The 115343-nt window shown below is 42.5% G+C and carries 121 protein-coding genes and 2 tRNA genes (1 of these 123 running past the window's edge); 30 read left to right on the plus strand and 93 right to left on the minus strand.

Going from position 1 to position 115343, the window contains the following annotated elements:
* Window positions 1-427 precede the first annotated feature (427 nt).
* On the minus strand, window positions 428-1342 hold the full coding sequence (pssA, locus tag ACQKC9_RS11735) for a CDP-diacylglycerol--serine O-phosphatidyltransferase (protein ID WP_427621948.1): 915 nt from the start codon (window positions 1340-1342) through the stop codon (window positions 428-430).
* Window positions 1343-1368: 26 nt separating this feature from the next.
* A complete protein-coding gene (locus tag ACQKC9_RS11740) occupies window positions 1369-2256 on the minus strand; it encodes a 23S rRNA (adenine(2030)-N(6))-methyltransferase RlmJ (protein ID WP_057758888.1) in 888 nt (295 codons plus the stop codon).
* A gap of 141 nt (window positions 2257-2397) precedes the next feature.
* Here ACQKC9_RS11740 and ACQKC9_RS11745 point away from each other — a divergent pair, with 141 nt between their 5' ends.
* The 3 genes from ACQKC9_RS11745 to dapE all read left to right on the plus strand — a co-directional run bounded on the left by ACQKC9_RS11745 (window position 2398) and on the right by dapE (window position 5006).
* Entirely contained in the window at window positions 2398-3150 is a 753-nt protein-coding gene (locus ACQKC9_RS11745; protein WP_427621950.1) for a 2OG-Fe(II) oxygenase, read from the plus strand.
* 57 nt (window positions 3151-3207) lie between these two features.
* Window positions 3208-3672: a hypothetical protein gene (locus ACQKC9_RS11750; protein ID WP_427621951.1), complete on the plus strand. Its 465-nt coding sequence runs from the start codon at window positions 3208-3210 to the stop codon at window positions 3670-3672.
* Between the two features lie 134 nt (window positions 3673-3806).
* Entirely contained in the window at window positions 3807-5006 is a 1200-nt protein-coding gene (dapE, locus tag ACQKC9_RS11755; protein WP_427621952.1) for a succinyl-diaminopimelate desuccinylase, read from the plus strand.
* 143 nt (window positions 5007-5149) lie between these two features.
* Here the strand turns inward: dapE and ACQKC9_RS11760 are convergent, their stop codons facing one another.
* From ACQKC9_RS11760 to ACQKC9_RS11785, 6 genes are all read right to left on the minus strand, one after another.
* Complete coding sequence (locus ACQKC9_RS11760; RefSeq protein WP_427621954.1) at window positions 5150-5653, minus strand: GyrI-like domain-containing protein; 504 nt, start codon at window positions 5651-5653, stop codon at window positions 5150-5152.
* A 65-nt stretch (window positions 5654-5718) separates the two neighbouring features.
* Window positions 5719-5928, minus strand: a complete 210-nt coding sequence (iscX, locus tag ACQKC9_RS11765) for a Fe-S cluster assembly protein IscX (protein ID WP_021812734.1) — start codon at window positions 5926-5928, stop codon at window positions 5719-5721.
* A gap of 162 nt (window positions 5929-6090) precedes the next feature.
* The gene (locus tag ACQKC9_RS11770) at window positions 6091-6627 is read right to left on the minus strand and encodes an acyl-CoA thioesterase (RefSeq protein ID WP_427621955.1); all 537 of its coding nucleotides are present in this window, start codon (window positions 6625-6627) and stop codon (window positions 6091-6093) included.
* A 280-nt stretch (window positions 6628-6907) separates the two neighbouring features.
* Window positions 6908-8308 carry an NAD(P)(+) transhydrogenase (Re/Si-specific) subunit beta gene (locus ACQKC9_RS11775; RefSeq protein WP_102092432.1) on the minus strand — a complete coding sequence of 467 codons (1401 nt, stop codon included), beginning with the start codon at window positions 8306-8308 and terminating at the stop codon, window positions 6908-6910.
* Window positions 8305-8640 carry a proton-translocating transhydrogenase family protein gene (locus ACQKC9_RS11780; RefSeq protein ID WP_219621845.1) on the minus strand — a complete coding sequence of 112 codons (336 nt, stop codon included), beginning with the start codon at window positions 8638-8640 and terminating at the stop codon, window positions 8305-8307. Before ACQKC9_RS11780 ends, ACQKC9_RS11775 begins: the two co-directional genes overlap by 4 nt.
* Before the next feature lie 115 nt (window positions 8641-8755).
* On the minus strand, window positions 8756-9907 hold the full coding sequence (locus ACQKC9_RS11785) for a Re/Si-specific NAD(P)(+) transhydrogenase subunit alpha (RefSeq protein WP_427621956.1): 1152 nt from the start codon (window positions 9905-9907) through the stop codon (window positions 8756-8758).
* Between the two features lie 497 nt (window positions 9908-10404).
* Here ACQKC9_RS11785 and yaaA point away from each other — a divergent pair, with 497 nt between their 5' ends.
* A complete protein-coding gene (gene yaaA, locus ACQKC9_RS11790) occupies window positions 10405-11217 on the plus strand; it encodes a peroxide stress protein YaaA (RefSeq protein WP_427621958.1) in 813 nt (270 codons plus the stop codon).
* 94 nt (window positions 11218-11311) lie between these two features.
* On the opposite strand, the gene ACQKC9_RS11795 is transcribed toward yaaA, so the two are convergent.
* The 4 genes from ACQKC9_RS11795 to ACQKC9_RS11810 form a co-directional block, all read right to left on the minus strand.
* Window positions 11312-12925, minus strand: a complete 1614-nt coding sequence (locus ACQKC9_RS11795) for a glucosamine inositolphosphorylceramide transferase family protein (RefSeq protein ID WP_427621959.1) — start codon at window positions 12923-12925, stop codon at window positions 11312-11314.
* Between the two features lie 494 nt (window positions 12926-13419).
* Window positions 13420-14046, minus strand: a complete 627-nt coding sequence (locus ACQKC9_RS11800) for a glutathione S-transferase family protein (RefSeq protein ID WP_427622046.1) — start codon at window positions 14044-14046, stop codon at window positions 13420-13422.
* A 66-nt stretch (window positions 14047-14112) separates the two neighbouring features.
* A complete protein-coding gene (locus ACQKC9_RS11805) occupies window positions 14113-15291 on the minus strand; it encodes an aromatic amino acid transaminase (protein WP_427621960.1) in 1179 nt (392 codons plus the stop codon).
* Between the two features lie 18 nt (window positions 15292-15309).
* On the minus strand, window positions 15310-16227 hold the full coding sequence (locus ACQKC9_RS11810) for a DMT family transporter (protein WP_427621961.1): 918 nt from the start codon (window positions 16225-16227) through the stop codon (window positions 15310-15312).
* 147 nt (window positions 16228-16374) lie between these two features.
* On the opposite strand from ACQKC9_RS11810, the gene ACQKC9_RS11815 reads away from it, so the two are divergent.
* Window positions 16375-16830: an Lrp/AsnC family transcriptional regulator gene (locus tag ACQKC9_RS11815; protein WP_057758867.1), complete on the plus strand. Its 456-nt coding sequence runs from the start codon at window positions 16375-16377 to the stop codon at window positions 16828-16830.
* A gap of 283 nt (window positions 16831-17113) precedes the next feature.
* On the opposite strand, the gene ACQKC9_RS11820 is transcribed toward ACQKC9_RS11815, so the two are convergent.
* The 3 genes from ACQKC9_RS11820 to groES all read right to left on the minus strand — a co-directional run bounded on the left by ACQKC9_RS11820 (window position 17114) and on the right by groES (window position 19953).
* On the minus strand, window positions 17114-17485 hold the full coding sequence (locus ACQKC9_RS11820; protein ID WP_427621963.1) for a hypothetical protein: 372 nt from the start codon (window positions 17483-17485) through the stop codon (window positions 17114-17116).
* Window positions 17486-17889: 404 nt separating this feature from the next.
* Window positions 17890-19539, minus strand: coding sequence for a chaperonin GroEL (gene groL, locus ACQKC9_RS11825; RefSeq protein WP_427621964.1), 1650 nt, complete (start codon window positions 19537-19539; stop codon window positions 17890-17892).
* Window positions 19540-19662: 123 nt separating this feature from the next.
* Window positions 19663-19953: a co-chaperone GroES gene (gene groES / locus ACQKC9_RS11830; RefSeq protein ID WP_057758860.1), complete on the minus strand. Its 291-nt coding sequence runs from the start codon at window positions 19951-19953 to the stop codon at window positions 19663-19665.
* 477 nt (window positions 19954-20430) lie between these two features.
* Here groES and ACQKC9_RS11835 point away from each other — a divergent pair, with 477 nt between their 5' ends.
* Window positions 20431-21210 (plus strand): DUF3108 domain-containing protein, encoded by a 780-nt coding sequence (locus ACQKC9_RS11835; RefSeq protein ID WP_296207610.1) that lies wholly within the window; start codon window positions 20431-20433, stop codon window positions 21208-21210.
* Between the two features lie 110 nt (window positions 21211-21320).
* On the opposite strand, the gene ACQKC9_RS11840 is transcribed toward ACQKC9_RS11835, so the two are convergent.
* Window positions 21321-21770 carry a hypothetical protein gene (locus tag ACQKC9_RS11840; protein WP_102093271.1) on the minus strand — a complete coding sequence of 150 codons (450 nt, stop codon included), beginning with the start codon at window positions 21768-21770 and terminating at the stop codon, window positions 21321-21323.
* Between the two features lie 140 nt (window positions 21771-21910).
* The gene (gene wrbA, locus ACQKC9_RS11845; RefSeq protein ID WP_427621965.1) at window positions 21911-22528 is read right to left on the minus strand and encodes an NAD(P)H:quinone oxidoreductase; all 618 of its coding nucleotides are present in this window, start codon (window positions 22526-22528) and stop codon (window positions 21911-21913) included.
* Between the two features lie 256 nt (window positions 22529-22784).
* Between wrbA and ACQKC9_RS11850 the strand changes: the two genes are divergently transcribed.
* The 3 genes from ACQKC9_RS11850 to ACQKC9_RS11860 all read left to right on the plus strand — a co-directional run bounded on the left by ACQKC9_RS11850 (window position 22785) and on the right by ACQKC9_RS11860 (window position 27421).
* Window positions 22785-24368 carry a YihY/virulence factor BrkB family protein gene (locus ACQKC9_RS11850; protein WP_427621966.1) on the plus strand — a complete coding sequence of 528 codons (1584 nt, stop codon included), beginning with the start codon at window positions 22785-22787 and terminating at the stop codon, window positions 24366-24368.
* Window positions 24361-25977: a DUF2254 domain-containing protein gene (locus ACQKC9_RS11855; RefSeq protein ID WP_427621967.1), complete on the plus strand. Its 1617-nt coding sequence runs from the start codon at window positions 24361-24363 to the stop codon at window positions 25975-25977. Before ACQKC9_RS11850 ends, ACQKC9_RS11855 begins: the two co-directional genes overlap by 8 nt.
* Window positions 25978-26146: 169 nt before the next feature.
* Entirely contained in the window at window positions 26147-27421 is a 1275-nt protein-coding gene (locus ACQKC9_RS11860) for a cation:proton antiporter (protein WP_427621968.1), read from the plus strand.
* A gap of 78 nt (window positions 27422-27499) precedes the next feature.
* Here the strand turns inward: ACQKC9_RS11860 and ACQKC9_RS11865 are convergent, their stop codons facing one another.
* The 3 genes from ACQKC9_RS11865 to ACQKC9_RS11875 are packed head-to-tail and all read right to left on the minus strand — an operon-like array spanning window position 27500 to window position 30384.
* The gene (locus ACQKC9_RS11865) at window positions 27500-27985 is read right to left on the minus strand and encodes a DUF2127 domain-containing protein (RefSeq protein WP_427622048.1); all 486 of its coding nucleotides are present in this window, start codon (window positions 27983-27985) and stop codon (window positions 27500-27502) included.
* A gap of 55 nt (window positions 27986-28040) precedes the next feature.
* Window positions 28041-29252, minus strand: coding sequence for a dihydroorotase (locus ACQKC9_RS11870; RefSeq protein WP_427621969.1), 1212 nt, complete (start codon window positions 29250-29252; stop codon window positions 28041-28043).
* A 58-nt stretch (window positions 29253-29310) separates the two neighbouring features.
* The gene (locus ACQKC9_RS11875) at window positions 29311-30384 is read right to left on the minus strand and encodes an aspartate carbamoyltransferase catalytic subunit (protein WP_427621971.1); all 1074 of its coding nucleotides are present in this window, start codon (window positions 30382-30384) and stop codon (window positions 29311-29313) included.
* Between the two features lie 389 nt (window positions 30385-30773).
* Here ACQKC9_RS11875 and ACQKC9_RS11880 point away from each other — a divergent pair, with 389 nt between their 5' ends.
* Both ACQKC9_RS11880 and ACQKC9_RS11885 read left to right on the plus strand, forming a co-directional pair.
* Window positions 30774-31757, plus strand: a complete 984-nt coding sequence (locus ACQKC9_RS11880; RefSeq protein ID WP_427621972.1) for a class 1 fructose-bisphosphatase — start codon at window positions 30774-30776, stop codon at window positions 31755-31757.
* 102 nt (window positions 31758-31859) lie between these two features.
* Entirely contained in the window at window positions 31860-32654 is a 795-nt protein-coding gene (locus ACQKC9_RS11885) for a TrmH family RNA methyltransferase (RefSeq protein WP_427621974.1), read from the plus strand.
* Window positions 32655-32860: 206 nt separating this feature from the next.
* On the opposite strand, the gene ACQKC9_RS11890 is transcribed toward ACQKC9_RS11885, so the two are convergent.
* The 8 genes from ACQKC9_RS11890 to ACQKC9_RS11925 all read right to left on the minus strand — a co-directional run bounded on the left by ACQKC9_RS11890 (window position 32861) and on the right by ACQKC9_RS11925 (window position 40769).
* The gene (locus ACQKC9_RS11890) at window positions 32861-33793 is read right to left on the minus strand and encodes an electron transfer flavoprotein subunit alpha/FixB family protein (protein ID WP_057758839.1); all 933 of its coding nucleotides are present in this window, start codon (window positions 33791-33793) and stop codon (window positions 32861-32863) included.
* A 153-nt stretch (window positions 33794-33946) separates the two neighbouring features.
* Window positions 33947-34696, minus strand: coding sequence for an electron transfer flavoprotein subunit beta/FixA family protein (locus tag ACQKC9_RS11895; protein WP_057758837.1), 750 nt, complete (start codon window positions 34694-34696; stop codon window positions 33947-33949).
* 450 nt (window positions 34697-35146) lie between these two features.
* Window positions 35147-35716: a DUF421 domain-containing protein gene (locus ACQKC9_RS11900; protein ID WP_427621975.1), complete on the minus strand. Its 570-nt coding sequence runs from the start codon at window positions 35714-35716 to the stop codon at window positions 35147-35149.
* A 267-nt stretch (window positions 35717-35983) separates the two neighbouring features.
* Window positions 35984-36196 (minus strand): cold-shock protein, encoded by a 213-nt coding sequence (locus ACQKC9_RS11905; RefSeq protein ID WP_057758834.1) that lies wholly within the window; start codon window positions 36194-36196, stop codon window positions 35984-35986.
* 363 nt (window positions 36197-36559) lie between these two features.
* On the minus strand, window positions 36560-36991 hold the full coding sequence (locus ACQKC9_RS11910; RefSeq protein WP_191114798.1) for a hypothetical protein: 432 nt from the start codon (window positions 36989-36991) through the stop codon (window positions 36560-36562).
* 297 nt (window positions 36992-37288) lie between these two features.
* Window positions 37289-38305 (minus strand): ketol-acid reductoisomerase, encoded by a 1017-nt coding sequence (ilvC, locus tag ACQKC9_RS11915; RefSeq protein ID WP_101204856.1) that lies wholly within the window; start codon window positions 38303-38305, stop codon window positions 37289-37291.
* Window positions 38306-38439: 134 nt separating this feature from the next.
* Complete coding sequence (gene ilvN, locus ACQKC9_RS11920) at window positions 38440-38937, minus strand: acetolactate synthase small subunit (protein WP_057758828.1); 498 nt, start codon at window positions 38935-38937, stop codon at window positions 38440-38442.
* The gene (locus ACQKC9_RS11925; RefSeq protein ID WP_427621976.1) at window positions 38937-40769 is read right to left on the minus strand and encodes an acetolactate synthase 3 large subunit; all 1833 of its coding nucleotides are present in this window, start codon (window positions 40767-40769) and stop codon (window positions 38937-38939) included. The genes ilvN and ACQKC9_RS11925 overlap by 1 nt, the downstream gene beginning before the upstream one ends.
* Before the next feature lie 856 nt (window positions 40770-41625).
* Here ACQKC9_RS11925 and ACQKC9_RS11930 point away from each other — a divergent pair.
* The gene (locus ACQKC9_RS11930) at window positions 41626-42123 is read left to right on the plus strand and encodes a DUF4124 domain-containing protein (RefSeq protein ID WP_427621977.1); all 498 of its coding nucleotides are present in this window, start codon (window positions 41626-41628) and stop codon (window positions 42121-42123) included.
* A gap of 22 nt (window positions 42124-42145) precedes the next feature.
* Here ACQKC9_RS11930 and ACQKC9_RS11935 read toward each other — a convergent pair whose 3' ends face one another.
* A complete protein-coding gene (locus ACQKC9_RS11935) occupies window positions 42146-43969 on the minus strand; it encodes an NAD(P)H-hydrate dehydratase (RefSeq protein ID WP_427621978.1) in 1824 nt (607 codons plus the stop codon).
* A gap of 244 nt (window positions 43970-44213) precedes the next feature.
* On the opposite strand from ACQKC9_RS11935, the gene queG reads away from it, so the two are divergent.
* Entirely contained in the window at window positions 44214-45371 is a 1158-nt protein-coding gene (queG, locus tag ACQKC9_RS11940; RefSeq protein ID WP_427621979.1) for a tRNA epoxyqueuosine(34) reductase QueG, read from the plus strand.
* Between the two features lie 185 nt (window positions 45372-45556).
* On the opposite strand, the gene lysM is transcribed toward queG, so the two are convergent.
* The 6 genes from lysM to ACQKC9_RS11970 form a co-directional block, all read right to left on the minus strand.
* Window positions 45557-46066 (minus strand): peptidoglycan-binding protein LysM, encoded by a 510-nt coding sequence (lysM, locus tag ACQKC9_RS11945; RefSeq protein ID WP_057758817.1) that lies wholly within the window; start codon window positions 46064-46066, stop codon window positions 45557-45559.
* A 282-nt stretch (window positions 46067-46348) separates the two neighbouring features.
* Window positions 46349-46585: an acyl carrier protein gene (acpP, locus tag ACQKC9_RS11950; RefSeq protein ID WP_057758815.1), complete on the minus strand. Its 237-nt coding sequence runs from the start codon at window positions 46583-46585 to the stop codon at window positions 46349-46351.
* 270 nt (window positions 46586-46855) lie between these two features.
* Complete coding sequence (fabG, locus tag ACQKC9_RS11955; RefSeq protein ID WP_057758813.1) at window positions 46856-47584, minus strand: 3-oxoacyl-ACP reductase FabG; 729 nt, start codon at window positions 47582-47584, stop codon at window positions 46856-46858.
* Window positions 47581-48549, minus strand: coding sequence for an ACP S-malonyltransferase (fabD, locus tag ACQKC9_RS11960; protein ID WP_394125157.1), 969 nt, complete (start codon window positions 48547-48549; stop codon window positions 47581-47583). Before fabD ends, fabG begins: the two co-directional genes overlap by 4 nt.
* Before the next feature lie 425 nt (window positions 48550-48974).
* Window positions 48975-49157: a 50S ribosomal protein L32 gene (gene rpmF, locus ACQKC9_RS11965; protein WP_057758809.1), complete on the minus strand. Its 183-nt coding sequence runs from the start codon at window positions 49155-49157 to the stop codon at window positions 48975-48977.
* 318 nt (window positions 49158-49475) lie between these two features.
* Window positions 49476-50069, minus strand: a complete 594-nt coding sequence (locus tag ACQKC9_RS11970) for a YceD family protein (protein WP_427621980.1) — start codon at window positions 50067-50069, stop codon at window positions 49476-49478.
* Window positions 50070-50250: 181 nt separating this feature from the next.
* On the opposite strand from ACQKC9_RS11970, the gene ACQKC9_RS11975 reads away from it, so the two are divergent.
* Complete coding sequence (locus ACQKC9_RS11975) at window positions 50251-50994, plus strand: elongation factor P hydroxylase (RefSeq protein WP_427621981.1); 744 nt, start codon at window positions 50251-50253, stop codon at window positions 50992-50994.
* Window positions 50995-51226: 232 nt separating this feature from the next.
* The gene (locus ACQKC9_RS11980; RefSeq protein WP_160023599.1) at window positions 51227-51847 is read left to right on the plus strand and encodes an L-threonylcarbamoyladenylate synthase; all 621 of its coding nucleotides are present in this window, start codon (window positions 51227-51229) and stop codon (window positions 51845-51847) included.
* Between the two features lie 110 nt (window positions 51848-51957).
* On the opposite strand, the gene rplQ is transcribed toward ACQKC9_RS11980, so the two are convergent.
* The 33 genes from rplQ to ACQKC9_RS12145 form a co-directional block, all read right to left on the minus strand.
* Window positions 51958-52317: a 50S ribosomal protein L17 gene (gene rplQ / locus ACQKC9_RS11985; protein WP_021813387.1), complete on the minus strand. Its 360-nt coding sequence runs from the start codon at window positions 52315-52317 to the stop codon at window positions 51958-51960.
* Between the two features lie 19 nt (window positions 52318-52336).
* Window positions 52337-53344, minus strand: coding sequence for a DNA-directed RNA polymerase subunit alpha (locus ACQKC9_RS11990; RefSeq protein WP_021813386.1), 1008 nt, complete (start codon window positions 53342-53344; stop codon window positions 52337-52339).
* Between the two features lie 80 nt (window positions 53345-53424).
* Window positions 53425-54066, minus strand: a complete 642-nt coding sequence (gene rpsD, locus ACQKC9_RS11995) for a 30S ribosomal protein S4 (protein ID WP_057758723.1) — start codon at window positions 54064-54066, stop codon at window positions 53425-53427.
* Between the two features lie 48 nt (window positions 54067-54114).
* Window positions 54115-54504 (minus strand): 30S ribosomal protein S11, encoded by a 390-nt coding sequence (gene rpsK, locus ACQKC9_RS12000; protein WP_010196728.1) that lies wholly within the window; start codon window positions 54502-54504, stop codon window positions 54115-54117.
* A gap of 20 nt (window positions 54505-54524) precedes the next feature.
* The gene (rpsM, locus tag ACQKC9_RS12005) at window positions 54525-54881 is read right to left on the minus strand and encodes a 30S ribosomal protein S13 (RefSeq protein ID WP_021813384.1); all 357 of its coding nucleotides are present in this window, start codon (window positions 54879-54881) and stop codon (window positions 54525-54527) included.
* 247 nt (window positions 54882-55128) lie between these two features.
* Window positions 55129-55245 carry a 50S ribosomal protein L36 gene (gene rpmJ, locus ACQKC9_RS12010; RefSeq protein WP_010196721.1) on the minus strand — a complete coding sequence of 39 codons (117 nt, stop codon included), beginning with the start codon at window positions 55243-55245 and terminating at the stop codon, window positions 55129-55131.
* A gap of 31 nt (window positions 55246-55276) precedes the next feature.
* Entirely contained in the window at window positions 55277-56608 is a 1332-nt protein-coding gene (secY, locus tag ACQKC9_RS12015) for a preprotein translocase subunit SecY (RefSeq protein ID WP_166739245.1), read from the minus strand.
* 19 nt (window positions 56609-56627) lie between these two features.
* Entirely contained in the window at window positions 56628-57068 is a 441-nt protein-coding gene (gene rplO, locus ACQKC9_RS12020) for a 50S ribosomal protein L15 (protein WP_057758719.1), read from the minus strand.
* Window positions 57068-57247: a 50S ribosomal protein L30 gene (gene rpmD, locus ACQKC9_RS12025; protein WP_057758718.1), complete on the minus strand. Its 180-nt coding sequence runs from the start codon at window positions 57245-57247 to the stop codon at window positions 57068-57070. Before rpmD ends, rplO begins: the two co-directional genes overlap by 1 nt.
* Before the next feature lie 20 nt (window positions 57248-57267).
* The gene (gene rpsE, locus ACQKC9_RS12030) at window positions 57268-57783 is read right to left on the minus strand and encodes a 30S ribosomal protein S5 (protein ID WP_057758716.1); all 516 of its coding nucleotides are present in this window, start codon (window positions 57781-57783) and stop codon (window positions 57268-57270) included.
* A gap of 2 nt (window positions 57784-57785) precedes the next feature.
* Window positions 57786-58136, minus strand: a complete 351-nt coding sequence (rplR, locus tag ACQKC9_RS12035) for a 50S ribosomal protein L18 (protein WP_057758713.1) — start codon at window positions 58134-58136, stop codon at window positions 57786-57788.
* 11 nt (window positions 58137-58147) lie between these two features.
* Complete coding sequence (rplF, locus tag ACQKC9_RS12040) at window positions 58148-58681, minus strand: 50S ribosomal protein L6 (RefSeq protein ID WP_057758710.1); 534 nt, start codon at window positions 58679-58681, stop codon at window positions 58148-58150.
* Window positions 58682-58857: 176 nt separating this feature from the next.
* On the minus strand, window positions 58858-59256 hold the full coding sequence (gene rpsH, locus ACQKC9_RS12045) for a 30S ribosomal protein S8 (RefSeq protein WP_057758708.1): 399 nt from the start codon (window positions 59254-59256) through the stop codon (window positions 58858-58860).
* An 11-nt stretch (window positions 59257-59267) separates the two neighbouring features.
* Window positions 59268-59573: a 30S ribosomal protein S14 gene (gene rpsN, locus ACQKC9_RS12050; RefSeq protein ID WP_010196705.1), complete on the minus strand. Its 306-nt coding sequence runs from the start codon at window positions 59571-59573 to the stop codon at window positions 59268-59270.
* A gap of 12 nt (window positions 59574-59585) precedes the next feature.
* Complete coding sequence (gene rplE, locus ACQKC9_RS12055) at window positions 59586-60122, minus strand: 50S ribosomal protein L5 (protein WP_101204865.1); 537 nt, start codon at window positions 60120-60122, stop codon at window positions 59586-59588.
* A gap of 21 nt (window positions 60123-60143) precedes the next feature.
* Window positions 60144-60461 (minus strand): 50S ribosomal protein L24, encoded by a 318-nt coding sequence (gene rplX / locus ACQKC9_RS12060; protein ID WP_101204866.1) that lies wholly within the window; start codon window positions 60459-60461, stop codon window positions 60144-60146.
* An 8-nt stretch (window positions 60462-60469) separates the two neighbouring features.
* On the minus strand, window positions 60470-60838 hold the full coding sequence (gene rplN, locus ACQKC9_RS12065) for a 50S ribosomal protein L14 (RefSeq protein ID WP_010196702.1): 369 nt from the start codon (window positions 60836-60838) through the stop codon (window positions 60470-60472).
* 183 nt (window positions 60839-61021) lie between these two features.
* Window positions 61022-61297, minus strand: coding sequence for a 30S ribosomal protein S17 (gene rpsQ, locus ACQKC9_RS12070; protein ID WP_021813375.1), 276 nt, complete (start codon window positions 61295-61297; stop codon window positions 61022-61024).
* Window positions 61294-61491: a 50S ribosomal protein L29 gene (gene rpmC, locus ACQKC9_RS12075; RefSeq protein ID WP_025644397.1), complete on the minus strand. Its 198-nt coding sequence runs from the start codon at window positions 61489-61491 to the stop codon at window positions 61294-61296. Before rpmC ends, rpsQ begins: the two co-directional genes overlap by 4 nt.
* Complete coding sequence (gene rplP, locus ACQKC9_RS12080; RefSeq protein ID WP_025644399.1) at window positions 61491-61904, minus strand: 50S ribosomal protein L16; 414 nt, start codon at window positions 61902-61904, stop codon at window positions 61491-61493. The genes rpmC and rplP overlap by 1 nt, the downstream gene beginning before the upstream one ends.
* A gap of 3 nt (window positions 61905-61907) precedes the next feature.
* The gene (rpsC, locus tag ACQKC9_RS12085; protein ID WP_057758704.1) at window positions 61908-62630 is read right to left on the minus strand and encodes a 30S ribosomal protein S3; all 723 of its coding nucleotides are present in this window, start codon (window positions 62628-62630) and stop codon (window positions 61908-61910) included.
* 3 nt (window positions 62631-62633) lie between these two features.
* Complete coding sequence (rplV, locus tag ACQKC9_RS12090; protein ID WP_021813373.1) at window positions 62634-62963, minus strand: 50S ribosomal protein L22; 330 nt, start codon at window positions 62961-62963, stop codon at window positions 62634-62636.
* 10 nt (window positions 62964-62973) lie between these two features.
* Entirely contained in the window at window positions 62974-63249 is a 276-nt protein-coding gene (rpsS, locus tag ACQKC9_RS12095) for a 30S ribosomal protein S19 (RefSeq protein ID WP_010196682.1), read from the minus strand.
* A 12-nt stretch (window positions 63250-63261) separates the two neighbouring features.
* The gene (gene rplB, locus ACQKC9_RS12100) at window positions 63262-64089 is read right to left on the minus strand and encodes a 50S ribosomal protein L2 (RefSeq protein WP_057758702.1); all 828 of its coding nucleotides are present in this window, start codon (window positions 64087-64089) and stop codon (window positions 63262-63264) included.
* Window positions 64090-64100: 11 nt separating this feature from the next.
* The gene (gene rplW / locus ACQKC9_RS12105; RefSeq protein ID WP_057758700.1) at window positions 64101-64451 is read right to left on the minus strand and encodes a 50S ribosomal protein L23; all 351 of its coding nucleotides are present in this window, start codon (window positions 64449-64451) and stop codon (window positions 64101-64103) included.
* On the minus strand, window positions 64448-65050 hold the full coding sequence (rplD, locus tag ACQKC9_RS12110) for a 50S ribosomal protein L4 (protein ID WP_057758698.1): 603 nt from the start codon (window positions 65048-65050) through the stop codon (window positions 64448-64450). The genes rplW and rplD overlap by 4 nt, the downstream gene beginning before the upstream one ends.
* Before the next feature lie 14 nt (window positions 65051-65064).
* Window positions 65065-65703, minus strand: coding sequence for a 50S ribosomal protein L3 (rplC, locus tag ACQKC9_RS12115; protein ID WP_057758696.1), 639 nt, complete (start codon window positions 65701-65703; stop codon window positions 65065-65067).
* A 49-nt stretch (window positions 65704-65752) separates the two neighbouring features.
* Window positions 65753-66064, minus strand: coding sequence for a 30S ribosomal protein S10 (rpsJ, locus tag ACQKC9_RS12120; RefSeq protein WP_010196670.1), 312 nt, complete (start codon window positions 66062-66064; stop codon window positions 65753-65755).
* 410 nt (window positions 66065-66474) lie between these two features.
* Window positions 66475-68076: an Rne/Rng family ribonuclease gene (locus tag ACQKC9_RS12125; protein WP_102094166.1), complete on the minus strand. Its 1602-nt coding sequence runs from the start codon at window positions 68074-68076 to the stop codon at window positions 66475-66477.
* A gap of 120 nt (window positions 68077-68196) precedes the next feature.
* Entirely contained in the window at window positions 68197-68880 is a 684-nt protein-coding gene (locus ACQKC9_RS12130; protein ID WP_427621983.1) for a Maf family protein, read from the minus strand.
* Between the two features lie 105 nt (window positions 68881-68985).
* Window positions 68986-69471, minus strand: coding sequence for a rod shape-determining protein MreD (gene mreD, locus ACQKC9_RS12135; protein WP_057758689.1), 486 nt, complete (start codon window positions 69469-69471; stop codon window positions 68986-68988).
* Window positions 69472-69612: 141 nt separating this feature from the next.
* Window positions 69613-70473 carry a rod shape-determining protein MreC gene (gene mreC / locus ACQKC9_RS12140; RefSeq protein WP_427621984.1) on the minus strand — a complete coding sequence of 287 codons (861 nt, stop codon included), beginning with the start codon at window positions 70471-70473 and terminating at the stop codon, window positions 69613-69615.
* A 313-nt stretch (window positions 70474-70786) separates the two neighbouring features.
* The gene (locus ACQKC9_RS12145; protein WP_057758685.1) at window positions 70787-71824 is read right to left on the minus strand and encodes a rod shape-determining protein; all 1038 of its coding nucleotides are present in this window, start codon (window positions 71822-71824) and stop codon (window positions 70787-70789) included.
* Between the two features lie 25 nt (window positions 71825-71849).
* Here ACQKC9_RS12145 and ACQKC9_RS12150 point away from each other — a divergent pair, with 25 nt between their 5' ends.
* The 8 genes from ACQKC9_RS12150 (at window position 71850) to ACQKC9_RS12185 (ending at window position 78687) form a co-directional block, all read left to right on the plus strand.
* The gene (locus ACQKC9_RS12150; RefSeq protein WP_259358613.1) at window positions 71850-71978 is read left to right on the plus strand and encodes a hypothetical protein; all 129 of its coding nucleotides are present in this window, start codon (window positions 71850-71852) and stop codon (window positions 71976-71978) included.
* 528 nt (window positions 71979-72506) lie between these two features.
* Window positions 72507-72821, plus strand: coding sequence for an Asp-tRNA(Asn)/Glu-tRNA(Gln) amidotransferase subunit GatC (gene gatC / locus ACQKC9_RS12155; protein WP_057758683.1), 315 nt, complete (start codon window positions 72507-72509; stop codon window positions 72819-72821).
* 81 nt (window positions 72822-72902) lie between these two features.
* Window positions 72903-74399 carry an Asp-tRNA(Asn)/Glu-tRNA(Gln) amidotransferase subunit GatA gene (gene gatA, locus ACQKC9_RS12160; protein ID WP_427621985.1) on the plus strand — a complete coding sequence of 499 codons (1497 nt, stop codon included), beginning with the start codon at window positions 72903-72905 and terminating at the stop codon, window positions 74397-74399.
* On the plus strand, window positions 74399-75925 hold the full coding sequence (gene gatB / locus ACQKC9_RS12165; protein WP_102092404.1) for an Asp-tRNA(Asn)/Glu-tRNA(Gln) amidotransferase subunit GatB: 1527 nt from the start codon (window positions 74399-74401) through the stop codon (window positions 75923-75925). The genes gatA and gatB overlap by 1 nt, the downstream gene beginning before the upstream one ends.
* Before the next feature lie 114 nt (window positions 75926-76039).
* Window positions 76040-76116 (plus strand) — tRNA-Pro (locus tag ACQKC9_RS12170).
* Window positions 76117-76330: 214 nt separating this feature from the next.
* Window positions 76331-77326 (plus strand): hypothetical protein, encoded by a 996-nt coding sequence (locus ACQKC9_RS12175; protein WP_427621987.1) that lies wholly within the window; start codon window positions 76331-76333, stop codon window positions 77324-77326.
* A 101-nt stretch (window positions 77327-77427) separates the two neighbouring features.
* Window positions 77428-77607, plus strand: coding sequence for a hypothetical protein (locus ACQKC9_RS12180; RefSeq protein WP_427621989.1), 180 nt, complete (start codon window positions 77428-77430; stop codon window positions 77605-77607).
* 102 nt (window positions 77608-77709) lie between these two features.
* A complete protein-coding gene (locus tag ACQKC9_RS12185) occupies window positions 77710-78687 on the plus strand; it encodes a DUF1853 family protein (protein WP_427621990.1) in 978 nt (325 codons plus the stop codon).
* Window positions 78688-78768: 81 nt separating this feature from the next.
* Here the strand turns inward: ACQKC9_RS12185 and ACQKC9_RS12190 are convergent, their stop codons facing one another.
* The 8 genes from ACQKC9_RS12190 to ACQKC9_RS12225 all read right to left on the minus strand — a co-directional run bounded on the left by ACQKC9_RS12190 (window position 78769) and on the right by ACQKC9_RS12225 (window position 87560).
* On the minus strand, window positions 78769-79299 hold the full coding sequence (locus ACQKC9_RS12190) for a DUF2726 domain-containing protein (protein ID WP_101204933.1): 531 nt from the start codon (window positions 79297-79299) through the stop codon (window positions 78769-78771).
* Between the two features lie 249 nt (window positions 79300-79548).
* Window positions 79549-80754: an SPOR and LysM peptidoglycan-binding domain-containing protein gene (locus ACQKC9_RS12195; RefSeq protein ID WP_427621992.1), complete on the minus strand. Its 1206-nt coding sequence runs from the start codon at window positions 80752-80754 to the stop codon at window positions 79549-79551.
* A gap of 258 nt (window positions 80755-81012) precedes the next feature.
* Window positions 81013-82386, minus strand: coding sequence for a bifunctional tetrahydrofolate synthase/dihydrofolate synthase (folC, locus tag ACQKC9_RS12200; protein ID WP_427621994.1), 1374 nt, complete (start codon window positions 82384-82386; stop codon window positions 81013-81015).
* A gap of 199 nt (window positions 82387-82585) precedes the next feature.
* Entirely contained in the window at window positions 82586-83533 is a 948-nt protein-coding gene (accD, locus tag ACQKC9_RS12205) for an acetyl-CoA carboxylase, carboxyltransferase subunit beta (RefSeq protein WP_180952657.1), read from the minus strand.
* Window positions 83534-83930: 397 nt separating this feature from the next.
* A complete protein-coding gene (trpA, locus tag ACQKC9_RS12210; protein WP_102091139.1) occupies window positions 83931-84755 on the minus strand; it encodes a tryptophan synthase subunit alpha in 825 nt (274 codons plus the stop codon).
* A gap of 24 nt (window positions 84756-84779) precedes the next feature.
* Window positions 84780-85268, minus strand: a complete 489-nt coding sequence (locus ACQKC9_RS12215) for an HNH endonuclease (protein WP_427621996.1) — start codon at window positions 85266-85268, stop codon at window positions 84780-84782.
* A gap of 155 nt (window positions 85269-85423) precedes the next feature.
* Complete coding sequence (trpB, locus tag ACQKC9_RS12220; protein WP_057758619.1) at window positions 85424-86698, minus strand: tryptophan synthase subunit beta; 1275 nt, start codon at window positions 86696-86698, stop codon at window positions 85424-85426.
* A 160-nt stretch (window positions 86699-86858) separates the two neighbouring features.
* Window positions 86859-87560: a phosphoribosylanthranilate isomerase gene (locus ACQKC9_RS12225; RefSeq protein WP_427622049.1), complete on the minus strand. Its 702-nt coding sequence runs from the start codon at window positions 87558-87560 to the stop codon at window positions 86859-86861.
* Between the two features lie 171 nt (window positions 87561-87731).
* On the opposite strand from ACQKC9_RS12225, the gene ACQKC9_RS12230 reads away from it, so the two are divergent.
* Window positions 87732-89348 carry a cryptochrome/photolyase family protein gene (locus tag ACQKC9_RS12230; protein ID WP_427621997.1) on the plus strand — a complete coding sequence of 539 codons (1617 nt, stop codon included), beginning with the start codon at window positions 87732-87734 and terminating at the stop codon, window positions 89346-89348.
* A gap of 22 nt (window positions 89349-89370) precedes the next feature.
* Here ACQKC9_RS12230 and ACQKC9_RS12235 read toward each other — a convergent pair whose 3' ends face one another.
* Window positions 89371-90111 carry a DUF4230 domain-containing protein gene (locus tag ACQKC9_RS12235; protein ID WP_427621998.1) on the minus strand — a complete coding sequence of 247 codons (741 nt, stop codon included), beginning with the start codon at window positions 90109-90111 and terminating at the stop codon, window positions 89371-89373.
* Between the two features lie 593 nt (window positions 90112-90704).
* Here ACQKC9_RS12235 and ACQKC9_RS12240 point away from each other — a divergent pair.
* The gene (locus ACQKC9_RS12240) at window positions 90705-92423 is read left to right on the plus strand and encodes a proline--tRNA ligase (protein ID WP_427621999.1); all 1719 of its coding nucleotides are present in this window, start codon (window positions 90705-90707) and stop codon (window positions 92421-92423) included.
* Window positions 92424-92546: 123 nt separating this feature from the next.
* On the opposite strand, the gene queF is transcribed toward ACQKC9_RS12240, so the two are convergent.
* The 4 genes from queF to ACQKC9_RS12260 all read right to left on the minus strand — a co-directional run bounded on the left by queF (window position 92547) and on the right by ACQKC9_RS12260 (window position 96242).
* Entirely contained in the window at window positions 92547-93434 is an 888-nt protein-coding gene (gene queF / locus ACQKC9_RS12245; protein ID WP_427622001.1) for an NADPH-dependent 7-cyano-7-deazaguanine reductase QueF, read from the minus strand.
* A 68-nt stretch (window positions 93435-93502) separates the two neighbouring features.
* Complete coding sequence (locus tag ACQKC9_RS12250; protein WP_057762348.1) at window positions 93503-94276, minus strand: ABC transporter permease; 774 nt, start codon at window positions 94274-94276, stop codon at window positions 93503-93505.
* Between the two features lie 29 nt (window positions 94277-94305).
* Entirely contained in the window at window positions 94306-95268 is a 963-nt protein-coding gene (locus ACQKC9_RS12255) for an ABC transporter ATP-binding protein (RefSeq protein WP_101204942.1), read from the minus strand.
* Window positions 95269-95585: 317 nt separating this feature from the next.
* Window positions 95586-96242, minus strand: a complete 657-nt coding sequence (locus ACQKC9_RS12260; protein WP_057758606.1) for a c-type cytochrome — start codon at window positions 96240-96242, stop codon at window positions 95586-95588.
* Between the two features lie 352 nt (window positions 96243-96594).
* On the opposite strand from ACQKC9_RS12260, the gene ACQKC9_RS12265 reads away from it, so the two are divergent.
* A tRNA-Arg gene (locus ACQKC9_RS12265) sits at window positions 96595-96671 on the plus strand.
* A 133-nt stretch (window positions 96672-96804) separates the two neighbouring features.
* Here ACQKC9_RS12265 and ACQKC9_RS12270 read toward each other — a convergent pair.
* From ACQKC9_RS12270 to ACQKC9_RS12290, 5 genes are all read right to left on the minus strand, one after another.
* A complete protein-coding gene (locus ACQKC9_RS12270; protein ID WP_427622002.1) occupies window positions 96805-97323 on the minus strand; it encodes an endonuclease V in 519 nt (172 codons plus the stop codon).
* Window positions 97320-98282 (minus strand): hypothetical protein, encoded by a 963-nt coding sequence (locus tag ACQKC9_RS12275; RefSeq protein WP_427622003.1) that lies wholly within the window; start codon window positions 98280-98282, stop codon window positions 97320-97322. The genes ACQKC9_RS12270 and ACQKC9_RS12275 overlap by 4 nt, the downstream gene beginning before the upstream one ends.
* 43 nt (window positions 98283-98325) lie before the next feature.
* Entirely contained in the window at window positions 98326-98700 is a 375-nt protein-coding gene (locus tag ACQKC9_RS12280; protein ID WP_427622004.1) for a hypothetical protein, read from the minus strand.
* Window positions 98700-99023, minus strand: coding sequence for a hypothetical protein (locus ACQKC9_RS12285; RefSeq protein ID WP_427622005.1), 324 nt, complete (start codon window positions 99021-99023; stop codon window positions 98700-98702). The genes ACQKC9_RS12280 and ACQKC9_RS12285 overlap by 1 nt, the downstream gene beginning before the upstream one ends.
* A gap of 327 nt (window positions 99024-99350) precedes the next feature.
* Window positions 99351-99713 carry a hypothetical protein gene (locus ACQKC9_RS12290; RefSeq protein WP_427622007.1) on the minus strand — a complete coding sequence of 121 codons (363 nt, stop codon included), beginning with the start codon at window positions 99711-99713 and terminating at the stop codon, window positions 99351-99353.
* A 35-nt stretch (window positions 99714-99748) separates the two neighbouring features.
* Here ACQKC9_RS12290 and ACQKC9_RS12295 point away from each other — a divergent pair, with 35 nt between their 5' ends.
* Window positions 99749-100549 (plus strand): SIR2 family NAD-dependent protein deacylase, encoded by an 801-nt coding sequence (locus ACQKC9_RS12295; protein WP_427622008.1) that lies wholly within the window; start codon window positions 99749-99751, stop codon window positions 100547-100549.
* Window positions 100550-100651: 102 nt separating this feature from the next.
* Here ACQKC9_RS12295 and ACQKC9_RS12300 read toward each other — a convergent pair whose 3' ends face one another.
* From ACQKC9_RS12300 to ACQKC9_RS12315, 4 genes are all read right to left on the minus strand, one after another.
* Window positions 100652-101650 (minus strand): adenosine deaminase, encoded by a 999-nt coding sequence (locus ACQKC9_RS12300; RefSeq protein WP_427622009.1) that lies wholly within the window; start codon window positions 101648-101650, stop codon window positions 100652-100654.
* Window positions 101651-101854: 204 nt separating this feature from the next.
* Window positions 101855-102379 carry a TPM domain-containing protein gene (locus ACQKC9_RS12305; RefSeq protein WP_427622010.1) on the minus strand — a complete coding sequence of 175 codons (525 nt, stop codon included), beginning with the start codon at window positions 102377-102379 and terminating at the stop codon, window positions 101855-101857.
* 71 nt (window positions 102380-102450) lie between these two features.
* Window positions 102451-103635, minus strand: a complete 1185-nt coding sequence (locus ACQKC9_RS12310) for a TPM domain-containing protein (protein ID WP_427622011.1) — start codon at window positions 103633-103635, stop codon at window positions 102451-102453.
* Between the two features lie 123 nt (window positions 103636-103758).
* Window positions 103759-104391: a LemA family protein gene (locus tag ACQKC9_RS12315; RefSeq protein WP_101204949.1), complete on the minus strand. Its 633-nt coding sequence runs from the start codon at window positions 104389-104391 to the stop codon at window positions 103759-103761.
* A gap of 956 nt (window positions 104392-105347) precedes the next feature.
* Between ACQKC9_RS12315 and ACQKC9_RS12320 the strand changes: the two genes are divergently transcribed.
* Window positions 105348-106895 carry an alanine/glycine:cation symporter family protein gene (locus ACQKC9_RS12320; protein WP_427612408.1) on the plus strand — a complete coding sequence of 516 codons (1548 nt, stop codon included), beginning with the start codon at window positions 105348-105350 and terminating at the stop codon, window positions 106893-106895.
* 408 nt (window positions 106896-107303) lie between these two features.
* Here ACQKC9_RS12320 and ACQKC9_RS12325 read toward each other — a convergent pair whose 3' ends face one another.
* Entirely contained in the window at window positions 107304-107909 is a 606-nt protein-coding gene (locus ACQKC9_RS12325; RefSeq protein ID WP_427622012.1) for a fasciclin domain-containing protein, read from the minus strand.
* 423 nt (window positions 107910-108332) lie between these two features.
* Window positions 108333-108887: a fasciclin domain-containing protein gene (locus tag ACQKC9_RS12330; protein WP_427622013.1), complete on the minus strand. Its 555-nt coding sequence runs from the start codon at window positions 108885-108887 to the stop codon at window positions 108333-108335.
* Between the two features lie 572 nt (window positions 108888-109459).
* On the opposite strand from ACQKC9_RS12330, the gene metH reads away from it, so the two are divergent.
* Together metH and ACQKC9_RS12340 are read left to right on the plus strand one after the other, a co-directional pair.
* Complete coding sequence (gene metH / locus ACQKC9_RS12335) at window positions 109460-113275, plus strand: methionine synthase (protein ID WP_427622014.1); 3816 nt, start codon at window positions 109460-109462, stop codon at window positions 113273-113275.
* Between the two features lie 208 nt (window positions 113276-113483).
* Window positions 113484-114413: a bile acid:sodium symporter family protein gene (locus ACQKC9_RS12340; RefSeq protein ID WP_427622015.1), complete on the plus strand. Its 930-nt coding sequence runs from the start codon at window positions 113484-113486 to the stop codon at window positions 114411-114413.
* A gap of 216 nt (window positions 114414-114629) precedes the next feature.
* Here ACQKC9_RS12340 and ACQKC9_RS12345 read toward each other — a convergent pair whose 3' ends face one another.
* Window positions 114630-115343, minus strand: partial view of a hypothetical protein gene (locus tag ACQKC9_RS12345; RefSeq protein WP_427622016.1) — the final stretch only. 828 nt of this gene lie beyond the right edge of the window; 714 of the gene's 1542 nt are visible here — the last part of the coding sequence; its start codon lies off the right edge, out of view — the gene reads right to left on this strand; its stop codon occupies window positions 114630-114632.

Here is a 115343-nt window from a genome sequence, read left to right on the forward strand (position 1 = left end):
TTTTTTAATTTGTTTCAACAAGTTAACTGGGTTATTAATGTGTAATAACACACTAGCTACTTCCAGCTCGTCTTGATGAGGGCGTATTATAGACGCTATATTTATTTAGTCAAGAAGTATTTTCTATTTAATTCAAACGATTTACATCGTTCAAATCAGTAAACCACTTCCCTTTCGACTGGGTGGCATTATACGGAGTTTTAGATAGAAAACAAGGAAACTCTATAAATAATCTCAGTTATTTTCTATCAAGGATATCGTATCAACCTAACCCATTGTTATTACTATCAAACTTTAAATACTGTCTTTTATATCTACAGATTTAGCTTTTTCATAGTGGCTGACGTATTTCAGCAGTATACAGAGCGCCTAAAAAAAGGAACTTACCTGACGGTAAGTTCCTTTATATAAAATCTAAATACAGCGTTTAACTTTTCACTTTCGTTTTAATCGTAGTCACGATACCTGATAGTGCATAGATAATACCAATAGCTAAGATACCAACAGGAATATCATAGAGCACGATGCTCATGACTAACACCCCAATGATAAGCACTACAAAAGGTACTTTCTTTTTATCAAATTCTTTAAAGCTATAGTATTTGACATTGCTGACCATCAGTAGACCACAAGTCACCACCCAAGCAGCAAACAATAACATAATCGCGGTGTCGTACTGACCAATCCATTCGTTGTGATCGACTGCAACCATCACAGCAGATGTCACCAATATGGCAGCAAGCGGACTGGCTAAACCGACAAAGTACTTTTTATCGACGATGCCAACCTGAACATTAAAGCGTGCAAGGCGAAAAGCAGCACAAGCGGTAAAGACAAACGCACAGCCAATACCGATACGACCCAATGGCTCTAAAGCAAAGCTATAAATCAAAATAGCAGGAGCAACACCAAACGCTAGCATATCTGCTAAAGAGTCATATTGCTCACCAAATGGACTTTGTGCATTAAGCATACGTGCGACACGTCCATCTGCGCCATCAAGAATAGCGGATAAAAAGATAGCCAAAGCTGCCTTATAGAACTCGCCTTGGGTACTCGCCAAAATCGAGTAAAAGCCTGACAGTAGCGATAAGGTAGTGATCAGATTGGGTGCCAAATAGACACCGCGACTAACCACTCGCTTACCTTCGGCTACTTCAGCTTCAATCACCTCAAATGTCAAACCATCATAACTGTCGTTATCCGCTAGGCGGATATTAAACTCATGCTCATCGATAAACGGCGGCTGAGTCGCTGCATTATCTTGCAACGAGCCGTCATTTAAGGACGCATTGTTCACAGGTGCGTTGTTCGGCTGGCCGATAGGTGGCTGAATCGTCATCTTAATATCCTTATTGGCCGTTATTGCTATTCGCCGACAAGCCAGCGCACATTGGTCGCACTATCAGGCGTCAAGTTTGGCGCGTCTTCTACTTTTAGTACTGGCTGTAAGAAACGTAATATCTCACGTGCATGGTTATCAAACTGCCATGGCGGATTGATAACCAGTAGACCTGTACCGTTCAGACCAACCGCAACATCATTAGGATAAATGTTTAGCTCACAAACCAGCTGACGTCTCATTTCAGTACGTTTGAGCTTTTTATAGAACAGCTCTACGGCTTCGATGTTTTTGATTGGGAACCAAAGCGCATAAGTTCCTTGTGGCCATTTATTATAAGCCGCGACCAATAGGTCGATAAGGCGCGTAAAATCTTTGTGCTCTTGCTCATAAGGAGGATCAAGGAAAATCAGACCGCGCTTTTCTTTTGGTGGAATAACAGCGGTGATACCTTCAAAAGCATCACGATGCTGGATACCAATTGGCAACTTATGTAGCTGATAGTTCAACGCATCGTATTCAGTCGCTTTGGCTTCAAAAGCCTCAGCACGCACGCCAGCATCAGGCTTTTTAGCTGCGGTTTTTTCGACGTGATGGGCCACCCACCATGGCGAACCAGGATAGACTTTATTGTCATAAGTGAATTTGGCTTGCTTGATGCCTTCCATATAATCTTTGACAGCAGCTGGGGCCTTTTCGGTATCTGCTTTTAGAAAAGCTTGAATACCGCCTTTGGCCTCACCTGTTTTGCGCGCTTCTTCACTGCTTAGTGAATACAGTCCACGACCGCCATAAGCGTCAAGCACATAAAAAGGTTTGTTTTTCTGCCCCAGTTGATTAAGCAGTTGTACCAATAAAATGTGTTTAACCACATCAGCAAAGTTACCAGCGTGGTAGGCGTGTTTATAGTTCATAATCTCAAAAGTTTAAATAAGAAAAATTGCATCTATGGTAGCATAGGCAGAGTAAAAGATAATGTGGTTTTAGTAAGTGCTTTCAATAAAAACGTATTAAATGACGGTATATTGACAGCTGATTGATAATAATGAGATGAAATGACGCAGATTATTAGCAACCTTAACAAGACAGCGTTGGTCGTTGATCATCCGATAGGTCAGGATAATCCACCATTACTGCTGCCAGATACTCATAATGTTAGCCAAGAAATTCCTACTCAGCACGTATTGCAAATGTCTGACTTTGCGGTTAACTGGGAAGATAAGCTGACGGATAAACAGCTCGATACCTTTGTCACTGACGGCTGGCTCATCATTGATGATGTATTCAATAGTACTGCCTTATTAGCACTACAAGCAGAAAGCGGTTTTATTGACTATCGTGATGCAGAGCTGACCGCTGGTGTTCGCATCAGTGATATTCGCGGTGATAGAATACGCTGGATTACTGAAGACTTTTTTGCAGGCTACTATTATCTGCAAAGCATCAATGCTTTGGCCTCGCTATTCAATCGTAGTTTATTCGCTGGTATTCGCCATAGTGAAGCGCATTATGCGTGCTATCCGACTGGCTTTGGCTATCAATGGCACAGTGACAACCCCGCTGGACGTGATGAACGTGTTATTTCGGCAGTGTTTTATCTCAATGATAATTGGGAAGCAATCGATGGCGGCGCACTAGAAGTCGTTGACAAACATGGCACGCACCATGAAGTGATGCCAGTTGCCAATAGACTGATTATTTTCGACAGTGATTTACGTCATCAAGTACAAACTGCGCATCGCCAACGCTACTCTATCGCCACTTGGCTAAGACGTGATGATGCTGTAGTTCTGTTTGCTGCGCCCTGAGTATATCTATCATTCGCTACGGCTCTAAGTAAGCTTTGTTAATTAAGGACAATAATAATGCGTAAGAATCTATTCAACCATTCTGTTTTACTTATTATGTTACCTTTGCTTGCAAGCTGCACGGCTATTAATCATCAAGCCTCAACTCAACAAATCAGTGAGCCTTTCTTTACCTATCACCTACCAAAATCCACCTCTGAAAAATCTGTGATAGTTACACCAACTGCTATCACTACTGAGTTCAAGTATGAGAACGGGTGTCTGCTTGCATTTGATGGAACAAGATGGATGACGCCAGTATTTCCAAAAGGACATGCCACTTTCGATATTAGTAATAAAACTTTAGAATTATTAGGAACAAGTTATCAAATGGGCGAAGTTGTTTTTGCTGGTGGCAATATCAGTAATTATGACAGAGACAAAGCTAAAACTTATAGCAATACTCTAGCCGAAAAATGTATTACAGAGTATTTAGCAAAATTTTATGGTGATTATGAAAAAATTTACTTAGACAGAGACTAATATTTTTTTAGCTATAGAAATCGATTAACCTTTATATATTTGCAACGTATAAATAATTAGTACCAAATAGACCTGATAAGAAACAAGCTATCTTTTATAGCAAAAAACATTAACTCAACTTAACTAGGACTGTCATGAGTTCAGAAAACAATAGTAAAACCCACCAGCAAGAAACATTAGACTTAAGTATTGCACTGTTAGAGCGCCCTTCAGTAACGCCCGATGACGATGGTTGCCAAGATATGTTGTCAGCACGGTTAGAACAAGCAGGCTTTGATTGCGAGTTTATGTATTTTGGTGATAGAAAACAAAGCGGTGAACATGCCGAAGTCAAAAACTTATGGGCACGCCGCGGTACTAGCGAGCCAGTGATTTGCTTTGCTGGTCATACTGATGTCGTACCAACAGGTGACGAAAAAAACTGGACATACCCTCCGTTTACTCCAACTATCGCTGATGGGTATCTGTGGGCACGCGGTGCCGCCGATATGAAAACGGGTATTGCAGCTTTTACTGTTGCAGCCGAACGTTTTGTCGCCAATCATCCTGAGCACAATGGATCGATTGCTTTTTTAATCACCTCAGATGAAGAAGGCCCGTCAATTAATGGTACGGTTAAAGTAATCGAGACTTTAGAAGCTCGCCAAGAAAAAATCACTTATTGTCTCGTTGGCGAGCCGTCGAGTACCGATACGTTAGGCGATATCATCAAAAACGGTCGTCGTGGCTCGCTAGGTGCAGAGCTTACCGTTACAGGTAAACAAGGCCATGTCGCCTATCCACATCTGGCATCTAATCCGATTCATGCGGCGATGTCTGCCCTTGCTGAACTGACGTCTACCGCATGGGACAATGGCAATGACTACTTCCCAGCTACGTCATTGCAAATATCAAATATCAACAGCGGCACTGGCGCAACCAATGTCATTCCTGAAACGCTAAACGTGGTCTTTAACTTCCGTTTTTCGACAGAAACTACTGAAGATGAACTAAAGGCAAAAACGCATGCTATCTTTGATAAGCACTTTGCCAACAGTAAAGCGAGCTATGATATACATTGGAAATTATCTGGTCAGCCGTTCTTAACCCCTGAAGGAAAACTGGTTTCGGCCTGCCAAAATGCGATAAAAAAAGTAACCGATGTTGATACGACATTATCTACTTCTGGCGGTACATCTGATGGACGCTTTATTGCACCGACAGGCGCGCAAGTCGTCGAGCTTGGCGTACGTAATGCGACGATTCACCAAGTAGATGAAAAAGTAGAAGTCGATGATCTAGGAAAGCTTGCCCAAATTTACGAAGGTATTTTGGAAAATTTGTTGTTGGACTGATTGCAAGGTTATTTGCACCTGCCTAATTGATGACATATGCCCAAAGAAAAAAGCGCTACCTGATTTAGGTTAGCGCTTTTTTTGTCATTGTTTTTGTCGATAATAGATCGAGCAGCTTAAGTTACTTAAGCCAATTACTAATTTTACTCGATACCAATATAAACATCAACTTGACCGTATTCTAAGTTACCACCGATATAATGCTCAAAGTCTACATTAAAAGTGCGGGTATGCTCGCAATCTGGCGTATTGAAATATTCCCAAGCACTTTCCCATGCATTCATCACAGTGTTAGGCATATAACCTTCTTCAGAAAATACCAAGTACTTTCCTGCAGGAATATCAACCGTCACTACGTTACTAGTACTGGCTACACTGTCGCTTTCTGATTGTGCATCTTGCTCGCTGGCTACTTTCCAACTGGCCACAACGTCAAATGCTCCTGCCAGATCATCGCTTTCATAGTTGTGATAGACACCATAAATATCTTCACCTTCAGGGAGTTCACCCGCGTGATTTTGATAAAACTTCTGCCATAATCTACCAAGTTTGGCAGTGTCATGGCTTATCTCAGCATTATTGGTGGTACGAACGCTGATACCGCTACAAGCTATCGCTTCTGGTAGCTCTTTAATTTGTGATGTCATGATGCGGCCTTTTCTATCTGTTTATTTAGTTTTCTGTTTGTAGCAATGCTGGCAGACCGAATCGATTAATCGGCTTCATCAATCCAGTTCATTTGAATGGCTTCTAAGATGCCTTCATTTGATTTTTGTGGATCATCATCAAAGCCTTCAAGCTCAGTTACCCAGCGATGCAAATCAGTAAAGCGAATGTACTGCGGATCTGTTTCTGGGAATTTCTCATAAAGCTCAATCGCGATATCTAAGCTGTCTGTCCATTTTAATTTTTGTGGGGTCATAACGGTACCTTTTTTTAGTCGTTTTGAGAATCATCATATTAAAAACGATGCCATCGTCCTAATACTGACGACTTGATGGGCTCTATCCTACCAAAATTCAGCAAATGATTATAGCCAAGTTATTTTACGATGCTGTCTTTCAATACTGTTTTGCGATATGGCTTAGGCTGATTTAGTCGATTTTACCGCGACTTGGTGCTCATTCCATGTGTTAATGGTATCCGTCAACTGCTCACCCATCATATCTAATACTTCTGGTGTGCGCATACCTTTACTATCTGTAAAAACAAACTTGGTCATACCAACGCCCATCAGCTGATTTTTGACAAAAAACCGATGCTCAAAATACACGTATTTATGATCCCATCCTGCGACTGCACTGCTAAGCGTCATTTTATCCAAAAATTTAATTTGCTTGAGATAAATCATCTCCTGCATGGCAATCACCCAATTCAGCGGTTTAATGCCTTTTTCATGACAGCACGCCTTTACCCAACGTGTCACGTTTAGCTCAATAAATGATAAATAACGATAATTGGGTAAATGATCTCGAAATCCCATATCGTGGGGCAAAATTCGATAATGACGGACGGTCGGTGCAGTCAACGTCTCTAGACTGATAGTCTCACTCGTCGATTGATGCTTGAGCTGTTGTTCAAGTAAGCTAACCATAATAAAAAAACGCAGTAACATGTTCATAAATCTTTCTCTTATTTCATCGTATTTATAATTGGTGATTGTCTATCGTTGAAGCAGTTCAAATTGGCTAAAAGGTTAATCAGGCGCATACCGTATAGTGAGTACATAAAGCACAGTTAATTTTGTGATTATTAAACAACTGACCGTAATTGGAAATAATCTCAGTCTATAGTCGGCTCATAAATGTCGCCCACTTTAACGCAAAAAAAGCCACCTCAGTGACTTTCTTTATCTAAAAAATTATCTGCAAATAATAATGGTTAAAAACATAGCTTAGAGATTAATGACCGCCGCCATTGATAGTACGTACCATCTCTTCTACCATTTTCTTAGCATCGCCAAAGATCATCATCGTTTTGTCCATGTAGAACAAGCTGTTATCAAGACCTGCATAACCAGTACTCATTGAACGCTTGATGACCATGACCGTCTGGGCTTTGCTGACTTCTAGAATCGGCATACCGAAGATTGGAGAAGTAGGATCATCTTTCGCAGATGGGTTTACAACATCGTTTGCACCGATAACCAAGACCACATCTGTACTCGCGAAATCTGAGTTAATCTCGTCCATTTCTAAAATATCATCATAAGGTACATCAGCTTCAGCCAATAAGACGTTCATATGACCTGGCATACGACCAGCAACTGGATGGATAGCAAAGCGAACGTTAACGCCTTCTTCTTTTAACAATTCATATAGCTCTTTTACTGCATTCTGTGCACGGCCTTGCGCCATACCGTAACCTGGCACGATGACCACGCTACTAGCATTAGACATGAGGAACCCTGCGTCTTCTGCTGAGCCTGCTTTGTAGTTCTTCGGTGCCCCATCATCGCCGCCTGCTGCCACAGCTGACGTGCCCATACCACCAAACAAGACATTAAGTAGTGAGCGGTTCATGGCTTTACACATGATGTAAGACAAGATCGCACCTGATGAACCGACTAGCGAACCTGCGATAATCAGCATCGAGTTGCCAAGCGTAAAACCAATGCCTGCTGCTGCCCAACCTGAGAATGAGTTCAGTAGTGATACGACTACTGGCATGTCACCGCCACCGATTGGCGCAATCCACATCCAACCAAAGATAACCGCAATCACTGCCATCGCATAAAATGCTGGTAATGAATCAGTGACGAAATAGACGCCACCGAACCCAATCATCGCAATAAATAGTAGCGCTTGAACCGGTTTTACCCAGCCGCCAACCAATGTTTTCGCCCAGCTTTTCGCTGCCAATTTACCAAAGGCAAAGACCGAGGCTGAGAACGTAATCGCACCGATGAAGCAACCGATAAATAGCTCAATGCGAGCAACAGCACCATGCTGCTGTTCAGTGTGTAATACCGTCGCAAGTGCAATCGCAACCGCTGCCAAACCGACGAATGAATGCATCAAAGCAACCGTTTCTGGCATTTGAGTCATCGCGACTGTTTTTGCTTTCCACATACCAACGAGGGCACCCAACACCATCGCACCGATAATCAACCAAAGCACAGGGCCTTCTGCTAAAAAGAAGGTTGTCACAACGGCAATTGCCATCGCTGCCATACCAAAACGGTTGCCGCGAATCGCTGTCTTTGGACTAGACAAACCACGTAACGTTAAAACAAAGAGGATAGCGCCGACTAGATAGAACCAATCTGCATTTGCCGCAATCATTGTTGAGAAATCATTCATGCGTCGCCTCCATTTTCTGTTGCTACAGGTGCTTTTTTCACTTTCGGTTTAAACATCGCAAGCATACGCTCAGTCACGGCAAAGCCACCAAAAATATTGATACTGGCTAAAAATACCGCAAAGGCACCAAGCAAACTGGTCGGTGTAAACATTGAACCATCAATCGTGACGGTCTGTAGCATTGCACCCACGATGACGATACTTGATAAAGCGTTGGTTACCGCCATCAATGGCGTATGTAATGCAGGCGTAACGCCCCAAACCACGTAGTATCCGACAAAAATAGCGAGCACAAATACAGTGAAAATCGCTACAAATGGTGTGCTACTCATGGCCGCACCGGCTGGCGCTGCAGCTAAAATAGTGGCAATCATCTAATCCTCCTAAAAATTTATTCATTACTGGCAAATGTGTAGTGACAAAATATGTGGTAATAGACTGTTCAAACTAGCGTTTGGCCAGTCGTACCTGACTGTCATGTGTCACTGCCAGTGCGCCCTGAATCTCGTCTTCCATGTCTAAGTTAAGTGCCAAGCTAGCTGATGCGTCATCGCCAGCAGGTGCAATCAATGTCGTAATAAAGTTAACAAGGTTATTGGCATACAAATCTGACGACTGTGCGGCTAGCTGTGAAGGGATATTGGCGGCACCAACGATACGTACGCCGTTGTCTGTGGTGATGGTTTCGTTAGGCACACTGCCTTCGACGTTACCACCGGTACCAGCAGCCATATCGATCAGTACAGAACCTGCCTTCATTTTGGCAAGGGTTGCGCCATGTACCAAACGCGGAGCATTACGACCAGGAATCTGTGCCGTAGTAATAACGATATCAGCATTGCTCAATGCTTTATCTACGACAGCTGCTTGATCTTTAACATATTGCTCTGATGGTGTCCATGCATAACCACCGGTAGACTTGGCAGTTTCAGCTTCTTCTGCGCTCATCGGCACATCAAGCCATTTACCCCCGAGTGATTCCACTTGCTCGCGAGCGGTCGGACGTAGGTCACTGGCTTCTACCACTGCACCCAAACGCTTTGCTGTCGCAATCGCTTGTAGACCTGCAACACCAACACCTAGGATAACGACTTTGGCTGGCTTAACCGTACCCGCTGAAGTCATAAACATCGGGAAAGGACGCGAATACTCATTGGCCGCGAGCAATACTGCTTTATAACCAGCAAGGTTGGCTTGTGACGACAACACATCCATATTCTGTGCGCGTGACAGTGTACGAGGCAATAACTCCATCGCAAAGACTGTTGCGCCTTTGGCTGCATAAGTATCAAGCTGAGTGTTGCGATACGGGTCGAGCATGCCAATGACGATCTGACCAGACGATAAGCTTTCAGTGGCTTCAGCTGGTAGGTCATTGACGGTGGTAATAATATTAGACTGGGTAATCACCTCGGTGCGACTACTGGCAATGTCGGCACCGGCAGCTTGATACAACTCATCAGCATAGTATGCTGCTTGACCTGCACCTGACTGAATGACGACTTCAAACCCAAGTTTATGCAATTTTTTGACTGCGTCTGGGGTTATGGCTACACGGCTCTCGCTCGTGATATCTGCACTGATTACACCGATTTTCATACCGTCTCCTTACTTACGTCCAATGACTATATTTACGTCTCACGACTACCTTTAATACCCTCAACGCACATCTAAAAAGCACAGGGGACAAAACCCATTGATCATGATTAATCCATTACAGCGACCAAAGGTTATCAATTTAATAAATGATAGCTACTTTACCATCATGCCTTTTTATTATAGAGATATCGTTCGTCAAGTTTCATTGTCTAATGATGACCCACAAGTAAAATAAAAATTTAGGTATTTACACCATTGGCATACTTTTTGTTGGTATATTAAAGCCTTTTATTTTTCCAAAAAACGCTTAGCCCTTATAGATACAGGCCTAACTGTATTTATTTCCTAATGTTAAATCCGTTCTTTTATTGAACAAATAACGTCAATGAACATAAAATAAGCAAGGTGAAGTCAAGTTCCACCCATGCATACCGTATAATAAGAATACTTGACACTCGAAAAAACCCGTCATCGATTCATTATAATAAGGAATAACTATGTATTTTTTGCTCTCCCCTGCCAAATCCCTGAACGAAACAGACGCTATACCACTAAATTTAGGCAATTATTATAGTCAACCCGAGTTAATCAAACGCTCACAAGAATTGATGAAAGTACTGAAATCAAAAGAGCCTGTTGACCTACAAGAATTGATGAGCATATCTGACGATTTAGCTCAGCTTAATGCCACGCGCAATCAACAATGGCATTGGAGCGAAGAGCAACCATTTACTAACGATGTCTCTGACAATGCCGCCAAGCCTGCAGGCTATTTATTCGATGGTGATGTCTATACTGGACTTGATATGTATCATATGGACAAAGATACCGCTACTTATGTCAATGAGCATTTAGGCATTTTGTCTGGATTGTATGGAGTACTAAAGCCACTAGATCTGATCCAGCCATATCGTTTAGAGATGGGCACCAAGCTAAAAAATGAGCGCGGTGACAATCTTTATGAATTTTGGGGTGAGGAAGTGACTAACGTTATCAATGCACGTATGGCTGACAGCGATGACAAAACATTGGTTAATTTAGCTTCCAATGAATACTTTAAGGCGGTAAAGAAAAAAGCACTGAAGGCAGACATCATTACGCCACGATTTGAAGACGAGAAAAATGGTCAATATAAAGTGATTAGCTTTTATGCCAAAAAAGCCCGTGGACTAATGGTGAAATATGCTGCTGATAATAAGCTGACCAATGCTGAACAGCTAAAGCAGTTTGATTTGGCAGGATATTACTATTGTGCAGAAGCGTCCGATAATAAAACGTGGACGTTTAGACGAGATGCGGCGGATCAGTAGATTGAGATAATACGAGTCAAAATTATAAAAAACCCATCATAAGCCGAAACTTATCATGGGTTTTTTATTCTCCAACCACTAAATATTTTAGGTCCTATACTCTAAAGCGCAATTTATCCCTTGATACATCCAGTACCACTGTTTCATTATAAACATTATAGGTATGGAGACGATCAATATCAGTTTCCCAATTCGGTTCGATATAACGTACAAAGCTTTCTTTATAAGAGGTCGGTGTCAACTCTTCTACTAGGTATAAAGCCACCCTACGCCCATATCTAAGTGTGCCATCCTGAGCAGTACGAAAGAGCTGACCATTTTTCCGGAATAATGCGCCTGCTAGTCGTGAGCCACGCACATCAATCTTTAGAGGCGCCGAGGGATGAATGGTCCAATTATCTGCTTGCAGCTTGTCAGACGTATAAATATACAACTCTAAATCTATTGTCATATTTGACACTGAACCATGCGTTGTAAAAAGATACCATAATCCATTATGCTCAATCACGGCGCTATCCACGGCCTGAACGTCTGAAACTAACTCATGAACTTTTTCCCACTTACACGGAAAGTCTGTCGCTTTTAATAAGCTAATACAATTGGTTTTTGCAGCCTCTGGAATCATATAGACAGCATCTTCATACTCGAATACATTGGGAAAGCTTAAGTGCGTGCTAATACCCAAATCAGCTTGTCCTGAACTAATAACTTGATGGCTTTCATTCAGCTCTATCCACTCTATTCGACCAATATTCTCTTTGTAGTTCAAACTTTCAAAAAATATGTAACGTCTTGAGTCGTGTTCAATATAAAAAGGATCGGCCCAAAAACATCCCTTTTCAGGCAGTATCTCCGTATATGTTTGTATCGGCTGATCAATAGAACCAATAAAAATACTCCAGTTGTTTAGATAAAGTCTTTTATAAAATCTTTTTATCATGTAGTTTTTGAGAAAATTCTGTAAATGTCGTATGGCCGTTAACTGTGGAGGCGTTTTATAAAGTGTGCGATCGTTAATTAAATTAATAGAATCTCCACTTTCGACGCCAATTTTATTTTTACGGAAGTACCAATACAGTATTGATGCTGCAACTCCTTTTAACTTATCCTCAGTCAAATTATAGTCCCAGTAAAACAAACTGCCATAACCTCTACCTACCACTTTGTGTACATCATGGTCCTTACTCACTAGTTGCAGCGTCACGACACTATTTTCCCATTGTTCAGCAAATTGCCAATACAACGCAGGCCCGCCTCGCTGTATTCTTTCATCACCATAATGAAGTAAGAGAATGCCATGCTTCGTAATGCCTAGCGCTTTCCCTATTAAGGTTTGGAAATCCATACTCAGTAGGTAATCTAAATCTGTTGCCTGCAGTCTCTTAATCACTGAGTCTTCAATTTCATCATTGGATTTATCCTGTCTTGGTATTGATGTAACGACAGGCATTTTGCCATTGGGAACTAAATCATGAATAGAATAACGCTTGGTAGTCTTTTTAGCGTGAGAAAGAATAGAAAATAACTTTTGATTAATAGATGGTATAATCTTGGATATATGAGAGGGGTTAGACTGGTGTTCTGCACTTCGTTGGATAGCAATACAGACCTCAACTATACCTTCATCTACTAGAGACTTTAATGGCATAAATTTGTGCCATGCTAATGTTTCATCTTCTACAAAGATTCCAAGCCTAATTTTTTTCATCGTGATCACATTAAATGGTACACGATATTTTGCGAATTCTAACCCGCAACACGTGTCCAAACTCCTTTTAAGTAAAGTGTCATTCCATAATATATTCATATAATAGCATATATACTAATAAACGTTAAACAGAGCACAGCGTTAAAATCAGACGCAAAAAAAGCCCTGCTACTTTTCGATAACAGAACTTCTAATAGCCAAATAGACTTTATGAAAAAATCATACTTTTAGCGAAACGCGATTTATCAAGAAAGGTGAGAAAACGGTCAATATCAAGTGAAGTGCTGAACAGCTAAAGCAGTTTAATTTGGCAGGATATTATTACTATGAAAACGCGTCTGATAATAAGACTTGGACGTTTAGACGAGATGCGGCGGATCAGTAGCTTGATATAAAAACTATATTTACTACAATCGCTAGAAGTCACTAGAAGCATTGCATTCAGTGCTTCTAACTCACTCATTAAATATCCTTTAGTTGAACATATGAACAGATTACAACAACCCTTCTTGTGCCATCATTTCTTGTACCGAGGCACGGTTTAGCATGGCTTGATAGTGTGCATTTAGGTGTGTCCAATCCTGTGCTCGACTCGCATATCGCTGACTCCAGTGAGCAATCATAAATAAATGAAAATCAGCCCCACTTAATTTATTGCCCAATAACCATGGACCATGACTCGCCAATACCTTTTCAACAATATCCCAGCAGTGGGTTAGCACATCATTCGCTTTATCTTTCACTTGCTGCAAATTGTGCTCGCCGCTAATGTACTGCTCGGGATGTGCCCAGCGATTAGCGGCTTCTTGTAGTGTAGAAGACATCCAAAACAAATACTGGTAATAGACACCGCGTCTTGGGCATCCTATATCAGGTGCTAGCCTAGACTTAGGATGCTGATCTACTACATACATTAAAATTGCCGCAGACTCATAAATAACCTGCCCCTGATGCACTAGCGTAGGTACTTTACCGTTTGGGTTGACGGCTAGATATTCAGCTGATTTTTGCATGTTCTTAGACAGATCTATTTCTATCATCTCATAAGACACGCCTAGTTCTTCAAAGACAGCATGGGTAGCCATGTTAGCGCCACCCTTATCCCAATATAAAGTATAAATAGTCGTGTCCTTTTTGCTGTGCGATTAATGGATAAAACCATTGCACTGAGCTACAAAAATTAATCTTTAACGTGAAATAATCGACATGATAGCGTCAGCCAGTTGAGGGATTTCCGTCATTTTCAAACCGGCAATATTGATTCTACCATTTGGCATGCCATAGATAGCGAACTCATCTTGCAACATGAGCATTTGATTTTCTGTTAGCGGTAATAAAGAGAACATGCCTTTTTGATGTGAGATGTCCGAAAACTCTGCAGGTGCACCCCTATCTTTTAATGCTACGCCTAACGCTTGGCGAATAGCATCTACCCTATCACGGTAGCTTGCCAGCTCGACTAGCCAAGCATCTGGGCTGTCTAGCAAATAAGAAGCCACTGCGGCACCGTGATTAGGCGGCATAGAGTAGTTGGCTCGTGTAATGGTTTCTAAAAGTGTCTGTATATCTGCGTGACGCTCATGGTTCGTCGTCATCACCGTAGCAATACCCGTACGCTCGTTGTACAGCCCCATATTTTTTGAACAGCTGGCGGCGATAAATGCAAAGTCAGCGTCTTCGATCATTAGACGAAGACCTGCAGCATCGGTATCAGGATCATCGCCAAAACCTTGATACGCCATATCAATAAACGGGACAATATTTTTCTGTTTACATTTATCAGAAAACAGTTGCCACTGCTCTAAAGAAGGATCTATACCGGTAGGATTATGGCAGCACGCATGTAATAACAACACGTCTCCTTCTTTTGCTTTTTCTAGCGCGGCAAAACACGCATCAATGTCTAACTGACCATTTTTATTTTGCCATGGATACGTATTAACCGTTAACCCAGCCCCTTCCATCAGCGGACGATGATTGATATAGCCAGGGTTACTGATCCAAACGGTTGAATCTGGAGAGAGCGTAGCGATCAAATCCGCAATGAGTCGCAACGCACCTGATGCCCCAACCGTCTGAATCGTGCATTGATCTTTTAGACTTGGACTGTCACCCAGTACAAATTTTGCCATTTGCTGGTTAAAACTAGCGTTACCCGATAACATGCCATAAGCCTTCGAATGAGCTTGATGAGCAAGATGTATTTCTGCGTCTTGCACGGTTTTCATTACAGGCGTATTGCCATGCTCGTCTCGATAGACACCAACCAATAAATCTATTTTATGTTTGCGTTGGTCAGCTCGAAACCTACCTAACAATACCCATAGTGGATCACCATTGATGATAGGCATATTGTTTAACATCATGATACTTCCTTAATTAATTTATTGCGCTCGATTGGACAAGATGACGCCAATGGTACTGAGTACGATGCCGCATATCATAATGACTGATAAAGACTCATTGAGTATCAGCGTAGCCAGTATAGCGGTTAATCCTGGTGACAAAGAGCCAAGTAATAAGGTACGAATGGAGCCTAATTGTTTGACAGCATAAGAAAATGCAATGGTTGATACCACCCCTACACCAAGTCCTTGTACTAGGATAAACGGAAGCGCTTCATCAAAAGATACAGAACCTATATTGGTCTCTACGATACCAGACAAAACCATCATCAATGTCAGAAAAAACGAAGTATAAGAGAGCACGATAGCAATAGCTATTGGACTCAGTTTGGTGCTTTTTAACCCTAATGTATAACCCGCCCAAATCAGGCTTGCCATCAACAGTAACCCCACACCGTACAGAAGACTGCTAGGTATTGACTGTGCACGCCCGCCAATCATCGTAGCGATACCAAAGAGAATAAGGATCAATGCGGCAAATTTTCTTAATGATATTCGTTGACGATAAAAAATAAAAGACAATATTGCGGCAAAGAAGACTGGCGTACCTGTCAAAATAGTACCAACGTAAGCTGCTGGTACCGTACTTGCGCCAAAAGCAGCCAATAAAAGAAAAGGTACGCCACCAAGTAAAATAAACATGATATCTGGCAGTCTTATATTTTTGACTTCATGCCAACTAGAGAGTACCCAAGGAGTCAACAAGACCAGCGGTACACTAAAGCGAATGAGCATGACATCGGCAATGCTTAGTGACGATGCTCCAACCGCTCGTACAGTCAACGCAAATCCTGACCAAATCAACAATACGACGCTCATAGCCACATAGCCTTTGGTTAGTGGCGACATTACAAACAAAGGATTTTTGCGCGATGAGGGGTGGAATATCGTATTCATAGTCGTGTCTTATGCTGCTATATAAAGACCAATTATCGATTAAAATACGCGCTTTTATCTCTATTTATTCATTGCAATTTTGCAAATATTTGGTGGATAATGCTAACTAAATCAAAATTATTGGCTTAAAAATCCAAAAGGTAAATTATGGACAAAATCGATCGCCATATCTTGGAAGTGCTCCAAAAAGAAGCGCGCTTATCTACAGCCGAACTGTCCGAACGTATAGGGCTGTCGCCTTCTCCTTGCGCGCGACGCCTAAAACGTTTGGAAGATGAAGGTTATATAGAGAACTACCAAGCGAACGTAAATAAAGCCAAAGCAGGTATTGCGATGAGTTTCTTTGTGGAGGTCAGTCTCAACAGCCACCAAGAAGAATCTATCGCAGCTTTCGAACGCGCTCTGTCCAATATGGACGAGGTGATTAATGGACATGTGGTATCGGGTTCTTACGATTATTTATTAGAAGTAGTAAGCCCTAATCTCGATGGTTATGAGCGGTTCACACGTAAACTACACAAGCTTGCTAGCGTAAAAGACATTCACACTCATTTATCGGTAAGAAAGGTAATCAATAAGACGACTTTACCTATTTTTGTGTGAGATTCTTTTATACCGACTAAGAGAATAATGTTTCGCTCAATCACCCGTGAGTAGCAAGACCCATAATGAGTTCATTTGAATTTGACAGAATGTTGCTATTACAAAGAAGCATCTGTTGATAAGACGTGGACGTTTAGACGAGATACAGCAGATTAATAGAGAATTTGATGAGCTTTAACTATAAAGCCCTAATATAGAAAATATTACTAGGACTTTATTTTAGAAGGATAAGTAAGTCATTCATAGTAAGTAGCTTATTAACAATAGATTTGTATTCACCGCATTATAGAGAGATCTCAACTTCTATTTTGATTGGTCGTTTTAAATGGATAGTAACTGTTATATTAATAGAAGCTGCTTCTGGTGGCTCGTTGTCCAAAGCGCCGTCAACGATGTGAGCGATTTTCATTGCTTCTACTTCTTTAAGCTCAAAGCCGTTTGCTTTGGCACCTCTGATCACTTTTTCATAAATTTCTTTTTCGCTTGTGTAGCGCTCTTTATTGTTAAACGATAACTGCATAACTTTAGAATAGGCAACGCTAGACATCTCCATCGGCTTTTGCATTTTAAACCTATCTAAACTAGGATCAGCTGAACTACTAGCAGAAGCCAGCATTAGGGCTGATGCTACCATTGCAATCGATAAAATCTTCATTTTGAATTCCTTTTGAGTTAATTCATTCCTTCTAAGTTAAAAACACTATTAGCGAATATATTCGCTATATCAACTATATCCTAATAAACTATTAATTGAAAATTTAAATTAATATTAGTAATACTAATATTATTAAGTATTTGATAATTTTAGTCAGTTATCCTTATTTCGGTTTTTCTACACAATACCAATTATCACTTTAAAACAAACACAAAAAAGCCCTGCTATCTTTCGATAACAGAGCTTTTAATAGTTCAAACGCTTTCACAAAAATACTTACAACTCTAGTGAAAAACGCTTTATGAGTTGACTAAAGCAGTACGGCTAGGCAACCGAGTGAAGATTGTACTGATAGTACATCGAGCGAGGTTAACAACGTCGTACAAATTTAGTCGAGGCATAAATTACATCATGCCACCCATTCCACCCATACCACCCATTCCAGCACCGCCGCCCATAGCAGCCATACCATCATCACCTTGCGGTAAGTCAGTGATCATAACTTCAGTCGTTAGCATTAAGCCTGCAACAGATGCAGCATTTTCTAGCGCTGAACGAGCAACTTTAGCTGGATCAAGGATACCCATCTCTAGCATATCGCCATATTCGCCAGTCGCTGCGTTGTAACCGTAGTTACCACTGCCACTCTTCACTTCGTTAACCACAACTGAAGCTTCTTCGCCAGCGTTGGTTACGATTTGACGTAGTGGTGCTTCCATCGCGCGACGTAGGATGTTCATACCAGCGTTTTGGTCATCGTTATCACCGCGTAGTTCAGACAATGCATTCATCGCACGAACTAAGGCAACACCGCCGCCAGGTACAACACCTTCTTCAACCGCTGCACGAGTTGCATGTAGCGCATCGTCAACACGGTCTTTCTTCTCTTTCATTTCTGTTTCAGTTGCTGCGCCGACTTTGATCACTGCTACGCCGCCTGCCAGTTTAGCAACACGCTCTTGTAGCTTTTCTTTATCATAGTCAGAAGTAGACTCTTCGATTTGACGGTTGATAGACTCAACACGGTTTTCGATGTCAGATTTGTTGCCAGCGCCATCAACGATAACGGTGTTTTCTTTACCGACAGTCACTTTCTTAGCAGTACCAAGTTGCTCTAGAGTAGCAGTCTCTAGGCTTAGACCAATCTCTTCAGAAATTACAGTACCGCCAGTTAGCGTTGCGATGTCTTCTAGCATTGCTTTACGACGATCGCCGAAACCTGGTGCTTTAACGGCACAAGTTTTCAATCCGCCACGCATGTTGTTTACAACTAATGTTGCTAGCGCTTCGTTTTCTACATCTTCAGCGATGATTAGCAACGGCTTGCTCTGCTGCATTACTTGCTCAAGTAATGGCACGATCTCACGGATGTTGCTGATTTTTTTGTCAACTAGCAAGATATATGGATTTTCAAATTCAGCAGTTAGGCTGTCTTGCTTGTTAGCAAAATATGGGCTGATATAACCACGGTCAAACTGCATACCTTCTACAACTTCTAGGGTATCTTCGAAGCTTGAACCTTCTTCAACAGTGATAACGCCTTGTTTGCCTACTTTTTCCATCGCTTGCGAGATCAGCTCACCGATTTTGGTGTCTGAGTTTGCAGAGATAGAACCAACTTGAGCGATTGCTTTGTGATCGTCAGCTGGCGTTGATAGTTTATGGATTTCTTTGACCGCTTCACGTACCGCTTTGTCGATACCGCGCTTAAGATCCATTGGGTTCATGCCAGCAGCCACTGATTTCATTCCTTCTTGCAAGATTGACTGAGCCAATACAGTTGCAGTGGTTGTACCATCACCAGCGACATCGTTAGTGCGACTAGCCACTTCACGTACCAGCTGTGCACCCATGTTTTCAAATTTGTTTTCTAGCTCGATTTCTTTGGCAACTGAAACACCATCTTTAGTGATGGTAGGTGCGCCAAATGATTTGTCGATAACAACGTTACGACCTTTAGGACCTAATGTTACACGTACTGCATTTGCTAGAACGTTTACGCCGTCCATCATTTGTTTACGGGCATCAATGCCGAATTTTACGTCTTTTGCCATGTTAAATTACTCCACTATTATAAGTATGAGAATACAATTGATTGATTTGATAGTTGTTTATCAAAAGCGATTATTAGAAACTGCTATCAAAATGTGCTGAGTATAAAATAATACTCAAAAGGATTAACCTTCTAGCACACCCAATACATCAGACTCTTTCATAATCAATAGTTCTTCACCGTCAACCTTCACGGTTTGACCAGCATATTGACCGAACAAAACTTTGTCGCCAGCTTTTACATCTAACGCACGAGTTTCACCGTTGTCACGAACTTGACCATTACCAACTGCAAGCACTTCACCTTGTGAAGGTTTCTCTTGTGCTGAACCAGGAAGCAAGATACCACCAGCAGTCTTTGTTTCTTCTTCTATGCGGCGGACGACAATACGGTCATGTAAAGGACGAATGTTCATCGATATGACTCCAAAAGTTGGTTAATAAAATTAAGGGTTTATTTGAATTAATGGTCTCAATACCAGTATCTATAGGGAACACTGCCAAAAACAACGCTTTATAGATAAGCCTTGAGCTTGTAACAAAAAGTGGGGGCAAGGTGATTTCGGTTCAAGTGTAAAGCCCAAAAATTTACAAGATTATTTTGCAAAAATTAATCAATCAACATCTTATATCGATGCTTTACGTTTATTAGAGTCAATATGCTAGTTAGACAAAGGACAAGAAGTAGCAATATTTAAAAATGTTAGCGAGCTGAATTTATATTTTGACCAATGCCAAATTAACTATAGAAACATTTGCTACAAGCACTACACGAAGCGGTATGACACCACGCTTGAAAATGTAACAGCGTATGACCATTATAGGTCTGGTAGACATAATAAGAACGAAAGAAAAAATTGCTATATCGGCAATAAATTACTGAAGGGGTATCTATGAGTTTTTCATCAATGCACAAAAAGTCATCAAGCGACAATGTTGATAATGCTAATAACGCAAAACGCAGTCCATCTAAATTTCTATCTGCCTTAGTGACAGGCATCAGTATCTCTACCGTTGGAGCTTTGAGTATGACCGCACCTACCCTAGCTAGCGCAAAAACCGTCCAACCATCAACTGCCGATTATAGTTTTACTGTTGAGGACAAATACAAAGGCACAGCAACTCGTACGCTAAGCAAATCTGGTAATACGTGGAAATATAACGTTAAGGCTCGCGTCGCTGGTGTGGCTAGCGCCTCACAAAACAGCACCTTTACGCTTAATGGCAACAATGTCAGTCCCACGCAGGCAAGCACCACGTACAAACTACTTGGCATGGGCCGCACGCACAAACTAGACTTTAACCCAAGCAGCAAAAAAGTCACCAGTAACTATAAAGGCAAGTCGACAACTATGAATATGTCGCAACAAGCCTTTGATGACTTGAGCCTTGAGGTACAGATTCGTCAGGATTTATTAAACGGTAAGTTCTCTGGTAATTATTATATGGCAAAAAAAGACAAAATCGAGAAGACGCCATTCAAAAAATCAGGCAGCACTAAGATTACCGTACCAGCGGGTACCTTTGATACAGTACGTGTTGACCGCGTCCACGATGACGATAGCCGCTCTACCAGCTTTTGGTTAGCCCCAAGCTTGGACTATATGCCAGTTAAAGTTAGCCAAATTAACGATGGTAAGAAAATGGATTTAGAATTGACTAAGATTAACTAATCTACTTATTTTTAACGTTATAAACAAAAAAGCGGCGCCCCAGATGGAGTGCCGCTTTTTTATGGCTTTAGATTAATGGATATAATTTATTAGGCTTCAGATAAATGCAATTATTGACGAGGTTTCTTCACAACGTTATTCATCGAAGGCAAACGTTTGAGCAGAATAAATAGCCAAACATTGATAGCAAGTAGTAGTAAGAAGTCCGTTAAGTACACAGCAATTTCTGCCCAACTACTGCCATATATACGAGTAAATAGCACCACGCCACTCGCGCCCAAATATACTAGGGTAAACATACTGCTTATCAACAACGCATAAGGTGAACGACCGCGCAATATCCATGGCGTCAAAATCAACGCAGGCACTAGCCATAATGCCTGCCAAGCAATACCGCCAACGATATCAGGGCTACTAGGATTAAAGATACTAATAAAGATAGGCAATCCGAGCAGTCTATAAACGAGCCAAATTAACCACGTAACCTTTAAGCGCTGTGCAATAGGTGCGATAGGCTTAACCGTTTTGAGAGGCTTTGTATTAGAGCGGGTTGTGGCCATTAGATATTTTGATTTCCTAAATGAATAATATACTGCTGAATATGAGTAGTTAGTGCTTGCTTATAATCAAGTTGTTATAAGCACTCAATCATAGACTTTGAGACTCAGACGATTCTAGACAGCAGGTTTATAACAGTTACTTATCGGCCCCAGTTAGCCTGTGCTAATGCAGCTGCCGTAATCGCTAAACGGCGACCCTGCGCAATACCTAAATCTCGCTCGTCAGCAGATATTGGCTGATCATGCGATGCTCCGCTGACATGACTGGCACCATAAGGTGTACCACCGCGATGAGTGCGGTTCAATGCTGGCTCTGCATAGGGCACACCTACGATGACCATACCATGATGCATCAACGGCAACATCATCGTCAACAGCGTCGTTTCTTGGCCACCATGCATAGAGCCTGTCGCCGTAAATACTGAGGCTGGTTTGTTTTGTAGGTTCCCTGCCAGCCATAGAGTCACGGTATTGTCCCAAAAGTACTTCATGGGTGCGGCCATATTACCAAAGTGCGTTGGGCTACCAAGCGCTAGACCGCTACAGTCCTTGAGATCATCCATCGTACAGTACAAGTCACCCTCATCAGGTATCGCAGGCTTACTTGACGTGGTTTCAGGTGCCACTGTCGGTACCGTACGGATACGCGCGGCCATGCCAGCATCTTCAATACCTTGCGCGATAGCATATGCTAATGTCTTAGTCGTACCGTAATTAGAATAATAAAGCACCAAAACATAAGGGTCGGTCTGACTCATTAGCAAAGCTTCCTCATAAAATCGTTAGGCATACTAGTCACCAAAAATGCGGTGAAATATACGACCAACTGGCATTGTAGAATATGTGCACATTATGCCCGAGTCATTCACTGTCATGCAAATAACCATGATTGATAACCTGACTTATATTGTATCTGATGTGCTACGTGGTGCATTTTGACACAATTAAACCGCAGATGATAACCGTTCATCTTTGTTACACTATTGTCACTCTTACTTTTGCTTAATGGTCGACATGGAAAAATTATCTCAAAAACTCCCGTTTTTACAGCAGCGCTGGTTTCAGTTCTTACGGTTTTTGACTCGGCATTTTTTTGAAGATAATTGCCAGCAAAAGGCAGCTTCACTGACATACACCACTATGCTGTCGATCGTACCGGTATTAACGGTATTACTGATGATTTTGTCATCCGTACCAGCACTCGCATCGGTTAGAGCTCAGATATATGACGTCATTTATAGCAATCTGTTGCCGCAGTCGAGCATGCAAGTTAGTGAGTACATTAATAGCTTTGCCGAAAAGTCATCCAATCTAACCATCATCGGTGCCATGATTTTATTCTTTACGACTATCATGACCTTGACCACTATTGAGCGCGCGTTTAACCAGATTTGGCGAGTAGAAGACCGCTCGGGTGGTATCAAAAGCATGCTGCGCTATTGGACTATCGTTACCCTAGGACCGTTAGTATTGGGTACCGCTTTTATCGCTTCCAGTACTGTACAGAGTCTGAGCTTTCTTAATCGTCAAATTGCAGGCTACGGTATCGACTGGAGCTTTTGGGTACAAATGGCATCGATTGGTATTACGATGGCGGGCTTTATCGGTATGTACTGGTTTATTCCAAAGGCGCGCGTACCGGCAAAAAATGCAGCCATCGCTGGCGTGTTTGTGGCCATTGTCTTTGAATTAATGAAGCATCTGTTTGGTACAGTAATGGCTAACTTTACCAGCTACGAAGCGATTTACGGTGCCTTTGCTGCACTGCCTATCTTTCTACTATGGATTTATCTGTCGTGGAATTTGATTTTATTAGGCGTTGAAATCAGTTATACCTTGACGATTTTTGAGACAGAAGAAGTCTACCCTCGTCACCCGTTACTCAGCTTGTTAGACATGTTGAATTTGGTTTATACCCACCACTTAAAAGGTGAAGCTGTTAGCGAGCAAGCACTGCGTAATGTCTTAGGTCGCAAAGAGCTGCCAAAATGGTATACCTATATCAACTACCTACAAGACAGCAATCTGATTACCATGACAGATGATGACGACTATGTACTTAAAAGAGACCTGAGTAGGATGACGTTATGGGACTTTTATCGTACCTTGCCCTACCCACTTCCTATCAAGGACGAGTTGGATGAGATGAAATTGGAAGGTCAAAAGCCTTGGCTAAGTTTACTGGTAAAACGTTTTGAGAATACTGAAGCGTACGCCAAACAGCAACTGCATCTGCCGCTAAATGCTATCTTTGCCAATAGCGAACCGCGTAAACAGTCTACTAGCAAGCATAGCGATAACCGTAAACTATTTAGAAAAACCTCTGCCGCCACTGAAAACGTACAACGACATGATAATCTAGATAGACATGGTGAGAGTGCTTACAACGGTAATGATCCACATCTAGAAGCCTCACCGCATCTAGAGCCGATGGCTTATGACAAAGACAGCACTATTGAACATGATGATCACGACAATGAAGCCATCATACCTCTAGGGACTAATGAGAGTCATGCTAAGACAGATATGACCAGACGTACGCATAAAAACGCTATTATTACAGAAGCAGATAACCCTAAGGCTCAACACAGTGAATAAAAATGATGGAGACAGCATCTGGACACGTACGATCAATGCAGGTCAAAACAGGCTTAAGCAGTTCACTAAGTTGTGGTCAATACAAACGCTGACCGACTTGCCTGATCGCTTAAATAATTTGTGGCAGTGGCTGATTGGCTCCTATTGGTTTATCCCAACCGCTTGTGTCATCGTGGGTATTTTGCTTGCTCCTTTACTAGTCGCGATTGATCAGCATTTTGATCGTGAAACGGTAAAAGAGATCTCCTTTGCCTTTACTGGTGATGACGAAGCGGCGCGCGCGATTATGACAGCCATCGCTGGTGCGGTACTGGGCGTGGCAGGTACGACGTTTTCGATTACAATCGCCGTCCTGTCGATGGCATCCTCACAGTTTGGTCCAAGACTGCTACGTAACTTTTTGACCGACACACCAAATCAGTTTGTCCTTGGCGCTTTTATCGGTACATTTAGCTATAGCTTACTGGTACTAAAGTCTATCCATAAGTCTGACGTAGCTTTTGGTGTGCCGCAATTGGCAGTGACCTTTGCTATTATCATGGCGATTATCTGTGCGCTGCTCCTGGTTTATTTTGTACAGCATATGGTGCATGCTATTCAGGCGTCACACGTCATTCAAAATGCTAGCAACGATGCAATTGCAAACATTTACTATTGGTATAACGATCGTTGTGATATCCAACATCAACGCGATGCTGAGCACCATGATATCGAGCAGTTCCAAAACTGGCCTGCTATGCCTATTTATTCACCAAATTCAGGTTATCTACAGCAGATTTATCTTGAGTCATTGATTGCGCTGTCACAAGATTATGGTGGCGTGGTACAAATGCATGTCAACCTCGGTAATTACGTCACTGACAAAAACGTCATTGGCTACTTCTATCAGCGGCCTGCCTCTCATCCAAATAACCAACAGAAGACAGCAACACCGCATCTGGCAGTAATTCCGAGATCGCCCGATGGACTGTTTTGGCAACGTCTTGCAGGTTGCCTACGACTTGAGCAACGATTAGCGCACTCTAACGACATCGCCTATAGCCTAGGTCAGATGACGGAGATTGCTGTACGCGCGCTATCCCCTGGTATCAATGACCCAAAGACTGCGGTCAATTGCGTTCAGTCTCTAACCAGCTGTCTGAGTATTATGATGCGTCGTCAGCCACCGAGCCCTTATCACTTTCACATACCACAGTCAGACATTGACGATAGCTCTGAAAATACTATCAAAGAGAAGCGACTGGCCATACTCGCACTAGTCACTCATATCCCAAAGATTTCTGACTTTATTAATGTATCACTTGGTGAAATACGTCGTTATGCATCTGCTGACCTCATGGTCTTAAAAGCATTGTGTCAGGCAATGGTCAATTTGAACTATGCACGGGTAAACAGCGCACAGCAGCAAACGCTATTACATGAATTGCATCTGATTCAGCGTGCCGGAGAAGAGAATTTAAATTATCAAGAGCTGGTCGATGATTTGGCCGCTATGTGCGAACAAGCCAAGCAATTTATCCTTGATAAGGATGCTCAGCACAAACATTTTATTTATGTCAGTGATTTTGAAGCGGATATTCGTCAAGCGTTACAGACACAGTCTAGTTAATGATATGACCAATGAACTGTTTAGATAGATGGCGGTATCAGCGCTTATAAGCACTTTACTTATAAACACAATACTTATAATCATAAAACCGATAGCTAGCAACACTTATAACGTCCCTATAAGCACTGCGCTTTAGATACTTTTTATATTCATATGAGACCTACTTTTTATGGCATCTGCAACCAGCCTCACTATCCTAGAAATCAGCGCCATATTTTTGTCGATTACTGCTTCACTAACTTATATTAATCACCGTTTTATTGGTTTACCGACCACTATCGGTGTCATGGTCATCTCTATCTTATTGTCAATCGGTGCGATATTTTTGGGCTTCTTAGGGTTTGATCAACTGATTGATTATGAAGTCAGTTTATTGGAGCAGCTTGATTTTACCGAAGTACTCTTAGACGGCATGCTATCGATGTTGCTATTCGCAGGCGCATTACACGTCAATATTGGTGACTTAAGACGCTACAAGCTACCTATTGGTATCCTTGCCGGACTTGGTACGATCATATCGGCAATGCTCATTGCGACTGCTCTTTACTTTATGTTGCCATTATTCGGTTTCGGCTTACCGTTTCTCTGGTGCCTGTTATTTGGTGCGCTTATCTCCCCTACCGATCCTATTGCTGTCATGGGCATTCTCTCATCAGCAGGCGCTCCAAAGAGTATCGAGACTGTCATCGCTGGCGAGTCATTGTTCAATGATGGTATCGGCGTGGTCATCTTCGTCTTATTGCTAGGAATTTTATCTAGCGGTGATATTCCTACTGCCAACTACGTCGCACATACATTAGCGGTTGAAGCTGGTGGCGGCGTTGTTTTCGGACTGGTACTTGGGGCGATTTTGTACTACTTGCTTAAAAGCATTGATAGCTATCAAGAAGAGGTGCTATTAACATTAGCAGGCGTTATCGGTGGCTACGCGCTAGCCAGTCATTGGCATTTATCAGGGCCACTTGCCATGGTCATGATGGGTCTAATGGTTGGTAATCGTGGTCGCGAGCTAGCCATGAGTGATAAGACACGGCACTATATTGATTTGTTTTGGGAATTGATTGATGAGATTTTAAACGCCATTTTGTTTGTGCTCATCGGTCTAGAAGTGGTCATGATTGCTTATTCAGGCAATTTATTTATAGCGAGTGGTTTGACGATTTTGATTGCGCTCGTTGCCAGATTTATCGTGGTAGGCATGACGACCAAAACCTTTCACCGTCAGCTTGATTTGCCTACAGGCGCATGGAAAGTCCTGACATGGGGCGGCTTACGCGGTGGTATCTCGGTCGCGTTAGTATTACAGCTACCGATCGGGGCTGAACGAGAGATTTTATTGGCACTCACTTATGCGGTGGTGATTTTCTCCATCTTGGTACAAGGTTTAAGCGTCGGTAAAGTCGCTAAAAGTATTCGTGCGGATGAAAAAACAGTAGACGTATAAGCTAAAAATATAGCAGGCACAAAAAATCCAGCATCAGATACTTGTCCTATGCTGGATTTTTTAACTTAAATTTAAACGCTATATCAAGCCCTTACGTTTCATATTACGATAAACCACAATAATAATGAGCAGATTAGAAACCAGTATCCCAAGCTTAAACCAGTCAAACGGGCTAACGATCAGATAGTAAATTTCTATAGGGATAAATACCCCGTAGCCCAGCACGCCAAACCAATACGCCCATGTTTTGTCATGCCATAAGCCATAAGCTTCGAGGAAGCGCAAACTGGCATAAGCGAATATCAATAATAAAAACATCGGCCAGTTTTTACTTGCTTGCTGAGCAATACGTACGGCACTATCGATTTGCGGGGCAAGCATATGGCCGAAGCTGCGCTGCCAAGTAACCGTTACGGTCGTCAGCCAATGTTCAAGATTGGTATGCCACCACCATAATGCCCCTGCTCCTAGTAACGCACCAACACCTTTGACTACCTCATAAATGGCCACCGCTTTGATAGACTCACTCGCCGTACTGCGCGATTTTTCTTGCTGACCATTCATGGCAACCCCTTTATCCTTTGAGGATGGCGGCAGACGGTCATCCTGTCGAGGCAAATTAGCCAAAGAATGTCTCCACAACACGTCCTTGCAACTGCTGATTGAAAAACGGCGTGTTCTTACCATTCGATAGCATAGACTGCGCGGTTACTTGCCACTCAAGGTTAGGATCGACTAATACTGCACCGCCAATCGCTTCGTACTGGTCGCTAATACCTGCAATTTTTGCAGGATTCAGGCAAATTTTGTCTACCAGCTGCGAGAGTGTTAATACCTCATCATTTACCAGCTGACAGGCCAGCGCCATAAAGGTATCGAAGTTTGAGATACCTGGCGTACTTTCGGCAAACGGTGCTTTTTTGGCCGTACTATTCAGTGGCTCGTGATGACTACAGATAGCATCGATAGTGCCATCTTTTAATCCACGGCGGATTGCCTGCTGGTCAGTATTACTGCGTAGCGGTGGCAACACGTACGCCTGAGCATTAAATCCTTCCAAGTTATCATCAGTTAAATACAGCTGATGCATCGCAACATCACACGTCACTGGTAGGCCTTTATCTTTTGCCCAGCGCATGAGCTCAATCGAAGACTTACAGGATAACTGGCTAAAATGAGCAGCGATTCCGGTCTCTTCCACCATCAATAGCTGCGTAGACAGTGCAACAGTTTCCGCAATCCAAGGAATACCTTGCAGACCATGATAAGAAGCAATATAGCCCTCATGTGCCACGCCATCTCCAGACAGACTTGGCTCATCAGGATAAAAGAATACTTTCATACCAAAAGTCGCCGCGTATTCTAGTGTGCGTAGCAATACTAAATCATTGCGAAAAGGTCTACGCGCATTGGATACTGCGATACAGCCGCCCTTTTTAAGCCCTGCGATGTTAGACGGTCGTTCGCCCTCTAACCCTGTGGTCAATGCACCCAAAATATGCAAGTAAATCCCGCCATCACTCAAGGCGCGCTCACGTAAACCTTTTAAGAGTGAGCCATTTTCTAAAATAGGATTGGTGTCAGGCGGCGTCACCACATGCAAGAACCCGTTACCACGAGCAGCGCTGCCTTCTGATTTTAGCGTACCGTGTTGCTGCTGGCCTGGCTCACGCAAGCGCGCACATAGATCTACTAGTGGTGGTAATAACCACATCTCACGGCCAGAATCGAGTGTAGATAGTTTTTCTGTTGCGGCTTGCGGCAATGCATCTTTAAATGCTTTTGGTAAATGGTCAAGAATGGGTGCATCCGTATTAAGCATGGTAGACATAACGTTATTACCGTATCAATAAAATGAAATAAATGAGAATAAGTCGCGCGGCAGCCTGTTACTTACCAGCCGCTTGATGAGCACGTTGACCTTCCATTGCAAGTGATAAGACTGCCATTCTAATAGCAATACCGTTATTTACCTGCTTTAAGATAACGGATTGTGCGCCATCAGCCACACTAGAGGCAATCTCAACACCGCGGTTCATCGGCCCTGGATGCATCACCAATGCATCTGGCTTGGCAAGAGCTACGCGCTCTGGCGTGATCCCATAATGCTTATAGTATTCACTTGATGATGCCAATAGCGGCGAACCAATACGCTCATTTTGTATTCTTAATCCCATGATCACATCACAATCGGTGACACACTCATCCATGTTTTCATATACTTGCACACCGAAACGCTCGATACCTTTAGGCAGTAAAGTGCGCGGCGCACAAACACGGATGTCGGTCACACCTAGCGTTTGCAGTGCACTGATATCAGAGCGTGCTACGCGTGAATGCTTAATATCACCAACGATTGCGATAGACAGCTCTTCAAATGGGCGCGGTGCTTCACGGTGAATGGTCAACATGTCGAGCATTCCTTGAGTAGGATGCGCATGCCAGCCATCGCCGCCGTTAATGATTGCGATATCAGGCGTCACTTCTGTCGCCATAAAATGCGCGGCACCTGATGCTGAATGTCGAACCACAAAGATATCCGCGGTCATTGCCTGTAGATTCCACAGCGTATCACGCAGACTCTCGCCTTTTTTGGTACTAGAACGTTCGATATCGATATTGAGTACATTGGCACCCAAGCGTTTTTCGGCAACCTCAAATGTCGTCCGTGTACGGGTCGATGGTTCGAAGAACAAATTCATGACCGTATAGCCGTCTAACTCAGGACGATTGATTAGCTGTCCGTTTTCATCAAAGAAAGTCTCTGCTTTTGCGATAATAGCTTTGAGCTGTGCTTTATTAAGCCCTTCAACACCTAAGAAATGCCGGATACTGCCATCGGTGTTGAGCTGCGGACGACTCAATGAGGTATTGAGCCTTTGATGAATCGTACTGGGATCAAATTTTGCATAATCAGTCGGTGAGACTGGTTTTGTAGCGCTACTATCGATAGAATTTGACATAATGGCGAGTCTTTATTGTGGGTTTATATGAGTCTATAGTAATCACTTATTCATCTTTGTTCGATCATTTATCACTGATAGGCATAGATACAAAGGACATTTTGATGCTTATTTGCTACAATTTACCGTAATCAAATTCGACCGAAAAATAACCTCAGCAGACAATCAGAAAGCGTGAGTAGACATGCTGTATTCTCATAGAGAATAATTCTGACAAAACTATAAATGAATAACAATAGATATAGTGTAGCCGATTTTGTGGTCGGGACAAAGATGCCGTATTAGCTATTTAAGAATTTACCTATTTCAGGTGTGCTAAATGCCACCTACTTCTTTACTTTGACACCTATCCGTTCTTTTACTTTCCATACCATTTATTAGGAAGCCTTATGACGACCTTAGCAGACTATCTAAACCAACATGCCACTAGCCCTGCACTTAACGACGTGATTACCACTGTCACTAATGTCGGTAAGACGATTTCACAACTGCTCAGAAAAGGCGCTCTGGCAGACATTTTGGGCGAAGCGGGTAATCAAAACGTCCAAGGCGAAGATCAGAAAAAATTAGACGTACTGGCCAATGACTTACTGCTAGATGCATTGGCAAAAAATACACATTGTGCTGGCGTCGCTTCAGAAGAGCTCGATGACGCGACCCCTGCTAATGACGATGGTAGCCTATTGGTACTATTTGACCCATTAGATGGCTCATCAAATATCGACATCAATATGGCAGTGGGCACAATTTTTTCTGTTCTGCCGTATGATCGTCAAGGTCAAACCAGTGAAAACAGTGACTATTTGCAAGCAGGCAATAAACAGCTAGCAGCCGGTTATCTGCTATATGGTACCTCTACTGTCCTAGCGTTAACCATCGCTGACAAAGTCGTGATGTTTAGCCTAGATCCAGAGACTTCTGACTATGTGTTGATAGAAGACAATGTTCAAATAGATGCCGATACAAGCGAATATGCTATCAATAGCTCAAACTATCGTTATTGGCGCGCACCGATGCAACAGTACATCGATGAGTTAATCGCTGGCGAGACAGGCGTACGTGGACGTGATTTTAATACACGCTGGGTAGCCGCCATGGTTGGTGACGTCCATCGTATCTTATGCCGCGGTGGTCTGTTCACTTATCCGTTTGATACCAAATACGCTCATAAAGCGGGTAAACTGCGTTTGATGTATGAAGCCAATCCAATGAGTCTATTGATTGAGCGAGCGGGTGGCGGCGCAACCGATGCTGTCAATCGTATCCTAGATATCGAACCGACTGATATCCATCAACGTGTTCCTGTGGTACTCGGTAGCAAAAACGAAGTCAGTTACGTGAAAGATTTGCACGTCAATTATTCTGAAAAATAATTGATTGACGCACCTGTTAAGAACAGCCAGCAGAATACTAAATTAATAGGCATTGTGCTGGTTATCTAAACGACTCCTTTACCCTTCTCTAAGCGATCCACTATGGTATTAAATTCCACCGAGCTGATTACCTCAGATAAGAACACAACCGTGAAGCTTGTAAAAGCACTGTTGTCCCAAGCACGTCAGCGTAAAAAGAACGGTCAGACAGTCATAGAAGGCGTCCATTTGATAGATGCTGCCCTACGTAGCGACTATCCTTTCGTCCAGATACTACTGTCTGAATCAGCACGTAGCCACCCTGAAGTTCAGCAGATATTGACTCGCCTGCCCACTTATACGCCTATTCTTACTTTGTCAGACGCACTTTATGAGAGTATTCGTAGCTTGGGCACTGGCATCGATATTATGGCGATAATCAAAATACCAACGCCTAGCCTATCGATGATCGATGAAGACTGCTTAATCTTGAACGATGTGCAGGATAGCGGGAATGTTGGTACGCTGCTACGCACAGCTGCAGCCGTTGGTATCCGCAATATCTTGTGCACCAGTGCTACCGCGCAAGCTTGGTCTCCCAAGACGCTACGAGCAGGTATGGGGGCACAGTTTGCACTGACTATTTATGAAGGCTTGAGTACGCAAGATATTTTAGATCACGTACAAGTGCCGCTTTTGGCGACTAGCTCACATACAGATACTATCATTTACGATCACGACTTATCTGCACCTGTGGCTTGGATTATGGGTCATGAAGGTCAAGGCGTTAGCGATGAGCTAATGCAATGTGCCACGCCGATAGCCTTACCGCAGCCAAATGGTCAAGAGAGCTTAAATGTAGCGATTGCAGGGTCTTTATGTCTGTATGAGACCTTACGTCAAAGACAATACTCTTAGCCTCCATTTATAACTGTTATCAAAACCCAATCTATCAAGCATAAAAAAACCCACTATCATTTAATAGTGGGTTTTTTATTATCTGTCTACTACTGATATAGTCAAAGAAGTCTAAAACGGATACAAGGCAGCCGACTGCAGATTGTACAAGTAGTACATCTAAGGAGGGTAACGCCGTAGCCGCTTAGTAGTTCTGTGGCTATATATTAAACCTTGCTAGTCAGCTCAGGCAATGCTTCGAACAAATCAGCTTCTAAGAAGTAGTCAGCAACGCTAGCGATAGGTGCTTCTGGGTCATTGTTGATAGCAACGATGACTTTAGAATCTTTCATACCAGCCAAATGCTGAATCGCGCCTGAGATACCAGCTGCAATATATAGCTGCGGTGCAACGATTTTACCCGTTTGACCGACCTGCATATCGTTTGGTACATATCCTGCGTCAACAGCAGCACGTGATGCACCAACAGCAGCGCCTAGCTTGTCAGCCAATGGCTCAATGTACTTAGTGAAGTTTTCACCGTTTGCCAAGGCACGACCACCAGAAACAACGATACCAGCTGAGGTCAATTCTGGACGATCAGACTTAGCCATTTCTTCGTTAACGAAGCTAGCTTTACCAGTTTCTTGTACGTTGTCGATAGTTTCAACAGTAGCTGAACCGCCTTCGCTTGCCACTGGGTCAAACGCAGTAGTACGTACTGTTAGTACCACTTTGTCTTCTGTTGTTTTTACTGTCGCTGTCGCATTACCTGCATAGATAGGACGCTCAAACGTTTGCGCATCTACTACACCTGAGATTTCAGACAGCATGCTGACGTCAAGTAACGCAGCAACGCGTGGCATAAAGTTTTTACCAGTCGTGGTCGCAGCCGCTAGGATATGGCTGTAATCACCAGCGATATCAGCAACCAATAGCGCCACGTTACCTGCCAATTGATGCTCATAAGCAGCGTTGTCAGCCAATAGTACTTTAGTCACGCCTTCTGCTTTTGCCGCTTCATCAGCAACAGCTTGGCTACCACTACCAGCAACCAATACGTGGATATCATCACCCATTTGTTTAGCAGCAGCGATCGTGTTTAAAGTTGCCTTTTTTAGACTGGCATTGTCATGTTCTGCATATACCAAAATTGCCATGGTTTTAAGTCCTTTATATATTCGTATTATCTATTCATGCGGTTGTTTGTGTACAAAGCTATTTGAGCAACTATCATTTAGTATGAAATAAAGCAGTCAAATTCTTAGCCTTATACAGGATATGCCGTAGCGAAGTATCCAATCATTAAAACATTAAATGACTTTTGCTTCGTTTCTTAGCTTATCGACCAACTCATCAACTGACCCTACTGTAATACCAGCTTTACGGTCAGCAGGTGGCACGACTTTAATAATCTCTTGCTTAGATGTCATATCAACACCGAAATCTGCTGGCGTTTTCTCATCAAGTGGCTTTTTCTTCGCTTTCATGATGTTAGGCAATTTAGCATAACGTGGCTCATTCAAACGTAGATCAGTTGTGATAACCGCTGGCAAATCAAGAGCAACAGTTTGTAGGCCGCCATCGATTTCACGTGTTACGTTTACTTTGTCGCCTTCAACTTTCACTTCTGATGCAAACGTACCCTGACCGATACCCATCAATGCTGCTAGCATCTGACCAGTTTGGTTGTTGTCATCATCAATCGCTTGCTTACCTAATAAGATAATATCAGTGCTTTCAGCTTCGGCGATACTTTTTAGAATCTTAGCAACTTGTAATGGATATGGTTTTTCGTCACTTACGACTAACACACCACGGTCAGCACCTAGCGCTAGGGCTGCACGAATCTGCTCTTGTGACTCTTTTGGACCGATTGAAGCAACAATGATCTCATCAATGACGCCAGCTTCTTTTAGACGAACCGCTTCTTCTACCGCGATTTCATCAAAAGGGTTGATTGACATTTTAGTGTTTGATAAGTCAACGCCAGAGTTGTCGGCTTTTACACGAACTTTTACGTTATAATCAATGACACGCTTGACCGCTACTAATGCTTTCATACGTTCCTCGTTTATTAATGTTATGAGTTAAAAATTGTCAGTTAAGAACCAAAGGTTCGTTGTGGTTCAAATTGTCGTTCAAAATACTGCTCAAGGTTATTACTACATCAACAGAATATTGTTAACTAAGAAAGATGAGCCAATATCTAAGAGCATATTAGCATTGTATCTCTTACTAATGAAATCTGCTAAAGCTAAGCCAACCGTTATTATCAGACCTATGTATCTTGCGTCAGCAGGCAGATAAGGTCAAGACAACGCCGTGAATAATGCGTCATAAATTTGTCAACACTCTATAATAAATACTCTATAAGCGCATCACTTCATGATTTTCATTGTTCAACAGCTCAAAATACTGATACCCTTTATAGCATTCTAAGCCTTAGCTTTACTTAATATTTTGTTATTATTTATCTCTTCAAAGTTAACGGATAAGAATAGTTAATCGAGTCAGACCTGTGACTTACCATGCTTACTAGCACCAAGCAATAATTCGCTATCACGTATATCATCAAATAAAGACCAGTCAGGTTCAACATCATTATTCTTGATAACACTCATATCACCTGTCGTCTCCATAATCACTGCAAACACTTCTGTTTTCGCTTTGATACCATTTTTACGTAGCACTTCCTGAACATCGCTAGTACTAAGATTGGCTTCTTTTAAGTTATCTTCTAAATACTCACCATGAGCCATTAGGATAATAGCTTGGTTATCTATCAGAGCTTTTAGCGGTTTTATTTTGCGTCTGATAACTGAAATAACGCCCTGAATTAAGAATAGCACTGCAACAGCAAACAATCCCTGAAATAGAGAGGGTTTATCTGACAATACCGTCGACGCCAATATACTACCAATACCAACCGTCATCGCAAAATCATGGCTTGATAACTTGGAAAAACTGCGTAAACCCATCAATCGAGTAAACAACATCAGCCCTACATAAAAGCCTATAGCGGATAAAGAAATCCCGAGCACCTGTTGCCAGTCAATTGAAAGCCAATTTTCCCACTTCATAATATAACCTTATCTATTACATCTTTATTAAATCATTGTTCGTTATTACCTGATGATGTTGATCGTCAAAATCAATAGCACTTTACATTAGCAACACTTTGTCATACCAAAAAAGTCCCATAAAAAAAGCAACCTGATAAGAGGTTGCTTCTTTTTAAAGTCGATACAGTATTTTTATTGTTTTAACAAACAAAGTAATCAATGCATATCGATAATCTTATTGTCATTAAGTTTACTGACAAGCAGTTAACCTAATAATAAATGAGATTAGATAGCTTCGATTTGCTCAGCTTGTGGGCCTTTTTTGCCATCACCTAAGATGAAAGACACTTTTTGGCCTTCGGCTAGAGTTTTGAAACCGTTACCTTGGATAGCGCTGTAGTGAGCGAATACGTCTTGTCCGCCATTGTCTTGAGCGATAAAACCAAAACCTTTAGCTTCATTAAACCACTTTACAGTGCCTTCAACTTTATCTGACATAAATTTTCCTGACTCTTTAACTGTTGGCGAGACTTGTGTCATCACCGATTAATTGATATATACCCTAATATTTTCTGCTAAATGCGGTGGCTAAAAATACTAAATAATCTTAAAGAAAATCTGGATTTTTTGCCTCAAATATTTTGAGTACAGTCTGATTATAACAGTTTTCCATGGCAGGAACAGGCTAAATTGCTGATTTTTGTAAATAAATACTAACCATTATTGCAAGCTAACATCGATAGTAATTAGCTCTATATCTTATTGATATAAAATAGTTTTTATTTATAGACATAATACAAATTCATCAGTAAACCACTAATTAAATAAGTCGACATAGATGATAGTAGGTTGGAATATTAGTTACTGCAATGGTGATGTCGGTAGCCATGCTGAACTCAATACGAGCAAACATAACGCAAAAAACACCAATGAAAATGACTGACTATAGGCAATATATTTTGATGGAATGACCAAATCTTTAGGAGAGTCAGGGATTCCTTTGCGCTTCAGCAGCTTGGTACCATATATCCAACCAAAGGTCGTGTATATACCATATGCTGCAGGCACTGCGATAGCTAACGGGGTCAAATCAATAACATATAAAATCACCACTGATATGAAGAACCATAAAGTATCTAACAATGAACTGACTTTGAAGAATTTAGATTGAGGCAGTTTACCATCGGTCTGTTTGAGCATCTCCCCTTCTATCCAAATTAAAACTGCTACCACAGCGCTAAGAGTAATATATACGAATTGCGGCGTTAGCCAGTCTGAATAAGATATTTGCACAGCATACAACCTATTATCTATAGAAAGTGAGAATGAAGCATCCGCCCGCTTCGAATACTTAGAAACGGGTAAGAACAATGATGAATGTTAATCGCAAAGGCGCTTTGGCCAATGTTAAGGTGCCTGTTTATATTGGGTAGCAATTACTGGTTTTCAACCGATAACCCAGATTCAAATCAAAGCAAAAAGCGTCCATCAAATACTTTGCATAAAAAAACCCATGCTATCAAGTGATAACACGGGCTACTTCATCTAAATCAGATTATTATCTGAATAAGACTTTTATCTGTATAAAATTTAGTTTTTGTCTTTATCGATGATTTTGTTACCACCGATCCATGGCATCATGCCACGTAGCTTAGCACCAGTAATTTCGATTTGATGATCAGCATTGTTACGACGACGCGCAGTCATTGATGGGTAGTTGGTTGCACCTTCAGAGATGAACATCTTCGCGTATTCACCAGACTGGATGCGTTTTAGTGCATTACGCATGGCTTCACGTGACTGCTCATTGATAACCTCAGGGCCAGTAACATATTCGCCATATTCAGCGTTGTTACTAATTGAGTAGTTCATGTCAGCGATGCCGCCTTCATACATCAAGTCAACGATCAGCTTTAGCTCATGTAGACATTCGAAATAAGCCATTTCTGGTGCATAGCCCGCTTCTGTTAGCGTCTCAAAGCCCATTTTAACTAACTCTACTGCACCACCACAAAGTACAGCTTGCTCACCGAATAGATCCGTTTCAGTCTCATCTTTGAACGTTGTTTCGATGATGCCTGAACGACCACCACCAACGCCAGCAGCATACGATAATGCTAACTGTTTGGCTTGACCAGAAGCGTCTTGATAGATAGCGATAAGATCAGGGATACCACCGCCTTTAGCGAACTCTGAACGTACAGTATGACCTGGTGCTTTTGGTGCAACCATGATGACATCAAGATCGCCACGTGGTACCACTTGGTTGTAATGGATTGCAAAACCGTGAGCAAAAGCTAGTGTAGCGCCTTCTTTGATGTTTGGCTCGATCACATCATTATAAAGCTCTTTTTGGAACTCATCAGGCGTCAAGATCATGATAACGTCAGCAGCTTTTACCGCTTCTTCTACTTCAGCAACTTTTAGACCAGCATTTTCAGCTTTTTTCCATGAGCTTGAGTTTGCACGTAGACCAACAGTTACATCGACGTCTGAATCTTGTAGGTTAAGCGCGTGTGCATGGCCTTGTGAACCATAACCGATAATGGCAACTTTTTTACCTTGGATAATAGATAGGTCACAATCTTTGTCATAATAAACGTTCATAAATAGAGTCCTTGTTCTCAATCATGGCTTGCCATGGATAGTAAGCGCTTATGCTGTAGTCAATATAATAACTAAGATAAGCGCTTTGTTGATTAGATAAATAAATATTGGTTTAAACTGGTTTTGATAAACAATTAAATGCTTAGGGTTTTTTCACCGCGGGCAATACCGATAACACCTGAGCGAACCACTTCCATAATGCGCTCACGGCCAATCACATCGATAAAACCATCAAGTTTGGCTTTGTCGCCCACGATTTGAATCGTATATAAGTTCGAATTTACATCGACGATTTGTGCGCGGAAAATATCTGCGCTACGTTTAATCTCTTCACGAACACCGCCTGTTGCACGGACTTTAATGAGCATCAATTCACGCTCAACGTGTACGTTCTCCGTCAGGTTAAGCACTTTAACCACTTCAATCAATTTATGCAATTGTTTGGTGATCTGCTCAATTCTTTCAGGTGACGTAATGGTCGTAACCGTTAGACGTGAGATACTTGGGTCATCAGTAGGCGCGACGTTCAAAGTTTCGATATTGTAGCCACGTTGCGAGAACAAGCCGACTAACCGCGACAACGAACCCGCTTCGTTTTCCATCAATACCGAAATCAGATGTTGTTGTTGCATTAGGTACGCTCCCCTTTTGTTAACCACATATCACGCATGGCCTGTCCAGCGATTTGCATTGGATATACATGCTCATTACGATCGACGTAAACATCGATAAATACCAGTTTGTCTTTCATAGCCATTGCTTCAGCCAATTGTGCCTCCATGGTCGCAGGGTCAGTAATTTTGATACCGACATGACCATAGCTTTCAGCCAATTTGACAAAATCTGGTAAGGAGTTCATATAAGACTGGGCATGACGACCTTCATACAGCATATCTTGCCACTGCTTCACCATACCAAGCTGCGCATTGTTAATGTTCAGAATTTTAACTGGTAAGTTATATTGCAAGCAGGTCGATAGCTCTTGGATATTCATCTGAATAGAGCCTTCACCTGTGATACACACCACATCACGCTCAGGATTGGCAAGTTTGGCAGCCATTGCATACGGCAGACCAACCCCCATGGTACCAAGACCACCTGAATTCAGCCATTGACGTGGCTCATTGTAAGTATAGTAAAGTGCCGCAAACATCTGATGCTGACCGACGTCACTTGTGATAATAGCGTTACTGTTAGTCACTTTATCTAGAGCTTGTACGACACTTTGTGGCTTAATACCATTATCTGTGCTGGTGTCATAACGTAAGCCATGACGCTTACGCCACTCATTAATTTGTGACCACCAATCGAGCAATGCGTGCTGCTCTAACTGCTTGTCTTGACCAACAATCTCTAGCATGTCCGTTAAGACAGATTTCACATCACCTACGATAGGAATGTGCGCAAGAATCGTTTTTGAAATTGACGCAGGATCGATATCGATATGAATGATGGTTGCGTTAGGGCAGAATTTTTTGACGTTATTGGTCACACGATCATCGAAACGCGCGCCGACAGCCAAAATCACATCAGCGTGATGCATGCTCATATTGGCTTCATAAGTACCGTGCATGCCAAGCATACCTAAGAACTGACGATCAGAGCCAGGGAATGTACCAAGACCCATCAAAGTATTGGTCACTGGTAAATTCAGACGATGTGCAAGATCTGTTAACTGTTCGTGCGCATTGCTCCAAATCACACCGCCGCCTGCATATACAACGGGACGCTGCGCTGCTAGTAGCGTTTCCATGGCTTTTTTGATTTGACCGCTATGGCCTTTGAGTGAAGGCTGATACGAGCGTATAAACACTTCTTCTGGATATTCGTAAGCAAATTTTTCGCTAGGCGCAGTCATGTCTTTTGGCACATCAATGACGACAGGGCCTGGGCGACCAGTCTGGGCAATATAAAATGCCTTTTTTACAATCATTGGAATTTCGCTAGCATGGCGTACCTGAAAGCTATGCTTAACGATAGGACGTGATACACCTACCATATCTGTTTCTTGGAAAGCATCTTCACCGATTAGGCTGCTTGGCACCTGACCTGCGATTACAACCATTGGTACAGAGTCCATAAAGGCAGTAGCAATAGCTGTCACGGTATTGGTCGCACCAGGGCCTGATGTGGCCAACACGACGCCAGTATTACCAGTCACTCGCGAATAAGCATCGGCCATGTGACCCGCTGCTTGCTCGTGACGTACTAAGATGTGCTCAATATTTTCTTGCTGAAACAGCGCATCATAAATGTGTAAGACCGCGCCACCTGGATAGCCAAAGATGTATTCGACACCTTCGTCAGTCAGTGCTTGCACCAGCATTTCAGCGCCCGATAGCATCACAGGCTGTGCACTACCTTCTGCAAGACGTTGTTGCTTTTGTTCAAAATTTTTGGCGGCATTACCCGTCTGGGTATGTCCCGTCATGTTCGGACTTTGCGTGGTTTGCGTCACTGTCATCACCTTTTTTTGCGGCGAGAATTTGCGGGATTCTATGAGTAAAAATAATTACTTACCGTCATTATTTCTACTTATTGAATGATCGCTAATTCTTGTCCATATCAAGAATATCTGCCCAATAGGTTTAATTAAAACTGTCTCATAGGACAATACTAATCAAACATAGCAGTGTATTTTAGGTCAGCTTTGTGATGGATGTTTATCGATATACAGTGACAAGATGCGAGTGCATCTATAAAAGAAGGCGCTTATTATTGAGGTTCGATACTAGCAAGTACCTATTGTGACTTTATTTGTACAGATGCATCGATATACACAAGCAAAAAAACTTCATAGCCAATGCTAAATTATAAGATGTTTAGAACTTACAATAGGCTTTGGGGAAATCTCTTAACAGCATACTATATCGCGTTTGATACAACTGCTAAAAACACATTTAGCACATTTCAAATAATAAGTTTATCTTAGTCATTGTAGACAGATAAGTCCGGAGACAATGTATCGCTACCAATAGTAGTCGTTGTGCCACTATGCTTGCTATATCATTATCACAAAGGAAATAAAACTGCGTAAGCTACCGATAAGTAACTCGTCGTTTTCTTTCTCAAGTGCCACGGCAACATCGTAAAAGCCGCTCACTGACCAATCAACTGCTATTATATTCGATGGTTTACGAGTTATTGTCAAGAAAAACTTCTAAAGCCTATCCCAAACTATTAGTTATTAAATAATATACATTGATAAGTATTATTTGCTAGAATCGATAGTCGATACATTATTACTACCAATAAAACGTTCAAGTGTTATATTTACACCCATATACATTTGATTTTTATTAAATAAGAGGATTGCTACTATGGCATATGCGTCTAAGATAAATACCGCTGCCAGACTGTTGATGAGTACCGCGTGTATGCTAATGCTGTCCATGAATGCCAGTCAGGCTATTCAAGTTTATAAATCTATTGGGGCACACGGCGAAGTAAAATATAGCCAACATGCGCCGCAAGTCGGCAAAAATATCGAACTGATTGAGTTTCGTAGTGACGGTAGACAGAACAATGCAGGACAAATGGCAGGGAAAACAGATCCTAACCAGAGCAGCAATGCTCAAACTGCAGAAGAACAACGAGTAGCAGCACTTGAAGCACGTATTAAAGAACAAGAAGCTCAGGCTAATGCTCAGCGCTGCCAATCATTACGTAATAACTTGACCAACCTAAATGTAGGTGGCCGTATCTATGAGATGGATGCGAACGGCAAACGTCAATACCTAGATGGCCGTGAGATTGAGCTTAAGCGCGAGCGCGTACAGCAAGCAATTACTCAGTATTGCTCCAACCCTTCTACCTAGTTAGACCTCTTGAAAGCAAATATCAAACTATCATAAGCTGCATGACGTGACGAATGGCTGCTGGCATATCTTGAGCTTGTAGCCCTCGTTGCCCTACTAGCAATATATTGATGTCGCTATTCGCTTGATTTACTAATATATCTCCTGCAAACCCATGTATAAGAACCGCTTGATGTAAGCTACGTGCCTCTGCTGATAAATCTTGCTGTGCCAATAGTCCCGCGGTCACCCCAGATAGCACATCACCCATGCCAGCGGTTGCCATGCCAGCATTCCCTACATTACAGACGTATACGTTTTCTTTTCCCTCTTTTTGTTCTAACACTAACGATCCTGCCCCTTTTAATACCCAGTTACCACCATATGTTGCAGCACACTGTTTTATAGCTTGTAGTCTATTGGACTCAATCTTACTTATCTTTTGATCAAGTAGTCTAGCTGCTTCCCCACTATGCGGCGTCAAGCAAACCCTATGATTAGTACTATATTCTCGTAGCTCTGTTATTAGCTCATGATTATCCGTATACAGCGCTGCCAAGTGATAAAGTCCATCTGCATCGATCACAATTGATTTTTCATTCTCTATAGCAGCCTGTACATAATCAATAAATAATGCGTTGGCTTTCTTATCACGGCTAAGTCCCATCCCAATGGCAACGACACTAGCCTGCTTGATTAAATCTTTTACACCGCTTGCGTCATGTAGATTAATGGTCATCGCATCTGGCAATGAGGTCAATAATGACCCATGAAAAGCCTCATGGCAGGCAACTGTTATTTTACCAGCGCCTGTCGCCATCGTACTGGCCGCAGACAGTATGGCAGCGCCGCCCATACCCTGAGAGCCATCGACGCGATTTCCCCCAATGACTAGCACATGACCATAGCTACCTTTGTAGCTGTTTTGGCGACGCGGACTCATACTATGTGCAGCCGTCAGCAGCGTAGCAACTGGCCCAAATGCTTGACTGGCATTTTTTTCAGGTATCGTGTCATTGCTGGCTGTTTGCTGACCCGCCTTTTGATAAGGTATCAACGGTATATCGACTATGTCTCCGCTATAGTCTGTACCATCTTTAGTATGTAGACCAAACTTACGCGCAATCAAACATAGAGTCACGTCAGCTTGTATTGCTATGCGCTCGAATACCTCACCAGTAGAAGCTACTAACCCACTCGGAACATCAACTGCTATTGCTAGGGCGTAACTTTGCTGAGTAAGACTATTAAAGGCATTAATAGCTAATTCATAAATGCCTTCTGGCGCACGATCTAAGCCAATACCAAATAATGCATCGATATAGATATCAGCTGGCAAGTTTCTTTTATCCGCATCATCGTGATTAACAATGTCTTCAAATCGTTGATAGTGACAACTGCTCGCTAGGGCTATCTGCAATGCCTTTATCGCGTCAGTAATATTGCTACTATCGCTGTCTTCATTGTTAGAATTTTTAGAAGTTAATGATTGATTATCGATAACAAAATCATTTTCGCTAAAGCCAACCGTTATTACTTCTACTTGCCAGCCAGCTTGCTGTAAATAATGAGCGATGAGCCAGCCATCACCACCATTGTTACCTTTCCCTACCCAGATACTTGCTCGACGTAGATGAGCACTACGGTGATAAACGTTAGTGTTGACAGAATAGCTAATACTGACGTTTCTTTGCTCATAAATCTGCTCTATTTGCTGTGTCATTTGCCAAGCAGCTTGTTTCATCAAACCAAAACTGTCATATCCTTCTGCAAACCAAACCTGTTCCATCGCATAAACCTGCTCACTATTATATAGCGCAATAGGTTTTGTATTTCTTATAGGTGATAAATTGGTATTATTTCTCATAACTTATCCTTGATATTTCTACTCATTTTTTATTTTATCTAAATTTGATTGCTCATTTGTCATATCAGCTTAGCAAAAGCTTACCTCGACTTATGTATCAATATGAATGTGAGTTTATTTTCTTTTATACTTGCACTCATTGCTCACTGGCTTATCATAGCCGTATTTACATTATCTCTGATTGTCAGATATGAATAATCTGATTAAAACAAACGAGAAAACATCTAATAAGCACCTACTATCTATGCCTACTGATAAAAACAAAATCACCATTACCAATCCAACTGTATTTGCAACCACAGCTGATGTTAAGCAATGGATTACAGCACAAGCACAGGCACTAGGATTTGCTGATTGTGGTTTTCTATCTGTGCATCATCCTTTATTTACTAAGCAGATTGAACAACTACAGAAGTGGCTTGATAAAGGTTATGAGGGTCAACTGCAGTTTATGCACAATAACCATGATCTGCGCGCTCATCCTGATCAGTTAGTCGAGGGCGCAAAGACCATCATTAGCGTACGCATGGACTATCTAACTCAAGCACCCACACCGCGTGCTGTCACTGATAATGATCATCCCAATAAAGGCATCATTGCGCGTTATGCAAGAGGGCGCGACTACCATAAGACAATGCGTAGCCGTTTAAAGCAATTGGCTTTAAAAATAGAAACAATGCTTCCTGAATGGCAACATTTAGATATCGGTTCAGAAAAAGAATTTGTGTTTAGACCTTTTAGCGATTCGGCGCCTATCTTTGAGCGGCCTATTGCAGATGCAGCAGGTCTCGGTTGGACGGGTAAACATACACTACTTATAAATAAGCAAGCTGGCTCATTTTTTGTGCTCGGTGAGCTATTTTTGAGCCTTGAACTGCCCGACGACAAACCAGTCAAGGAGCATTGCGGTAGTTGTAGCGCTTGTATTGATATATGTCCTACTCAAGCAATTGTCGCGCCCCATGAGCTCAACGCCTCTGCTTGTATCTCTTATTTGACTATCGAGCATGATGGCGTCATCGATACCAAATATCGACGCGCAATTGGCAATCGGGTCTTTGGCTGTGATGATTGTCAGTTAATCTGTCCATGGAATCGTTATGCCAACCTAACTACCGTCGACGACTTCGCACCAAGGCATGGATTAGATAATAGTAGCTTGCTTGAACTATGGCAATGGCAAGAAGCCGACTTTATGAAGAATACTCAAGGTAGCCCGCTTAGACGCACCGGCTATGTGAATTTTTTACGTAATATCGCTATCGGGCTTGGCAATGCTAATGCCAGCTTAGAAGTGGTCGAACAGTTAAAATCTAAATTGACCTTACATAATGACATGCTAGATGAGCATATCGAATGGGCTCTAGATGAGCAGCATAATAAGCTAGACTTAACCAATTAACCAATTAACCAATTAACCAATTAACCAATTAACCAATTAACCAATTATTTTATGATTATCAAATCTCCCTGAGATAAAATGGTTATTTGAAGTATACAACATAAAAAAAGCCTCTTAATAATAAGAGGCTTTTTTATTAGAATATCATATTCAAAATACTATCTTTCTATATGCTTCTTTTAACGTTATGGCTTAGGAATGCGTAGTACTTGACCTGGATAGATTTTATCTGGATCAGATAACATTGGCTTGTTCGCTTCAAATATCTTCATATAATCGCCAGATGAACCATAAACTTCTTTAGCAATCTTAGATAAGCTGTCACCAGACTTTACCGTATACATTGTAGATTCAGGTGCATCTTCTTCAATATCGATGTTATCAATAACTTTTGCAACGTTTTGCACGTTACCGATAGCGATAATTGCTTTTTCACGATCAGCCTGAGTTTTAGCATTACCACTGATTTCTGCAGTATCTGTAGAACCATTATATTTAATTTTCAGGTTACTGATATTGAGGTTTTGCTGTTGAATACGGCGCAACAAAATATTGGCAACTGATTGTGCACTCGGCTCACTGCTTTGTACTGGTGTATTAGCATCTGCTTTCGTTTCTGTCTTAGCATCATGCTTTTCGTCATCACGGTTAAAAATCTTATCACCGATATCTTTTGCAAAGCTAAACATACCCATATATCTACTCCTTGAAATATTATTATTTGTCATTCTTTTAATGAAACACACAATCAAACAATATTTTAAATGTTTAACTGGCTTCTTTTTTTACGACTTACTATTATTAGTATAAATAAAGTGAGTCGATGTAGATAGTAATAGTATGTTGAATAATGTTGAATTGACGTAGTCAATGTTAAATTCGATTGCTGTACTTCAAAATATTAGTCATACACCCATAAAAAAACCGCCTATCTAATCAGATAAGCGGCATTATAAATCTGCTAAATAAGTAGCAAATTATAGTTGGGCTTGTACGTAATCGATTGCTTTTTGAACAGTAGTCAATTCTGCAGAATCTTCATCAGGAATAGTGATACCAAAATCACTTTCAAATGACATAACCAATTCAACTAGGTCTAAAGAATCTGCACCTAGGTCTTCCATGAATGAAGCATCGTTGTTGATGTCTTCAACATTCATACCTAGTTGCTCAGCTACTGCTGCTTTTACTCTTAGCTCGATATCATTACTCATGTAGATCACTCCGTTATCATCTATTATTTTTAATAAACTGCTATATCGCCTTATTTAACGCTATAGCATGGTATATAAAATGCGTTTGCCAGACCAGCAATGCTGTCTGAGTACTCTATGACATGTTATACAGTCTGTCTGATGTCTAATAAAGCCCTGCTATCATACAGGGCTTTGACTCAAAAGTATCCGTCATTATAGCACCCTTTATTATAGTTTACACTCGTTCACACAGTTTTTTATTATAACTATGTAACGCTCGTATATTGACTACATATACATGCCACCATTGACAGGAATGACAGCACCTGTGATATAGCTGGCCTCATCGCTAGCTAAGAAATGTACCGCTGCAGCGATGTCTTCTGGCTGACCAAGACGACTGATAGGTACAGCATCTAACATAGAGTTCAATAGGCGCTCATCAAGCTCATCTGTCATATCTGTTTCGATCAAGCCTGGTGCCACGCAGTTGATGGTCACTTGGCGTGAACCAATCTCACGTGCAAGCGTACGGCTAAACCCTTCTACGCCAGCTTTAGTCGCCGCATAGTTAGATTGGCCTGCATTGCCCATTTGAGCGACGACAGAGGTAATGTTGATAATACGGCCACGGCGTGCTTTCATCATACCGCGTACAGCACGTTTACTCATGCGATAGACCGATGTCAAATTGGTATCGATAACGTTTTCCCAATCTTCATCTTTCATGCGCATCAATAAACCATCTTGAGTGATACCTGCATTGTTAACCAATACTTGCACCGCACCATAGACGCTTTCAATCTCTTCAAACAGTTTATCAATTTGAGCAGTATCACGTACGTCTAAAACACGACCAATACCACCAGTATCATGAAGATAGTCATCGATAAGCTCAGCGCCCTTTTCAGTGGTCGCGGTTCCAATGACAAAATGTCCTTCTTTAGCAAAACGCTTGGCCACTGCCTTGCCAATACCTCGGCTAGCGCCAGTTACTAATGTAATCGTACGGCTCATGATAACACCTCCAATAATTTTTCTAGACGGGCAGGCTTGTCAGTAGGATAGCTTGCGATTGGCTGCGCCTGACGCTTCGCCAAATTGCTCAGTACATTACCACTGCCGCATTCGATTAATATATTAATTTGCTTATCAGCCAGCTCTTGCATGGTTTTTGACCACAATACTGGCTCACTCAGCTGTTCAGTCAATGCTTGCTTGATACCGACCGCACTGGTTTCAACACGTGCGTAGCGATTTTGTATAACAGGAATGGTTGCCTGATCAAACTTGATACCTGCTAGTATCTCAGCCAATGCATTGCTGGCAGGTTCCATAAGGGCGCAATGAGACGGCACACTCACTTTTAGAGGAACAGATTTTTTGCCCGTGTTTTTGACTTTATCAATAACAGCATTAACACCAGCAGCGTTACCGGAGATAACCACTTGTCCTGGACTATTGAAATTGGCAGCCCCAACAACGGCATCTTCGACATGTTCGGTTGCCTGTTCACACAGGTTTTCGACTCGGTTATCTTCTAGTCCTAATACTGCAGCCATAGCAGTATCGACACCTACAACGGCCTCTTGCATCAACTGACCGCGCTTATGCACTAAAGTGACTGCATCACCCAGCGATATCACATTGGCAGCACACAGGGCACTGTACTCGCCCAGAGAGTGACCAGCTAAATAACAAGGCGTCTCTTCTATTTTTTGTTGTAGGACACGCCAAATAGCAATACTAGCTGTCAAAAGCGCAGGCTGAGTATATTGGGTTTGATTGAGTTTTTCTTCGTCCTGACAGATTGCCCACAAATCCTCACCAAGCGCCTCACTCGCTTCGGTAAATGTATCACGTATCTCTGGATAGATTTCAGCAAGCTCGCTCGTCATCGCGACTGCTTGAGATCCTTGTCCAGGAAAAATAACCGCGATACGAGCGGGTTGCTTTTTTACCATATCGGGTACAGAAGCCATAACCAATATTCCTTATCTGATTAGAAATATCCCTAAAAACAATGGGGTGTATTATATTATTAGATGTTATACAAAGCCGCTACTTCAAGTATTTATGCAAGAAAACGGATTGTCAGTAAACTATACACTGACAGACACTATTATCATAGCGGATGCAAACCAAACAGCAAGAGTAACGCTGCTCAAATTAAAGGAGCAGATTATATCAGCACATTTTTAAATCTACTAAAAATAACAAGCAAATTAAGCAATAAGTCTAGTTATAAATAACAAAAAGCCAAGTTATCCAGCCACATAATATATGATAGCGAAATAACTTGGCTTTTTTTAGCTCAAAGCTTATTGACTAATAATAACTAGGCAAAAACAATAATAGTCACCAGTACTATTATCATCTTCGCCTAAGCTATCATAGAGCCAATGTCTTAGGCGTCTTGGCTGACTTTGAACAGTTGACGACCACGGTAGAAACCATCTTTAGTCATGTGATGACGACGATGTTTTTCACCAGTAGTAGCATCTACGCTTAGTTCAGCAATTTCCATACGGTGATGTGAACGGCGCATGTCACGACGAGAACGGCTTTTACGACTTTTTTGAACAGCCATGATATAGCTCCTATACTTAAAAGGGATAAGCTTGAAATTCAGCTTAAGTCGATACTGACAGAGGCTATATAATCATAACAACCTAAGTCTTAAGCATCATTAGTTAAATAGATTGCCACTCACATAAAGCACTGACCAAGGCTGAATTTTATAAAAAATTTACCCAGTCAGTTTCTATCAGCAAGCAACAGGTTGCTCGAATGCAATAAACCGGACATTATACGCATGTTTATTAAATTAATAAAGCCCTGCCTCGCACTCTTCTGTACAAAGCTGATAAAAGGCTTTTTAAATGCATCGAGTAGATAATTTTGGCGCTTATAGTTTGCCTTTTAGCGAGGCTAAAGCAGCAAAAGGATTTTCACCTTCTTCTTCTTCTGGTATCTCACCAAACTGCTCAACAGACATTTCACAATCGTCATGCTTTGGTGCCATTGGCGTTTTGAGCAAGATTTCGTCTTCTACCAATTTCTTAAATGGCAACAAACGCTCTGGAGATTGCTCGGTGACGATTTCATCCAGTAATAAATAATCTTGTTCATCTTTAACTAGGCGAACCTGACTATCATTTTCGAGTAGCGCAATGTCATAATCATCAGACAAGTCTATAGCGATTGGTTGTAAACAGCGCTGACAAGTTAGCCAAACATCACCTGTCAAAGTAAATGCTAAATGCAAGACATTGTTACGACGATACAAGTTAGCGTTGAGCTGTATGTCTGACTGCTCATGTTCAGTACTCAAAGTAGCAGCAAGACGATCAAACGAGTTTGGTTTGACCTCTCCTGACCATTCGTAACCAGTGTCTGCCCACTTATCTAAAGAGATGTGCTCAGGCATGCCAGTAGATACAGGCGCTTTTTTATTGTCAGCGTGAGGTGCTGACGGTTTAGTTTCTGGAGTGCTTGACATGCGCGGCCTCATTCATAAAAACGGTGTATAATATTGCCTGCCATACTAACGGAAAGTGCCATATTCTGCTAGCGCTAGTATGTTAAGATTTTTTGATAGTAAGTTTGTTTAAGCTCTTTTACTACTTACCTTTTACCTAAAGTTTTTTGTCTTTAGTATTTATTAAGTCAATGTCTTCTCTATGAATCTATCCGATAATAAAATGAATTTTTCTGATTTACTTTCTTCTACTGAAGCAAGTTCGTTGCTACAACAGCTTATTCAATTAAAGAGTCATACTGAAAAGTCATCTAGCAATATGCTCTCTCATGATAAAAATGAGTATTTAAAAGAATGGAGAAGTCAGTGGCAAAAATTGTCTAGTACTCAATCTGACAATACTTACTCAGCAGAATTAATAATTGATAGCGAACGATTAGCTACCGACTGGCTCATACAGTTATTTAATACTTTATTCGCTGATCAGCAAGTTATATTGGCTCGTAGCAATGATGAACCCGAGTATTTTCCAGCTCAAGATAATGAACCCGCTCGAATTGAATTTGCTCACGGATTTTTTGCCAGTGCTCTGCATGAAATCAGTCATTGGTGCGTAGCTGGTGACGCTCGTAGACAACTATCTGACTTTGGTTACTGGTATGCACCAGATGGACGATCAGCGGCGCAGCAACAAGCGTTTGAGCGTGTAGAAATCAAACCTCAAGCATTAGAGTGTCTATTCACCTTGGCGTGTGGACGAAATTTCCAAGTCTCACAAGATAACTTGTTTGCCGACTTCGACACCAGTAGTAGCACCTTTGCTATTGATGTCTATCAGCAAGTCCAAAGCTATATAGCCAAACCTCATACTCTGCCGCGTGACGCTAAGACTTTACTGATTGCTTTACTTAGCGCTTGCATTTCTCCATCTGAAATCAACGCTTAATTCAAATTACTAAGTGTTCCTACTTATTAACGATTTTCTACGGTTGGTAACGCCTTGCCACTAAACTTATATCTACTTTGAGCTATACTGATAACTGAAGTGGTATTTTGAAAATATCGATCTGCTTTAGTTCTAGAATAGTTTTTCTAATATATCCAGTGATTGAACCACATCTAATTAATGAAAAATTTGTCTCAATTAAAAACCAATAATTATAAAATAAGGAACCACTATGGAAGTCTTTTATATTCATCCCGATAATCCGCAGCCACGTCTCATTGAGCAAGCCGCTGACCTATTGCGCAGAGATCAGTTAATCATTTATCCAACGGATACCAGTTATGCTTTTGGTTGCCGTTTGGGTGCAAAGGATGCCCTAGCTAAACTCAAGCAAATCCGTGAACTCGATGATAAGCATCAATTTACCTTGCTGTGCCGCGACCTAAGCGAAATTGCCAATTATGCAACAGTTGATAACGTGCAATTTAAACAGCTGAAAGCCCACACACCTGCCCCAATTACTTTTATTCTTACTGCCACCAAAGACGTACCGAAAAAACTGGCGCATGCAAAGAAAAAAACCATTGGTATTCGTGTACCTAGTAACCCCATTGCTCAAGCATTATTAGAAGCGATGGATGAACCTATCTTAACCAGCTCACTGATTTTGCCTAATCGAGACGATATTTTGGATGACCCATTTGAGATTGAAGATTTGCTAGGCAATCAAATCGACGGTCTCATCAATGCAGGTATAAAGACGACCAAGCTTACTACTATCGTAGATATGACTAGCAGCGTTCCTGAAGTTATCAGGCAAGGTGCGGCTGATGTCGATTCGTTATTACTGTAAGCAGCTAGCTATTGCTTTAAACAACTAATAATATATTTAGTCAAATTTAAGACAAAAAAAAGCTCCAATTGCATTGGAGCTTTTTTATGGAATATGTCTTAGGTGTAAAACTAGTCGCGATCAACCAATTCTACATAAGCCATTGGCGCATTGTCACCATCACGGTAACCGCATTTTACGATACGCAAATAACCACCTGGACGCGTCTGGTAACGAGGACCTAACGTGCCAAATAATTTGCCTACCATAGCTTTGCTACGCATACGGCTGAATGCTAAACGACGGTTAGCAACGCTGTCTTCTTTAGCCATAGTGATCAATGGCTCGGCAACGCGACGTAGTTCTTTAGCTTTTGGTAAAGTTGTTTTGATCAGTTCATGCTCAAATAATGAGTTAGTCATGTTCTGAAACATTGCCTTACGATGACTGCCGGTACGACCCAGCTTGACTCCACTCTTACGATGGCGCATAGTCAAAAATCCTTAAAGTTTAACGGCTACGATAAGAAAAGCGATCATCAACACGTAAATCAGCTGGTGGCCAGTTATCTAGGCGCATACCGAGCTCTAAATCTTTAGACGCTAATACGTCCTTGATTTCTGTCAATGATTTCTTACCAAGATTTGGGGTTTTTAGAAGTTCAGTCTCTGAACGCTGTACCAAATCACCGATATAGTAAATGTTTTCAGCTTTCAAGCAGTTGGCTGAGCGAACCGTTAGTTCAAGATCGTCCACAGGGCGTAATAGCACCGGATCAACCTCTTCTTTCTCTTTCACAGGCTCAGGCGCTTCTTCAGCTTCTAGGTCAACAAAGATAGAAATCTGTTGTTGTAAAATAGTGGCTGCTTTACGAATTGCTTCTTCTGGATCTATAGTGCCATTAGTTTCAAGCTCAATGATAAGACGATCAAGATCAGTACGCTGCTCTACACGAGCGTTCTCAACCTGATAAGCAACACGAAGCACAGGACTAAAACTTGCATCAAGCTTTAAACGTCCAATTGCTTTAGTATCACCATCTTCACGGCGCTGGTTTGCTGGCTCATATCCACGACCCATCACTACACGCAAACGCATCTTAAGATGACCACGATCGCTCAATGTACCCAAGACCAATTCTGGATTGATGATGTCAACATTGTGCGGCAACGCGATGTCTGCAGCAGTAATAGTGCCTGGACCTTGTTTATCCAAGGTCAAAAATACTTCATTTTGGTCATGAAGCGTAATTGCTAAGCCTTTTAGGTTCAAAAGCAAATCAAGTACGTCTTCTTGCAGGCCTTCAAGCGTTGAGTATTCATGGTCAACACCATCAATCTCAGCTTCAATGACTGCAGCACCAGGTAATGAAGATAACAAGATGCGACGCAGAGCATTACCTAGGGTATGCCCAAAGCCGCGTTCTAACGGTTCGAGCGTGACTTTCGCAATCGTTTCGTTAACCGTATCCACATTAATGGCATTCGGCGTTAGAAACTCAGTTGCATTTAGCATCATGATGTCACCTCGATTTATTAAACTGGTTTAATTAACGTTAATTGCTCAATGCCATTTTCATAACATTGAGCATTACGTCATTACTTAGAGTATAGCTCAACGATCAAGCTTTCGTTGATTTCAGCAGGTAGATCAATACGATCAGGCGCATGTTTAAATGTGCCTTGTAGTTTGCTGTGGTCAACATCAAGCCATTCTGGAATACCACGTTGTGTCGCTAATTCGATAGCGTTTTTAATACGTAGCTGTTCGCGAGATTTCTCTTGGATAGCGATGACATCACCATCTTGAAGCTGAATTGAAGGAATGTTCACACGAACAAACTCATCACGGCCAGCTTTTTTTACCATAACAGTACGATGACTGACTAGCTGACGTGCTTCTGCGCGAGTTGAGCCAAAGCCCATGCGATATACAACGTTATCTAGACGGCTCTCAAGCATTGCTAGCAAGTTTTCACCAGTAGCGCCACGCTTACGAGCAGCTTCTTTATAGTAGTTCGCGAATTGACGCTCTAGTACACCATAAATACGCTTAACTTTTTGCTTTTCACGCAACTGTAGAGCATATTCTGAGGTCTTGTTACGGCTTACGCCATGCTGACCTGGTGGACGACCAGCTTTCTTCGTTTTTACGTCATACGGTTTAACGCCAGACTTAAGGCCTAAATCCGTACCTTCACGACGTGATAATTTCAGTTTTGGTCCAATATAGCGGGCCATTGTTATGTCTCCTATAAGCTTTTAGTATAAAAAGCTTCGTCTTTAATATTAGACGCGGCGCTTTTTCGGCGCACGGCAACCATTGTGTGGGATTGGGGTTACATCAGAGATGCTGTTAACTTTATAACCCAATGCACCTAGTGCTCTTACCGCAGACTCACGACCCGGTCCTGGTCCTTTGACCAAAACATCGATATTCTTAACACCATATTCTTGGGCCGCTTTACCAGCGACTTCAGCTGCAACCTGAGCTGCAAATGGTGTAGATTTACGTGAACCACGGAAGCCTTGTCCACCTGAAGTGGCCCAAGCCAATGCATTACCTTGACGATCGGTAATCGTAACAATGGTGTTATTAAAAGACGCATGGATATGGGCAATGCCCTCCGATACTGAACGACGAGCCACCTTTTTGCGACTGCGAGTGTCTTTTGCCATCTTTTAGCTTCCTAAGTTAATTATCTTTTGAGAGGGCGTGTCGGACCCTTACGAGTACGAGCGTTGTTCTTGGTGTTCTGACCTCTAACTGGTAGGTTACGACGATGACGGATGCCACGGTAACAACCAAGATCAACTAAACGCTTGATGTTCATTGAAACTTCACGACGAAGGTCACCTTCGGTCATGTAGTTTGCAACTTGTGCACGGATAGCATCTAACTGTGTATCATCTAACTGACTGACTTTAGTAGTAGGGGCGATGCCAACTGCTTCTAAGATTTTCTGAGCAGTGGTACGACCTACACCAAAGATGTAAGTTAGTGAAATAACAGCATGCTTATTATCCGGAATGTTTACGCCGGCAATACGAGCCATTGATTTCTCTCCATTAAAGAAAAATAAGCGTTATCTAGCGATAAGGCTTTACTCTTCAGATTTGTTGCTGTTAATACTAGAGCTTTTATAATCATTATCGATGTTTTGACTATAAGTCTGCTCATCGATTCTATTATAAAAGATTTTGTATAAACACGGCAAGTGGCGGATGATATCGCATCCGCCGTTATTTTTCAAGTATTAATTTAATTAGCAGCGAAAACTAGAGGTTTTCTAATACTAAATATTAACCTTGACGTTGCTTGTGGCGAGGTTCTGCTGTACAAATAATATGTACACGGCCTTTACGGCGCACAACTTTACAGCTACCACAAATCTTTTTAACTGATGCTTGAACTTTCATAGCATGCTCCTTGAAATATCGTACCGCTCATTTAAGGTTGAGTGGGCGATTGAATTAACGTCTGATCATGATATTGATGGGTCATCAAATGCGCTTGAATCTGCGAGATGAAGTCCATTACCACAACCACCATAATCAGTAAAGACGTACCACCGAGTTGAAACGGCACACCAAACGATGACTGGACGACCATTGGCATTAAACAAATAACCGTCATATACATCGCGCCAATAAAGGTCAGTCGGTTTAATACATGATCGAGGTAACGCTGAGTTTGTTGTCCTGGGCGAATACCTGGGATATACGCACCACTACGTTTAAGGTTCTCTGCTACTTCACGCGGACTAAATACCAATGCCGTATAAAAATAACAGAAGAAAATAATCATTGCGCCAAACAGTACTAAATATAGCGGCTGCCCTGGAGACAACACCAATGCCATATTTTGAAGTATTTTCTGTACAAAGGTAGGATCAGTCGATTGACCAACCCACTGCCCTAAACTTGCAGGAAACAATAACAAAGAACTGGCAAAAATAGCGGGAATAACCCCTGCCATGTTTAGCTTAAGCGGCAAATGTGATTGCTGCTGAGCATAAATTTTGCGGCCTTGTTGCTGTTTTTGTGCATAGTTCACAGGGACACGGCGTTGAGCACGTTCAATATAAACGATACCCGCAGTAACCGCGATACCTAGCAGTACAAAAATAAATAGCACAATCAAGTTCATCTGACCTTGATTGACCTGTTCAATAGACTGCGAAATCATACCTGGCGTACCAGCCACAATACTCGCAAAAATGAGCATTGAAATACCATTACCTACACCGCGTTCTGTAATCTGCTCACCAAGCCACATTAAGAACATTGCGCCTGCTACTAAAGAAGTAACAGCTGGAATATAAAAGGTAAGACCAGTAGATAAAGTAAGGTTTTGGCTGATTAAGCCGGCACACATTCCTAATGACTGTACTAGTGCTAAAGCAAGTGTTCCCTGACGGGTATACTTGTTTAACTTGCGTCGTCCCGCTTCACCTTCTTTTTTGAGGGCTTCAAGCGATGGCAATACTGCAGACATCATCTGTACGATAATCGATGCTGAGATATATGGCATAATGCCAAGTGCCATGATAGACATACGCTCTAGTGCACCACCTGAGAACATATTAAACATGCTCAGAATGGTGTTTTCGTTGCGCGAAAACAGATCAGCCAAGTTAACTGGGTTGATACCCGGAACTGGAATATGTGACCCTAAACGATAAACAATCAATGCGCCGATTAAAAATAATAAACGCGTCCATAGCTCATCATACTTACGTATAAATGCGAATGGATTAAGCGGTATACCAGCCGATGACATTGATTGTTTTGACACGTTACTACTCCTCGATGCTACCACCAGCAGCTTCGATAGCTTGCTTAGCACCTTTAGTCACTTTAATACCTTTGAAAGTATAAGCTTTAGTGACTTCGCCTGATAGCATTACACGAGCACGTTTCATATCGTGACGGATAAGGTTAGCAGCTTTAAGTGTTTCAAGGCTAACTACATCGCCTTCAATTTTATTCAGTTCAGAAAGACGTACTTCAGCAGTCTTCATAGCCAGTTTACTGGTAAAACCAAATTTTGGTAGACGACGATATAGAGGCATCTGACCACCTTCAAATCCTGAGCGAATGCTAGAACCTGAACGAGATTTCTGACCTTTTACACCACGACCACCAGTCTTACCAAGACCTGAACCGATACCACGACCACGACGTTGGGCAGTTTTCTTTGCGCCAACACCTGGTGATAATTCATTTAATCTAAGACCCATTACGCTTCCTCCACTTTTACCATGTAGTTAACGCGATTGACCATACCACGAGTCGAAGGAGTATCTTCTACTACTACAGTATGATTAATACGGCGTAAACCCAATCCTTTCAAGCTCGCTTTGTGGCTCTTTAGGCGATGGGCACCCGATTTAAATTGAGTGACTTTCATTTTTTTCATCGTAACTCACCTAGTCTAAGTTAACCCAAGATTTCGTCTACAGATTTACCACGTTTAGCTGCCATCTTCTCTGGAGTTGACATATCACGTAAACCGTTAAACGTTGCGCGAACAACGTTAGCAGTATTGGTAGAACCATAACATTTAGTCAAAACATCTTTGACACCAGCAACTTCTAATACAGCACGCATTGCGCCACCAGCGATTACGCCAGTACCTTCAGATGCAGGTTGCATGTAGACTTTACTAGCACCATGACGTGCTTTGATTGGATGATGCAAAGTTGCATCATTTAGCTCAACAGTAATCATATTACGTTTGGCAGCTTCTAGTGCTTTTTGGATAGCAGCTGGCACTTCACGTGCTTTACCGCGACCAAAACCTACACGACCATTGCCATCGCCCACTACAGTCAATGCAGTGAAAGAGAAAATACGACCACCTTTAACAACTTTCGCTACGCGATCAACGGTAACTAAGCGTTCTACTAGACCGTCAGTCTGTTCATTTTTATCATTTTTATCATTTCTAGCCATGATTAAAACTCCAATCCGTTTTCGCGAGCAGCTTCTGCTAAAGCTTTAACTCGACCATGATATTTGAAACCACTACGGTCAAAGGCAACTTTAGTAATGCCAGCTGCTTTTGCGCGTTCTGCGATCATTTGGCCTACAGACGTTGCTGAATCAGCATTACCAGTCGCGCCTGAACGCAAGCTGCTGTCTAAGGTAGATGCCTGAGCAATCACTTCACCACCATTTGGAGAGATAATCTGGGCATAAATATGTTTTGACGTGCGGTTAACCGTTAAGCGATGAACGCCTAAGAAACGGATATGCGCGCGTGTTTTCTTAGCTCGACGCAGACGAGCTGCTTTTTTATCAAACATTTCAACTCACCTTATTTTTTCTTAGCTTCTTTGCGAATCACATGCTCGTCACTATAACGAATACCTTTACCTTTATAAGGCTCAGGTGGGCGGAAACCACGGATGTTGGCGGCTGCTTGACCAAGCTGCTGTTTATTGTTTGATTTCAAAACAATTTCAGTTTGCGTTGGCGTTTCAGCTGATACACCTTCAGGTAACGTATACTCTACTGGATGAGAATAACCAACGTTCAAGGTTACCTTGTTACCAGTAACTTGCGCGCGATAACCAACACCAATTAACTGAAGACGTCTTTCAAAGCCTTCGTTCACGCCAGTAACATAGTTGTTAACAAGAGCGCGCATGGTGCCAGTGTGCATCATAGCTTCTTTTGAATCGACTGTAGGTGAGAAAATGATAGCATCATCTTCCTGTTTCAGCTCGACCAATTCATGCAGGCGTAAAGACATAGAACCGTTCTTGCCTTTAACTTCGACCTGCCGATCGTTCAAAGTAACGCTTACGCCGTTTGGCAGCGTCACTGGGGCTTTAGCCACACGAGACATAGGAATATTCCTTAAAAAATTTAACTTCTTTATATTAGCGAAAAAACTAACAGGCTAAAAAGCGTGTTAGTTTAGCATAGTTGACTGTGTTAGACATCTATCAATTCAAAATAATTTAATATTACTCAATCAATAGAAGCCTAACAACCATCAAATAGACTTCATCGTCGTATAGCTTACGCTACGAATGCGACGATTTCACCACCGATACCAGCAGCGCGTGCAGCACGATCGCTCATGATACCTTGGCTAGTAGATACGATAGCAACACCCATACCTTGCTTAACAGTAGGGATTTCGTCTTTACCGCGGAACTGGCGAAGACCAGGGCGGCTGTAACGTTGAATAGTTTCGATAACCGCACGGCCTTCGAAGTATTTCAATTCAATAGTAAGGGTTGCTTTGTTGTTTTCTTGCTCAGTAACAACGGCGCTCGCCACATAACCTTCGCTAACTAGCAAATCAGCAATTGATTTACGTAATTTAGAGCTCGGCATTGCTACCGATACTTTGTTAGCCATTTGTGCGTTACGGATACGGGTTAGCATATCCCCAACGGTATCTTGCATACTCATATAGTTACTCCTTACCAGCTTGCTTTACGAACACCAGGCACATCGCCTTGCATGACACGCTCACGCAGCATATTGCGTGATAAGCCAAACTTGCGGAAGTAACCGTGAGGACGACCGGTGATAGCACAACGATTACGCAGACGTACTGGTGATGAGTTGCGTGGAAGAGCTTGTAGCTCTAACATCGCTTCCATACGAGTTTCGTCACTTGCAGTCATATCACTGATAGTTTCTTTTAGCTTGATACGCTTTTCAGCATATTTAGCAACCATTTTTTCGCGCTTTAATTCGCGGTTAATCATGCTCTTCTTTGCCATAACGTCTTTACCTTATTTAAATGGGAAGCCGAATGCTTTAAGCAACGCACGACCTTCTTCATCAGATTGAGCTGACGTGGTGATTGTCACATCCATACCACGGATACGATCAATCTTGTCAAAATCTACTTCTGGGAATACGATTTGTTCTTTAATACCCAATGAGTAGTTACCACGTCCGTCAAAGGCTTTAGGTGAAAAACCGCGGAAATCACGAATACGAGGAATTGCAATGGCAACGAGACGATCTAAAAATTCGTACATTTGCTCACCGCGTAGCGTTACTTTACAGCCAATTGGCCATTCTTCACGAATCTTAAAGCCAGCAACTGATTTACGCGCTTTGGTGACAACAGGTTTTTGACCAGCAATCGCGGTCATATCAGCTACAGCACCTTCCAACAATTTCTTGTCTTGAGACGCTCCGCCTACACCCATGTTAAGTGTGATTTTAGTGATTTTAGGCACTTGCATCACATTTGCCAAACCAAGCTCTTCTTTGATTTGCTGCTTTAGTTCATCGTTATATAAAGATTTTAATCTTGCCATTACCATTACACCCTTAGTGTCTTACGCAGTCGCCACTACTTCACCGCTTGAACGATAGACGCGTTGTTTCTTGCCGTCTTCGCCAAACTGATAAGTAATACGGTCTGCTTTTTGGGTTTGCGCATTTAAGATTGCGACATTTGAGATATGCAGAAAAGCTTCTTGCTTAAGAATGCCACCTTCAACGCCAGTTGCCTGATTTGGCTTCTGGTGTTTAGTAACAATATTAATGCCTTCAACTTTAATACGATCGTTTTTTACAGCTTGTACAGTACCTTGCTTGCCTTTGTCTTTCCCAGCAATCACGATAACTGTATCGCCTTTACGTAATTTTGACATGGATTACCTCACAATACTTCTGGTGCTAGTGATACAATTTTCATAAACTGATCACCACGTAGTTCACGAGTTACCGGTCCAAAAATACGAGTTGCAATCGGCGCTTTGTTTTGGTTCAACAATACCGCAGCATTGTCATCAAAACGTAACACAGAACCATCTGGACGACGAACGCCTTTTTTGGTACGTACAACTACTGCATTCATCACGTCGCCTTTTTTAACACGACCACGAGGAATGGCTTCTTTAACCGTTACTTTAATAATGTCGCCAACTGATGCATAACGACGATGAGAACCACCCAGTACTTTAATGCACTGAACTCGCCTTGCACCGCTATTGTCTGCAACTTCCAGCATTGACTCAACCTGAATCATAGCGTTACTCCACACGTATGAGCAATAAAAACCAGTTGCTGCCGCTAGCACAGAATGAGTAGGACGGCATTTTAATATAAATAACCGCGACTTACTCTTAATGTGAGTGATATACGCTCGGCGCAATCAGCATCCTTAAAAAGGCGGCTATTTTAACAGCTTCTGGCTTTTAATGCAATTTACTTAGATTTTTTCTACTTTTTCAACCACATCAACTAAAGTCCAAGACTTAGTTTTTGAGATTGGACGCGTTTCTTTGATGCGGACAAGGTCGCCTTGTTGGCAAACGTTATTCTCATCATGAGCTTTGATTTTCGTAGAACGACGAAGCTGCTTGCCATACAAAGGATGACGAACCAGACGCTCAATCAAAACTGTGATGGACTTGTCCATCTTGTCGCTGACAACTCGTCCTGTCAATACGCTAGCATTGGTAGCTGTTTGATTGTTATCGCTCATGAGTCGCCTCGTTGTTTCTCGTTAATCAAAGTCTGAAGCTGGGCAATCGTGCGACGATTGGCTCTAACTTCATGGGTATTACCCAACTGACCAGTTGCTTTAGCCATACGAATACGGAAAGCATCAAGTTGCTTTTCATCAAGTAACTGGGTCAGTTCTTCTAATGATTTATCACGTAATTCACTGATCTTCATTACATTATCGTCCGCTTAACAATGGTAGTTTTAAAGGGCAATTTTGCTGCAGCGAGCGTTAATGCATCACGAGCAAGCTCTTCAGATACCCCTTCAATTTCATATAGCACTTTACCAGGTTTGATTTCGCATACCCAATATTCTACTGGACCTTTACCTTTACCCATACGTACTTCTAATGGTTTGTTGGTAATTGGTTTGTCAGGGAATACACGAATCCAAATCTTACCGCCACGCTTAATTTTACGAGTGATGGTACGACGTGCTGCTTCAATTTGACGAGCTGTCATACGACCACGCGTCAATGATTTTAGACCAATTTGTCCGAATGCAACGGTGCTTCCACGATGAGCTAGCCCAGTGTTACGACCTTTGTGCATTTTACGAAACTTGGTACGTTTTGGCTGTAACATAGTTTAACCTCTGTCTGAGTTTCGACGGTTTCCACGACCACGGCGTTTTGGCGCACGAGTCTGCTCTTCTTTGACGGGATTATATACACTGTTCATACCGTCAAGGATTTCGCCACGGAAAATCCAAACTTTAACACCGATGGTGCCGTAAGTTGTCTCTGCACGAATTGACGAGTAGTCAATATCAGCACGGAGTGTATGCAATGGCACACGACCTTCACGGTACCATTCACTACGAGCAATCTCAGCACCGCCTAGACGGCCAGACAGCTCAACCTTGATACCTTTAGCACCAGAACGCATGCTGTTCTGTACCGCGCGTTTCATCGCACGACGGAACATAACACGACGCTCAAGCTGGCTACCGATGCCGTCTGCTACCAAACGTGCATCAAGGTCAGGTGACGTGATTTCTTCAATGTTGACCTGAGCAGGTACGCCCATAATTTTGGTCAATTCTTTTTGAAGTCTTTCGATATCTTCGCCTTTCTTACCGATAACAATACCAGGACGCGCAGTGGCGATGGTAATCTTAGCAGCGCCAGTAGGACGCTCGATCATGATGTTGCTGATCATAGCGTTATCTAGCTTTTTGCGTAGATATTCACGAACTTGAATGTCGTTAATTAGGTATTCTGAGTATTGTTTAGGGTTAGCATACCAGTTTGCGTTATGCTTTTTTACAACACCAAGACGAATTCCGATTGGATGTACTTTTTGACCCATAACTTATTCTCCTACCTTTATAGTGATGTGACAAGTACGCTTGCTGATACGATCAGCACGGCCTTTGGCACGTGGTAGGATACGTTTTAGCGTAATGCCTTCATCAACATAGATAGTAGCGACTTTTAGGTCGTCAATATCTAAGCCGTGATTATGTTCGGCATTGGCGATGGCTGAGTTAAGGCATTTCTTAACAAACACAGCGCCTTTTTTATTGCTATACGTTAGGATATCCAAAGCACGCTCAATAGATTTGCCACGAACTTCATCAGCAACGAGTCTAACTTTTTGTGCCGATATGGCGGCACCGCGTAATTTTGCAGTTACTTCCATGGTAAGCACCTTATCTCTTAGCTTTTTTGTCAATGCCGTGACCACGATACGTACGAGTCGGGGCAAATTCACCTAGTTTATGACCAACCATCTGCTCGCTCACGATAACCGGTACATGAGTACGGCCGTTGTGAACAGATAAAGTTAGGCCAACCATTTGTGGCAGAATCATCGAGCGGCGCGACCAAGTCTTAATTGGCTTGCGTGAGTTGGTGTCTAATGCATTCTCAACTTTAGCAAACAAGTGCGCGTCTATGAATGGACCTTTTTTCAATGAACGAGGCATGAAATTCTTCCTTTATTTCTTCTTGGCGCGACGGCGGATGATCATGTTGTCAGTACGCTTATTGTGACGCGTTTTAAGTCCTTTAGACTTCTGACCCCAAGGGCTGGTTGGATGGCGACCTTTGTTACGACCTTCACCACCACCGTGTGGGTGATCAACCGGGTTCATAGCGACACCACGAACAGAAGGACGAACACCACGCCAACGTGAAGCACCGGCTTTACCAAGTGATTTCAAGTTGTTTTCAGTGTTAGAAACTTCACCAATAACAGCGCGGCAATTCACGTGTACGCGGCGAGTTTCGCCAGAACGCATACGTAGAATAGCATAAACACCGTCACGACCTAGTAACTGAACGCTAGCACCCGCAGAACGAGCCATCTGTGCACCTTTACCGATTTTAAGCTCGATATTGTGAATCACAGTACCCAATGGGATGTTTTTTAGCGGTAAGCAGTTACCTGGACGAATTGGAGAAGTCTCGCCTGACATTACTGTATCACCAACTACTTGTTTCTTAGCAGCGATAATGTAACGACGTTCGCCATCAGCATACTTAAGTAGAGCAATATGAGCAGTACGGTTAGGATCGTATTCGATACGCTCTACCGTTGCTGGGATATTGTCTTTAGTACGTTTGAAATCGATAATGCGATAATGTTGCTTATGACCACCGCCAATGTGACGAGTAGTAATGCGGCCATTATTGTTACGACCACCTGACTTGCTTTTTGATTCTAGAAGTGCTGCAAACGGACGACCTTTGTACAGGTGTGGATGCACTACTTTTTCAACAAAACGACGGCCTGGTGATGTTGGCTTTGCTCTTACGATAGGCATGAGTGTAATCCTTATTCGTTATTCGCTGTTTCACTAGTAGAATCAGTAGTATTCGCTACTTCTTCACCAGCATCAGCCATTTGTACATCTTGACCAGCTTTTAAGGTAACATAGGCTTTTTTGTAGTCGTTACGACGGCCGATGCTTTTACCAAAACGCTTTGTCTTACCTTTAACATTCAAAGTGTTTACTTTAGTGACTTCAACACCTTCAAACATCAACTCAACTGCTTTCTTGACTTCAAGCTTAGTAGCATTAGAATCAATTTTAAATACCTGCACACCAAGTGAGTCGCCAAGCATTTGAGATTTTTCTGAGAATACAGGCCCTCTTAAGACCTGATAAAGTCTTGCGTTATTCATGCTAGTGCTTCCTCAAATTGTTTCGCAGCTTCAACTGACATGATCACTTTATCAAATGCGATCAAGCTCACTGGATCCACTTCATTTGTACCAAGTACATTGACATGTGGAATGTTGCGAGCAGCTAAGTATAAGTTTTCATCAACTTCTTTAGTAACGATTAGTGCACGAGGTGCATTCAAATCGTTTAACTTAGCAATCAGTTCTTTGGTTTTCGGCCCAGAAACGCTCAACTCTTCTACCAAAATCAGACGCTCTTGGCGAATCAATTCTGCTAGGATGCACTGCATCGCACCGCGATACATTTTACGGTTTACTTTCTGTGACCAATCTTGTGGTTTTGCAGCGAATGCACGACCACCTGAACGCCAGATTGGGCTACGAATAGAACCCGCACGAGCGCGACCAGTACCTTTTTGGCGCCATGGCTTAATACCACCGCCAGAAACTTCGGCACGTGTTTTTTGTGCGCGTGTACCTTGGCGAGCACCAGCTAAATAAGCGGTGACGACTTGATGCACTAGTGCTTCGTTGAATTCACGACCAAATGCCGTATCAGAAAGCTCAACCGCCGCACCTGTAACTGTTTTTAAATCCACGTTAATCCCCTTGCTTAGGCTTTGACTGACGGACGTACGATAACATCGCCACCGGTGGCACCTGGGATAGCACCCTTGATGACAAGTAACCCTTTTTCGGCATCAACCGAAATCACTTCTAGGCCCTGAACGGTAACACGTTTGTTACCCATCTGACCCGCCATCTTCTTGCCTTTGAATACTTTACCTGGTGACTGGTTTTGACCAGTTGAACCATGCGCACGATGAGACACTGAGTTACCATGAGTAGCATCTTGCATACTAAAGTTGTGACGCTTAACAGGGCCTTGGAAACCTTTACCTTTGCTCTGTCCTGTCACATCAACCATCTGACCTTGTTCGAACAAGTCAGCTAGAATCTCGCCACCAATCTCACGACCTTCAAGATCGCTTTCGTTGGCACGGAATTCCCAAACACCACGGCCAGCTTTAACACCAGCTTTGGCGAAGTGACCCTTTTGTGCAGCTGTTACGCGGCTGTCACGACGAGTACCTGTGGTAATTTGGATGGCTTGATAACCATCTACATCAGTATTTTTTACTTGAGTAATGCGGTTTGCATCGACCTCAACAACTGTTACAGGGATAGATGCGCCTGTTTCAGTGAAGACACGGGTCATGCCGCACTTTTTACCGACTAAACCGATCGCCATTTTAGACCTCTTTATATCTTATATTAATGGGTTGGGTGTTTAATGTGCATTAACCCAAAGCAATTTGAACGTCAACACCCGCCGCTAAATCTAATTTCATTAGCGCATCCACAGTTTTGTCAGTTGGCTGAACGATATCAACCATACGCTTATGAGTACGGATTTCGTACTGGTCACGAGCGTCTTTGTTAACGTGTGGTGAGGTTAGAACGTTGAAGCGCTCAATGCGAGTCGGCAACGGTACAGGACCACAAACTTGCGCACCGGTGCGCTTTGCAGTATCAACAATCTCTTGTGCAGATTGATCAATCAGACGATGATCAAAAGACTTAAGACGGATACGGATTCTCTGGTTAGCCATGCCAGCAAGCTCCTAATATGTGCCTTTGTCATTCTTGCGTCGCAAGACCATGATCAAAAGCAGTTTGGTTAAATATTCACTTAAAGCGGCCTTCTGTTCTTAACCAGAATGAGTTCTTTATCCGAACTTATAGCGTGCCAAAAGCAAAATAGTTTAAAGCCCCGCCGACCCTCCTATTAATTGGAAAGTAGCAAAGGCATAATGAAATAGTGCTAGAAACGATGCTCTAGCTGTCATAGCGCCAGCTTTTTTTATTCAGCTGCGCATATATAATTCAGTGGTGTATATTATACATAGTATTTTAGGTATTGCAAGAGCAATCTCTAGTATCATTAGAGATGCTCCTTCTTATACTGGCTACTAACCACACAAATATTTTTATCTAAAATTATTATTTGTTTTAAATAATATTAATCTAAAACAATATCATACTGCTCTTGGGTGTATAGGTTCTCTACATCAAAAGTAATCACCCTACCCAGTAAATACTCTAAATCGGCCACTGTGTCTGACTCTGTCGTGAGTAGTAAGTCAATGACTGCCGCATGAGCCACCACTGTGAACTTTTTGGGAGAATTATAAGTGCGTGCGCAGCGCATAATCTCACGGAAAATCTCAAAGCAAACGGTCTCTGCCGTTTTGACAAACCCACGACCTTGACAAGTCGAACACGGCTCACAAAGCTGCTGACCTAATGATTCACGCGTTCGCTTACGTGTCATTTCCACTAAGCCAAGCTCACTGACCTGCGTAATTTTGGTTTTTGCATAATCTTGAGTAAGTTGCGCCTGTAAGCTCTCAAGCACATCATCTTTATGCTGCTGTTCAAGCATATCGATAAAATCTAGAATAATAATGCCGCCTAGATTACGTAAGCGCAACTGTCGAGCGATAGCATGTGTGGCTTCTAGATTAGTCTTATAAACCGTATCCTCTAATGAGCGACCGCCCACAAAAGAACCTGTATTAACATCAATCGTGGTCATTGCTTCGGTCTGATCGATAATCAGATAACCGCCAGACTTGAGATCGACACGGCGCTTTAGTGCATCACGTAGATCATCCTCAACACGGTGTACATCGAATAGCGACTGCTCTGCGGTGTAGTGCACGATTCGGTCATAGACAAATGGAACAAACTCTTTGGCGAAGTATCTGACTTGCTCATAAATCTGCGTATTATCAATAATAACTTTTTCGGTATCAGCGTGAACCAAGTCACGGATAGAACGTAATGGTAGCGACAGTTCTTGATAGATCAGCTCTGAGCTCTGATGATGATTAATCTCTTGGCGACGAGCGCAGATAGTACGCCATAGCTGCAATAGATAATAGATGTCCTCTTCTAGCTTATCGACAGGCACACGCTCAGCAGCGGTACGAGCAATCAGTCCACCTTTTAGATTGACCGTTTGCATCAGGCTACTAAGCTCAGTCTTTAATCTGCTACGCTCTTCTTCGCCATCGATACGCTGCGATATGCCAATATGGTCACTCGATGGCAAATATACTAGATAACGTGATGGTAGTGAGATGTTGGTCGTTAGACGAGCACCTTTACTCCCCAACTGATCTTTGGTTACCTGTACCAAAATACGCTGACTTTCATGTAGGCGGTGTTGAATCAATGTTTTAGACGCTGGTACGATCTCTGTGCTTTGCGCACTGACAATAGGCGGTGTCACAGCCAAGCTATCAGCAGAAGCGTTGGCAGTGGCATCGTCCTCATTTATCTCGTGCTTAGTGGCCTTAGCCGCTTTGTTTTTTTCTGCAACGGGGCGTGGTTCACGCTGCATATCGTTGACATGTAGAAATGCGGTCCGTGACTGACCAATATCTACGAAGGCTGCCTGCATACCAGGAAGGACACGTACGACCGTCCCCAGATAAATATTGCCGACCAACCCCAGTTTGTGATGTCGTTCAATATAAATCTCGCCCAAAATACCATTGTCTAAAACCGCAACACGGGACTCCATTGGACTAATATTAATCAGCAGCTCTTCGGACATAGTTTTTTCTCTTATCTCTCAGCTTTCTTATTAGACGGTCATCGCCTATTAGATTGACAGTGTAACAAATGCGACTTGCTCTTGCCCATTACCCTACCGTGTCATTATGTGCATATCTCATTATAACGGGTTGACTGTGTCCATACTGCCTTCTGTCATTTCTTTGATTAGTGCCAGTGTTTGCGCCAGTGGCAGACCAACAACATTGGTGTAGCTACCGTTGATACGACTGACCCATGCAGCACCCAGTCCTTGAATGCCATATCCACCAGCTTTATCAGCGGGTTCGCCACTATCCCAGTAATCACTCATCATCTGTGTCGTCAATGGTATAAAAGTCACTTCCGTACGCTCAGTAATTCGCTGTTGGTTGATAATTTGCAAGCACTGTGTAGGTTCTGAGGGGCTTCGTTCTACTTTGGGCAATAGCTGTACTTGAGTCGCTTGAACGGCAGTCCATACTTCGTGGACGTTATCAGACATACGCTGCCACATACTATATGCGTGCTCGCGATCGACGGGTTTGACCAATACTGTCTTACCATCCGACAGTACACCGATGGTATCAGAAGTCAAAATAATAAACGGTGATGTAAGGCTATCGTGATTTGCTTGAGAGGTGTCGCTTAATTGTTGTATCGCGGCATTAGCTTTGGTTTCGACCATGCGTTCGATATAGTCTGTTGGCGACTCATTATCTAACGGCGTCTCGTCGATATCTACACTTAAGATAGTAAAATCTAATTGCGCTCTTTCTAGTAGCTCACGACGACGCGGAGAGCCAGATGCCAAAACGATATCCATCGATATTCTCTTCATTTATAAATTTATGATGTATGTGGTCATACAGTCTTGTGAACAGAGCAAACTAAGCTATCAATCAGAGTAATAGCTATAGCTAGTGACTCATTAACGCGAAAACTTGCGCAAAGCAAACAGTACGAGTGGCCAGCTAATGATACTCATAAATAATGACAAAGCAGACTGGGCGACAAAGACGTTTTGAATAAACATCTGTAGTATCCATAGATTTAACTGAAAGACAATCAGCCCTAGACTAGCAATTAACCAAGCGCTAACGGTATTCAACTGTCTGACGTAGATACTGGTAATTTTGATAACCAGTGCAACCACAACAGCGGCGAAAGCTTGCTGTCCTAAATGGGTATCCATCAATAAATCAGCAATCAGTCCAACCGTAAATGCGGTAAAAATACCCACATAGCGCGGCTGAAACAGCAACCAATAAATCAGCACCATGATCATGACCATGGGACGCAGTGTGGCCATACTTGGACTTAATGGATAGACATTGAGTGACGATGCAGCAATGAAACTTAGAACAATCACAACTATCAATAGTACCGTGGCATTCTCAGAATCAGGATACGACATGGGTACTTACCTTAGCGAGTGTTTGATGGTTGCTGTTATATTGTTGATTGGATATTGGCAAGGTGAATACCATAAGTGGAAAGCTTTAAAACATTAATAAGCCAGCTAATTAGCCGTTAATACTGTGGCTTGCGTCATTATCTATGGAGCAATAGCAGCAGCATTGTTCTCATTTAACAGCTTGTCTTGAAGTATTAGTACATAGGCATTATCGATAAAATTAGCCGCTGGGGTAACTTCGATGGTTCTAAAGTTATCGGTTTGCTCGTCTTTGACATGCGCGATACGCCCTACTCTATAGCCTGCCGGAATACGACCACCCAATCCTGACGACACTAGCTCATCACCTACTCGCACATCCGATGTTTTGAAAACGTAATTGAGACTTAATGAAGATGGGATACCTTGGCCTGTGACGATGGCACGCTGACCGGTACGCTTGACAGTAACCGCAACTGACTGCTGCTCATCTGTAATCAACAACAGACGGCTAGTATTCGGATAGACATTGATAATCTGTCCTAATACGCCGTCTTCATCGATGACCGTTTGCCCAACTTGAACGCCATCTTGCTCACCTTTATTAAGCACGACAATCTGTCTGAGCAAATTGGTATCTGTACCGATGACTTGCGCCAAATTAAGGTCGAACTGCTCGGGCTTGGTGGTAGATAAGATACCTTGCAGACGTGCATTCTGCGCCAAAATATAATCTTGCTGTTGTAGCTTGGCATGCGCGTGTATCAATTGCGATTTTAGCTGCATGTTTTCGCGACGCAGTGCTTCTTTAGATTGTAGACTACCACCTGCCCAATGCTTGGCATAGCTTGGTAATAGAGACAGCTCATAGATTGGCTGCATGGCAGCATGACTGGTGCTACGTACAGGCTTGAACCAATCAGAGTTTTTGCTATCAAACCACATCAAAATCAAGGCTGCTATCAATACAATAACAGTCTTACGAAGTGATAACGGCTGGCGAGCAAAAATACTTGAAGTCATAAGTCGTCTGATTTAAGGATTCTAAAATGAACAATAGCACTTATTTACAGCATGAGTGTTTATCGAGGATATGGGGTTCTAGCACAAATGAATGCAATTAAAGGTAGCACAGTCGGCTACCTTTAATTTCATATATAGTCAATTTTCTATAAATTGGATACGGTATCAGTCACGCTCAGCCTAATACTTGTAGTACTTTCGCTCGGCTTTCCTGTATCCAAACTATATTAAACCAACTATATTTATAGTTTCATCGTTCACATAAATTATCATATATTGCCAATACTATATGGCAATTAATGATAGAGATGATTTAAACAAAAATCATATTTAAACTTTTGTTATTGATGAAATCAAGCGCGATACCACCACCACGGCTAACGCAGGTTAATGGGTCTTCTGCTACCGTCACTGGCAAACCAGTCTCTTGCGAGATAAGTTTATCTAAGTCACGTAATAGTGCACCGCCACCTGTCAATACAATGCCACGCTCAGCGATATCTGATGACAATTCTGGCGGAGTCTGCTCAAGTGCTACTTTTACAGCGCTAACAATACCGCTCAATGGATCAGTCAACGCTTTTTGCACTTCTTCTGAATTGACAGTAAAGGTCTTTGGCACACCTTCTGCCATGCTACGACCACGAACCTCTACTTCTAGTTGGCTGTCTTCATTCAATGCAGAACCGACTTCTTTTTTGATACGCTCAGCGGTCGTCTCACCGATGACACAACCATGCGTACGGCGTACATGGGTGATGATCGCTTCATCAAACATATCACCACCGATACGAATCGACTCAGCGTATACGCAACCAGACAGGGCGATAACAGCAATCTCAGTTGTACCACCACCGATGTCCACCACCATAGAACCACTGGCTTCATGAACTGGCATACCAGCACCGATAGCCGCAGCCATCGGCTCTTCTAGCAATAATACTTTGCTCGCACCTGCTGATGATACTGCCTCACGAATCGCCTTGCGCTCAACTAGAGTAGACTTACATGGTACACAAACCACAACATTAGGCTGTGCCATAAAACGCTTGGCTTTTACTTTAGCGATAAAGTGCTTAAGCATTTTTTGCGTCACTTCAAAATCAGCAATCACACCGTCTTTTAACGGGCGAATCGCTGTGATGTTCGCAGGCGTACGGCCTAGCATCTGCTTGGCATCGATACCAACAGCGGCGACGGTCGGGTTCTGAGTACGATTGCTTCGTAACGCGACCACCGTAGGCTCGTCAAGCACGACGCCTTTATTAGGAATAAAAATTAGGGTGTTCGCAGTACCGAGGTCGATAGCGATATTATTTGATAAAAATCCAAACAGGTTCATGACTAATATATCCAGCGTCTTACGAATGAGGCGAATGAGATTGACTGAGGTGTTACTCGTCAGTGTTGAGCAGGTCGTCGTTAAACATTACTTGTGGCAACAGTTAATCATCCCAACAAGTCAAAATCCAAACAATAATGATGAAATGAAAAAACTGAGCTAAATTATACCGATTTAGCTCAAAAAAAACATAGATATTTGCATCAGTAAGTAAGGATTTTTGTCTTAGACGCCAAAAGTTGTTACAAAGTTTGAAATAGTAGTGAATATCATTCAACTCAATGAAACATCATTTAATCTGATAACTAACAAGGCTCTACAGGCAGATGAATGTTTTGCTTAATAGCAGATGCATACTGTAACGTATTTTAGAAGCTAATTGGAGAGCAATTGAGGAACAATGATGAATTAGGGGGTAAGTTTTGCAATTCTCTGTAAATCATTGTGTCTGAATTGGCATTATGGCTTGGATGACACCATATCTTATTTAATATTACGTCTTTATCAATTCAGCCTCTTGGTTGAGATTGTGCATCAATCAAGCGTCATGCTCTGTAAACTTGAGTCAGATGCTTTATAATAAGCCCACTTACTATTTGTTTATATTTTAATTGTCTCTATTTTAGCGCTTACGTATTTTCGTTTTCGTAATCAACTACTCTAACAAAAACTGTCCTTAACTGGAGAAACTATGTCTCAGCAGCCAGCAACGTCTGACAGCAACGTCAGCCGTGAAGAAATCCTAGAAGTTGCCAACCTTGCCCGCTTAGGTGTCGATGAAAGTACAGCCGATAGCTATGCTGATGATATCAGTAAAGTATTAAAACTGATGAATACGCTATCTAACGTTGATACGACAGACATCAAGCCACTAGCCAATATCCATGAAGCTTGCCAAGAGTTACGTGCTGATGTGGCAAAACACGACATCAATCGTGAGCGTAATCAGTCAGTCGCACCTGCCGTAGAAGAAGGCTTATATCTAGTGCCTCAGGTGATTGAATAATAGCGGCTGAATAACACAACCACGCATTTGTCACTATCCCATTTTATTTTATGCTATTAACATTTTGACGGACGACACCTTATGTCTGAACTTCATTTATTAAGTACCGAGCAGCTCATTACTGGCTTGCAAAACAAACAATTTAGCAGCGCCGAATTAACCGAACACTACATCAAGCGCATCGATGCGCTAGACGGCAAAATTAACAGCTTTATCACTCATACCTCTGAAACAGCACGCGCACAAGCAAAAGCGGCAGACGAGATGCGCGCACAAGGCGATCAGCGTCCACTACTTGGCGTACCAATGGCGCACAAAGACATCTTTTGTACCCAAGGCGTACTGACCACTTGTGGCTCAAAGATGCTACACAACTTTGTCTCACCATATGACGCGACCATCGTTTCTAACATCGACAAAGCTGGCATGATTAGCTTAGGTAAACTCAATATGGATGAGTTTGCGATGGGCTCAGACAACAGTAGCTCTTACTACGGCACTGTACAGAACCCTTGGAACCTAGAGCGCGTCCCTGGTGGCTCGTCAGGTGGTAGTGCTGCTGCTGTTGCCGCAGGCTTTGTTCCTGTTGCTACCGGTAGTGATACGGGTGGCTCTATTCGCCAACCTGCCTCATTCTGCGGCCTAACAGGTATCAAGCCTACTTATGGTCGTGTGTCACGCTTTGGTATGATTGCCTACGCTTCAAGTTTGGATCAAGCGGGTAGCATGGGACGCAGCGCTAAAGATTGCGCCTATCTGCTCCAACCAATGATTGGTCATGATCCGCGCGATGCAACTTCTATCAAGTACGAGATGCCTGACTACGTACAAGACATCAATGATGCCCAAGCTGCTGCTGGTGATAAGCCATTTGCTGGCTTGCGTATTGGTGTGGCCAAAGAATACTTTGGCACAGGGCTTGATAGCGAAGTCGAGCAAGCAGCACGTGCCGCGCTCAAAAAATACGAAGAGCTGGGCGCAACGATTGTAGAAGTGAACATCACTGATCCTGAAATTACGCTTGCCACTTACTACATGCTAGCACCTGCTGAAGCGTCATCGAACCTATCACGTTTCGATGGCGTACGTTTTGGTTATCGCTGTGAGAACCCAACGGATCTGATCGACTTATACACACGCTCACGCTCCGAAGGCTTTGGCCCTGAAGTACAGCGCCGTATTTTGACAGGGACTTATGCACTGTCTGCTGGCTACTTCGATGCTTACTATACTAAAGCACAGAAGATTCGCCGCTTAATCGTCAAAGATTTCGACGAAGCATTTGCTAGCTGTGATGTGATTGCTAGCCCGACTGCACCGACTGCGGCTTATAAGCTCAGTGAAGACCTAGATCCTGCAACGATGTACTTAGGTGACGTTTATACCATTGCGGTCAACCTAGCGGGTCTACCTGCGCTCAGTCAGCCAGTTGGTTTGACGACAGAAGGCCTCCCTATTGGCTTGCAATTAATCGGTAAGCACTGGCAAGAGAGTCAACTGCTCACGACTGCGCACCTGTTCCAGCAGCATACCGACCATCACCTACAACACTCTACCATCGCAAAGGAGACGGTATAATGAGTACAGCTACTACTGATAACAATGCCGTCCGTGAACACGCTGTGCGTAAAGAGCTATTTGTCGATGGCTATGAAGTGGTCATCGGTATCGAGATTCACTGCCAGCTAAATACGGAAAGTAAGATATTCTCAAGTGCGCCGACTGACTTTGGTCATGAGCCAAACAGCCAAGCAAGTATCGTCGATTTGGGTCTACCTGGCGTATTGCCAGTGTTAAATGCTGGTGTGGTCGATCGTGCCCTAAAATTCGGTATTGGTGTCAATGCTGAGTTGGGTCTGTTTAATACGTTTGACCGTAAAAACTACTTCTACCCTGATTTGCCTAAAGGCTATCAAATCACCCAGATGGCCAATCCTATCGTGGGTGAAGGCTATATCGATGTCGTCGTCAACGAAGGCGAAAAGAACGAATATCCGAAACGTATGGGTATCACTCGCGCACATCTAGAAGAAGATGCAGGTAAATCTGTCCATGATGCTGTCGACGGTATGACGGGTGTGGATTTGAACCGTGCTGGTACGCCACTAATCGAAATCGTCTCTGAGCCAGACATGCGCTCTGCTCACGAAGCACTTGCCTACATCAAAGCCATCCATCAGCTAGTCACTTGGCTAGGTATCTCAGACGCAGTAATGGCTGAAGGCTCATTCCGCTGTGACTGTAACGTCTCTGTGCGCAAGCCAGGCGCTGATCTCGGTACGCGTACTGAGCTAAAGAACCTAAACTCGTTCCGCTTTATCGAGCGTGCTATCAATCGTGAAATCGAGCGTCAAATCGATATCCTAGAAGATGGCGGCAAAGTCGTACAAGCGACGATGCTGTATGATCCAGAGCGTGATGAAACGCGTACCATGCGTACCAAAGAAGACGCCAACGACTATCGCTACTTCCCTGATCCTGACCTGCTACCTGTCCGTATCGAGCAACATACGGTTGATGCGATCAAAGCAGCGATGCCAGAGCTACCAGTCGCTCGTCGTGCACGCTTTGAAGAAGCGCTTGGTCTGTCAGAATACGATGCTCGTATCTTGACTGGTAGTCGTCAAATTGCTGATTACTTCGAAGATGTAGTGGCTGAAATCGGTCAGCAAGATGCCAAAATGGCTGGTAACTGGGTCATGGGCGACTTGCTCGGCGCCCTGAACAAAGATGACACCGACATCATCGACTCCCCTATTAGCGCCAAACAATTGGCTGGTATGCTCAAGCGTATCAAAGATGACACGCTATCTGGCAAATTGGCTAAGAAAGTCTTTAGTGCTCTATATGAGCGCGAAGGCGGCGATGGTGATGATGCAGCAGATAAAATCATCAAAGACAAAGGCCTCAAGCAAGAGACCGATACTGGCGCTATCAAAGCAATGGTAGAAGAAGTCATCGCAAAAAATGAAGCGATGGTCGAAGAATATCGTGGCGGTAAAGAAAAAGCCTTTAACGGTCTGGTCGGTCAAGTCATGAAAGCCAGTCGCGGTAGTGCTAACCCACAGCAAGTGAACCAAATTCTAAAAGAATTATTGGGTTAATATTGGCTGCTAAGCGATTATACTGACTATGCTCGGCAGAATAATATTGTAGAGTTTATCTGCTATAAATAGCCCTTGCAATATACATAATTTTGCGTAAAATAGTCAGTCACTCGGGGCGTAGCGCAGTCTGGTAGCGCACTACACTGGGGGTGTAGTGGTCGCAGGTTCAAATCCTGCCGTTCCGACCAAACATAGCAGTAAAGAGAAAAGCCAATCATTGTTTTCAATGGTTGGCTTTTTTTTGTGCTAAATTTGATGGGTGGTTTTATGATGTTTTGATTGAGCAAAAAATAATAAAAATCTTGCAAGGCATGACAAGTAACCGAAATCCAGCCGTTCATACACCTTTAGGCTGGCACTGCCTTGTACCTACTTTGGTTTAAGGGTGTAGAGGTGTGAATTGTGGGATTACTAGATGAAGCAAGAGAGAAAGCGAACTGCTATATATCACCAAAAGATTTCTTATGTTTCATGTCGTATAAGCTAGGAGAGCCAATTCAAGAGATCGTATCTTTTTTGCTGTATAATAATTTTGATGAGCTAGTAAACGAATATTACATAGACCGACATTACCGCATTTACTCGTGCAACGATATTGATCGTAAGTATAAAACCAGTACGCTATTTTATGAGATCGCAAAAGATGGCTTTCTCGACTATATGATGTTTTGTAATTCTTTTTATGATGATTGCCTAGAAGAAGATGATGCAGATTTAGATTTTTATGAGCCTATTGAAATAGACTTTTATTATAGTTTGGAAGAATTGCAGAAAATTGGCTTTTTAAAGAAGCTCAACTTGCCTTTAGAGAAAGGTAGGACGCTAGATTATAGCGTGACTGGCGATGATATGGTAACAGCAAAAGAGCCTAAAGACGGGATAAGAACATTTAAACTAATAGACACTAATGTCGTAAGTGAGGCTGAAAGAGCCAAGCAAGAGCAGTCTATAATAGATGAGTATGGCGAGAACTCACAAGCTCATAACTTTCATAAGCTTATTACAATGGCATCAAGAGGAGATCTTCCACAGCAAAAAACAGGATTTAAGAGTGACAAACAAATTATTAATGAACTTCAAGAGCAAGTAGCGCAGCTTACTACTTATCATAACAAAGCACAGGAAAAAGTAGCCGAACTTGAAAACCGACTAGCACAAGCCAAAACTGAAATAGTAGACAAGTCAGCTAATGACGAGCCAACACACCATAAAAGCGTAGGTTCTATGCAAGCGTTAGTGACCACACTTATTAAAATGGCTGAATATGATAAAGAGCACCTAGCCGATCCTTATGGAGAACTTAATAAGCTTATTCAAGCTAAGGCTGAGGCGTTAGGACTCTCTGTTAAAAAAGACTTCATTGCAAAATGGCTAAAGAAAGCTGATGAAGTTCTATAGAACTTTGCCATTTTCTATATAGAACTATCGAATGACCTTACTTCATAAAATAGCAACCATAAGCCGTAGCAATCAAGTTACGGTAAATATGGAGCTAGACAATGACCCAGAAAGATCACACCCCACTTAATCTAGAACAACAGCCACCACATAACGCACCTAGAAATCCATCGAAATGGTTATTACCAATAATCAAGACAATACTCAGTATTCTATTACCTTACTTGCTATCACCGCCTGATATCAGCATTCATATTCATCACATTAATATCATATTTTAGCGCCAAAAAACTGAGCACTGCCCTAGCGGATACTTGTCATCTATAGACTTTTATAGAGCGAGCCGTTAGGGTAAATGCTACACCTTCACACTGGTTTACTCTATGATCGAGCCTGTCAATCAGCCCACATTTAATCGCCTCAGGAATGACGCTCCTTGGGAGCATTACCGCCGACCCTATGTGCGTGATTTGGCTTATGTGTTAGCATGCCCTAATGTTCTGACGCAGTGGCTAGACTTTACGCCGCATCAAACTACACATACCGTTACCGTGCATAGCGCGCAATTTTGGCAGACGCAGTTTGAAGCGTATGAGCGACGATTAACAGAGCTAGACATCACTGCCGCCTATCAAGAGCTGACTCGCTATTTACTCAAACGCCCTAGCCCCAATCGTCTGGGTTTTCATTTTGAAGGCTTACTGTCATTTTGGTTAGAGGATGGATTTGCGCGCAAGCTGCATCCGTATGAGACACTGGCTAGCAATGTGCAGCTCTATAATGGTAAGCAGACGACTGGTGAGCTTGATTTGATTCTATATAACCATGCGGAACAGCTGGTTGAACATTGGGAGCTAGCCATTAAGTTTTTTATGGGATCAGCACCTTTTGAACCTGTGAACTGGGTCGGGATTAACTCCAATGATAATCTACAGCGCAAAATGACACACATGCAAACCAAGCAGTTTCGAGCGGTGTGGGTAGATACGGAAAATCACGGACAGGTAAAAATCGATAAGCGTTATGGCGTGATCAAAGGGCGATTCTTTTTACCGATTAACACAGCTGATTGCGGTGATTATGACTGGCCATATTGGCTAACGCCGAGCTTTCCGATGCATGAGTGGTGCGATAAGAGGGACATGGCAGGTCTTGCAACGATTGACACTACAGTATTGCGAGCCGCGCATTATATTGAATGGTTCACCAAACGCGACTTTTATGATGAGCGAAATGCTTATGATGGTCATCAGCAGCCGATAGTTTGGTCAGATAGCGAGCTACCTAAGACAGGTTTATATTTTGAAGGTAATCGACTAGTCGTTATTTACCCAAGACAGTCAGACCAGATCGATGAATAAATTTAGCTAACCTAAAGTTTTAAAATGAAACTGCTTGAATAATGTTTTAGCCTTAACAATCGGACAGCTTTCACAGAATGCTTAATAACTCTCAATCACTTGCATTAGCTCATATCTAAGCATATCGGCACTCGGCATACGCTCAGCGTGGAAGCGCACCATTGCAATACCTGCACTAGCAAGCGCCTTATCTTTTTTATCATCCGCTTTTTGACGTGCTTTACTACTATGCGTCCAGTCATCAAGCTCGATAGCGACCAAGGTAGTCTGAGCATCGACATCCACAATCACATAGTCAACGCTCTGGCGGCAGATACGATTGAACCAAAAGCTACGCTCTGATGTCTCACTACTATTGGCTTCAATGATCCGTGACAGCTGTACTTGGACAAATATGTGATACTCCGGCAGCGCATTTTTTAACTTATTAAAAAATATCACTTCCGTATCGGTCATAATCGGCATCGGCGCAAATGGCCAAATAGCCAACTCATCACCGCGCACAGGTTTTGGATCAGGCTCAACGACAGGGCGCTTTGCTAATAGCTTCGGTAACGTAATCAGCCCTAAAAACCCAACGGCCAATATTAGAAATATAACACCAAACGACATGGTTCTACCTTATACAATATGAGAGTGATGGGCTAATTGTCATTAGTAATAGCAATTAATAATGCGCCGACCACGACAAGGCAACCTATATAGGCTGACAGGTTATACAACAACGGATTATAAAAATGGCGCTCATCTTAACTAAGGCGGCGCAAATCAGCAATCTATAAAACAAAAAACACGACAGTATTTGTCGTGTTTTCATATAAAGTAGATAAAAGCCGAATCAAGACCCCTAGAAACTCTAGCTTAACGCCAGTAAAGCACCCAAGCGCTGGTCGTATTTACTTTAGGGTCACTATTGATTTTATCTTTTAGTGCCAATGCTGCGACTTTGCCGCGTTCAGGCCCAACCACAACACGCACTCCACGACTGGTGGCACTGGTCTTGACTTGATAACCTGCTGCTCGGAACTTTTTCGCTAACTCATCCGCTTTGGCTTGGTCATTTGCTAGAGCCACTTGCACCCCAAAGCTACCCTTAGCGTCTGTTTCTTTGACTTCTTTACGCGCTTCACTCAGTTTTTGCTGCGCTTCACGTTTTGCATCGGCAGATTTCTTCGCTAGCGCTTCTTCTTGTTGGCGCTTCTTCTCACGCGCTTGTTCGGCTGCCGCCGCTTCACGCTCCAGACGCTGTACCTGTTTGCTCGATGGGATGGTGATGCTCTGACCCAGTTGTAGCGCTGCTGATGGAGATAGATTGTTAGCTTGAGCCAATACTTCTACAGGCATATTGTATTGTCTTGCCAGTTTTATGAGTCCATCGCCTTTCTTGATTTGGTATTCAGAAGGCGATTTTGGTGGCTCGTTTTTAGCCGCTTCAGCTGCTTCTCTTTTTCTCTCAGCCGCTGCTTGGGCTTCCGCCTGCTTTTTTGCTTCGGCTAGTTTCTCTGCCTCCGCTTGTTTTTTGCTCTCAGCAAGTTTTTTGGCGGCCGCTTGCTCTTTGATAGCCGCTTGCCTTTGAGCTTCTTGTTGCTCTTGAGCCGCTTTTTGCTTCTCTGCTTCGCTAGACTTTGTAGTATCAGTAGTAGACTGACTCTCCGTACGAGGCTGAACCGTTAGATCTGTAGTAACGTCTTTTGTAGCCTCTGTATTGGTAGTTTCATCAGTAGCTGGCGCACTATTATCGACATATTGCTGGCTCTCAGCACGTGCCTTAGCCAATGCTTCTGCTTCAGCAATCTCCTGCTCTGTCAAAAACTCTTTTGCACGTTTTTCTTGCTCTGCAACGCGAGCTGCACGCTCTTTTTGCTTTTGCGCAAGGATACGTTTTTCTGTCTCGATATCAGTGGTGAGCGGCTGCGGAGACTCTTGCTCCGAGCTTGATTTGTCAACCATCGCTGACATCGGCTCTGGTTGGTCACTATCGCCAATCTGCTGCACCATGGCATATAGCATCACGCTACCGCCGATAATCATCCCAATGCCCAATAAGGCTTGTCTCGAAAAGTTCATCCGTTTACGTCTCTTAGTTGGTAATAAGGTTGATTGAGCGGCGCAGCGACTATCTCAAAGCAGTATATCCAATCGCTTTAATCATGATCTCTTACCGCCAGTTACTGTCAGTTAATACCATCAGGGTTCAAAATTTACGCCGACCATCTTCTACCGGTCTGGCAAATCATTTTGATTATAAAGCATATTTTTCATGCTGTCTGCTATCAGGCTATGACTAAGATTAACATTAAACAGGCACTACTTTAACTTAAATTATCATACGCTAAGGGCACTTAACGCTTCCCCAATCGTATGAAACGAGCCACATACGACGATAAGGTCTTGCGGTTGGCTCGCCTCTATCACTGCATGGGTCGCTGTATGCAGACCATCAAACGCATATATATTGGTGCTATCGATATATTTGACCAAAACATCTTGCAGCTGTTCAGTAGTCGCGGCACGAGGGTAATCAATTTCAGCGATAAACCAGTCACTAATCGGTAAGCCTGCTTGGGTTAAGCGCTGTACCACTTTATCAATATCTTTGTCACCTAACATAGAAAATAGCATCTTTATCTTTGGTGTAGGGATATCCGCTGAGCTATCTTGATTATTTTGCTTGGCTACATGCTGCTGCCAAAATGGTAATAGCTGCGCTAATAAGAACTCAACGCCTTGCTCATTATGCGCCACGTCAAATAACCAATGGCGGCTATGGCTCTCACGATAATCGAAACGTCCCGCTAATTTGACAGTTTGTAGCGCTTGCTCAATCGCATTGATCTCAACATTTAATGGGCTTGCCAATACTGCTGATAGTGCATTGGCCGTGTTAGTCAACGATAACGCAGGACGTGGTAATTGCAAGGTAACCGCTGCATTACTGTATTGCCAAGTCGTTAAATCAATATCGCGGTAGCTAAAATCTTGTCCAATCTGATAACAAGTTGCCTGCTGGGTATCGATGGATTGTTGCACGCTGGCTGGCATCTCAGTAGCACCATAAATCAGTGGAATGTCTTTGCGCAAGATACCTGCTTTTTCGCGACCAATATCCTCGACATTGTCACCCAACCAGTCAACGTGATCGATACCAATATTGGTAATAACTGCCATGTCAGGATCAATGATATTGACCACATCTAGCCGTCCACCCAATCCTACTTCTAATACCCACACGTCACAGTCTGCCTCAGCGAATATCAATAGCGCTGCTAGTGTTGTCATCTCAAAGAACGACAACGTCAACTCGCACTGTAAGCGTGCCGCCTCTACTTTGCTAAAGGCCTCAATCAGCGTCTGGTCGCTGACCATCTCGCCATTGATACGCACACGCTCGTTGAAAACGCTCAGATGTGGCGACTGATATAGTGCCGTCTTATAACCTGCGGCTTTACACATTTCGGCGATGACAGCAGTTGTAGAGCCTTTGCCATTGGTACCTGCCACAGTAAATACATAAGCGTCATCTTTAGCTGACTGCACCACGCCTAACGCTTCTGCAACAGGCAATACACGTGACAATCCCATATCGATTGCAGACACATGAATCTGCTGCATATAATCGAGCCACTCAGTTAGGCTAGCACTTTCATTAGGACTATGGGCATTAGGGCTGCGAAGGTCAGATGCTAAAAGGTCAGACATGGATAAAACCTATATAAAATTTAATAAGAGATAGAAATATATGTGCTAGCTAAAACCAAAAATAGCACTTACCGTGCAATGACGATAAATGCTATTAGGGGTCTTGCATATGCAGTAGATGTTAGCACGCAGCTAAGTCTTTATGCACTCAATAAATGATTCATTATACTGAGTCATTTACCTTATCGAGCATCTCATTTTACTGAGCATCTACATTTGGTACGCGGCATAGTTTTGCAAGTAGACGGTATATCGTATCAATTAGCTGATGACGATGTACCACTTCATCCACTACGCCATGCTCTAATAAGAACTCAGCGCGCTGGAATGGCTCTTCTAACGTCTCGCGTACAGTCTGCTCGATCACACGCTTACCAGCGAAACCGATCATCGCTTTTGGTTCTGCTAGATGGATATCACCCAGCATCGCCAGTGATGCAGTTACGCCGCCGTACACCGGATTAGTCAATACCACAATATAAGGAATACCAGCGATTCTTAGACGCTCAATCGCTGCTGCCGTGCGTGCCATTTGCATCAATGATAGCAGGCCTTCTTGCATACGTGCACCGCCAGAAGCAGCAAAGCAAACCAAAGGTACTTTTTGCTCTAGCGCTTTTTCAGCTGCTTGAACGAAACGATCACCAACGACTGAACCCATTGACCCACCCATAAAACGGAAGTCAAAAGCACAGGCGACGATATCAAGGTTACGCAGTTTGCCATACATCGCAACCAACGCCTCAGACTCACCTGTTTTTTCTTGTGCTTCACTCATACGCGCAGGATATGGCTTACTATCCACAAAGCTCAATGGATCTTTTGCCGTAAACTCTTGTCCTGTCTCACCGTCTACTTGATCAAGTAACCAGTTCAAGCGCTCACGAGCACTCATCGGTAAATGATGATCACAATGTGGGCACACATAACAGTTAAAAATCAGCGCTGTGTTGGTAATCATCGAATGACAATTACTACACTTAGTTGACGGTTCAGTCTCTACCGCAGACAGTGGCGCAGTCAAATGCTGCTTGATGCCTGGGATAGGACGATTAAACCATGACTGCCTATCCGTATTGCTGTTTGGCGCGGCTTTAGCAGTATTGTTATCGGGTTTTGTTATTGTATCAGTCATATTATTTGCCATCATAAAAGGCTTATTGACAAGTTTGCTCATTCGCTTGTCATTGAGAGTTTAATGGTTGTCTAAACAAAACGTCTAACACAGTCATAACATGAGCAGTCATGCGACATACTGATAAATAAATCTCATATGTCGGTAATTTGATTATGCGCTTGTTGATAGATAATGTATTTGCCAATCAAAATGACGAATAAACCACTGCTATCAGACACCATATAATAGTGATGTTAGTTTACACTCGTAAACTAATTTTAGCAAAGTCATTTAGTATTGTCTTCACGTAAAGCATTTAAGTAAAGTCTTAGGTAAACAATAGCTACGATTTGACTTTGCCGTTTCAAATAACTGCTTCTTCAAATAACTATCTCTTCAAGTAATAACAATATGAAAGCAATAGCTATTAAGCGCTTAAGCTGTCTAACGCTTCGCGTAGCTCATCCATTTTCGCCATGATGTTCTGCTGTGCATTTGCAACCGCAGCTGTATCATTGGCATCAATATCGGCAAAATTCTGTACCAAGGCACTACCGACGATAACGCCATCTGCATGAGTACCAATCGCCTTAGCAGAAGCACCATCACGGATACCAAAGCCAACACATACTGGCAGATCTGTTTCTGCTTTGATTGCTTGAACTTGAGTTGCTACATCGTCAGTATCTAGCGTGGCTGAGCCAGTCACACCTTTTAGTGATACATAATAAATATAGCCGCCACAATGAGTCAATACTTGCTCACGGCGCTCAGGTAAGGTGGTTGGCGATAGCAAGAAAATCTCATTCATCGAATGATCAGTCAAATGCTGGGTGAAGCTGCCCGCTTCTGCTGGCGGTAAATCTACCATCAACAAACCATCAACACCTGACTGCTCACATAGCGCCACAAAGTTATCATAGCCAATAATTTCAACAGGATTTAAATATCCCATTAGGATAATTGGCGTTTGTGTATCTGTTTGACGAAACTCTGCAACCATCTTTAATGCATCACGAGTACTCGTACCTGCTGCTAATGCACGCTCGCCAGCCAAGGCAACGGTTGGACCATCTGCCATTGGATCAGAGAATGGTAAACCGACTTCGATCATATCGGCGCCGTGTTTTACTAAGTCGTGCAACAGGCCTACAGTAGTGGTCGGATTAGGATCGCCTGCCATTACATAAGGAATGAGGGCTTTTTTATTTTGTGATTTTAAAGTTTCAAAAGTGCTTTCAATTCTGGTCATAATGTTCTCTTAATTGTTATGAAATTAATTCGTAGTTATAGAGTCACGCAATATACGCATTTTTTCTACTGACTGATCAAAGTTAGATTTAGCTTCATCTATAATAGTTTCCATTCGAGCCAATAATTCCGCATCTACTTGGCTCATAATCGACTGTTCTTGCCATATTTCTATCTTTGCTACTCGTTCCAGATAGATACTATTAGATAAGTTCTTACACTTATTGCTCAGAAACTCACGCCATGGCATTTCTCTTTTTTCGTCGCCATTACAAATATGACATGCCAGCACAAAATTATAGATATCATTGCTACCACCATCTTGAACCGCTAATAGATGATCAAGATGTCCTTGACGACTGTTAGGGTCAATAGCTACGTCACAATACGCACAACAATTACTAAAATAACACCATATTTTCTGTTTTTGCGTTTTATTCGGATGTGAATCTATAATTTGAAGCAAACTACGTTTAATCTGGTTTTTTGCCATAGAAGGTGAGACTTTTGCCATCAACCTATACCTCTTATAGGTAAAAAATAAGATAGAGAGCTTAATAACTGAAAACTATAAGATTTCATTAACTATATTATTTAGCCTTCTACTTCTTTAGTAGAAGGCCTAGCCATCAATTATGGAAAATAATCACTTATTTCAAATACTCGTTACTACAACTCAATCCCTTCCGCCTTCATCACTGAATGCAGATCCTTGTCACCGCGACCTGACATATTAACGATAATCGTCTGATCAGGCGTCATGGTTTTAGCCAGTTTCAATGCATAAGCGACAGCATGAGCAGTTTCAAGAGCAGGAATGATACCTTCTTTGCGAGTTGCCTCATGGAAGCCTTCTAACGCTTCTTTGTCCGTACAGCCGACATACTCAACACGCTTCATATCTTTTAAGAAGCTATGCTCTGGACCGACACCAGGATAATCAAGACCCGCTGAGATAGAATGCGTCTCTTGAATCTGGCCATCATCATCTGCCATTAGGTAAGTACGGTTACCATGTAGCACGCCGATACGACCAGCCGCCAGTGGTGCTGAATGACGACCTGACTCGATACCATCACCTGTCGCCTCGACACCATACATTTTAACTTCGGTATCGTTTAGGAAATCAAAGAACAAACCAATCGCATTTGAGCCACCGCCAACGCACGCAACCAATGCATCAGGCATTTTGCCTGTTTTTTCTAAATGCTGAATACGTGCTTCTTTACCGATAATCGCTTGGAAGTCACGAACCAATAGTGGATAAGGATGCGGGCCTGCCACAGTACCGATAATGTAATAGGTGCTATCGACATTGGTCACCCAGTCACGCATGGCTTCGTTCATCGCGTCTTTTAGCGTGCGTGAGCCAGAAGTGACCGGCACAACTGTCGCGCCAAGTAAGCGCATACGATAGACGTTCATCTTTTGACGCTCGACATCGTCAGCACCCATATAGACGATACATTCTAGCCCTAAGCGTGCCGCAATTGTCGCCGTCGCTACGCCATGCTGTCCTGCACCAGTCTCAGCGATGATACGTTTTTTACCGCACATTTTGGCAAGCAGTGCCTGACCAATGGTGTTATTTACTTTATGTGCGCCTGTATGGTTTAGATCTTCACGTTTGAAGTAAATTTGCGCACCGCCAATCTCATCGCTCAAACGCTTAGCATGATACAGCGGCGTTGGACGACCGACATAATTGACCAAATCGTTATGATACTCTTCCCAGAATGCTGGGTCTGCTTTTACTTTGGTATAAAGCGTTTCTAGCTCTTCTAGAGCAGCCATTAGCGTCTCAGAGACAAAACGCCCCCCATGTACACCGAAATGACCGCGCGCATCAGGATACTGGTTAAAGTCCTGTACGTTTTCAGGATTGGTAAAAGTATTAACCGATTGTGCGGTAGCAGATAAATCTTTGTTCTCGACATGACTCATGATAATTCCTACTGTAATAAGTGGTATTTTTTAGATAACTTTAGATAAATAGAGAGAAAATAATAAAAAGGATAACAATCTAATAAGATTTAAGCAGAAAAATCGGAATAACGATCAACTAAGCAGATTATTTATCGCAAATAGCTAGATACACACCTACTTAGATGGCGCCAGTGACCGTAGCGTTTTGCCATCGATCGCGCTTGACCGCTTTCATAAAGGCACGCATTTTGGCAGCGTCTTTTTTACCTTTATCAACCTCAATACCACCACTCACATCGACGCCATAAATAGGCAAATCTAATGTAGTGGCAACATTATCGGCATCAAGTCCACCGGCTAAAACGATTGGCAGTGCGCTGTCATGTGGAATGAGACTCCAGTCAAAACGTGCGCCAGTACCGCCATACTTATGCTGATGATAAGCATCCAATAAAATACTACTGGCACCTGCGGTCGTAAACTGGTTAATTTGGGCGCGAACGCTATCGAGACTGTCTTGCTCTGTATTGATACGCAAGGCTTTGATCCAACGTTTATTGACCATACCTGCCAGCTGTTGACACTGCTCAGGTGTCTCATCACCATGGAACTGGATAATATCAAAAGAGACGTTGTTTGCTAATTTGAGCAGCTCATCTTTGGGCATATTGACTACCAGTGCCACCACGCTGACAAAAGCAGGTACGGCAGCGCTCAGAGTTTGCGCATGCGCTATTGTGACCGCACGTGGACTTGGTGGATAAAACACCAAACCCACTGCATCTGCACCTAACTGTGCAGCAGTCTGTATATCACTAAGCTGAGTAAACCCGCAAAACTTAACGTGCATTTTGTGACCTTGCGTTTCATGGTACTGAATATGACACCGATTATAGCGGCATCAGATAGGTTCAAGCTAAAGATAAATCGTTAGATGTGATGAGGTTTTGTTAACCAAACGGCAAAGCCATTGCATCCAAAAACTTATCCTAGCATACTTTTATCCTTAGTTTTGTTTATGATTGCGATTGATTAATATAGGGATACTTTGATGTCTAAGACTGCACAGACAGCCGCTACTGATACTGACGACAATGCTACTAGCAAAAATCCACCGCATTACCTGATGTGGTTTCGTCGTGACCTACGTATCCATGACAATACTGCTTTAGCAGCGCTTTGTGAACGTGCAAAAGAAGACAACGCTTCAGTGTCTGCCGTATTCTTTTTAACCCCTGAGCAGTGGCAGGCGCATGATACCTCCCTTGTACAAGTCGATCACATTGCTAGCACGCTACCTATTCTAGCAAAGGAATTGCAATCAAACCTGAATATCACTTTAACAGTACAGCTCTGCCCAAGCTTTGCTGACTGTATAGAAGCGCTCACGACTTTATGCAATAACAATGAAATCAGCTGCATCATGGCCAATCACGAGTACGAAGGCAATGAGATTGACCGTGATAAGCAGTTAAGCAAACAACTTGTAAAAAACGACATCGAGTTCGTGCGCTGGCATGACCAGTGCATTTTGCCACCGCAAAGTATCACGACCAATGATGGCGATAGTATGTATAAGGTCTTCACCCCATTTTATAAAAAATGGCGACATACGTTGGACGTCAGCACTATCCAAATGCATGAAGCATCCGCAGTGGATAGCGATTATAAAATCAAACTACCATCATCGCAAACGTTTGCTAATACAATCGACGATATCAAATCACTAAGTGAAAAAATGCTGAGTGACTACCAGCAGACATTAGAAAAGAATGAGTCATTGCAGCATATCGATATGACAGCTCAGCTTGACCAAGCAAGAGACGCCTATCCTGCAGGTGAGTCTGCCGCTTGCCAGCGTCTAGAGTCATTCGTCGATGATGATATCAATAATTATGATGTGAGCCGTGATGTCCCCCATCTGCACGCAACCAGTCAGCTATCGGCTTACCTCACTATAGGCTCTATCAGTCCTAGATTCTGCTATTTACAGGCGAGCAAAGCACAAGAGAAGCTACACGGTAATGACAGTGATAACGAAGACATCAATCGCTGGATAAGTGAGCTTGCGTGGCGAGACTTTTATCGTCATGTGCTAGTAGAAAAACCAAACCTGATCCGTCATAAGGCTTATAAAGAAGATACTGACACTAAAGTTAATTGGTCATATGACAATGATGATTTTGAGACATGGTGCACTGGCAAAACAGGCGTGCCGCTCGTAGATGCAGCAATGCGTTGCCTAAATGCGACAGGATTTATGCACAATCGCTTGCGAATGGTCACCGCGATGTTTTTGACAAAGGACTTATTGATTGATTGGCGCTTGGGTGAGCGCTACTTTATGCAGCAGCTGATAGATGGCGATTTTGCCTCCAATAACGGCGGCTGGCAATGGAGCGCATCGACAGGTACGGACTCAGCGCCCTACTTCCGTATTATGAACCCCTTTAGCCAAGCCAATACGCACGATCCTAAAGCTCTGTTTATTAAAACTTGGCTACCAGAGTTAAAAGATATTCCTAACAGTATCTTGCACAACGAAGACAAGATGCGTAAAGAATTGGCAAAAGGTGGTAAGTTTTCTGATGTCGACTATCCTGCGCCAATGGTCGAGCATAAATCAGCACGCAAGCTAGCTATTGCTGAGTTTAAAAAAGAGGCTTAAGTCTAAAAAAACAACCAGCAGACTAGCTATTGGTAGTGACTGGCAACTGGCACGCGCCTGCACCCTGAGTGGTAACCGTCACTACCGCTCCCGTAAGTGCAAACAGCTGCTGCAATTGCGTTTGAGCATTTTGCAGCGCCATATTCATGACATCTCCTCGGCAGGCACGCTCTAACACTTCTTTTTTTGCCATGGTTTGTGCTTGCGCCAATATCTTAGGATCGACTTGCATCATGCCAAAGGCGCCTGTCTGCCAGTCGTAAATCTCAATATCATCCAGATATACTGAAAATATCTCTGTAGGCGGTAAGGTAATATTGATTTGTGGCATAGTGGCAGCTGGAGAGTTGGGATCAGCTACTTGCTCTTCATCCGCATTAGCTGGAGCAGGTTGCACCACTTGTACCATCTCAGGCGTCAACGCACTCAGATCAACGCCTGCCTCTACGCGACCATGAGCGATAAACAATGCCTTTTGCTCGTCTTGCCATAGTTTCATCCAACTTCCCGGCCGCTCGCTCGTAATCACTGTATCGACACTGAATGCGACGGTATGTAAGCGGTTTAACTGCTGAATTTGCGTAACCACGCCTTCGCGAGTAATAGTTTCTATCGGCGCTTCTTCTGGTTTGTTTTGCGCACTATAAATAGCAAAAACAATCGCTGCTAGACCGACAAGTAATATCACCCACGACATTGTCGCAATAGGACGTTTCTCAGGCTTTTGAGTGGCATTAGCGTTATTCATATCAGGATTATCCATAGAAGCTACCTTTATAATATTGCATCGTTTGGTAAGGCTAAGAGCGTTGTAAAAATGGAACAGATGCTTAGTCTATAAATGCGACTATTGTGCAGTAACTTCAAGTATTGGCTACCATTCCTCTACATAACTTTATCCATAAACCTCTACACAATCCTCTTGATAAACTATCTCTCCAGTAATCAGTGCTTTCGCTATAAAATCATACGAATAGCTCAATTATTTACCCCTTATTGAAGCCTTTACGTCACGTTCGGTCTGAAAAGACAAAAAGTCATTGCGTCTTAGGCGAACTTTACCTAACATAGTCAGATTGTATGAATAAAATGTCAGTCTTAAAGCATTGATTAGGGTTTTAACCTGAATATATTGCATTTTTGGCATATTGATACATCAAATCAAATTTGCCTCTCTTTTATGAGAGTGGTTTTTACTGATTTGCTTTGTATATAAGCAGGTTGGTAACTAGGAAATACCCTAGATTATTGCTAAGTGATAAAGGTAAGCTTGCGGCGGCAATGAAACGATTAGCCATACGCTCAACATCCTACTATTTCTTATTTTTTTATCGTTGATAAGGTTACGCTTTATTTATGAAAGCCAGTCAATTTTTATTTGCCACACTAAAAGAAACCCCAAGTGACGCCGACATTGCCTCAAGCCAATTGATGGTGCGTGCTGGTCTTATCCGCAAGATTGCTTCTGGATTATATATTTGGTTGCCTATGGGTCTGCGCGTCTTGCAAAAGGTCGAACGCATTGTTCGTGAAGAGATGCAAAACGTTGGTGCACAAGAAGTGCTAATGCCGATGACTCAGCCTGCTGAGCTTTGGCAGACGACCGGACGTTTTGATGATTATGGTCCTGAGTTATTGCGCTTCAAAGACCGTCATGATCGCGACTTTGTACTTGGTCCAACGCACGAAGAAGTCATCACCAATCTAGCACAAGGCGAGCTACGTAGTTATAAACAACTACCGATTACGTTCTTTCAGATTCAAGGTAAATTCCGTGACGAGATTCGTCCACGCTTCGGTGTGATGCGCGCACGTGAATTCACCATGAAAGATGCCTACTCTTTCCATGTGGATCAAGCCTCATTGGCCAAGACTTACCATGATATGTATGACGCTTATACACGCATCTTTACCCGCTTGGGCTTAGACTTCCGTGCGGTACAAGCAGATACAGGCTCTATCGGTGGTTTTGCTTCACATGAGTTCCATGTATTGGCAGATAGCGGCGAAGACGATATTGCGTTTTCGGACTCATCTGACTATGCAGCCAACGTTGAGCTAGCAGAATCTGTCAGCACCGCTGAGCGTCAACCGCCGAAAATGGAGCGTGAAGACGTTCTAACCGAAGGCATGACCAGCTGTAAAATGGTTGCTGAACACTTGGACATCCCGTTAGAAACGACGGTTAAAACCTTGATCGTTCATGGTCATACTGAGAATGATGAGCCACAACTGATTGCTATCGTATTGCGCGGCGATCATCAGCTCAACACTATCAAAGCTGAGAAAATCGAAGAAGCCAACGTACCATTGACGTTAGCATCTGACGAAGAGCTAAAAGCGGCAGGTCTGCACAAAGGCTATATCGGCGTTAATTTAGATATGCCTGTATTCGTTGATCGTTCAGCAGCGGCGCTGTCAGATTTTGTCTGCGGTGCCAATGAAGTGAACAAACATACTATCGGTATGAACTGGGCACGTGATACTCGCATTACTCGCATCGTTGATGTACGCAATGTACAAGAAGGCGACCCTTCTCCTGATGGTAAAGGCAGCCTAAAAATCAAACGCGGTATCGAAGTCGGTCATATATTCCAGTTGGGTGATAAATACTCACAAGCGATGAACTGTACGGTTTCTGGCGAAGATGGCAAACCTGTCACCTTGATGATGGGCTGTTATGGTATTGGCGTTAGCCGTATTATTGCCGCTGCTATCGAGCAGAACAATGATGAAAACGGCATCATGTGGCCAAAAACACCAACGGTTGATGATTCAATCGCTCCTTTTGAAGTCGCTATCATCCCGATGAAGTCTAAAGAAGAGACGGTCATGCAGACGGCAACCGCCCTGTATGAAGAGTTGAAAGCTCAAGGCATCAACGTACTACTGGACGATCGTAACGAGCGCCCAGGCGTTAAGTTTGCTGATCTTGAGTTGATTGGTATACCGCATCGTATCGTCATCTCTGATCGCAACTTGGCTGAAGACAAGTATGAGTACGTCAATCGCCGTGAAGTCGAAAAGCAAATGCTGAGCCGTGAAGAAGTCATGGCAAAAGTAAGCGGTAAATAGTCTTGTAATTGAAGACTCTATAACAAAAAGCGCCTATCTCATCATGTGAGATAGGCGCTTTTTTATGGGCTTAAAAACTATTTAGCATTGTATTTTTATTAACACTGTGTTTTTAGCGAGAACTTACTGGCGGATTAAACGGCTTGGCTTAGGCAATAAACGGATATCACTGACACGGCAAGGATTAATATCGATACCACCGCGGCGCGTATACCACGCCCGTACCATTAGCTCACTTGGCTGATAGTATTGGCTCAAATCAGCAAATATCTGCTCAACACACTGCTCATGAAAACCATTGTGCTGACGGAAGCTCAACATATAACGCAGCATATCTGCATTATTAAAAGGCTTGTCAGTCGTAATCGATACGGCCAACGTACCCCAATCTGGTTGATTGGTCACTGGGCAATTACTACGCAGTAGATTGGAATAAAAGGTATACGGCTGCGTACCATCATTCACCATGCTTTCACTACTCGCCTCTATTGCTTCGCTAGCACTTAGCAATGACGCATCAGGATGTTCAGTTAACGCAACTTTATCCGTGTTGCCTGCTAGTGCCTCATCAATACAAACACCCTCAGGCTGAGCAATCAATAACGCCGTTTCGTTACCATCTAGATCATCGTTTAGACCAAATAACGCTACCTGTACGTCTGTTTGCAAACAAGCTGACAAGTCTTTCGCAATCAACGCTTGTACGTCATTCCAGCTGACAAACTCGGTAAAGTTAATACTATTCAAATATAACTTAAGCGATTTTGATTCTACGATAAACGGTGAGCTAGCAGGAATGCTAAAGCGTGCAATCGCTACTTGCGAGATACCTTGCGGATTTAACCAAGATATCTCAAAAGCCTGCCACCAATCGACACCAACGGTTAGCTTATCGTCTTGCCAACCAATCGCATCACGTCCCATGCTGCGCGCAATCGGATATAGCGTCTCTGGGCTATACTCAGTTGGATAGTCTGTGGTTTGCTCACCCAAGATACCATGAATACTCATCTGTCTTCCTAATATTAAACCGTTTAAAATTTGCTCTAAATAATAATATGCTTAGCGAATCATATACACTATAAACGCACGCGCGATCCGTTACTTAGCAAGCGATAAGCGATGGTATAAAATATCGCACAGAACACAAAAATAGCCGCCATCGAATACCAAACATTGACATCAGAGTAGCCGAGAATACCGTAACGGAACGAGTTGACCATATAGACGATAGGGTTCAGTAGCGAGATATTTTGCCAAAATGGCGATAAATTCTCCATCGAGTAAAACACACCGCCAAGATAGGTCAATGGTGTCAATACGAAGCTTGGTATAATAGAGATATCATCAAACGAGCGTGCAAATACCGCATTGATAAAACCGCCTAACGAAAACAAGATAGACGTGCCAAGTACGGTAAATACGGTCACAAATAAATGCTCGATACCAAGATCAGTAAAGAACAGCGCCACTATCGAGACAATCACACCGATGGCCAGACCACGGAAGATACCACCACTGATATAACCCATCAAAATAGCATGCTTGGATACTGGCGAGACCAAAAGCTCTTCGATACTGGACGTGAACTTGGCACTAAAAAAGCTTGAGACCACGTTAGAGTAACTGTTGGTAATGATCGACATCATGATCAAACCAGGCACGATAAACTGCATGTATGGCACGCCGCCCATCTCACCCACGCGCGAGCCAATCATCTTACCAAAGATGACAAAATACAAACTCATCGTGATAACTGGCGGTAACAACGTCTGCGGCCAGATACGTAAAATACGGCGCACTTCTTTGAACCAAATAGTACGAAACGCAATCCACTTCTTACTCAATGACATTGTTTTATTATGATCGACTAGTTCTTGACTCATAATCCCGCCTCCTTCATGCTATCTGCACTCTGAATGTTTTTGTCTACTAAGCGCATAAATAACTCTTCTAGTCGGTTGGCTTTATTGCGCATACTCGCCACACTGATACCTTTATCAGACAACTGATCAAAGACACCGTTTAGTGACTCACCTTCTGTCAAGGTAACTTCTAGCGTTTGCTCATCTGGTTGCGAGACTCCTGTAACTCCTGTCAGAGCCAACTGCTCAGTGAGCGGCGTATCTAAATCAAATACAAACGTCTCTACCGACAACTGCGCCAGTAGTTCTTTCATTTCCGTATTGATTCGAATCTCGCCGTGATCCAAGATCGCAATACGTTTACACAATTGCTCAGCCTCTTCGAGATAATGAGTCGTCAGAATAATAGTGGTGTTCTCTTCGATATTAATCTGCTGCATGAATTCCCACATTGAGCGGCGAAGCTCGATATCAACACCCGCCGTTGGCTCATCAAGAATTAATAGCTTTGGTTTATGAATTAATGCACGGGCAATCATCAAACGGCGTTTCATACCACCAGATAGCTCACGTGATTTGCTATCGCGTTTATCCCATAATCCTAGCGCGGTTAATAGTCTCTTTGCGCGTGGTTTGGCTTCTTTTGCCGGAATACCAAAATAACCGGCTTGCGTAATCAGGATATCTTCGACTTTTTCAAACATATTAAAGTTAAACTCTTGCGGTACAACGCCGAGGTATTGCTTGGCAATCGAAGGGTTCTCTAATAGGTCTGTACCGAAAATATGGACGCTACCGGTGGTTGGCTTAAACAATGAGCTAATAATACCAATCATGGTAGATTTACCTGCGCCATTTGGCCCAAGTAACGCAAAGAATCCACCTTGTGGTACTGTTAAATCAACCCCTTTTAATGCCGAAAACCCATTATCGTAGGTCTTGGATAGGTTTTTTATGGAGAGTGCTGGTGCATCAGACATGAAGACCTCTTTATTTGTTATCAATTTATATAAAATGCGATTTTAGAATAATAGGCCGTGTTGAACATTCGACTATCATTATCATATAGGCAAAAGCCGTATAAGAATGTTCAACACACTCTACTATCTAAAGGTGACAATGTACGGTAATAAACGAACTAATCTCATAAAATGAGGCTACTCATGGAGAATTTCAACTGCCTTATATTCGAAGTACCATATTAATAATACTCATCATGAAAAAGCGCCTATCTCATCACTGAAATAGGCGCTTTATAGATAACTATCGTAAAAGCTTGGAAGGTAATCAACAAAGATTAGCTTGCTTCTGCGACCATATAATCTACGGCATTTTGAACTTCTTCATCAGGAATATCCGCACCACCTTTAGCAGGCATCGCATTGAAACCATTGATAGCATGGGTATATAGCGTATCTTTACCTTTTGCAATACGTGGACCCCAAGCGCCAGCATCACCAAAGATAGGAGAGCCTAGCAAGCCTGCTGTATGACAAGTATGGCATACGGCGTTATATACCGCTTTACCGTCACGAGGACCGTCGCCAGCAGCTGGGCCAGATGAGCGTGCCGTTACATCACAAGCTTCACCGTCTTCAAAACAGATATTGGCAACAGGTTGGATACGTGCAATCAGATTAGGATACAAAGCAATTAGCTTCTGTACTTGCGGCGTATCTTGTGGAATTGGCTCTTCATCAGCGGCAGGTGCTGCAGCGGCAGTTTCTTCGCCTTCTGCTGGAGCGGCTTCGTCAGTCGACGCAGCACCATCTGTCGTATCTGCAGCAGCTTGGGTATCGTCACCTAGCGTTTCAGGAGCAGCTTCTACGACCTCTTGGCCTTCTGCTACGTCTGACGCAGTTACAGGAGTGTCTACAACATCTTCAGCTTGGCTCACCGCGATACTAGCGATTCCTAGAATGGCAGCTGCCGATAACATAACTACTTTTCTCATTCGTCACGTTCTCTTATTACGTATACAAGGACTAGCACGGCTCGGACATTCTGTCTGTCCTCCTTTGACGACCTCTAAGTCTTCAATAGCAGACAGCCATCCCGCGTGCCAGCGCACTTGCAATCGGTGATTATAAATATGAATTCTCCCCAACATTATAAGGGAAAAGGCAGGTAAATTGCCATGCTTGTTTAATGACTTGGCTGTTTTTTCTTAAAAAACCTCAATCGCGACTGTCATTTATTGGCTTTGTGCTTTTTATTTGTTAGACTAAGCGGTCTTTATTTCTAGACACCTTATGCTAATTATCATGCGCATCTAAGCGTGATAGTCAGACATATCGTTATCATATGCGCTCGTAGCTCAGTTGGATAGAGTATCGGTCTCCGAAGCCGAGGGTCGTGGGTTCGATTCCCGCCGAGCGCACCACTATTTTATTGTGACACTACTTCTTATGCAGTAATGTCGTTACTAGTACTATTAGCTTCAAATAAATCAGTCTGATAAAACAAGATAGTACGTTGTCTTGTATAATTATATCTTGCTCTATTTCTGAAGTTTTTTAGCTTGTTTTTAGATGACGCCCGAGTTTATCTACATCAGCGGCCATTTTAGGTATTCGATGTTCACCTTCCATTTCACTGACCATCTCTTTCGCCGTTGTAATATTTATACCAATACTGGTGACATATAGAGGGCGCTTACTTATTCCTCGCCAAACGGCATAGTCTTCTGTAATGTCATAAAAATGATTTTTAGCGATACCGATGATGGGCTTTGTATTAGCTAGGTGATCATACAGATATTTGCCTAATCCTGCTTTTCCAACACTATCCAGAAATACATAGCCGTCTATGATAATTACATCAAAAGGTTCGTCAATCTGGTTAATCAAAGCCAGTAAGCAAGGCATTTCTCTTTTATAAAATTGCCCTGACTCATAAGGCGCAACGTCATTAACTTCTACAGTATATTCATTTAGAATACGGGATTGCTCAATGCCTTCAAAGCGAATACCTGCAACAGTTGCTGTAATAGCATCGGTTTCTTGATAATACACATCTAGAATTAGGCAAATCAATTTGTTACTACCTCAAAATGTGGATGAGTTGCTTTTAATGCGTCAACTTTATCCATTTCTTTTTGATCAAAAGTATCTTTTCCAGCAAGCTGGCTATTTTTCAATTCTAATCTCTTCAAGTATGGGAGGTTAATTTTATCATTGAAAAAAATTAAGGTATCAAGATGTTCAATATCTAATACCAAAATAGACTCTGTCTCAGCAAGAGATTCATTCAATATCCATTCTCTAACTAATGACTCATTAATATCATCGCTAAGCCAAATTCTGAACCAATTGCTATTCATTTTCAATGTCTTGTAGTTCTCTAGCAATTCAAAATATTTAGGTAGAGAAAAAGGACATTTAAGATAGTCTTTTTCTTGAATTTCATTACCAGCAGCACCAAACCCTGTCATTCTATCGGTTCTAAAGTTATTACTTACGAAAATATGCTTCAGTCTTTTATTACTATCTCTCTCGTCATACTTCCTATAAGAAAAGCTTCCAGAGTCTATGCTTTCTTCTAAGGAAAAACACTCCGTATATACGTAGCTCCCACTCTCATAATTAGCATAATTTAATTCAAATTCATAAGGGTCTTCTTTATTTTCATACCATAATATTGAATTAAAAGTTTGTCCTTTCTCATCTGTGTATGATTCACTTTTACATATACCATTTAAGAAAGTATAAGATATACCATGATATGGTTCACCCATGTAACGTTGCGGAAACATCCCACAACCATAGTCGTCTTCATCTATATTCCAGAAATCACTACAATCTATTTGTGGATATGAAATAGGCTTATATTGGCAAATAGGCGTATAAGGTTTAGTTATTACACCATCTGTAACCTCGAAAGCTTCTATTAAGTAATTTTCTTTATCAAAAAATAAAATCCCAGTGTAAGTTTGACGCTGGTAATACCATCTGCCATCTAGTTCAGTTAATAACGTTGATTTGAGTCGTTTCATTGCTTTATCTTTTAATTTTTATTCTCACAAGTAAGACAGCTATTTATCTATCTTCTGTTTTATCAATTCTTTCTATTAATTTTCTTAATTCGATACCTGTTTCATAACCAAGATTGGGATATTTTTCATTAATATACTGTATATCTCTTTTCTCGATAATTGACAGTTGATGATATAACTCTGAACAAAGTAAAAAGCGGTTAGAGGCAAAACGATCAAAAAACCAGAAATCGTTAAGTAATGGACGAATAAGTGCTTCTGTTTTATCACCATCATCTGTATGAGTGTGGAAAACTAAGCAAAGAATATAGTTGTCTTCACCATATTTATTACTAATACGCCACCAACCTGTTCTTACATATTGAATTAAAGTAAATCTAAATCTATTACCAATATTTCTATCTTCATCCTGTTCCATTAAAAACCTCCTTTCTTAAGCTCTGGGATATCAGGTGAGTCTGTCTCACCTTTAATTCGCCATGATACCCCGTTAGGATTTTTATCCTTTAATATTTGTGTATAGTCACTTTGTGGAATAGGTTTATCAGATACAAAAGGATCATATATATACTTACCGTCTGTATAAACTGAATGATACGTATATTCAGCATTATTGGTGGTTTTAGTAGGTATATTTAAGTTAGGACTTGTTTCATTAAGCCCCCAAGAATAACCATCATCCCATTTTGCATCTTTTGAACCAAAAATAATAACTTTGCCTTGACCGCCAGAAGCTTCCATTAAGTTTTCAGCACATTCAGTACAATAACTATAATCGCCTAATTTTTCATGCTGTTCTTGTAGTACTTTGGATGCGCTAGCATCAGGTAGTCTAATTACAATCTCACTCTAACCTGCCCTTAGTACTATCTTAAACTACCTATACTCATCAAACCTACACTTCAAAATGCTTGCGGTTTTTCTGCGCGCGCATACTTCTATGGCTCTCACCTATAGTCGATTCAGTATAATTTGGATACAAGGAAGCCGAGTGAAAGTATTACAAGTAGTAGACTGAGCGAGACTGACACCGTAGCCAATTTATAGAGGATTGACTATATAGCAAAATTACTCTGCGTCCTGTAGATTGGCAGTCAATTGTGCACGGCTAGGTATACGATGATAATTAATCACTGGCACATCACCCAAACGGCGCTGACCTTCAACAATCTTTTTATCAATCGTAATCATTGCAATTTTTTTATCTTGTTTGCTAACGAGCAAATGATTTGCCTTACGTGTGACTCGATAATCAGCAAAATGCTGTTTTAATATCGCTGATGTTTTTTGCAGCGCATCATTCGGTGTTGCATTTTTTGATTTTGCGCCGCTATGCTTTTCGCCTACTTTTGCACCGCGCGATTTTGCCACGAACCATAAAACTGCGATGACAGCGAACAATATGACAAGCCACCAAATACCGTCTATCATAAGTAAAAACATCCATTATTAGCAAGGGTTGGCTCATGTTAGCAGAATTATCACCAGCGTTAATAGCAGAAGTAAAACTTGCAGCACAACTACTGGCATCCAAACAGCGTATCTGCATTTTGACTGGGGCTGGCATTTCAGCAGAAAGCGGCATCCCAACATTTCGAGATAAGCAAACAGGACTGTGGGAGAATTACGGTGTCGAAGACTTAGCTACCCCTGAAGCGTTCATTCGTGATCCAAAGCTGGTGTGGTCATGGTATCAATGGCGTCGGCAAATGGTCGCAGACAAAGCACCAAATCCAGCCCATCATGCGTTGGCTCAGTGGCAGTATCATGCGCAAACCTCCGATCAGCAGGTGACACTCATCACCCAAAATGTCGATGATTTGCACGAGCAAGCTGGTAGCGCAGTGACTCACCTGCATGGTCATCTGTGGCGCAACCGCTGTGGTCAGTGTGAGATACCTTATCAAGATCAATCGAGAGCATCATACGATAATCAAGGCACAATGAACTTTGATGAAACACTGCTTAACTGTCCGCATTGCGACGGTTACATCAGACCAGATATTGTTTGGTTTGGCGAAGCTCTACCTGTACAGGCATGGCAAACTGCCGAAGATGCTGCAGCTAATTGCGAGGTATTTATCAGTATCGGTACATCAAGCTTGGTTTATCCGGCTGCTGGACTATCACAGCTAGCCAAACAAAATGGCGCGAAAATTATTGAGATAAACCCTGACCCAACGCCAAATACTATTGTCGATATCACATTAGCAGAAAAGGCTGGAGTAATACTGCCACTGCTTATAGCAGAGATTACTACTTTATAAACACTACTATTTATAGGTTTACTGAATTATAGATGATAAAAAAGGCTTAATGATTTATAGAAACCGTTAAGCCTTCACTGTTAAAAACAAGCTCGTTGTAGCTTATTTCAATGCAAGATCAACTCTCGCTAAGTAAGCTTCTTTTAACTCGTCACTGATAAATGCCGATTTAAACGAGTTTTTTACCAAAGTAATAACATCGTCTTCCGTAATCGGTAGATTTTCATATAGATTGATAAAGTTTTGATTCACGTAGCCTTTGAAATACGCTGGATCATCTGAGTTAACGCTGATATTTAGACCGTAATCTAAAAGCTCTTTGATATTGTGCTCTTTATAAGTCTCAAAGACTTTTAGCTCGATATTTGAATTCGGGCAAACGGTCAATGGCATTTGCTCATCTTTGAGCCTTTGCATCAACTCTGGGCTTTTTATAGACTGCACACCATGATCGATTCTATTGATATTCAATAAATCTAACGCTTCGTAGATGTATGAAAAGTCCGCTTCTTCGCCTGCATGAGCAACCAACTTAAAGCCTTCTTCTTTGGCTTTTTGGAAGACTTCCTTAAATTTCGATGGCGGGTTACCCAATTCTGATGAATCAAGACCAACACCGATAATGTCGTCTTTATAATCCAGCGCTTGCTCTAATGTCTCAAACGCTTCTTCTTGCGATAAATGGCGCAAGAAACACATGATAATGCATGACGTGATACCGTATTTTGCTTTGGCATCTGCAAGCGCTTCTTTGATACCTGTAATGACCGCTTCAAAAGGCACGCCGCGTTCGGTATGTGTCTGCGGATCAAAGAATATCTCTGTGTGGATGACATTATCTTCGACACATCTAAGAATATATTCCCATGTCAAATCATAGAAATCATCTTTGGTGAGCAGGACATTTGCACCCGCATAGTAAATATCTAAAAAACTTTGCAGATTGTTAAAGTTATAGGCGGCGCGCACGTCTTCTACGCTGTCATAAGGTATCTCTACATTGTTCTTTTTGGCCAATCTAAACATCAGATCAGGCTCTAGCGAACCTTCAATATGTAGATGAAGTTCGGCTTTCGGTAGTTTCTTTATTAATTCAATCATAGTATTCCAATAATGGTGTTATCGAGACGAGCCCTAGTAAATGTTGCACAATAGGATAATCAAACCATGCATATATGAGGCGTTATCTGTCCCAGAAGAGTTATTTTAACACTAAAAGCATATCGCCTAAAACAAAACCCTTTGACCGTATAGACAAGCTACTTATAAAAGCAGCCTTCTTAACACAACCGTATAAGGCGCAAACTACTTTAAAAATACCACTGTATCAGACAGCTCATTGCCTTCTGGATCGTGCTCTAAATGATAGTATTGACGTAATACCTGCCCCACTTCATCCAACAATTCAGCCAAGCTCTCTTCTGTCTTTTGAGTAGCGATACCAGATACCGCCTTTTCGCACATTGCATTCCATACTGTTGGACTCACATGAGCGCTGATACCTCGGTCTGCGACAATCTCTAGTTTATGCTCGCATATATTGACGTAGATTAAGACACCTGTGTTTTCTTCAGTATCCCAGACGCGATATTCGCTAAACAAATCAATCGCACGCTCACGGCAGTTCATGCGATAAGCTTCTTGGATAGGCAGATGGTTTTCTACAATTAAGAACACCTCACCACGATGCCCACGCTCAGCTCGTGTCACAGCATCTGTTAAACGCGCCTTGGACTCTGTTGTTAGCCACTTACTATGTAATAAAGGGACGAACAAAACTTGGCGCCACCAGCGGGCAAAACTGGGGTTTGAAGCGTTGTCTTCTACCATTATATTATTTCCTCAAGTACGTCGTTTTCGATGGTTATGTAGAGTTTATTTTGTTTGCGTATGTGGAATACTTACCACGAGCCACCTGCACCGCCGCCGCCGAAACCACCGCCGCCACCGCCAAAGCCGCCGCCTCCGAAACCACCACCGCCAAAGCCGCCTCCACTACCGCCGCCCATACCGGGTAAGAAAATCATGCCGCCTCTGCGCCCACCTTTACCGCCGCCGCCTTTTCCACCGCCACCACTAGCAAATATCAAAAACAGCCATATAAATATCGTCATAATAGATGTCATAATGAAGCTGCCACCCAAGGCTAATGATCCCACAAAAAAACCACCAGCGGTTATAGTAGAACCAAACACGCGCCCAAAGATACTGGTAATAACACCACCAAATACCAATGCCATAATAAATAAGAAAGTAGGTGATGGTAGCTCATTTGAGCCTTGTTGAGCAGTGCGCTCTGCAGCTTGCTCATCAGCACGAGCCAAGACCTCAGGATCAGCGGTCAGGCGTGTTTTGAGCGATTCAACGCCAGCGATTATCCCTGCACCATAGTTATTTTGCTTAAATAACGGCGTGATATCTTCTCGAATGACACGGTTAACCGCCGCATCTGGTAAGACACCTTCTAGCCCGTAACCCGTTAGGATATACATATCACGGTCATTGACAGCGACCACAATTAGCAGACCGTCATCGATAGCTTCATCACCCAGTTCCCACTTCTCAGCAACTTGCAAGGCATAATCAAATATTGGTACGCCATTGGTAGTTGGTACGATAACCACCGCTGCTTGTGCTAATCCCTGCTGATAGATACTTCGAAGCTGAGCCTCTAGACGTAGCTTTTCTTGAGGATTTAAAATATTGGCTTGATCAACGACTGGTTCATTGAGTATCAACTTATCAGCGTCAACACCCTCGGCACTTGAGCGTACAGGTGGCTGAGCGGTTGTTTGGGCATTGGCTGTATCATTTGCTGTACTTTGGTTATCTACGTTTTGACTGATAGCATCGTTGCCGAACACCGCTTCATTGATAGCATCGTTATTTAATACAGCATCATTGATTGCTTCGTTAGACTCGCTTGCTTTAGCAACGGCCACCAACTCTTCGACACTACGGTTTTGCAGATTCGAGGTGCTATCTGTCGCCACCGCTGTATCATTGGGTGCAGCGTGCAATGCAGGCACGCTGACAACACCTAACGTAAACAGTAATGCTGATAAGATTGCTTTTGAATTATTCATCTAATCTATACCACCTCAGATAACATCTTTACCAATTGATAGACTCTAACTAATCATCATTGAACCATTAGCTAAATAAACAGAGCTGCCTATGCCACTCTGTCGTCACGTTCATTCTAAATTTTATTCAGCAGACTTTTCTGCAGAGTCGCCAAAATCAACACTTGGTGCGGTTGAAATTGCCTCTTCGTTTGCCACACTAAAGTTGGGCTTAGTATCCATCCCAAATACTTTTGCAGTGATGTTGGTTGGGAACTGACGTACCGTTGTATTGTATCCTTGCACTTCTTGGATGTAGCGGTTACGAGCAACAGCAATACGGTTTTCAGTACCTTCTAACTGTGCCTGCAAATCCTGAAACAGTGCATCTGATTTTAGATCTGGATAACGCTCAGATACCGCCATCAAACGTGACAATGCACCTGTCATCTGCTCTTGCGCTGCTGCATAACGCTCCATCGCTTCTGGATCATTAAGCACTTCTGGCGTCACCGTGATACCGCCCGCACGTGAGCGAGCTTCTGCCACTTGGGTGAAGACTTCTTGCTCTTGCTCGGCATATTGCTGTACGACTTTGACTAAGTTTGGCACCAAATCAGAACGGCGCTGATACTGGTTGACCACTTCTGACCATGAAGCAGTGACCTGCTCATCTTGTGCCTGCAGGTTGTTGTAGCCACAGCCACTTAGACCAACCGTAGAAGTTGTCAATAAAGCGGCTAGCAACATCGGCTTCATAATAGATTTACGCGTCATTGTTGATTCTCCTAATAATGATAAATAACAAATATCCAGTACCACGTTTTTAATATTTTTAAATTTTCTTGGTATTCATACGGCAGTCATGCGCTCTATATATTGTATATCTGCGCATTACTCTATCAGCATGATATCAAAAGAAGTTGTCCTAATGATGGCGTTATATACGGCTTTTTACAATTGACCGTTACCAAAACACAACCGCATAGTGTCAACGATAACGCGTTTTTATCATGATAGATATAGAGCAAAAATCTAGCAGTCTGGCGCAATCAGAATAAATGTTATGAAAGTACAAACAATTATTTATATATAATCCAAATCTTGCTAATGTATCAGCCAAATAAAATACGAATATATCTACCGTCTATAAAGAAATTTCTAGTAATTAGTACAAAAATATGGCAAATTGCAGTTACGTAGCCGTACGGTTTGAATACATTTGGTAGTGGACTTATAGTTTGATTAGTATTAGCGAGTTGTTAATTTCTTAATAAAAAGATCAATTAACTGTCAAATTATCGCTAAATACTGTCGATTCGCCATACCAGTCATGTATTTATTCAAGACAGCTCATAGTAAGTTGAATGCCATCATGGTGATGGATATTTAATTATATAACCGCCTGTTTTATCCGCCGGTCAACTTATGAATCATCTAATATCTAACATGATGATAGAAGACCGCAGTAGTTGAGGTTGTAGAATAATAGTAAACGCAGCTGATATTTATATTGTCAGTGATAAGCGCTATGCAAATAGTCCGTATTACTGATGAGATACGCGGGTAAATACAGACAACTACAGTCCATTCTTGGTGGCCAAGCACATGAGACTTAGACAACAAATAAGTCGATGCAGAGACTTTAACTGCTTAACTTAAATAAGTAAGTTAACCAGTTAGTTTACTCCTAGCAAACAGTGCCACCTTGAGACAGTACTAGGAACATAAATATGGAAGGTTTAGTTAACTTAGTAAATGGAATTATCTGGAGCCCAGCGCTGATTTATCTCTGCTTGGGTGCCGGTCTGTTCTATTCCATTATGACGCGCTTTGTACAAGTACGTCTATTCGGTGAGATGATCAAACTCCTATTCACTGGTAAATCTAGTGCACAGGGTATCTCATCATTTCAGGCACTTGCCGTCTCACTCGCCGGTCGTGTGGGTATGGGTAACATCGCTGGGGTAGCTGCTGCTATCGGCTTCGGTGGCCCAGGTGCCGTTTTCTGGATGTGGGTCGTAGCCTTTCTAGGCGCATCTACAGCCTATGTCGAATCTACTCTTGCTCAGATTTACAAAGAAAAAGATGTGGTAACTGGCGAATATCGCGGTGGCCCAGCTTATTACTTTGAACGTGCCCTTGGTCAAAAGTGGTACGGTATCCTTTTCGCAATCGCTTCTATTTTATCATGTGGTATGTTCTTACCTGGTGTACAGGCGAACGGTGTTATCAGTGCATTTGCACAGGTAATGGGCGAAGGTACGATCATGAACGTTGCAGGCCTAGAAGTTGGCTCTATGCGTTTGGTCGGCTTGGCTATCATCTTAGTGGTGCTAGGTATCATCATCTTTGGTGGTATTAAGCGTATTGCAACCTTTACTGAGTTTGCAGTACCTTTCATGGCATTAGGTTATATTGCCCTAGCGCTAATCATCATGTTCAGCAACTTCAGCTTGATTCCAGATGTATTTGGTATGATTGTTGGTGATGCATTCACTGCACAAGCAGGTTTTGGTGCTGCTATCGGTTGGGGTGTGAAACGTGGTATCTACTCTAACGAAGCTGGTCAAGGTACAGGTCCTCACGCTGCTGCTGCTGCTGAAGTTGAGCATCCATCACAGCAGGGTCTAGTTCAGGCATTCTCAGTATATGTTGATACATTACTAGTATGTTCTGCTACTGCATTCATGATCTTGTCTACTGGTATGTACAACATTCAAGGTACGCTACCAGATGGTCAGTTCATCGTACAGAACGTTGCTGCTACTACTGAAATCAATGCTCCTGCGTTCACGCAAATGGCAATGGAATCTGTATACGGTACGTTTGGTAATGCCTTTATCGCAATCGCTGTATTCTTCTTTGCCTTTACAACAATTCTGGCTTACTACTACATCGCTGAAGTAAACGTCGCTTACTTAACACGTTTCCTTGGTCGTAGTGCGAACAGAACTGGTCTATTCCTAGTGAAAATTCTTATCATGGCGATGGTTGCTTATGGTGGTCTAAACTCAGCTGGTTATATCTGGGCAATCGGTGATATCGGTGTTGGTCTTATGGCTTGGCTTAACATTGTTGGTATTCTTGTCATCTTCATCGTGGCTCGTCCAACACTTACTATGCTTAAAGACTATGAAGCTCAGCGCAAAGCTGGCGTCACTCGCTATAGTTTTGATCCTGCTAAATTCGGTATCAAAAACGCACCGTATTGGGAAGAGCGTCATCTAGCACAGCAAAAAAGCATGAACGCTGATCCATTACGTAAAGATAAAGTGTAAATCGATTTTATAGGATTGCTCCTTAGTCTTATTGAATAAACAAAAAGCCCGAGACTATGTTCTCGGGCTTTTTTATTGGGATAGTTTTCTACACTGCTACAGAATAGCTTACCGAAATATTAAAAATCATATTCATACGAGCTGATTTAATACCTTAAAATTATCTCTTTATCTCTCAAAGTTAACCTGTATCTGAAACAACGTATAACTGTCATTTTGCATTTTGCCTGCCTTTGTATAGAGCTTACTTTGGCATTTTATAGTCCCATACTGATCGGGTAGCCGTACCAGTATAGGTAAACCACAATTCCCCTATTTTTAATTCGTAGACGTAAAAAAAGCCTAGCGCGATGGCTAGGCTTTCTTTAAATAAGTTGTAGATTATGAGTCTACGCGTTAATAAATAGCTTATTCAGGCATTAATACTGCATCGATAGTGTGAACCACACCATTGGTTGCCATGATATCTGTACCAGTGATATTTGCTGTATTACCAGTAGCATCAGTAATCACATTGTCTTCACTGATAGTAATAGTTTTACCGTTCGCTGTTTCGATCTCAGTACCGTATGGGATATCAGCTGCTTTAACTTCCATGGCTAGTACATGGTAAGGAAGAACCTTTTTTAGCAAGTCTGTATTGGCCAATAACTCTTCTTTAGTTACGCCTAGTTTTTCTAGTACTGGCGCAAACGCATCATCAGTTGGGGCAAATACAGTATGCTTAGTTTCTTCCATTAGCATAGTATCAAGACCAGCAGCCTGTAGCGCAGCGGTTAAGATAGTTAAGTTTTCGTTTTCTGCTGCGATTTCAGCGATAGTTTGAGTCGCTTCCACGTCCATTTCGGCCATTGGCTCTGCTTCAACAGCTTCGGTCTCAGCAACTGGCTCAACTGCCATCTCTTCAGTGGCTTCTGGTTCAGTTGGCTCTGCAACAGTCTCAGTATCGTTGCACGCTGCTAATGACATGGCTGCGGTTACAACTGCGATAGACAACAAATTCTTCTTTAACATAGGTAATTCCTTTTTGGATAAATAATTGATTAAGGGATTTATTTAAATTAATAACTTTCGATAAATATAATGGCGACCAATAATTGATAAACGTACCAATTACTTAGTCATACTATTTAGTCCGTTATATTGATAGTTCTCAGTCTAACTGTTTAATTTTCAAATGGTATTTACTTAGGTAGCAACACTGTATCAATCACGTATATAGCATTGTTTGCTTGTATATCAGTTATTGCGATTTTTCAGACAAAATGATGGTACTTGACTACTTCTGAATTCATATCTCAATAGTCTCAACCTAAATAGAAACTTATATAGATAAAGCTCTGAAGTCTAAAACAGCCATTGTCTGATAATGAAATCATCACAAACAATGGCTGCTTAGTCTTACAATAAATACATTTGGTATGCCTCAGTTAATACTTATTTAGGCAACAATACTCTATCGATTACATGGACAACACCATTGTTGGCAGCGATATCAGTCTTCACAATGTTCGTTGTGCGACCGTTTTCATCCATCAATTTGCCTTCTTTAGTTACCATCAACGTGTCTTTGCTAGCAGTCATTACGTTACCAGGCTTCACGTCTTTGGCATACATAGCCATATCACCAGCCACTACGTGATAACCCAATACTTTGGTCAATAGTGGCTTATTAGCAAATAACTGTGCTTTGGTCATACCTGTTTCTTGCAATGCTTGCATAAAGGCAGCATTGGTCGGTGCAAATACCGTATAGTGAGCATTAGGATCAGACAACATATCGACTAAGCCTGCTGCTTGTACCGCTTCTACCAACACTGAAAAATCAGGATTACTTTGAGCAACTTGTACAACATTCATCTTAGCCATACTCTGACTGTGCATTGGTGCTTTCATATCACCCGTCTTTGCTGGCATCATATTATTACAAGCACTCAGACCTGCAATTGAGATAGCCAATGTACCGATGGTGGCAATTTTAGTAAGTTTCATAACATTTTCCTTAATGATTTGAATTTCTTTGACGTTGGTATTGTTTCAACTATGATATTACTGTCTTACAGATCATCCTGCCTGCTAATGCCATTTGCTCACCATACTGTACTGTTAACACCAATACTCTTAGTACCAGTTATTGTTAATAAATGAGCCTATATTTATAAGTAGGACTTACTAAGACCTTGTATTTCTGAAATTAAATTAACATGTAAGCAATCTTTATCAACCTGCCTTTGCGCAATTTTTTGTGGTATGGATGTAAATTCTGTCTGACTTCTGAGCGTTTCCGTTGGCTTTCATTTGCAAAAGAAAAGCTTTATGTAAGCCCTTAGCGAAATGATATTCATTTGTGCCTATCTGCTTTATGAAATAGACTCTGATACCTTACTTTGTTACTTAGCTCTCCTCTTATTTATCTATTGCCAAAGAGGAATATGCAGTATCCCTATGTAGCAAACTTTTCATGCTAAAATAATGCAAATTTGCGGTCCTCTTCGTGAGACTCTGCACGCTACTGGTTTGTTATTCCTTCTTTTTTTAATAATTACGATATAAGCAGCACACCTATGATTTCAACGACGACCTCACCAACCGATTCTCATACCAATACCGCCTCTAGTTCCTCATCCGCTAATGACTTTATATTAACGCCACCTGCTGTATTTCCATTTAAAGAGCAGCAGCTAACCGCACGTGCACGTATCACTGAGCAGATGGCATCACGCATTTTGATGTTAGACGGTGCGATGGGTACGCAGATTCAGACCTATAAGCTAGAAGAAGCGGATTATCGTGGTGAGCGTTTTGCTGATATTGACCAAGATGTACGCGGCAACAACGACCTGCTGGTACTGACTCAGCCACACATGATTAAAGACATTCATCACGATCATCTGCTGGCGGGCGCTGATATCATTGAAACCAATACCTTTAATGGTACGCGTCTGTCGATGGCTGACTATGATATGCAGTATCTAGTGCCAGAACTGAATAGGACGGCAGCCAAGATTGCTCGAGTAGCGGCCGATGAATTTACCGCAAAAACGCCTGAGAAACCGCGCTTCGTTGCGGGTGTCGTGGGCCCGACGTCACGTACGTGCTCGCTATCGCCTGATGTCAATGATCCTGCATTTCGTAATATTACCTTTGATGAGTTGGTACTCAACTACCGTGAAGCGACCTTGTGCCTGATAGAAGGCGGCGTCGATATTATTTTGATTGAGACGATCTTTGATACGTTAAATGCCAAGGCGGCAATATTTGCCATCACGGGTGTGTTCGACGATATTGGCTTTGAGCTGCCAATCATGATTTCGGGCACGATCACCGATGCCTCAGGTCGCACGTTATCGGGTCAAACAGCCGAGGCGTTTTATAACTCTATCCGCCATGCCAAGCCACTATCCGTTGGCTTTAACTGTGCGCTAGGTGCTGATGCGCTGCGCCCACATATTCAGACATTGTCAAACATCGCTGATACCTTTGTCTCTGCGCATCCAAATGCTGGCCTGCCCAATGAGTTTGGTGAGTATGATGAAACCGCTGAAGAAACCGCTGCCCTACTCGAAGGTTTTGCCAAAGCAGGTATCCTAAATATCGTGGGCGGCTGCTGTGGTACGACGCCTGAGCATATCCGTCAAATTGCTAAAGTCGTGGCGAATTATCCACCGCGTGTTATTCCTGAGATAGCGCCTGCCTGCCGACTATCAGGTCTAGAGCCATTTACCATCAATTCTGATAGCTTGTTCGTCAATGTTGGTGAGCGTACCAACGTCACAGGCTCTAAAAAATTCCTACGCTTGATTAAAACCGAAGCCTATACCGAAGCACTCGATGTCGCGCGTGATCAGGTCGAGGGCGGCGCGCAAATCGTCGATATCAATATGGACGAAGGCATGCTCGACTCCAAGCAGGCGATGATTCATTTTGTCAACTTGGTCTCAGGTGAGCCAGATATCAGCCGTGTGCCACTGATGATTGACTCGTCTAAATGGGACATTATCGAAGAAGGTCTTAAACGTACGCAGGGTAAATCGGTCGTCAACTCTATCTCGCTAAAAGAAGGCCATGCTGAGTTCGTTGAGCGAGCCAAATTATGTATGCGTTATGGTGCCGCGATTATCGTTATGGCATTTGATGAAGCCGGACAGGCTGACACTTACGAGCGCAAGATTGAAATATCTAAGCGCAGCTACGACGTACTGGTCAATGAGGTGGGCTTCCCATCAGAAGACATTATCTTTGACCCAAATATCTTTGCCGTTGCCACGGGTATCACCGAGCACAACAACTATGGTGCTGACTTTATCAATGCCACACGCTGGATTACGGAAAATTTACCGAACGCGATGGTCTCGGGCGGCGTATCCAATGTCTCGTTTAGTTTCCGTGGTAACCCAATCCGTGAAGCGATCAACTCTGTATTCTTATACCACGCGATCAAAAACGGTCTGACCATGGGTATCGTCAACCCAGCCATGCTTGAGCTGTACGATGATATTCCAAAGGAAGCCCGTGACGCTATCGAAGACGTCATGCTCAACCGCAATCAAGGTGAAACTGGTCAAGATGCGACTGAACGTCTAATGACGGTTGCTGAAAACTACCAAGATGGCGGCAAGAAAAAAGACAGTACTGTCGATATGAGCTGGCGCGAAGGCACGGTAGAAGAACGTATCGCCCACGCACTGGTCAAGGGCGTAACGACCTTTATCGAAGCGGATACCAAAGAAGCATGGGAGAAGTATCCTAAACCACTAGAAGTCATCGAAGGGCCACTCATGGACGGTATGAATATCGTCGGTGATCTATTCGGTGCTGGTAAGATGTTCCTACCGCAAGTCGTAAAATCTGCCCGCGTGATGAAGCAATCCGTTGCATGGCTAAACCCGTATATCGAAGCGGAAAAAGTCGAAGGCGAAGTCAAAGGTAAAATCCTAATGGCAACCGTCAAAGGCGACGTGCATGATATCGGCAAAAATATCGTCGGCGTGGTGCTTGGCTGTAACGGCTATGATATCGTCGATCTCGGTGTCATGGTGCCATGTGAAAAAATCCTCGATACTGCCATCGCAGAAAAAGTCGACATCATCGGTCTGTCTGGTCTGATTACTCCAAGTCTCGATGAGATGGTCTATGTCGCCAAGCAGATGCAAGAGCGCGGCATGACACTACCATTGATGATTGGCGGTGCAACGACGTCGAAAGCGCATACTGCCGTCAAGGTCGAGCCGCAATATCAAAATGATGGCGTCATCTATGTATCGGATGCTTCGCGCTCAGTCGGCGTGGTGACAAAACTGCTGTCGAAAGAGCACCGTCAAGCGCTCATCGATGAGACCCGTGAAGAGTATGTCAAAGTGCGTGAGCGTCTGGCTAAGCGTCAACCAAAAGCCGCCAAAGTCACCTATGCTGAATCGGTCAAGATTGGCTTTCAGTACGACTGGGAAACTTATGTACCACCAGTGCCAAATAAGCTAGGACAAGTGATATTGGATGACTATCCAATCACCAACCTACTACCTTATATTGACTGGACACCGTTCTTTATCTCTTGGGGTCTGACCGGTAAATACCCGAAAATACTGCAAGATGATGTGGTTGGTGAAGCGGCTCGCGATCTGTTTGAAAATGCAGAAGAGCTGCTACAAAAGATGATTGATGAGAAATCAATCGTAGCGAAAGGGGTGTTTAAACTGATGCCTGCTCGCCGCACTGGCGCAGACACCGTGACTGTATATGACAATGCGCCTGCTGATGGCGGCAAACCAACCTATCAGTTTGAGCATTTACGTCAGCAAAGCAACCGTTCACAAGAGGGGGCCAGTGGTAAGCCAAACTTTAGCTTGGCAGACTTTATCTCGCCATCAGAGACGCATACCGATCACTTGGGCGGTTTTACTGTCTCTATCGTCGGTACAGAAGCACTGGCTGAGCAATATAAAGCAGCGGGCGATGACTATAATGCCATCATGGTACAGGCACTGTCTGACCGCTTAGCTGAAGCATTCGCTGAGCATCTACACGAGCTTATCCGTAAAGAGTACTGGGGCTATCAGCCGACCGAATCACTTACCAATGATGAGATGATTAAAGAGAAATATGTCGGTATCCGCCCTGCGCCTGGCTACCCTGCCTGCCCTGAGCACACCGAAAAAGGTAAATTGTTTGACTGGCTCGGTACGGTAGATGCGATTGGTACGACCTTGACCGAAAGCTATGCGATGTGGCCTGCGTCATCCGTCAGCGGATTCTATTACTCGCATCCTGATAGTGAGTATTTCAATGTTGGAAAAATCAGCCGTGACCAGCTAGAGAGTTATGCGGAGCGTAAAGGTTGGGATATGAAGACTGCTGAGAAGTGGTTAAATCCGAACTTGTAGTCGATTGGCTAATGCAATTATAAAAACCTAATAGTGCTTTTCTGGCTTACTTATTTAATATAAGTAAGCCATTTTTTATGGCAGTCTATTTTGCCCACCATCAGCAAACTTATCGCTACGTCCATAGCAAAATACTTTTATCATTTACTGACAAGAACCATGCTAGATTATTGTCTACTTTATTACTTTTATTGTTGTGAGACAGGCTATGAATCAGATTGCATTACTTTCTAGTTGGATTGGCAAAACTTTTGCAATTTGGGCATTGGTCAGTGCTGTCTTGGGATTTATTTTTCCTGAATTTTTTGCATCGTTAGCTTTTTTGATCGTTCCTATACTTGGCATCATTATGTTTGGGATGGGCATGACGCTCAAAACGGAAGATTTCCTAGAGATTGTCAAACGCCCCAAGCCTGTACTGGTTGGACTATTAGCACAATTCACGCTCATGCCTCTCATTGCTTACCTATTAACCGTAATCTTTGACCTTGATCCTTTAATCGCGGTCGGTGTCATCTTGGTAGGTTGCTGCCCTGGCGGTACGTCTAGTAACGTGATTACGTTCTTAGCCAAAGGTGATGTCGCATTGAGTGTGGCGATTACCTCTATCTCTACCCTACTTGCGCCTTTTTTGACGCCTGTCCTATTAAACGTGTTTGCCGGTCAGCTGATCGATATCGACCTAGCCAGTATGATGATGACTATTACTAAAATCGTCATCTTACCTATCTTATTGGGTGTTATATTCCATAAGTTTTTGGGTAAAAAAATCGAGTTCGTCACCGAAGTACTGCCGATGGTGTCGGTATTGGGGATTTCTATTATCATCGCGGCGGTGGTTGCCGTGTCTAAAGCGACCATCTTAGATAGCGGTGCCATCGTCTTTATCGTCGTTGCTCTGCACAATATGCTGGGTTATACCTTGGGATATGTGATCGCGCGTTTGTCTGGATTTACGGAGAAGCAACGCCGCGCCATTATGGTGGAAGTGGGCATGCAAAACTCTGGTCTGGGCGCTGCCCTTGCCGCGACTTATTTTAATCCTGTCGCTGCCTTACCGAGTGCGATATTTAGTGTGTGGCATAACTTTAGTGGTGCGCTGGTTGCGAATATTTTTGCGAAGAGAGATGCGAGGTAGGGGTTTTATTGCTTGAGGATTGGTTGTAAGTGTTTCAGTGTTGGAGGAAGTAGTCGTGGCCAATTAGAGAGTCATGATGAGCATAAAGGCTGAAATACGTAGACTGGTAAGAAGATGTTGTTGAATCTAAACTTATAATATAAAACTTTGGATAATAAAGGGACTCTTTATAGCAAGAATCCCTTTATTATTTACATATAGAACTAATGGATAAATCTAACCGTCTAATGTAAAATCAAACATAAGACCTGTTCTTTTATCATTGACAAGCTGAGGTGGAACGTAATAAGAACCTACTTTCTGTAACTTTTCAACTTTCGCTTCTAGTACTAAATTTGTATGGTAGATAGGCTGTAATAAAGAAATCAGCTTATAAAATTTACTACGAAGATCTATTTCAGAATTTGTCCAATTTGAGTGAATATCAGTCAGTTCCTGATTGATTTGTGCAAGTTTGCTCTCAAGATTACTAATATTGACACACTCTAAAAAATAGCTCACCACTGCATAGTCAAATACTGAATAACAAAGGTTATTCATATAATCGGTCCCATCATAGTTAGATAAACCATGTTCAATATATTTAGAATATACGATATGCCATAATATCTTTCTTTTCTCTAAACTTGCTAATGAGTCGAACCTTTCAAATACCTCTGTAAGTATCCTTCTATCATCACTATAGTTATAACTGAGGGTTTGTCCAAATCTACTATTACCTAGTGAATTCAGGTAAATATTTATATCTTCCTCACTCGCATGTTTAGCTATAAATATGCCAAAAGCTCCAGAGAAGAAATAGAATCTAACTAGATACCTATTAAGAATTTCAAACCAAATTTTCGCGAGCTCTTTATTCTTACAAATATTTGCGAAAATTCCCGCTAGAACTACTTCTTGTTCGTTAGATAGATTAATATGATTTTTTAG

Origin of the sequence: Psychrobacter sp. NPDC078409, assembly GCF_050268505.1 — a bacterium.
GTDB lineage: Bacteria > Pseudomonadota > Gammaproteobacteria > Pseudomonadales > Moraxellaceae > Psychrobacter.

Coding starts and splice junctions, on each gene's coding strand:
- ACQKC9_RS11745 (WP_427621950.1), top strand. CDS start 2,398: ATGACGCAGATTATTAGCAACCTTAACAAGACAGCGTTGGTCGTTGAT.
- rpsQ (WP_021813375.1), bottom strand. CDS start 61,297: ATGAGCGATAACAATCAAACAGCTACCAATGCTAGCGTATTGACAGGA.
- metH (WP_427622014.1), top strand. CDS start 109,460: ATGATTTCAACGACGACCTCACCAACCGATTCTCATACCAATACCGCC.
- ACQKC9_RS11980 (WP_160023599.1), top strand. CDS start 51,227: ATGGAAGTCTTTTATATTCATCCCGATAATCCGCAGCCACGTCTCATT.
- ACQKC9_RS12295 (WP_427622008.1), top strand. CDS start 99,749: ATGTTAGCAGAATTATCACCAGCGTTAATAGCAGAAGTAAAACTTGCA.
- ACQKC9_RS12320 (WP_427612408.1), top strand. CDS start 105,348: ATGGAAGGTTTAGTTAACTTAGTAAATGGAATTATCTGGAGCCCAGCG.
- ACQKC9_RS11925 (WP_427621976.1), bottom strand. CDS start 40,769: ATGACAGTGACGCAAACCACGCAAAGTCCGAACATGACGGGACATACC.
- groL (WP_427621964.1), bottom strand. CDS start 19,539: ATGGCAAAAGACGTAAAATTCGGCATTGATGCCCGTAAACAAATGATG.
- ACQKC9_RS12195 (WP_427621992.1), bottom strand. CDS start 80,754: ATGAACTTTTCGAGACAAGCCTTATTGGGCATTGGGATGATTATCGGC.
- ACQKC9_RS12255 (WP_101204942.1), bottom strand. CDS start 95,268: ATGTCTGATGCACCAGCACTCTCCATAAAAAACCTATCCAAGACCTAC.
- rpsN (WP_010196705.1), bottom strand. CDS start 59,573: ATGGCAAAGAAGAGCATGATTAACCGCGAATTAAAGCGCGAAAAAATG.
- ACQKC9_RS11890 (WP_057758839.1), bottom strand. CDS start 33,793: ATGGCAATTTTGGTATATGCAGAACATGACAATGCCAGTCTAAAAAAG.
- fabD (WP_394125157.1), bottom strand. CDS start 48,549: ATGGCTTCTGTACCCGATATGGTAAAAAAGCAACCCGCTCGTATCGCG.
- rplE (WP_101204865.1), bottom strand. CDS start 60,122: ATGGCAAGATTAAAATCTTTATATAACGATGAACTAAAGCAGCAAATC.
- ACQKC9_RS12300 (WP_427622009.1), bottom strand. CDS start 101,650: ATGATTGAATTAATAAAGAAACTACCGAAAGCCGAACTTCATCTACAT.
- groES (WP_057758860.1), bottom strand. CDS start 19,953: ATGAACATTCGTCCTTTACATGACCGTATTGTCGTCCGCCGCATAGAA.
- rpsC (WP_057758704.1), bottom strand. CDS start 62,630: ATGGGTCAAAAAGTACATCCAATCGGAATTCGTCTTGGTGTTGTAAAA.
- gatB (WP_102092404.1), top strand. CDS start 74,399: ATGAGTACAGCTACTACTGATAACAATGCCGTCCGTGAACACGCTGTG.
- acpP (WP_057758815.1), bottom strand. CDS start 46,585: ATGAGTAATGATATCGAGCTAAGAGTAAAAGCAGCAGTAGCTGAGCAA.
- gatC (WP_057758683.1), top strand. CDS start 72,507: ATGTCTCAGCAGCCAGCAACGTCTGACAGCAACGTCAGCCGTGAAGAA.
- ACQKC9_RS11785 (WP_427621956.1), bottom strand. CDS start 9,907: ATGAAAATCGGTGTAATCAGTGCAGATATCACGAGCGAGAGCCGTGTA.
- ACQKC9_RS12260 (WP_057758606.1), bottom strand. CDS start 96,242: ATGAGAAAAGTAGTTATGTTATCGGCAGCTGCCATTCTAGGAATCGCT.
- ACQKC9_RS11840 (WP_102093271.1), bottom strand. CDS start 21,770: ATGGCCACAACCCGCTCTAATACAAAGCCTCTCAAAACGGTTAAGCCT.
- yaaA (WP_427621958.1), top strand. CDS start 10,405: ATGTATTTTTTGCTCTCCCCTGCCAAATCCCTGAACGAAACAGACGCT.
- rpsD (WP_057758723.1), bottom strand. CDS start 54,066: ATGGCCCGCTATATTGGACCAAAACTGAAATTATCACGTCGTGAAGGT.
- mreD (WP_057758689.1), bottom strand. CDS start 69,471: ATGTCGTATCCTGATTCTGAGAATGCCACGGTACTATTGATAGTTGTG.
- rpsH (WP_057758708.1), bottom strand. CDS start 59,256: ATGAGTATGCAAGATACCGTTGGGGATATGCTAACCCGTATCCGTAAC.
- fabG (WP_057758813.1), bottom strand. CDS start 47,584: ATGAGCCGTACGATTACATTAGTAACTGGCGCTAGCCGAGGTATTGGC.
- dapE (WP_427621952.1), top strand. CDS start 3,807: ATGAGTTCAGAAAACAATAGTAAAACCCACCAGCAAGAAACATTAGAC.
- ACQKC9_RS11865 (WP_427622048.1), bottom strand. CDS start 27,985: ATGAATGGTCAGCAAGAAAAATCGCGCAGTACGGCGAGTGAGTCTATC.
- rpsE (WP_057758716.1), bottom strand. CDS start 57,783: ATGGCTAGAAATGATAAAAATGATAAAAATGAACAGACTGACGGTCTA.
- ACQKC9_RS11835 (WP_296207610.1), top strand. CDS start 20,431: ATGAGTTTTTCATCAATGCACAAAAAGTCATCAAGCGACAATGTTGAT.
- ACQKC9_RS11875 (WP_427621971.1), bottom strand. CDS start 30,384: ATGTCAAATTCTATCGATAGTAGCGCTACAAAACCAGTCTCACCGACT.
- ilvN (WP_057758828.1), bottom strand. CDS start 38,937: ATGCAACAACAACATCTGATTTCGGTATTGATGGAAAACGAAGCGGGT.
- ACQKC9_RS12310 (WP_427622011.1), bottom strand. CDS start 103,635: ATGAATAATTCAAAAGCAATCTTATCAGCATTACTGTTTACGTTAGGT.
- ACQKC9_RS12250 (WP_057762348.1), bottom strand. CDS start 94,276: ATGTCATTGAGTAAGAAGTGGATTGCGTTTCGTACTATTTGGTTCAAA.
- rplV (WP_021813373.1), bottom strand. CDS start 62,963: ATGGAAGTAACTGCAAAATTACGCGGTGCCGCCATATCGGCACAAAAA.
- pssA (WP_427621948.1), bottom strand. CDS start 1,342: ATGACGATTCAGCCACCTATCGGCCAGCCGAACAACGCACCTGTGAAC.
- ACQKC9_RS12130 (WP_427621983.1), bottom strand. CDS start 68,880: ATGGATATCGTTTTGGCATCTGGCTCTCCGCGTCGTCGTGAGCTACTA.
- gatA (WP_427621985.1), top strand. CDS start 72,903: ATGTCTGAACTTCATTTATTAAGTACCGAGCAGCTCATTACTGGCTTG.
- ACQKC9_RS11780 (WP_219621845.1), bottom strand. CDS start 8,640: ATGAGTAGCACACCATTTGTAGCGATTTTCACTGTATTTGTGCTCGCT.
- ACQKC9_RS11885 (WP_427621974.1), top strand. CDS start 31,860: ATGGTATTAAATTCCACCGAGCTGATTACCTCAGATAAGAACACAACC.
- ACQKC9_RS11810 (WP_427621961.1), bottom strand. CDS start 16,227: ATGAATACGATATTCCACCCCTCATCGCGCAAAAATCCTTTGTTTGTA.
- lysM (WP_057758817.1), bottom strand. CDS start 46,066: ATGGGTATGTTTAGCTTTGCAAAAGATATCGGTGATAAGATTTTTAAC.
- rplP (WP_025644399.1), bottom strand. CDS start 61,904: ATGTTACAGCCAAAACGTACCAAGTTTCGTAAAATGCACAAAGGTCGT.
- ACQKC9_RS12275 (WP_427622003.1), bottom strand. CDS start 98,282: ATGAAACGACTCAAATCAACGTTATTAACTGAACTAGATGGCAGATGG.
- ACQKC9_RS11930 (WP_427621977.1), top strand. CDS start 41,626: ATGGCATATGCGTCTAAGATAAATACCGCTGCCAGACTGTTGATGAGT.
- rpsJ (WP_010196670.1), bottom strand. CDS start 66,064: ATGGCTAACCAGAGAATCCGTATCCGTCTTAAGTCTTTTGATCATCGT.
- folC (WP_427621994.1), bottom strand. CDS start 82,386: ATGTCTGACCTTTTAGCATCTGACCTTCGCAGCCCTAATGCCCATAGT.
- ACQKC9_RS11880 (WP_427621972.1), top strand. CDS start 30,774: ATGACGACCTTAGCAGACTATCTAAACCAACATGCCACTAGCCCTGCA.
- ACQKC9_RS11895 (WP_057758837.1), bottom strand. CDS start 34,696: ATGAAAGCATTAGTAGCGGTCAAGCGTGTCATTGATTATAACGTAAAA.
- rpsM (WP_021813384.1), bottom strand. CDS start 54,881: ATGGCTCGTATTGCCGGCGTAAACATTCCGGATAATAAGCATGCTGTT.
- iscX (WP_021812734.1), bottom strand. CDS start 5,928: ATGACCCCACAAAAATTAAAATGGACAGACAGCTTAGATATCGCGATT.
- ACQKC9_RS11860 (WP_427621968.1), top strand. CDS start 26,147: ATGGCATCTGCAACCAGCCTCACTATCCTAGAAATCAGCGCCATATTT.
- ACQKC9_RS11740 (WP_057758888.1), bottom strand. CDS start 2,256: ATGAACTATAAACACGCCTACCACGCTGGTAACTTTGCTGATGTGGTT.
- ACQKC9_RS12180 (WP_427621989.1), top strand. CDS start 77,428: ATGACCCAGAAAGATCACACCCCACTTAATCTAGAACAACAGCCACCA.
- rpmJ (WP_010196721.1), bottom strand. CDS start 55,245: ATGAAAGTTCAAGCATCAGTTAAAAAGATTTGTGGTAGCTGTAAAGTT.
- ACQKC9_RS12190 (WP_101204933.1), bottom strand. CDS start 79,299: ATGTCGTTTGGTGTTATATTTCTAATATTGGCCGTTGGGTTTTTAGGG.
- ACQKC9_RS11990 (WP_021813386.1), bottom strand. CDS start 53,344: ATGATGCTAAATGCAACTGAGTTTCTAACGCCGAATGCCATTAATGTG.
- ilvC (WP_101204856.1), bottom strand. CDS start 38,305: ATGAACGTTTATTATGACAAAGATTGTGACCTATCTATTATCCAAGGT.
- rpmF (WP_057758809.1), bottom strand. CDS start 49,157: ATGGCTGTTCAAAAAAGTCGTAAAAGCCGTTCTCGTCGTGACATGCGC.
- queF (WP_427622001.1), bottom strand. CDS start 93,434: ATGAGTATTCATGGTATCTTGGGTGAGCAAACCACAGACTATCCAACT.
- ACQKC9_RS11975 (WP_427621981.1), top strand. CDS start 50,251: ATGAATCTATCCGATAATAAAATGAATTTTTCTGATTTACTTTCTTCT.
- secY (WP_166739245.1), bottom strand. CDS start 56,608: ATGTCATCGGCTGGTATACCGCTTAATCCATTCGCATTTATACGTAAG.
- ACQKC9_RS12215 (WP_427621996.1), bottom strand. CDS start 85,268: ATGGCAAAAGTCTCACCTTCTATGGCAAAAAACCAGATTAAACGTAGT.
- ACQKC9_RS12150 (WP_259358613.1), top strand. CDS start 71,850: ATGAGATTGACTGAGGTGTTACTCGTCAGTGTTGAGCAGGTCGTCGTT.
- rplQ (WP_021813387.1), bottom strand. CDS start 52,317: ATGCGCCATCGTAAGAGTGGAGTCAAGCTGGGTCGTACCGGCAGTCAT.
- rplF (WP_057758710.1), bottom strand. CDS start 58,681: ATGTCTCGTGTGGCTAAAGCCCCAGTGACGCTGCCAAACGGCGTAAGC.
- ACQKC9_RS12325 (WP_427622012.1), bottom strand. CDS start 107,909: ATGTTAAAGAAGAATTTGTTGTCTATCGCAGTTGTAACCGCAGCCATG.
- rplN (WP_010196702.1), bottom strand. CDS start 60,838: ATGATTCAGGTTGAGTCAATGCTGGAAGTTGCAGACAATAGCGGTGCA.
- ACQKC9_RS11770 (WP_427621955.1), bottom strand. CDS start 6,627: ATGAACATGTTACTGCGTTTTTTTATTATGGTTAGCTTACTTGAACAA.
- ACQKC9_RS11820 (WP_427621963.1), bottom strand. CDS start 17,485: ATGAAGATTTTATCGATTGCAATGGTAGCATCAGCCCTAATGCTGGCT.
- ACQKC9_RS12285 (WP_427622005.1), bottom strand. CDS start 99,023: ATGGAAGCTTCTGGCGGTCAAGGCAAAGTTATTATTTTTGGTTCAAAA.
- rpsK (WP_010196728.1), bottom strand. CDS start 54,504: ATGGCAAAAGACACTCGCAGTCGCAAAAAGGTGGCTCGTCGTTCAGTA.
- rplO (WP_057758719.1), bottom strand. CDS start 57,068: ATGGGTCTTAGATTAAATGAATTATCACCAGGTGTTGGCGCAAAGAAA.
- rpmD (WP_057758718.1), bottom strand. CDS start 57,247: ATGAAAAAAATGAAAGTCACTCAATTTAAATCGGGTGCCCATCGCCTA.
- rplW (WP_057758700.1), bottom strand. CDS start 64,451: ATGAATAACGCAAGACTTTATCAGGTCTTAAGAGGGCCTGTATTCTCA.
- mreC (WP_427621984.1), bottom strand. CDS start 70,473: ATGACTTCAAGTATTTTTGCTCGCCAGCCGTTATCACTTCGTAAGACT.
- ACQKC9_RS11795 (WP_427621959.1), bottom strand. CDS start 12,925: ATGAAAAAAATTAGGCTTGGAATCTTTGTAGAAGATGAAACATTAGCA.
- rplR (WP_057758713.1), bottom strand. CDS start 58,136: ATGTTTGATAAAAAAGCAGCTCGTCTGCGTCGAGCTAAGAAAACACGC.
- ACQKC9_RS11760 (WP_427621954.1), bottom strand. CDS start 5,653: ATGACATCACAAATTAAAGAGCTACCAGAAGCGATAGCTTGTAGCGGT.
- ACQKC9_RS11870 (WP_427621969.1), bottom strand. CDS start 29,252: ATGTCTACCATGCTTAATACGGATGCACCCATTCTTGACCATTTACCA.
- ACQKC9_RS11815 (WP_057758867.1), top strand. CDS start 16,375: ATGGACAAAATCGATCGCCATATCTTGGAAGTGCTCCAAAAAGAAGCG.
- ACQKC9_RS11970 (WP_427621980.1), bottom strand. CDS start 50,069: ATGTCAAGCACTCCAGAAACTAAACCGTCAGCACCTCACGCTGACAAT.
- ACQKC9_RS12315 (WP_101204949.1), bottom strand. CDS start 104,391: ATGACGCGTAAATCTATTATGAAGCCGATGTTGCTAGCCGCTTTATTG.
- ACQKC9_RS11805 (WP_427621960.1), bottom strand. CDS start 15,291: ATGATGTTAAACAATATGCCTATCATCAATGGTGATCCACTATGGGTA.
- ACQKC9_RS12235 (WP_427621998.1), bottom strand. CDS start 90,111: ATGGATAATCCTGATATGAATAACGCTAATGCCACTCAAAAGCCTGAG.
- ACQKC9_RS11905 (WP_057758834.1), bottom strand. CDS start 36,196: ATGTCAGATAAAGTTGAAGGCACTGTAAAGTGGTTTAATGAAGCTAAA.
- wrbA (WP_427621965.1), bottom strand. CDS start 22,528: ATGAGTCAGACCGACCCTTATGTTTTGGTGCTTTATTATTCTAATTAC.
- accD (WP_180952657.1), bottom strand. CDS start 83,533: ATGGCAAATAATATGACTGATACAATAACAAAACCCGATAACAATACT.
- ACQKC9_RS12290 (WP_427622007.1), bottom strand. CDS start 99,713: ATGATAGACGGTATTTGGTGGCTTGTCATATTGTTCGCTGTCATCGCA.
- ACQKC9_RS11750 (WP_427621951.1), top strand. CDS start 3,208: ATGCGTAAGAATCTATTCAACCATTCTGTTTTACTTATTATGTTACCT.
- ACQKC9_RS12230 (WP_427621997.1), top strand. CDS start 87,732: ATGTCTAAGACTGCACAGACAGCCGCTACTGATACTGACGACAATGCT.
- trpA (WP_102091139.1), bottom strand. CDS start 84,755: ATGACCAGAATTGAAAGCACTTTTGAAACTTTAAAATCACAAAATAAA.
- ACQKC9_RS12185 (WP_427621990.1), top strand. CDS start 77,710: ATGATCGAGCCTGTCAATCAGCCCACATTTAATCGCCTCAGGAATGAC.
- rplC (WP_057758696.1), bottom strand. CDS start 65,703: ATGGCGATCGGTTTAGTCGGTAAAAAGTGCGGCATGACCCGTGTCTTC.
- ACQKC9_RS12125 (WP_102094166.1), bottom strand. CDS start 68,076: ATGTCCGAAGAGCTGCTGATTAATATTAGTCCAATGGAGTCCCGTGTT.
- trpB (WP_057758619.1), bottom strand. CDS start 86,698: ATGAGTCATGTCGAGAACAAAGATTTATCTGCTACCGCACAATCGGTT.
- rplX (WP_101204866.1), bottom strand. CDS start 60,461: ATGTCAAAATTACGTAAAGGCGATACAGTTATCGTGATTGCTGGGAAA.
- ACQKC9_RS12280 (WP_427622004.1), bottom strand. CDS start 98,700: ATGGAACAGGATGAAGATAGAAATATTGGTAATAGATTTAGATTTACT.
- ACQKC9_RS12340 (WP_427622015.1), top strand. CDS start 113,484: ATGAATCAGATTGCATTACTTTCTAGTTGGATTGGCAAAACTTTTGCA.
- ACQKC9_RS12240 (WP_427621999.1), top strand. CDS start 90,705: ATGAAAGCCAGTCAATTTTTATTTGCCACACTAAAAGAAACCCCAAGT.
- ACQKC9_RS11850 (WP_427621966.1), top strand. CDS start 22,785: ATGGAAAAATTATCTCAAAAACTCCCGTTTTTACAGCAGCGCTGGTTT.
- rplB (WP_057758702.1), bottom strand. CDS start 64,089: ATGCCTATCGTAAGAGCAAAGCCAACATCACCAGGCCGTCGTTTTGTT.
- ACQKC9_RS11900 (WP_427621975.1), bottom strand. CDS start 35,716: ATGAAGTGGGAAAATTGGCTTTCAATTGACTGGCAACAGGTGCTCGGG.
- queG (WP_427621979.1), top strand. CDS start 44,214: ATGCCTACTGATAAAAACAAAATCACCATTACCAATCCAACTGTATTT.
- rpsS (WP_010196682.1), bottom strand. CDS start 63,249: ATGCCTCGTTCATTGAAAAAAGGTCCATTCATAGACGCGCACTTGTTT.
- rpmC (WP_025644397.1), bottom strand. CDS start 61,491: ATGAAGATCAGTGAATTACGTGATAAATCATTAGAAGAACTGACCCAG.
- ACQKC9_RS11935 (WP_427621978.1), bottom strand. CDS start 43,969: ATGAGAAATAATACCAATTTATCACCTATAAGAAATACAAAACCTATT.
- ACQKC9_RS11775 (WP_102092432.1), bottom strand. CDS start 8,308: ATGAATGATTTCTCAACAATGATTGCGGCAAATGCAGATTGGTTCTAT.
- ACQKC9_RS12305 (WP_427622010.1), bottom strand. CDS start 102,379: ATGGTAGAAGACAACGCTTCAAACCCCAGTTTTGCCCGCTGGTGGCGC.
- ACQKC9_RS12330 (WP_427622013.1), bottom strand. CDS start 108,887: ATGAAACTTACTAAAATTGCCACCATCGGTACATTGGCTATCTCAATT.